The 114516-nt window shown below is 36.1% G+C and carries 129 protein-coding genes, 1 tRNA gene, 3 pseudogenes and 2 riboswitches (1 of these 135 cut by a window edge); of the genes and pseudogenes, 102 read left to right on the forward strand and 31 right to left on the reverse strand.

All coding sequences use genetic code 11. The annotated features are described in order from the left end of the window. Positions 1-1345, forward strand: the 3' portion of a protein-coding gene (locus tag COE49_RS11370) for a YcdB/YcdC domain-containing protein (protein WP_088230861.1). It extends 152 nt beyond the left edge of the window; the window shows 1345 of its 1497 coding nt (coding positions 153-1497); its start codon lies beyond the left edge, outside the window; it ends in the stop codon at positions 1343-1345. Positions 1346-1400: 55 nt separating this feature from the next. Here COE49_RS11370 and COE49_RS11375 read toward each other — a convergent pair whose 3' ends face one another. Continuing rightward, the gene (locus COE49_RS11375) at positions 1401-2105 is read right to left on the reverse strand and encodes a hypothetical protein (protein WP_088230862.1); all 705 of its coding nucleotides are present in this window, start codon (positions 2103-2105) and stop codon (positions 1401-1403) included. A 187-nt stretch (positions 2106-2292) separates the two neighbouring features. Between COE49_RS11375 and sigK the strand changes: the two genes are divergently transcribed. Both sigK and COE49_RS11385 read left to right on the forward strand, forming a co-directional pair. Then, positions 2293-3006 carry an RNA polymerase sporulation sigma factor SigK gene (gene sigK / locus COE49_RS11380; RefSeq protein ID WP_000051382.1) on the forward strand — a complete coding sequence of 238 codons (714 nt, stop codon included), beginning with the start codon at positions 2293-2295 and terminating at the stop codon, positions 3004-3006. 266 nt (positions 3007-3272) lie between these two features. Continuing rightward, positions 3273-4061 carry a phosphatidylserine decarboxylase gene (locus COE49_RS11385; RefSeq protein WP_088230863.1) on the forward strand — a complete coding sequence of 263 codons (789 nt, stop codon included), beginning with the start codon at positions 3273-3275 and terminating at the stop codon, positions 4059-4061. Between the two features lie 147 nt (positions 4062-4208). Here COE49_RS11385 and sda read toward each other — a convergent pair whose 3' ends face one another. After that, on the reverse strand, positions 4209-4364 hold the full coding sequence (gene sda, locus COE49_RS11390) for a sporulation histidine kinase inhibitor Sda (protein ID WP_140417369.1): 156 nt from the start codon (positions 4362-4364) through the stop codon (positions 4209-4211). A gap of 246 nt (positions 4365-4610) precedes the next feature. Here sda and COE49_RS11395 point away from each other — a divergent pair, with 246 nt between their 5' ends. The 8 genes from COE49_RS11395 (at position 4611) to COE49_RS11430 (ending at position 9747) form a co-directional block, all read left to right on the forward strand. Beyond that, positions 4611-5123 (forward strand): YqeG family HAD IIIA-type phosphatase, encoded by a 513-nt coding sequence (locus COE49_RS11395; protein ID WP_000765302.1) that lies wholly within the window; start codon positions 4611-4613, stop codon positions 5121-5123. 3 nt (positions 5124-5126) lie between these two features. Next, positions 5127-6233 carry a ribosome biogenesis GTPase YqeH gene (yqeH, locus tag COE49_RS11400; protein ID WP_000140807.1) on the forward strand — a complete coding sequence of 369 codons (1107 nt, stop codon included), beginning with the start codon at positions 5127-5129 and terminating at the stop codon, positions 6231-6233. Between the two features lie 15 nt (positions 6234-6248). Beyond that, complete coding sequence (gene aroE / locus COE49_RS11405) at positions 6249-7082, forward strand: shikimate dehydrogenase (RefSeq protein ID WP_088230864.1); 834 nt, start codon at positions 6249-6251, stop codon at positions 7080-7082. 5 nt (positions 7083-7087) lie between these two features. Next, on the forward strand, positions 7088-7381 hold the full coding sequence (gene yhbY / locus COE49_RS11410) for a ribosome assembly RNA-binding protein YhbY (RefSeq protein WP_088230865.1): 294 nt from the start codon (positions 7088-7090) through the stop codon (positions 7379-7381). Positions 7382-7519: 138 nt separating this feature from the next. Further along, a complete protein-coding gene (gene nadD, locus COE49_RS11415; protein WP_088230866.1) occupies positions 7520-8089 on the forward strand; it encodes a nicotinate-nucleotide adenylyltransferase in 570 nt (189 codons plus the stop codon). Continuing rightward, positions 8079-8648: a bis(5'-nucleosyl)-tetraphosphatase (symmetrical) YqeK gene (gene yqeK / locus COE49_RS11420; RefSeq protein ID WP_088230867.1), complete on the forward strand. Its 570-nt coding sequence runs from the start codon at positions 8079-8081 to the stop codon at positions 8646-8648. Before nadD ends, yqeK begins: the two co-directional genes overlap by 11 nt. After that, positions 8645-9001 (forward strand): ribosome silencing factor, encoded by a 357-nt coding sequence (gene rsfS, locus COE49_RS11425; protein ID WP_000653203.1) that lies wholly within the window; start codon positions 8645-8647, stop codon positions 8999-9001. Before yqeK ends, rsfS begins: the two co-directional genes overlap by 4 nt. Continuing rightward, entirely contained in the window at positions 8998-9747 is a 750-nt protein-coding gene (locus COE49_RS11430) for a class I SAM-dependent methyltransferase (protein WP_098252974.1), read from the forward strand. Before rsfS ends, COE49_RS11430 begins: the two co-directional genes overlap by 4 nt. Before the next feature lie 172 nt (positions 9748-9919). On the opposite strand, the gene comER is transcribed toward COE49_RS11430, so the two are convergent. Next, on the reverse strand, positions 9920-10747 hold the full coding sequence (gene comER / locus COE49_RS11435; protein ID WP_098252975.1) for a late competence protein ComER: 828 nt from the start codon (positions 10745-10747) through the stop codon (positions 9920-9922). Positions 10748-10824: 77 nt separating this feature from the next. On the opposite strand from comER, the gene COE49_RS11440 reads away from it, so the two are divergent. The 3 genes from COE49_RS11440 to COE49_RS11450 all read left to right on the forward strand — a co-directional run bounded on the left by COE49_RS11440 (position 10825) and on the right by COE49_RS11450 (position 14381). After that, positions 10825-11424, forward strand: coding sequence for a helix-hairpin-helix domain-containing protein (locus tag COE49_RS11440; RefSeq protein ID WP_098252976.1), 600 nt, complete (start codon positions 10825-10827; stop codon positions 11422-11424). Between the two features lie 63 nt (positions 11425-11487). Next, a complete protein-coding gene (locus tag COE49_RS11445; RefSeq protein ID WP_088230871.1) occupies positions 11488-12045 on the forward strand; it encodes a ComE operon protein 2 in 558 nt (185 codons plus the stop codon). Positions 12046-12059: 14 nt separating this feature from the next. Further along, on the forward strand, positions 12060-14381 hold the full coding sequence (locus COE49_RS11450; RefSeq protein ID WP_098252977.1) for a DNA internalization-related competence protein ComEC/Rec2: 2322 nt from the start codon (positions 12060-12062) through the stop codon (positions 14379-14381). Positions 14382-14412: 31 nt separating this feature from the next. Here the strand turns inward: COE49_RS11450 and COE49_RS11455 are convergent, their stop codons facing one another. Beyond that, positions 14413-14547 carry a YqzM family protein gene (locus COE49_RS11455; protein ID WP_001058627.1) on the reverse strand — a complete coding sequence of 45 codons (135 nt, stop codon included), beginning with the start codon at positions 14545-14547 and terminating at the stop codon, positions 14413-14415. Positions 14548-14893: 346 nt separating this feature from the next. Between COE49_RS11455 and holA the strand changes: the two genes are divergently transcribed. Further along, positions 14894-15904, forward strand: a complete 1011-nt coding sequence (holA, locus tag COE49_RS11460; protein WP_088230873.1) for a DNA polymerase III subunit delta — start codon at positions 14894-14896, stop codon at positions 15902-15904. Between the two features lie 83 nt (positions 15905-15987). On the opposite strand, the gene rpsT is transcribed toward holA, so the two are convergent. Next, the gene (gene rpsT / locus COE49_RS11465) at positions 15988-16245 is read right to left on the reverse strand and encodes a 30S ribosomal protein S20 (RefSeq protein ID WP_001274011.1); all 258 of its coding nucleotides are present in this window, start codon (positions 16243-16245) and stop codon (positions 15988-15990) included. A gap of 181 nt (positions 16246-16426) precedes the next feature. Here rpsT and gpr point away from each other — a divergent pair, with 181 nt between their 5' ends. From gpr to COE49_RS11630, 32 genes are all read left to right on the forward strand, one after another. Beyond that, positions 16427-17530 carry a GPR endopeptidase gene (gene gpr, locus COE49_RS11470; protein WP_088230874.1) on the forward strand — a complete coding sequence of 368 codons (1104 nt, stop codon included), beginning with the start codon at positions 16427-16429 and terminating at the stop codon, positions 17528-17530. Beyond that, on the forward strand, positions 17530-17886 hold the full coding sequence (locus COE49_RS11475) for a YqxA family protein (RefSeq protein ID WP_373605062.1): 357 nt from the start codon (positions 17530-17532) through the stop codon (positions 17884-17886). The genes gpr and COE49_RS11475 overlap by 1 nt, the downstream gene beginning before the upstream one ends. A 210-nt stretch (positions 17887-18096) precedes the next feature. Continuing rightward, on the forward strand, positions 18097-19920 hold the full coding sequence (gene lepA / locus COE49_RS11480; RefSeq protein WP_060632314.1) for an elongation factor 4: 1824 nt from the start codon (positions 18097-18099) through the stop codon (positions 19918-19920). 130 nt (positions 19921-20050) lie between these two features. Beyond that, complete coding sequence (locus tag COE49_RS11485; RefSeq protein WP_001293536.1) at positions 20051-20425, forward strand: winged helix-turn-helix transcriptional regulator; 375 nt, start codon at positions 20051-20053, stop codon at positions 20423-20425. Positions 20426-20476: 51 nt separating this feature from the next. Beyond that, complete coding sequence (gene hemW, locus COE49_RS11490; RefSeq protein ID WP_088230876.1) at positions 20477-21616, forward strand: radical SAM family heme chaperone HemW; 1140 nt, start codon at positions 20477-20479, stop codon at positions 21614-21616. Between the two features lie 133 nt (positions 21617-21749). Further along, entirely contained in the window at positions 21750-22766 is a 1017-nt protein-coding gene (hrcA, locus tag COE49_RS11495; RefSeq protein WP_088230877.1) for a heat-inducible transcriptional repressor HrcA, read from the forward strand. A 114-nt stretch (positions 22767-22880) separates the two neighbouring features. Further along, complete coding sequence (grpE, locus tag COE49_RS11500) at positions 22881-23447, forward strand: nucleotide exchange factor GrpE (RefSeq protein ID WP_088230878.1); 567 nt, start codon at positions 22881-22883, stop codon at positions 23445-23447. 26 nt (positions 23448-23473) lie between these two features. Further along, entirely contained in the window at positions 23474-25309 is a 1836-nt protein-coding gene (gene dnaK, locus COE49_RS11505) for a chaperone protein DnaK (RefSeq protein ID WP_088230879.1), read from the forward strand. 193 nt (positions 25310-25502) lie between these two features. Beyond that, entirely contained in the window at positions 25503-26618 is a 1116-nt protein-coding gene (gene dnaJ, locus COE49_RS11510; RefSeq protein WP_088230880.1) for a chaperone protein DnaJ, read from the forward strand. Positions 26619-26646: 28 nt separating this feature from the next. Continuing rightward, positions 26647-27585, forward strand: a complete 939-nt coding sequence (prmA, locus tag COE49_RS11515; protein WP_088230881.1) for a 50S ribosomal protein L11 methyltransferase — start codon at positions 26647-26649, stop codon at positions 27583-27585. Positions 27586-27729: 144 nt separating this feature from the next. After that, positions 27730-28479 (forward strand): 16S rRNA (uracil(1498)-N(3))-methyltransferase, encoded by a 750-nt coding sequence (locus tag COE49_RS11520; protein WP_001190159.1) that lies wholly within the window; start codon positions 27730-27732, stop codon positions 28477-28479. 6 nt (positions 28480-28485) lie between these two features. Further along, positions 28486-29838 (forward strand): tRNA (N(6)-L-threonylcarbamoyladenosine(37)-C(2))-methylthiotransferase MtaB, encoded by a 1353-nt coding sequence (mtaB, locus tag COE49_RS11525; RefSeq protein WP_098252978.1) that lies wholly within the window; start codon positions 28486-28488, stop codon positions 29836-29838. A gap of 399 nt (positions 29839-30237) precedes the next feature. Further along, the gene (gene rpsU / locus COE49_RS11530; protein WP_000048061.1) at positions 30238-30411 is read left to right on the forward strand and encodes a 30S ribosomal protein S21; all 174 of its coding nucleotides are present in this window, start codon (positions 30238-30240) and stop codon (positions 30409-30411) included. Between the two features lie 15 nt (positions 30412-30426). Further along, positions 30427-30870 (forward strand): GatB/YqeY domain-containing protein, encoded by a 444-nt coding sequence (locus COE49_RS11535; protein WP_000054584.1) that lies wholly within the window; start codon positions 30427-30429, stop codon positions 30868-30870. A gap of 108 nt (positions 30871-30978) precedes the next feature. Then, a complete protein-coding gene (gene yqfC, locus COE49_RS11540) occupies positions 30979-31272 on the forward strand; it encodes a sporulation protein YqfC (protein WP_000732263.1) in 294 nt (97 codons plus the stop codon). A gap of 174 nt (positions 31273-31446) precedes the next feature. Next, positions 31447-32646 carry a sporulation protein YqfD gene (gene yqfD / locus COE49_RS11545; protein WP_088230883.1) on the forward strand — a complete coding sequence of 400 codons (1200 nt, stop codon included), beginning with the start codon at positions 31447-31449 and terminating at the stop codon, positions 32644-32646. 3 nt (positions 32647-32649) lie between these two features. Then, entirely contained in the window at positions 32650-33609 is a 960-nt protein-coding gene (locus COE49_RS11550) for a PhoH family protein (RefSeq protein ID WP_071712976.1), read from the forward strand. Positions 33610-33794: 185 nt separating this feature from the next. Then, positions 33795-35939: an HD family phosphohydrolase gene (locus COE49_RS11555; RefSeq protein WP_088230884.1), complete on the forward strand. Its 2145-nt coding sequence runs from the start codon at positions 33795-33797 to the stop codon at positions 35937-35939. After that, positions 35936-36406, forward strand: coding sequence for an rRNA maturation RNase YbeY (gene ybeY / locus COE49_RS11560; protein WP_088230885.1), 471 nt, complete (start codon positions 35936-35938; stop codon positions 36404-36406). The genes COE49_RS11555 and ybeY overlap by 4 nt, the downstream gene beginning before the upstream one ends. Next, the gene (locus tag COE49_RS11565) at positions 36403-36756 is read left to right on the forward strand and encodes a diacylglycerol kinase family protein (RefSeq protein WP_088230886.1); all 354 of its coding nucleotides are present in this window, start codon (positions 36403-36405) and stop codon (positions 36754-36756) included. Before ybeY ends, COE49_RS11565 begins: the two co-directional genes overlap by 4 nt. A 99-nt stretch (positions 36757-36855) precedes the next feature. After that, positions 36856-37254, forward strand: a complete 399-nt coding sequence (locus tag COE49_RS11570) for a cytidine deaminase (protein ID WP_088230887.1) — start codon at positions 36856-36858, stop codon at positions 37252-37254. Then, entirely contained in the window at positions 37247-38152 is a 906-nt protein-coding gene (era, locus tag COE49_RS11575; RefSeq protein WP_088230888.1) for a GTPase Era, read from the forward strand. The genes COE49_RS11570 and era overlap by 8 nt, the downstream gene beginning before the upstream one ends. 176 nt (positions 38153-38328) lie before the next feature. Continuing rightward, positions 38329-38472 carry a YqzL family protein gene (locus tag COE49_RS11580; RefSeq protein WP_000883924.1) on the forward strand — a complete coding sequence of 48 codons (144 nt, stop codon included), beginning with the start codon at positions 38329-38331 and terminating at the stop codon, positions 38470-38472. A gap of 33 nt (positions 38473-38505) precedes the next feature. Then, the gene (recO, locus tag COE49_RS11585; protein WP_088230889.1) at positions 38506-39252 is read left to right on the forward strand and encodes a DNA repair protein RecO; all 747 of its coding nucleotides are present in this window, start codon (positions 38506-38508) and stop codon (positions 39250-39252) included. 107 nt (positions 39253-39359) lie between these two features. Continuing rightward, a complete protein-coding gene (gene ccpN / locus COE49_RS11590; protein WP_088231084.1) occupies positions 39360-39992 on the forward strand; it encodes a transcriptional regulator CcpN in 633 nt (210 codons plus the stop codon). Positions 39993-40021: 29 nt separating this feature from the next. Next, complete coding sequence (locus COE49_RS11595; protein ID WP_088230890.1) at positions 40022-40834, forward strand: pyruvate, water dikinase regulatory protein; 813 nt, start codon at positions 40022-40024, stop codon at positions 40832-40834. Between the two features lie 414 nt (positions 40835-41248). Then, complete coding sequence (locus COE49_RS28025) at positions 41249-41482, forward strand: DUF188 domain-containing protein (protein ID WP_240522860.1); 234 nt, start codon at positions 41249-41251, stop codon at positions 41480-41482. A 217-nt stretch (positions 41483-41699) separates the two neighbouring features. Continuing rightward, positions 41700-43496 (forward strand): DNA primase, encoded by a 1797-nt coding sequence (dnaG, locus tag COE49_RS11610; protein WP_098252979.1) that lies wholly within the window; start codon positions 41700-41702, stop codon positions 43494-43496. Between the two features lie 59 nt (positions 43497-43555). Next, positions 43556-44683 (forward strand): RNA polymerase sigma factor RpoD, encoded by a 1128-nt coding sequence (gene rpoD / locus COE49_RS11615; RefSeq protein ID WP_000764060.1) that lies wholly within the window; start codon positions 43556-43558, stop codon positions 44681-44683. A 385-nt stretch (positions 44684-45068) separates the two neighbouring features. After that, positions 45069-45425 (forward strand): cytochrome c550, encoded by a 357-nt coding sequence (gene cccA, locus COE49_RS11620; protein WP_000828141.1) that lies wholly within the window; start codon positions 45069-45071, stop codon positions 45423-45425. Between the two features lie 165 nt (positions 45426-45590). Next, positions 45591-46298: a tRNA (adenine(22)-N(1))-methyltransferase gene (locus tag COE49_RS11625; RefSeq protein WP_088230892.1), complete on the forward strand. Its 708-nt coding sequence runs from the start codon at positions 45591-45593 to the stop codon at positions 46296-46298. Further along, positions 46295-47416: a Nif3-like dinuclear metal center hexameric protein gene (locus COE49_RS11630; RefSeq protein ID WP_088230893.1), complete on the forward strand. Its 1122-nt coding sequence runs from the start codon at positions 46295-46297 to the stop codon at positions 47414-47416. The genes COE49_RS11625 and COE49_RS11630 overlap by 4 nt, the downstream gene beginning before the upstream one ends. A gap of 41 nt (positions 47417-47457) precedes the next feature. On the opposite strand, the gene COE49_RS11635 is transcribed toward COE49_RS11630, so the two are convergent. Together COE49_RS11635 and vrrA are read right to left on the reverse strand one after the other, a co-directional pair. Continuing rightward, complete coding sequence (locus COE49_RS11635) at positions 47458-48408, reverse strand: 4-hydroxy-3-methylbut-2-enyl diphosphate reductase (RefSeq protein WP_088230894.1); 951 nt, start codon at positions 48406-48408, stop codon at positions 47458-47460. Between the two features lie 89 nt (positions 48409-48497). After that, positions 48498-49241: a VrrA/YqfQ family protein gene (gene vrrA / locus COE49_RS11640; protein ID WP_088230895.1), complete on the reverse strand. Its 744-nt coding sequence runs from the start codon at positions 49239-49241 to the stop codon at positions 48498-48500. Positions 49242-49421: 180 nt separating this feature from the next. Here vrrA and COE49_RS11645 point away from each other — a divergent pair, with 180 nt between their 5' ends. Together COE49_RS11645 and COE49_RS11650 are read left to right on the forward strand one after the other, a co-directional pair. Then, a complete protein-coding gene (locus COE49_RS11645; protein ID WP_088230896.1) occupies positions 49422-50732 on the forward strand; it encodes a DEAD/DEAH box helicase in 1311 nt (436 codons plus the stop codon). A 134-nt stretch (positions 50733-50866) separates the two neighbouring features. Continuing rightward, on the forward strand, positions 50867-51763 hold the full coding sequence (locus COE49_RS11650) for a deoxyribonuclease IV (protein WP_000912452.1): 897 nt from the start codon (positions 50867-50869) through the stop codon (positions 51761-51763). A 28-nt stretch (positions 51764-51791) separates the two neighbouring features. Here the strand turns inward: COE49_RS11650 and COE49_RS11655 are convergent, their stop codons facing one another. Next, positions 51792-52046 carry a DUF2624 domain-containing protein gene (locus COE49_RS11655; RefSeq protein ID WP_088230897.1) on the reverse strand — a complete coding sequence of 85 codons (255 nt, stop codon included), beginning with the start codon at positions 52044-52046 and terminating at the stop codon, positions 51792-51794. A 149-nt stretch (positions 52047-52195) separates the two neighbouring features. On the opposite strand from COE49_RS11655, the gene COE49_RS11660 reads away from it, so the two are divergent. The 4 genes from COE49_RS11660 to COE49_RS11675 all read left to right on the forward strand — a co-directional run bounded on the left by COE49_RS11660 (position 52196) and on the right by COE49_RS11675 (position 55340). Next, a complete protein-coding gene (locus COE49_RS11660; protein WP_088230898.1) occupies positions 52196-53074 on the forward strand; it encodes a YitT family protein in 879 nt (292 codons plus the stop codon). A 235-nt stretch (positions 53075-53309) separates the two neighbouring features. Then, entirely contained in the window at positions 53310-54080 is a 771-nt protein-coding gene (locus tag COE49_RS11665) for a metal ABC transporter ATP-binding protein (RefSeq protein ID WP_088230899.1), read from the forward strand. Next, positions 54080-54913, forward strand: coding sequence for a metal ABC transporter permease (locus COE49_RS11670; RefSeq protein ID WP_088230900.1), 834 nt, complete (start codon positions 54080-54082; stop codon positions 54911-54913). Before COE49_RS11665 ends, COE49_RS11670 begins: the two co-directional genes overlap by 1 nt. A gap of 13 nt (positions 54914-54926) precedes the next feature. Beyond that, positions 54927-55340: a Fur family transcriptional regulator gene (locus COE49_RS11675; protein ID WP_088231085.1), complete on the forward strand. Its 414-nt coding sequence runs from the start codon at positions 54927-54929 to the stop codon at positions 55338-55340. Between the two features lie 79 nt (positions 55341-55419). On the opposite strand, the gene ispG is transcribed toward COE49_RS11675, so the two are convergent. The 3 genes from ispG to yqgB all read right to left on the reverse strand — a co-directional run bounded on the left by ispG (position 55420) and on the right by yqgB (position 57885). Then, positions 55420-56523 carry a flavodoxin-dependent (E)-4-hydroxy-3-methylbut-2-enyl-diphosphate synthase gene (gene ispG, locus COE49_RS11680; protein WP_170933766.1) on the reverse strand — a complete coding sequence of 368 codons (1104 nt, stop codon included), beginning with the start codon at positions 56521-56523 and terminating at the stop codon, positions 55420-55422. Between the two features lie 164 nt (positions 56524-56687). Continuing rightward, entirely contained in the window at positions 56688-57053 is a 366-nt protein-coding gene (locus tag COE49_RS11685) for a hypothetical protein (protein ID WP_088230902.1), read from the reverse strand. A 73-nt stretch (positions 57054-57126) separates the two neighbouring features. After that, positions 57127-57885: a protein YqgB gene (gene yqgB, locus COE49_RS11690; RefSeq protein ID WP_098252981.1), complete on the reverse strand. Its 759-nt coding sequence runs from the start codon at positions 57883-57885 to the stop codon at positions 57127-57129. Positions 57886-58122: 237 nt separating this feature from the next. On the opposite strand from yqgB, the gene COE49_RS11695 reads away from it, so the two are divergent. From COE49_RS11695 to glcK, 15 genes and pseudogenes are all read left to right on the forward strand, one after another. Next, a tRNA-Ile gene (locus COE49_RS11695) sits at positions 58123-58196 on the forward strand. Positions 58197-58420: 224 nt separating this feature from the next. After that, entirely contained in the window at positions 58421-59032 is a 612-nt protein-coding gene (gene sodA, locus COE49_RS11700) for a superoxide dismutase [Mn] (RefSeq protein ID WP_071712990.1), read from the forward strand. Positions 59033-59150: 118 nt separating this feature from the next. Beyond that, a pseudogene (locus tag COE49_RS11705) lies at positions 59151-60149 on the forward strand (MFS transporter); the annotation flags it as partial. A gap of 230 nt (positions 60150-60379) precedes the next feature. Next, positions 60380-60478: pseudogene (locus COE49_RS28480) on the forward strand (hypothetical protein); the annotation flags it as partial. A 59-nt stretch (positions 60479-60537) separates the two neighbouring features. Continuing rightward, positions 60538-62661, forward strand: coding sequence for a peptidoglycan D,D-transpeptidase FtsI family protein (locus COE49_RS11710; protein WP_088230905.1), 2124 nt, complete (start codon positions 60538-60540; stop codon positions 62659-62661). A gap of 336 nt (positions 62662-62997) precedes the next feature. Next, entirely contained in the window at positions 62998-63915 is a 918-nt protein-coding gene (locus tag COE49_RS11715) for a PstS family phosphate ABC transporter substrate-binding protein (RefSeq protein ID WP_088230906.1), read from the forward strand. Between the two features lie 27 nt (positions 63916-63942). Next, positions 63943-64893 carry a phosphate ABC transporter permease subunit PstC gene (pstC, locus tag COE49_RS11720; RefSeq protein ID WP_088230907.1) on the forward strand — a complete coding sequence of 317 codons (951 nt, stop codon included), beginning with the start codon at positions 63943-63945 and terminating at the stop codon, positions 64891-64893. 1 nt (position 64894) lies between these two features. Beyond that, on the forward strand, positions 64895-65761 hold the full coding sequence (gene pstA / locus COE49_RS11725) for a phosphate ABC transporter permease PstA (RefSeq protein ID WP_088230908.1): 867 nt from the start codon (positions 64895-64897) through the stop codon (positions 65759-65761). A gap of 28 nt (positions 65762-65789) precedes the next feature. Continuing rightward, complete coding sequence (pstB, locus tag COE49_RS11730) at positions 65790-66605, forward strand: phosphate ABC transporter ATP-binding protein (RefSeq protein WP_000226681.1); 816 nt, start codon at positions 65790-65792, stop codon at positions 66603-66605. 177 nt (positions 66606-66782) lie between these two features. Further along, positions 66783-67439: a phosphate signaling complex protein PhoU gene (gene phoU / locus COE49_RS11735; RefSeq protein ID WP_088231086.1), complete on the forward strand. Its 657-nt coding sequence runs from the start codon at positions 66783-66785 to the stop codon at positions 67437-67439. Between the two features lie 341 nt (positions 67440-67780). After that, on the forward strand, positions 67781-70135 hold the full coding sequence (locus COE49_RS11740) for a sugar phosphate nucleotidyltransferase (protein ID WP_098252982.1): 2355 nt from the start codon (positions 67781-67783) through the stop codon (positions 70133-70135). Between the two features lie 69 nt (positions 70136-70204). Further along, a complete protein-coding gene (gene rpmG, locus COE49_RS11745; RefSeq protein WP_001265616.1) occupies positions 70205-70354 on the forward strand; it encodes a 50S ribosomal protein L33 in 150 nt (49 codons plus the stop codon). Between the two features lie 104 nt (positions 70355-70458). Beyond that, positions 70459-71037, forward strand: coding sequence for a 5-formyltetrahydrofolate cyclo-ligase (locus COE49_RS11750; protein ID WP_088230910.1), 579 nt, complete (start codon positions 70459-70461; stop codon positions 71035-71037). A 102-nt stretch (positions 71038-71139) separates the two neighbouring features. Further along, positions 71140-71340 (forward strand): YqgQ family protein, encoded by a 201-nt coding sequence (locus COE49_RS11755; protein ID WP_000253699.1) that lies wholly within the window; start codon positions 71140-71142, stop codon positions 71338-71340. Positions 71341-71359: 19 nt separating this feature from the next. Further along, the gene (gene glcK, locus COE49_RS11760; RefSeq protein WP_088230911.1) at positions 71360-72343 is read left to right on the forward strand and encodes a glucokinase; all 984 of its coding nucleotides are present in this window, start codon (positions 71360-71362) and stop codon (positions 72341-72343) included. Positions 72344-72422: 79 nt separating this feature from the next. Here glcK and COE49_RS11765 read toward each other — a convergent pair whose 3' ends face one another. Further along, positions 72423-72596 (reverse strand): DUF2759 domain-containing protein, encoded by a 174-nt coding sequence (locus COE49_RS11765; protein WP_000524850.1) that lies wholly within the window; start codon positions 72594-72596, stop codon positions 72423-72425. A gap of 170 nt (positions 72597-72766) precedes the next feature. Here COE49_RS11765 and COE49_RS11770 point away from each other — a divergent pair, with 170 nt between their 5' ends. Together COE49_RS11770 and COE49_RS11775 are read left to right on the forward strand one after the other, a co-directional pair. Beyond that, complete coding sequence (locus COE49_RS11770; RefSeq protein ID WP_088230912.1) at positions 72767-73396, forward strand: MBL fold metallo-hydrolase; 630 nt, start codon at positions 72767-72769, stop codon at positions 73394-73396. A 9-nt stretch (positions 73397-73405) separates the two neighbouring features. After that, positions 73406-74518 (forward strand): class I SAM-dependent methyltransferase, encoded by a 1113-nt coding sequence (locus COE49_RS11775; protein WP_088230913.1) that lies wholly within the window; start codon positions 73406-73408, stop codon positions 74516-74518. A 150-nt stretch (positions 74519-74668) separates the two neighbouring features. On the opposite strand, the gene COE49_RS11780 is transcribed toward COE49_RS11775, so the two are convergent. The 4 genes from COE49_RS11780 to metI all read right to left on the reverse strand — a co-directional run bounded on the left by COE49_RS11780 (position 74669) and on the right by metI (position 78349). Beyond that, positions 74669-74959: an ArsR/SmtB family transcription factor gene (locus COE49_RS11780; protein WP_000894377.1), complete on the reverse strand. Its 291-nt coding sequence runs from the start codon at positions 74957-74959 to the stop codon at positions 74669-74671. A gap of 435 nt (positions 74960-75394) precedes the next feature. After that, a complete protein-coding gene (locus COE49_RS11785) occupies positions 75395-75907 on the reverse strand; it encodes a cysteine hydrolase family protein (protein ID WP_098945908.1) in 513 nt (170 codons plus the stop codon). A gap of 169 nt (positions 75908-76076) precedes the next feature. Beyond that, positions 76077-77240, reverse strand: coding sequence for a cystathionine beta-lyase (gene metC, locus COE49_RS11790; protein ID WP_088230915.1), 1164 nt, complete (start codon positions 77238-77240; stop codon positions 76077-76079). Next, positions 77237-78349, reverse strand: coding sequence for a cystathionine gamma-synthase/O-acetylhomoserine thiolyase (gene metI, locus COE49_RS11795; protein ID WP_088230916.1), 1113 nt, complete (start codon positions 78347-78349; stop codon positions 77237-77239). The genes metC and metI overlap by 4 nt, the downstream gene beginning before the upstream one ends. A gap of 92 nt (positions 78350-78441) precedes the next feature. Then, positions 78442-78551: riboswitch (SAM riboswitch) on the reverse strand. Positions 78552-78753: 202 nt separating this feature from the next. Next, positions 78754-78863: riboswitch (SAM riboswitch) on the forward strand. A gap of 70 nt (positions 78864-78933) precedes the next feature. Between metI and COE49_RS11800 the strand changes: the two genes are divergently transcribed. The 6 genes from COE49_RS11800 (at position 78934) to COE49_RS11825 (ending at position 86786) form a co-directional block, all read left to right on the forward strand. Next, entirely contained in the window at positions 78934-80766 is a 1833-nt protein-coding gene (locus COE49_RS11800; protein ID WP_088230917.1) for a bifunctional homocysteine S-methyltransferase/methylenetetrahydrofolate reductase, read from the forward strand. Next, positions 80766-84164 (forward strand): methionine synthase, encoded by a 3399-nt coding sequence (gene metH, locus COE49_RS11805; protein ID WP_088230918.1) that lies wholly within the window; start codon positions 80766-80768, stop codon positions 84162-84164. Before COE49_RS11800 ends, metH begins: the two co-directional genes overlap by 1 nt. A gap of 18 nt (positions 84165-84182) precedes the next feature. Further along, positions 84183-85241 (forward strand): undecaprenyldiphospho-muramoylpentapeptide beta-N-acetylglucosaminyltransferase, encoded by a 1059-nt coding sequence (murG, locus tag COE49_RS11810; protein WP_088230919.1) that lies wholly within the window; start codon positions 84183-84185, stop codon positions 85239-85241. A gap of 244 nt (positions 85242-85485) precedes the next feature. Beyond that, entirely contained in the window at positions 85486-85740 is a 255-nt protein-coding gene (locus COE49_RS11815; RefSeq protein ID WP_088230920.1) for a DUF3966 domain-containing protein, read from the forward strand. Between the two features lie 102 nt (positions 85741-85842). After that, positions 85843-86220: a nucleoside 2-deoxyribosyltransferase gene (locus tag COE49_RS11820; RefSeq protein ID WP_088230921.1), complete on the forward strand. Its 378-nt coding sequence runs from the start codon at positions 85843-85845 to the stop codon at positions 86218-86220. A 77-nt stretch (positions 86221-86297) separates the two neighbouring features. Then, complete coding sequence (locus COE49_RS11825) at positions 86298-86786, forward strand: hypothetical protein (RefSeq protein ID WP_088230922.1); 489 nt, start codon at positions 86298-86300, stop codon at positions 86784-86786. Between the two features lie 32 nt (positions 86787-86818). Here the strand turns inward: COE49_RS11825 and COE49_RS11830 are convergent, their stop codons facing one another. Further along, positions 86819-87130 carry a hypothetical protein gene (locus tag COE49_RS11830; protein WP_088230923.1) on the reverse strand — a complete coding sequence of 104 codons (312 nt, stop codon included), beginning with the start codon at positions 87128-87130 and terminating at the stop codon, positions 86819-86821. Between the two features lie 251 nt (positions 87131-87381). Between COE49_RS11830 and COE49_RS11835 the strand changes: the two genes are divergently transcribed. Continuing rightward, a complete protein-coding gene (locus COE49_RS11835) occupies positions 87382-87597 on the forward strand; it encodes a DUF3912 family protein (RefSeq protein WP_140417372.1) in 216 nt (71 codons plus the stop codon). Between the two features lie 69 nt (positions 87598-87666). Next, positions 87667-87846: pseudogene (locus COE49_RS11840) on the forward strand (hypothetical protein); the annotation flags it as partial. Positions 87847-87900: 54 nt separating this feature from the next. Here the strand turns inward: COE49_RS11840 and COE49_RS11845 are convergent. From COE49_RS11845 to COE49_RS11855, 3 genes are all read right to left on the reverse strand, one after another. Continuing rightward, entirely contained in the window at positions 87901-89295 is a 1395-nt protein-coding gene (locus COE49_RS11845) for an L-cystine transporter (protein ID WP_088230925.1), read from the reverse strand. Between the two features lie 106 nt (positions 89296-89401). Continuing rightward, positions 89402-89644, reverse strand: a complete 243-nt coding sequence (locus COE49_RS11850; protein ID WP_000440709.1) for a DUF2626 domain-containing protein — start codon at positions 89642-89644, stop codon at positions 89402-89404. Between the two features lie 126 nt (positions 89645-89770). Then, positions 89771-90466 (reverse strand): helix-turn-helix transcriptional regulator, encoded by a 696-nt coding sequence (locus tag COE49_RS11855; protein ID WP_071713010.1) that lies wholly within the window; start codon positions 90464-90466, stop codon positions 89771-89773. 205 nt (positions 90467-90671) lie between these two features. On the opposite strand from COE49_RS11855, the gene comGA reads away from it, so the two are divergent. The 10 genes from comGA to COE49_RS11905 all read left to right on the forward strand — a co-directional run bounded on the left by comGA (position 90672) and on the right by COE49_RS11905 (position 96286). Continuing rightward, the gene (gene comGA, locus COE49_RS11860) at positions 90672-91715 is read left to right on the forward strand and encodes a competence type IV pilus ATPase ComGA (protein ID WP_088230926.1); all 1044 of its coding nucleotides are present in this window, start codon (positions 90672-90674) and stop codon (positions 91713-91715) included. Further along, entirely contained in the window at positions 91708-92739 is a 1032-nt protein-coding gene (comGB, locus tag COE49_RS11865; RefSeq protein ID WP_088230927.1) for a competence type IV pilus assembly protein ComGB, read from the forward strand. Before comGA ends, comGB begins: the two co-directional genes overlap by 8 nt. Before the next feature lie 11 nt (positions 92740-92750). After that, positions 92751-93050: a competence type IV pilus major pilin ComGC gene (gene comGC / locus COE49_RS11870; RefSeq protein WP_088230928.1), complete on the forward strand. Its 300-nt coding sequence runs from the start codon at positions 92751-92753 to the stop codon at positions 93048-93050. Next, on the forward strand, positions 93047-93502 hold the full coding sequence (comGD, locus tag COE49_RS11875; RefSeq protein WP_088230929.1) for a competence type IV pilus minor pilin ComGD: 456 nt from the start codon (positions 93047-93049) through the stop codon (positions 93500-93502). Before comGC ends, comGD begins: the two co-directional genes overlap by 4 nt. Beyond that, on the forward strand, positions 93495-93797 hold the full coding sequence (gene comGE / locus COE49_RS11880) for a competence type IV pilus minor pilin ComGE (RefSeq protein WP_098252986.1): 303 nt from the start codon (positions 93495-93497) through the stop codon (positions 93795-93797). The genes comGD and comGE overlap by 8 nt, the downstream gene beginning before the upstream one ends. Next, positions 93767-94234 carry a competence type IV pilus minor pilin ComGF gene (gene comGF, locus COE49_RS11885; protein ID WP_088230930.1) on the forward strand — a complete coding sequence of 156 codons (468 nt, stop codon included), beginning with the start codon at positions 93767-93769 and terminating at the stop codon, positions 94232-94234. The genes comGE and comGF overlap by 31 nt, the downstream gene beginning before the upstream one ends. Further along, positions 94231-94602: a competence type IV pilus minor pilin ComGG gene (gene comGG, locus COE49_RS11890; protein ID WP_088230931.1), complete on the forward strand. Its 372-nt coding sequence runs from the start codon at positions 94231-94233 to the stop codon at positions 94600-94602. Before comGF ends, comGG begins: the two co-directional genes overlap by 4 nt. Positions 94603-94778: 176 nt before the next feature. Next, the gene (locus tag COE49_RS11895) at positions 94779-95429 is read left to right on the forward strand and encodes a 2OG-Fe(II) oxygenase (protein ID WP_088230932.1); all 651 of its coding nucleotides are present in this window, start codon (positions 94779-94781) and stop codon (positions 95427-95429) included. 120 nt (positions 95430-95549) lie between these two features. Further along, positions 95550-96047: a shikimate kinase gene (locus COE49_RS11900; RefSeq protein WP_098252987.1), complete on the forward strand. Its 498-nt coding sequence runs from the start codon at positions 95550-95552 to the stop codon at positions 96045-96047. A gap of 38 nt (positions 96048-96085) precedes the next feature. After that, positions 96086-96286, forward strand: coding sequence for a YqzE family protein (locus tag COE49_RS11905; RefSeq protein ID WP_000106081.1), 201 nt, complete (start codon positions 96086-96088; stop codon positions 96284-96286). Positions 96287-96340: 54 nt separating this feature from the next. On the opposite strand, the gene COE49_RS11910 is transcribed toward COE49_RS11905, so the two are convergent. Continuing rightward, complete coding sequence (locus tag COE49_RS11910) at positions 96341-96973, reverse strand: VC0807 family protein (protein ID WP_088230934.1); 633 nt, start codon at positions 96971-96973, stop codon at positions 96341-96343. Positions 96974-97114: 141 nt separating this feature from the next. Beyond that, positions 97115-97231 carry a GTP pyrophosphokinase gene (locus COE49_RS11915; RefSeq protein ID WP_098841318.1) on the reverse strand — a complete coding sequence of 39 codons (117 nt, stop codon included), beginning with the start codon at positions 97229-97231 and terminating at the stop codon, positions 97115-97117. A gap of 73 nt (positions 97232-97304) precedes the next feature. Between COE49_RS11915 and COE49_RS11920 the strand changes: the two genes are divergently transcribed. Both COE49_RS11920 and COE49_RS28030 read left to right on the forward strand, forming a co-directional pair. Further along, the gene (locus COE49_RS11920; protein WP_000032701.1) at positions 97305-97532 is read left to right on the forward strand and encodes a hypothetical protein; all 228 of its coding nucleotides are present in this window, start codon (positions 97305-97307) and stop codon (positions 97530-97532) included. 105 nt (positions 97533-97637) lie between these two features. Then, entirely contained in the window at positions 97638-97769 is a 132-nt protein-coding gene (locus COE49_RS28030; RefSeq protein ID WP_088230935.1) for a hypothetical protein, read from the forward strand. A gap of 37 nt (positions 97770-97806) precedes the next feature. Here the strand turns inward: COE49_RS28030 and COE49_RS11930 are convergent, their stop codons facing one another. Both COE49_RS11930 and COE49_RS11935 read right to left on the reverse strand, forming a co-directional pair. After that, a complete protein-coding gene (locus COE49_RS11930; protein WP_088230936.1) occupies positions 97807-98601 on the reverse strand; it encodes a YqhG family protein in 795 nt (264 codons plus the stop codon). After that, positions 98588-100270, reverse strand: a complete 1683-nt coding sequence (locus COE49_RS11935; RefSeq protein WP_088230937.1) for a DEAD/DEAH box helicase — start codon at positions 100268-100270, stop codon at positions 98588-98590. The genes COE49_RS11930 and COE49_RS11935 overlap by 14 nt, the downstream gene beginning before the upstream one ends. A 390-nt stretch (positions 100271-100660) precedes the next feature. Here COE49_RS11935 and gcvT point away from each other — a divergent pair, with 390 nt between their 5' ends. The 10 genes from gcvT to COE49_RS11995 all read left to right on the forward strand — a co-directional run bounded on the left by gcvT (position 100661) and on the right by COE49_RS11995 (position 108567). After that, positions 100661-101761 (forward strand): glycine cleavage system aminomethyltransferase GcvT, encoded by a 1101-nt coding sequence (gene gcvT, locus COE49_RS11940; protein ID WP_000631766.1) that lies wholly within the window; start codon positions 100661-100663, stop codon positions 101759-101761. A 20-nt stretch (positions 101762-101781) separates the two neighbouring features. Further along, on the forward strand, positions 101782-103125 hold the full coding sequence (gene gcvPA / locus COE49_RS11945) for an aminomethyl-transferring glycine dehydrogenase subunit 1 (RefSeq protein WP_088230938.1): 1344 nt from the start codon (positions 101782-101784) through the stop codon (positions 103123-103125). Next, entirely contained in the window at positions 103122-104597 is a 1476-nt protein-coding gene (gene gcvPB / locus COE49_RS11950; protein WP_088230939.1) for an aminomethyl-transferring glycine dehydrogenase subunit 2, read from the forward strand. Before gcvPA ends, gcvPB begins: the two co-directional genes overlap by 4 nt. A gap of 289 nt (positions 104598-104886) precedes the next feature. Continuing rightward, a complete protein-coding gene (locus COE49_RS11960; protein WP_000639159.1) occupies positions 104887-105090 on the forward strand; it encodes a DUF3929 family protein in 204 nt (67 codons plus the stop codon). 70 nt (positions 105091-105160) lie between these two features. Then, positions 105161-105352 (forward strand): hypothetical protein, encoded by a 192-nt coding sequence (locus COE49_RS11965; protein WP_000535933.1) that lies wholly within the window; start codon positions 105161-105163, stop codon positions 105350-105352. Between the two features lie 116 nt (positions 105353-105468). Continuing rightward, positions 105469-105843: a GntR family transcriptional regulator gene (locus tag COE49_RS11970; RefSeq protein WP_088230940.1), complete on the forward strand. Its 375-nt coding sequence runs from the start codon at positions 105469-105471 to the stop codon at positions 105841-105843. A 3-nt stretch (positions 105844-105846) separates the two neighbouring features. Next, positions 105847-106719 (forward strand): ABC transporter ATP-binding protein, encoded by an 873-nt coding sequence (locus tag COE49_RS11975; protein WP_088230941.1) that lies wholly within the window; start codon positions 105847-105849, stop codon positions 106717-106719. Next, a complete protein-coding gene (locus tag COE49_RS11980) occupies positions 106700-107368 on the forward strand; it encodes an ABC-2 transporter permease (RefSeq protein WP_088230942.1) in 669 nt (222 codons plus the stop codon). Before COE49_RS11975 ends, COE49_RS11980 begins: the two co-directional genes overlap by 20 nt. Before the next feature lie 14 nt (positions 107369-107382). Then, complete coding sequence (locus COE49_RS11985; protein WP_088230943.1) at positions 107383-108015, forward strand: ABC-2 transporter permease; 633 nt, start codon at positions 107383-107385, stop codon at positions 108013-108015. A gap of 366 nt (positions 108016-108381) precedes the next feature. Beyond that, the gene (locus COE49_RS11995) at positions 108382-108567 is read left to right on the forward strand and encodes a hypothetical protein (RefSeq protein ID WP_140417373.1); all 186 of its coding nucleotides are present in this window, start codon (positions 108382-108384) and stop codon (positions 108565-108567) included. 16 nt (positions 108568-108583) lie between these two features. Here the strand turns inward: COE49_RS11995 and COE49_RS12000 are convergent, their stop codons facing one another. The 5 genes from COE49_RS12000 to COE49_RS12020 all read right to left on the reverse strand — a co-directional run bounded on the left by COE49_RS12000 (position 108584) and on the right by COE49_RS12020 (position 111233). Then, positions 108584-108841 (reverse strand): DUF3975 family protein, encoded by a 258-nt coding sequence (locus COE49_RS12000; protein ID WP_098252990.1) that lies wholly within the window; start codon positions 108839-108841, stop codon positions 108584-108586. Between the two features lie 15 nt (positions 108842-108856). Beyond that, positions 108857-109171 (reverse strand): DMT family transporter, encoded by a 315-nt coding sequence (locus tag COE49_RS12005; protein WP_000312621.1) that lies wholly within the window; start codon positions 109169-109171, stop codon positions 108857-108859. 1 nt (position 109172) lies between these two features. Further along, entirely contained in the window at positions 109173-109505 is a 333-nt protein-coding gene (locus tag COE49_RS12010) for a DMT family transporter (RefSeq protein ID WP_088230946.1), read from the reverse strand. Between the two features lie 71 nt (positions 109506-109576). Continuing rightward, complete coding sequence (locus COE49_RS12015) at positions 109577-110158, reverse strand: TetR/AcrR family transcriptional regulator (RefSeq protein WP_170933767.1); 582 nt, start codon at positions 110156-110158, stop codon at positions 109577-109579. A gap of 97 nt (positions 110159-110255) precedes the next feature. Then, the gene (locus tag COE49_RS12020) at positions 110256-111233 is read right to left on the reverse strand and encodes a LacI family DNA-binding transcriptional regulator (protein WP_088230948.1); all 978 of its coding nucleotides are present in this window, start codon (positions 111231-111233) and stop codon (positions 110256-110258) included. 317 nt (positions 111234-111550) lie between these two features. Between COE49_RS12020 and COE49_RS12025 the strand changes: the two genes are divergently transcribed. After that, positions 111551-112087 (forward strand): DNA polymerase III subunit delta, encoded by a 537-nt coding sequence (locus COE49_RS12025; protein WP_140417384.1) that lies wholly within the window; start codon positions 111551-111553, stop codon positions 112085-112087. Between the two features lie 40 nt (positions 112088-112127). Here COE49_RS12025 and COE49_RS12030 read toward each other — a convergent pair whose 3' ends face one another. Beyond that, positions 112128-112511 (reverse strand): rhodanese-like domain-containing protein, encoded by a 384-nt coding sequence (locus tag COE49_RS12030; RefSeq protein WP_088230950.1) that lies wholly within the window; start codon positions 112509-112511, stop codon positions 112128-112130. Between the two features lie 170 nt (positions 112512-112681). Here COE49_RS12030 and COE49_RS12035 point away from each other — a divergent pair, with 170 nt between their 5' ends. After that, the gene (locus COE49_RS12035; RefSeq protein ID WP_088230951.1) at positions 112682-113518 is read left to right on the forward strand and encodes a lipoate--protein ligase family protein; all 837 of its coding nucleotides are present in this window, start codon (positions 112682-112684) and stop codon (positions 113516-113518) included. Positions 113519-113545: 27 nt separating this feature from the next. Here the strand turns inward: COE49_RS12035 and COE49_RS12040 are convergent, their stop codons facing one another. Further along, the gene (locus COE49_RS12040; RefSeq protein WP_088230952.1) at positions 113546-114397 is read right to left on the reverse strand and encodes a hypothetical protein; all 852 of its coding nucleotides are present in this window, start codon (positions 114395-114397) and stop codon (positions 113546-113548) included. Positions 114398-114516: the final 119 nt, after the last annotated feature.

Consider the following 114516-nt stretch of genomic DNA (forward strand, 5'->3'; position numbering starts at 1 on the left):
GGTACAGATTACGCTGAATAGACATACCGGTAATTTAATTGAATTTAGGATAGGTGATGAAAATTATTTTTCAAGTGGTAAGGCAGCGATAGAGGAGAATAAGGCAAGAGAAATTGCAAATGTATTTATAAAGAAATATGTGCAAGAAGGATTAGAATTTTATACATATGTGAAGGTTAAGGGCGACAGGCGTGGCTGGAAAGAAGTAAATTATATGCAAGAAGTGAATGGCTATCCATTGCCGAATACGGGATGTGTTGTACGAGTCCATCCTTCAGGGAATGTTGTGAATTTCCATTATAATGGACAAAAAGCGATAGAGAAAAAACCGTTATGGCCAAGTGAAATTGTTGAGGAGAACATCGTTTTAGAAAGTTTGAAAACTAGACAAGATATGAGACTTGTATTTGTAGATTTAACATACTCTTCATGTAAATATGAAAATGGTGAGGAAATAAAAGGGCATCATCTTGTATATGAACCAGCACCTAGTCATGCGTTTATTAATGCAAGTACAGGTAAAGATTTATATGGGCCAGAACATTATAAATTACCTTCTGCAGTACTTGTCGATAAACCGTTAAAGAGTAGTCCTAAAAAAGATGTGCTTGATTTATTTGATTGGGACAAGGAGAAATTTGTAAAATTAGATGAAAAAGTAGATGAGGATGAAGTCCGGATAAAATTTGTATTAAAAGAAGAATTACAAAAAGAAATAGAAGAGAAGGATTCATATTCAATGGATGAGTTCTATAAAAAACATTTTCCAATGCTGAAGCATGATGAATTTGTTGTAATTACTCTAGATAAAGAAACAAATCAATTGCTTTCTTTTTTTATGTGGAAGGATGAGAAAAAAAGAAGAACAATCTTATCAAGAGAGCAATGTTTAAGCAAAGCACTTCAATTTTTAGAGCATACTCTCCCAGATGCGACAAAGTATATTCAGCTTTGGGATGATTATGAAGAGGAAGAGGGGATAGAGAGGTTTTCCTTTTCAATGTATGTAAATGACATTCATGTAGAGAGGAAATATATTATGATCAACATCAATGCAGAAAATGGTGCAGTGATGCACTACTCTGGAGAGTCTAGCAAATTTATAAAAGAATTACTTACATATGAAACAACACCAAAAGTAACAAAAGAAGAAGCGTTAGAAATATATATAGAGGCCATGCGAGTTAATTTAGAATGGTTTTTAGAAAATGAGGTAGGGGAAACGAACTACGAACTACTGTATAAACAAACAACGGATGAAAATTATAAAGACCCCTTCGACTGTAGTCGAGAAATTCGTTATATTGATGCGCATACTGGGGAGAAAATTTGGAGTGAATATTAGTAAAAGCCAATCGATACGTATCGATTGGCTTTTACTATGTTCGTAGAATCATTTATTAATTGCTGTTAAGTGGTTGAAGAATACCATCTTGAGCTTTTGACCACTCATATAAATTCCCATCTGATCCTACTGCGAAATTTAGAGCACGTTGATGTTCACCGTCACCATTTGTGTATAAAACGTCATATAGCTTAATGCCATTTACTGTGCCGATTAGCTGGTCTTCCGCAGAGACGTAATGAATGTCAGCTGATCGAGCTCCCATTCTTTTTTCTAGAACTCTTACAGCGTCTTCACTTGTGAATTTAATAGTATCAGTTTGTTTATTTGGTTGTTTAGCTGGCTGTTGGTCTTTCTGAGTATTTTTAGATGCTGCTTCAGTTTCTCCATTATTTTTGGCTGTTGTATTGTTCTCAGTTTTTGTGTTGTTTTTAGTTGTTGTATTGTTCTCAGTTTTTATGTTGTTCTCGGTTTTTGTGTTGTTCTCAGTTTTTGGATTGTTCTCAGTTGTTGTGTTGTTCTCAGTTTTTGCGTTGTTCTCAGTTGTTGTGTTATTCTCGTTTTTTGCATTTCCCTCAGTTGTTACACTGTCTTCAGCTTTTTCGCTATCTTCTGTTTTTGTACTGTCTTTTGATGCGCTAGTATCCTGTTTAGTGGTCTCATTTTTTGTAGGAGACGTTTGTTGTCCACAAGCTGAAAGTAAGAAAAATGATAATGTGAGTACTATTAGGTTTCTGATTTGTGACGTAGCATATCGCATGAAAACACCTCTTTCAAAATTTTGGAACTTAACATATTGTAATACATTGGAAAAAATATGCAAAGTATGAAAGATTTATTTCGTTCGACAAAAAGCTAAGGGTTCCATATTTATATCGTACAGACACAAACAACCTCAAGCCCACATACACTTAGTAAAGACCACTATTTTGGCGGAGGTGAAAGGTTTGAGTCTATTCGCCGCAATTGGATATATGGTTCGAGAAGTTTTTGTCTTTGTGTCTTATGTGAAGAATAATGCGTTCCCGCAGCCACTATCGTCAGATGATGAGAGAAAGTACTTAGAGCTAATGGAGCAAGGTGATGCTCAAGCGAGAAATCTTTTAATTGAACATAATTTACGGCTTGTAGCTCATATCGTTAAAAAATTCGAGAATACCGGTGAAGATGCAGAAGATTTAATTTCAATTGGTACAATTGGGCTCATTAAAGCGATCGAGAGTTATTCAGCAGGAAAAGGAACAAAGCTCGCAACGTATGCAGCACGCTGTATTGAAAATGAAATTTTGATGCATTTACGTGTACTGAAGAAAACGAAAAAAGACGTTTCACTTCATGACCCGATTGGGCAAGATAAAGAGGGGAATGAAATATCGCTTATTGATATATTAAAATCAGAATCTGAAGATGTAATTGATATGATTCAGCTTAGTATGGAGTTAGAAAAGATTAAAGAGTATATAGATATTTTAGATGAACGAGAAAAGGAAGTTATCGTGAAGCGTTTTGGACTTGGGCTGGATAAAGAAAAAACGCAGCGGGAGATTGCTAAGGCACTTGGTATTTCCAGAAGTTACGTATCAAGAATTGAAAAGCGTGCCTTAATGAAAATGTTCCATGAATTTGTAAGGGCAGAGAAAGAGAAGAAAGCGAAAGAATAATGTACATTGCAAGCAGCCATATTTTAAAATGGGCTGCTTTTTTTTGTAAATAAGGAAAGAAAACGAGTTGTGATAAGAAGAAATGCATGTTCACTGTTGAAAATGAAGGATTCTATCTGTAATATTAGAAGGTGCTAAACAATTTAAGAATAATACCATACTTAGTTTTCTATATGATATATGGAAATAAGAACCAATTTTACATATGATATAGAAAGACAAGAAGGGGAAACTAAAGTTATAGACTGATTAGGAGGTTTCGCAATTTGCGACGTACATTATATCGACTTATGATCGAACTTACAAATGGTCGCTTTACTTCTTATATATTACGTAAATTTGCACAATCTCGTTTGAGTTCTATTATTATTCCATCATATGCGAAAGTTTTTCAACTTAATCAAGATGAGATGGAAAAGGGTTTGAAGGAATATAGAACATTGCATGAATTATTTACGCGTAGGCTAAAAGAAGGAAAGCGTAGTATTGATACAGATGCATCGAGTATCGTTAGCCCTGTTGATGGTGTTTTTGCTGATCACGGTCCGATTGAGGATACAAAAACATTTGATATTAAAGGTAAGCGTTATTCAATTGTGGATATGCTAGGTAATGAAGAACGTGCAAAGCGATATGCAGGCGGTACATATATGGTTATTTATTTGAGCCCAAGTCATTATCATCGTATTCATAGTCCGCTTTCTGGTTCTGTGACTGAAAGATTTGTACTCGGTAGGAAATCGTACCCGGTAAATGCTGCGGGTATGGAATATGGGAAAGAACCGCTGTCAAAAAACTATCGTTCTGTTACAGAAGTGAATAGTGATGGCGAGCATATGGCGCTTGTAAAAGTAGGTGCTATGTTTGTGAATAGTATTGAGCTTTTGCATGAAAGAAGTACTGTTCAAAAAGGTGAAGAAATGGCATACTTTACATTTGGTTCAACAGTTGTGTTATTGTTTGAAAAAGATATGATAGAAGTAGTGCAGGAATTGAAGAGTGGACAAGAACTTCGTCTTGGTGAAAAGATTGCTACTCGATTAGCTCATAAGTAAAGACGTTATAACCATAAGTGAGAGTTATGGACAAAGATGCTTAATGATGAAGGCCCCCTAGATGGGAGTACTTGTTTATTCGAGAGCCATCGCAGGATGGCTCTTTTTACAGGTGCGGATTGATTAAAGTTATCACTTTATATGTAATCAAGACGTTTTGACAAGCTTGTCCTCTAATGAGCGTCTAATAATTTCTTGTTTTATAAGTAAAATGAAGTCGGGATTTAATTTTAGTTCTTTTGCTTTATAATAAGACTCAGTGAGTAACTCAGTAGATAACTGTTCCATATGTTTTGTTTTCAAGGTGAGTCACCTCCTAATAATATAAGGATTGATTCGTTGTTGCATTTAATGTACCAAAAAAATATGACAGTCACAAACAAGGGGTTATCCACATAGCTAGGTGGATAAAGTGTGTATAGATTGTTAGTAAATTCCAAATTAACTGAAAAATTAACGTGGAAAATGTGTACAATTTTATCCACAGGTTATATATCGAAAAATGTTGTCGAAAAATTTTATGAAAACTCCTCAAAGAGGTGAAAGAAATTGAAGTTATTTTTACCAAATGAATATGTGAAAAATGTATATCATGTTCAACCAGAAGATTTGAAAAAGCGTGGAATTAAAGGCATTATTACAGATTTAGATAACACGTTAATTGAATGGGATCGTCCAAATGCGACGCCACAACTTGAAGAGTGGTTTTTGAAAATGAAAGAGCAAGGCATCCAAGTAACAGTCGTTTCAAATAATAATGAACAACGAGTGAAAGACTTTGCTGACCCATTAGGTATTCCATTTATTCATAGCGCTCGTAAACCATTTGTTCGCGCATTTAAGCGTGCGATACAAGAGATGAGTTTACAACCAGATGAAGTTGTAGTGATTGGGGATCAATTACTAACGGATGTGCTTGGTGGAAATCGAGTGGGACTTCATACAATTTTAGTTGTACCAGTAGCACAAACGGACGGGTTAGTGACGCGCTTTAATCGAAAAATCGAACGAAGAATTATGAGAAATATGAAGAAAAAAGGTTTAATTAACTGGGAGGAATAAAGTTTGACTGAAACAATTAAATGTATTGGTTGCGGTGTAGAAATTCAAACAGAAAATAAAAATGAAGTGGGATATGCTCCTACTTCATCTTTAGAGAAAGAACAAGTGATTTGTCAACGTTGTTTTCGCTTGAAGCATTACAATGAAATTCAAGATGTATCATTAACGGATGATGACTTCCTACGTATTTTAAATGGAATTGGAAAATCGGATGCACTAGTAGTTAAGATTGTAGACATTTTTGATTTTAATGGTAGCTGGTTACCTGGTTTACATCGTTTCGTAGGAAATAATAAAGTATTACTTGTTGGAAATAAAGCGGATTTAATTCCTAAGTCAGTAAAACATGATAAAGTAAAGCATTGGATGCGATATAGTGCAAAGCAGCTAGGATTAAAGCCAGAAGATGTCTTTTTAATTAGTGCAGCGAAGGGACAAGGGATTGCTGAGCTTGCGGATGCTATTGAGTATTATCGCGGTGGTAAAGATGTTTATGTTGTTGGATGTACAAATGTAGGAAAATCAACATTTATTAATCGTATGATTAAAGAATTTAGTGATGAGACTGAAAATGTAATTACAACATCTCATTTCCCAGGAACAACACTTGATTTAATTGATATTCCATTAGACGAAGAATCTTCTTTATATGATACGCCAGGTATTATTAATCACCATCAAATGGCTCATTATGTTGGAAAACAAAGCTTAAAGCTTATTACACCAACAAAAGAAATTAAACCAATGGTGTTCCAATTAAATGAAGAACAAACGTTATTCTTTAGCGGATTGGCACGTTTTGATTATGTAAGTGGTGGTCGTCGTGCGTTTACTTGTCACTTCTCAAATCGTTTAACAATCCATCGTACAAAGCTTGAGAAAGCAGACGAATTGTATAAAAATCATGCTGGAGATTTACTAAGCCCGCCAACACCAGAAGAATTAGCAAATATGCCTGAACTAGTGAAATACGAGTTTAATATTCGTGAACCAAAAACGGATGTTGTATTTTCTGGATTAGGATGGGTTACTGTGAACGAACCAGGAGCAAAAATTGTTGCACACGTACCAAAAGGAGTAAGTGTTTCATTGCGTAAATCTTTAATTTAATGTGGAGAGGGATTTATGAAACAATTATATGGTGTAATCGGAAATCCAATTGGACATTCATTATCACCCGTTATGCATAACGATGCATTTGAACACTTGAATATGGATGCCCATTATCATGCATTTCTTGTTGAAGAAGAAGTGCTAGGGGAAGCAGTAAAAGGTTTAAAAGCATTAGGTATTTCAGGATTTAATGTAACAACCCCGCACAAAGTTGCTATTATGGAGTATTTGGATGAGATTGATCCATTAGCAATGCAAATCGGTGCAGTAAATACAGTGGTTCATAAAGATGGGAAATTAATTGGCTACAATACAGATGGAATTGGTTTTGTTCGAGCCCTGCAGTCCATTAGTAGTGAACCACTTCAAGAGAAACGTATTTTATTACTTGGCGCAGGTGGTGCTAGTCGAGCTATTTATTTTTCTCTTGCTGATGTAGGCGTGAAAAAGATTGATGTAGCCAATCGTACAGTAGATAAGGCGAAAGAACTTATTGCTGCATGTGCGGCTCATGTTACTTCTGCTGCTTTATCGTTAGAAGAAGCAACAGAGGAACAAGGGAATTATGATATTATCATTCAGACAACAACAATAGGTATGCATCCGTACGTCGAACATACGCCATTACAAATTTGCTCGTTAAAAAAAGGAACGATTGTATCAGATATAATTTATAATCCATTTGAAACGAAAATTTTATGTGAGGCAAAAGAGCAAGGTGCGATTATTCAAAATGGTATTGATATGTTTGTTTATCAAGGGGCACTTGCATTTGAAATGTGGACAGGGCGTGTACCAAATATTGAGAGAATGAAACAATTAGTTATAAAAAAGCTTGGAGGCTAACATATATGTTAACAGGAAAACAAAAAAGATTTTTACGTGCACAAGCACATCATTTAACACCAATTTTTCAAGTAGGAAAAGGCGGAGTAAATGAAAATATGATTCAACAAATCGCAGATACTTTAGAAGCTCGTGAGTTATTTAAAGTAAGTGTGCTACAAAACTGTGAATTTGATCGCCGTGAAGTTGCAGAAGAACTTGCAAAAGGTGCACGTGCTGAAATCGTTCAAGTAATCGGAAGTACAATTGTGTTATATAAAGAATCAAGAGAAAATAAACAAATTAAGCTTCCTCGATAAAAAGGTTAGCATGCGCTACTTTTATCGCTGGTGCGTAATGATGTAGAGAGCGAAACCAATTGAACTTTTATTAACAGTGAACTCTCTTCGGATAGGAATGAAGAGAGTTACTGTATGTAAAAGGAAGGGGCGTTTCTTTTGAGAAAAATTGGCATTATTGGCGGTACATTTGACCCGCCTCATTATGGACATTTACTAATTGCGAATGAAGTGTATCACGCTTTGAATTTGGAAGAGGTATGGTTCTTGCCAAACCAAATTCCACCGCATAAACAAGGGCGGAATATTACAAGTGTAGAAAGTCGCTTACATATGTTAGAGCTTGCGACTGAGGTAGAAACACACTTTTCTATTTGTTTAGAAGAGCTGAATAGGAAGGGCCCATCTTATACATATGACACTATGTTACAATTGACGAAGAAGTATCCGGATGTGCAGTTTCACTTTATTATTGGTGGAGATATGGTTGAGTATTTACCGAAGTGGTATAACATTGAAGCGTTACTCGATCTTGTGACGTTTGTTGGGGTTGCAAGACCTGGTTATACATTGCATACGCCTTATAATATCACCACGGTGGAAATTCCGGAGTTTGCAGTTTCTTCATCTTTATTACGTGAGAGATATAAAGAGAAGAAAACATGTAAATATTTACTTCCTGAAAAAGTACAGGTATATATCGAGAGGAATGGGTTGTATGAATCGTGAGAATGCACTTCATATTGTCAAACAACAAATGCATGAAAAACGTTATATACACACAATTGGTGTAATGGAGACAGCGATTGAGCTCGCTAAGTTATACGGTGTGGATGAAAAAAAGGCAGAGATGGCAGCTATATTCCATGATTATGCGAAATGTAGAGCGATTTCAGAAATGGAAGAGATTATTAAACGTGAACATTTGCCGAAAGATCTACTTTGTTATAACAAAGAGTTATGGCATGCACCTGTTGGGGCATACTTAGTAGAAAAAGAAGTAGGCATTACGGATTCTGAAATTTTGCAAGCTATTACATATCATACAAGTGGTCATGAAAAAATGACGATGTTAGATAAAGTGATTTATGTAGCTGATTACATTGAGCCTGGGCGAAAGTTTCCTGGGGTGGAAGAAGCTCGTAAACTCGCATATACGGATATAAACCAAGCTTTATTATTTGCTTTAAAGCGAACAATTCAATTTTTAATGGAAAAAAATCAGACGATTTATCCATTAACATTCCAAACATATAATGCAGTTATCAAGGAGGAAATTACTAGATGAAAGATAAAGATTTATTAGTATTAGCAGCGAAAGCAGCTGATGATAAGAGAGCAGAAGATATGGTTGTCCTAAATATGCAAGGTATTTCACCAATTGCAGATTATTTCATTATTTGTCACGGTAACTCAGATAAACAAGTGCAAGCAATTGCACGTGAAATTAAATCAAAAGCACACGAGTTCCAAATCGACGTACAACGTATGGAAGGTTTTGACGAAGCTCGTTGGGTATTAGTTGATCTTGGAGATGTAGTTGCTCATGTATTCCATAAGGATGAACGTAACCACTATAATTTAGAGCGTCTATGGGGCGATGTGCCACGTGAAGATATTACAGACGAGCTAGACCAATGAAATACGAACAATTTGCACTGTTGTACGACGAACTAATGAATGATGTCCCTTATGAAAAATGGGTAGAATTCACAGAGGAAAGCCTGCAGCAAGCGGATATGAAAGAGGCAAAGATTCTTGACGTAGCATGCGGTACTGGTAATGTAACCCTTCCGCTTGTACAAAAGGGTTACGATTTAATAGGTGTCGATCTTTCAGAAGAAATGTTAACAGTTGCTCAGCAAAAGTTAGGAGGAGAGGGATACTTTATTCCTTTTTATCAACAAGACATGCGAGAGCTTGATGTTCCAGGTGAGTTTGACTGTGTAACTATCTTTTGCGATTCATTAAATTATGTATTGCAAGAAGATGGGGTAAAAGAAACGTTTCGAAGAGTGTTTCACCATTTACGTCAAGATGGTTTGTTTTTATTTGATGTACATTCTTTATATAAAATACATCATGTATTTCAAAATGAAACATACACAGTAAATGGAGAAGAAATATCTCTTATTTGGAATTGCTTCCCTGGTGAAGAATCAAATAGTGTAGAGCATGATTTAACATTCTTTGTTCAAGATCCAGAAGAAGATGTGTACCATCGTTTTGACGAATGTCACGTGCAACGTGCATATCAGGTTGAAGAGTTGACGGAATGGCTTGAAGAGGCTGGTTTCACAGTGCTTCGCGTGACGGGTGACTTTGAGCGACTTGAAGTCACAGAACAAACAGAGCGTATTTTCTTCATGGCGAAGAAAAACGGATAAAACAAAAGCAACCGAGAAGGTTGCTTTTGTTTTGTAAAGAAGATGTAATTTTTGATCTAGAATTATACGAAGATGATATGCATAAAGTGTGAAAATAATCGTGTGAGTAGGTGTGTAGTATAAAAAAAGTAATCATTTATAAAAAGGATTTGGAATAACGGTGACGTATTTATTATGTGTGCTTATTGAATTGCTGATCAACGCATTTTAAATCCTCATCAAATTTCTCGTGTGTCCGTTCGATCAATTTATGAAACATATCCCCAACATGTTCTTCTAAAACACGAATACCTTCTCCTGTAACACCGCCTTTCACACATACCTTTTCTTGTAAAGTAGGTAATGTAAAGATTTCCTTTTCAAGCAATTTCCCCATTCCAATGACCATTTCACTTACTAAAGTAGTGGCTTCCTCATGTGTAATATTTGTTTTATCTACAGCAGCGTTAATGAAACATTGTAATAAGTAACTAAAAAATGCAGGACCGCAGCTTGCTATATCAGATGAAACGCGAGTTATATCTTCTTCTATTACAAGGGGAGTAGAAATATTTTTGAATAGAAGCAGTAGTTTTTGTTGCCACTCTTTAGAGCATTTACTCCCGAATGTAAATAATGATGCGCCAGATAAGGCGCGGTTTGTAATGCTCGGAATAATACGTGCGACGTGGCATGGTACAAGTGTCTCTAATTGTGATGGAGATATTGGACTTGTGATAGAAACTAAGCACTTTTCATCAGAAAAATGTTCAGCATATTTTTGTAGGATAGGGTATATATCTATCGGTTTTACGCAAATAAAAATAAGATGAGATTGTTCGATTACCTGATCGATAGTTTTTGCTATATGAACAGAAGGGTATTTTTCCTTTATATGATATGCTTTGGCGGGCGTTCGGTTAATGATCGTAAGGCACGAAGGTTTGACAGCACGGGTTTCTAAAAATGCATCGATTAGTATATTCCCCATGTTTCCTGTCCCTATAATTCCTATGTTCAATGTTTCATCCCTCCTTCGTAACGGCTCTCTCCTAAACAATATGAATGATGTTATAAATTTATGATTAGAGGTGTAAAATGATGTGGGATTTTCCAAAAAAGTGGTTGGGATTAGTAGTTGTTATTGTAAGTGCACTTTTTCTTTTTTTCTGGAAAACGAACCAGCATACAGAAGGGCCAGTAATTGCAACGGATGTTCAAGCGAAAGAGATAGAGAAAAAAGGTAAACAGAAAATATCGGATACAAAAGAGCAGAAAAAAATAATTGTAATTGATATGAAAGGGGCTGTCGCTAAAGAGGGAGTGTATGAAATGAAAGTAGGGGACCGGGTCAAGGATGCTATTGAAAAGGCAGGCGGTTTTTTGCCAGAAGCAGATAGGAATAAGGTGAACTTAGCGCAAATGGTACAAGACCAAATGATCCTTTATGTACCGAATAAAAATGAACAAGTGCAAGAAATAGCTGCTGTCTCAAAGGGAGAGGGGAAAGTTCAAATAAATGCAGCTTCTAAAGAACAACTTGAAAAAATTACAGGCATCGGTTCCCGAAAAGCAGAAAGTATTTTGAAATATCGAGAGGAACATGGTCCGTTCCAGAAAATAGAAGATTTATTAGAGATTGATGGGATTGGGGCGAAGTCTCTGGAAAAAATAAAAGATCAAATTATTATTCCGTAAAAGATTGACGAAGTTTTTCTTCTTTCGCTACACTACAAGTAGACAAAAAAGAAGGTGAAAAATATGGAACGAATTTCATGGGATCAATATTTTATGACACAAAGCCATCTGCTATCTTTACGTAGTACATGTACAAGGCTGGCGGTAGGGGCGACAATCGTTCGTGATAAACGAATTATTGCTGGTGGATATAATGGTTCAATTAAAGGTGGCGTACATTGTATAGATGATGGGTGCTACGTGATTGATAATCATTGTGTTCGTACAATTCATGCCGAAATGAATGCTTTGTTACAATGTGCAAAGTTTGGTGTGAAAACGGAGGAAGCGGAAATTTACGTAACGCATTTCCCTTGTTTACAATGCTGTAAGGCAATTATTCAAAGCGGTATTACAGCAGTTTATTATGCACAGGATTATAAAAACCATCCGTATGCCGTAGAGTTATTTGAAAAAGCGAATGTAACAGTGAAGCACGTTCCGCTAGAATATGATATTGCAGCGCTAGAGGAACAAAAGCGTCATATGGAGTTAAAAGAACTATTTGCATCTTTAGAAAAAGAGAGCTTATCATTGGAAGAATTACAGCATGTATTCACGAAAGCAAAAATGATGCTATAAGGAGTGAGTATGAGTTGCATGGGCAATGGGGCTATGTTGCAATCTCTTTTGTGATGGGGATTGCAACTACCTTTTCCACATCGTCTTTGTTGATCAGTTGTTGTCTAGTTTTCTATGTTTTATTTTGTTTATATCGTACTTCGCGTAAAACCTTCTTTTTATGCGTGATAGCGTGTTTTAGTGGCGCTATGCACACTTCCTATATTCAAGGGGTAAACAAGCCTCTAGGAGAGTCCTACGAAGTTACAAGAGGAGTGATACAAAGCACACCTCTTATTAATGGCGATCGTCTATCATTTCAAGTTGAAGATCAGTATGAAAATATAGTGCAGTTAAGTTACAAAATTAAATCACCCTTAGAAAAGAAACAATTGCAACAATTATATGCAGGGGTGTCATGTGTATTCAAAGGTGAGAGGAAAGAACCACAAACAGCCAGGAATTTTCACGGTTTTAATTACCGTGATTATTTATATAAGCAAAATATTCATTTCATATTTGATGCTACAAATATTTCTGAATGTCATAAAACATCATTGTCACTCATGCAATGGATTCTTCTTTTGAGACAGCAAGCAATCTCGGGAGTTAATGAAATGTTCCCAGAGCAATCAGGTGCTTTTATGAATGCATTATTGTTTGGTGATAGACAACAAATGGCGTTTGAGGTTGAAGAGCAGTACCAACAATTTGGACTTGTGCATTTATTGGCGATTTCAGGTTCGCATATTGTATTGTTAATGGTAATTGTATACTTTGTTTTGCTGAGAAGTGGTGTGACGAGAGAGATAGCAACGGTATGTCTTATCGTATGTATTCCTTTGTATATGATTTTAGCAGGGGCGTCACCTTCTGTTATAAGAGCGTCTATAACCGGGGTTTTGTTGCTAATCGCTTCCATGTGTTCTATTCGCATATCTAGCTTAGATGCTTTAAGTGTAACGGCTATATGTATGCTTATATATGATCCGTATCTTGTTTTTAATATTGGATTTCAGTTTTCTTTTGTAGGTAGTTTTGCTTTACTTTTATCTGCTCCGTTATTATTAGGGAGTAGCAACGGAGTAATCCGAAACTCGATTTACATCTCTATCATCTCACAGCTCGTTAGTACTCCAATTTTGTTATATCACTTCGGTTATTTTTCTCCATATAGTATTTTACTCAACCTCCTATACGTTCCGTTTTTATCTATAATTGTATTGCCATGTAGCATTATTATTTTGATTTGTATGCCGATTATCCCATTTTTCGCAAAAGGACTTGCGAATGTACTATCAATAGGGCTGAATATTTCTAATGATTTTCTAAGTTACTGTGAAAGTCTACCGTTTACTCGACTTGTTTTTGGACAAACACCTATACTTCTTGTAGCTGTATATTGTGTAATTATTGTTAGTATATTGATAGTTTGGGAAAGGGGAATGTCGAAAAGGATTGTGTCCATAGTTGTGGGGGTATTTCTTTTCGTTTGTACGTGTCATTATGCCTATCCATATTTTCGTGAAAGTGGTAGCGTTACATTTATTGATGTTGGGCAAGGTGATGCAATCTTAATTCGCCTTCCGTATGATAAAGGCGTTTATCTTATTGATACAGGTGGAACACTTCAACTCAATAAAGAAGAATGGCAACGGAAAAAACATGAATATTCTATTGGGAAGGATGTTTTAATCCCTTTTTTACAAAAAGAGGGTATAAAAACAATCGATAAATTAATCGTAACGCATGGAGATGCGGATCATATCGGTGCTGCGCAAGATTTATTATCATATATAACTGTAAAAGAAGTTGTATTTGGCCGGAAAGAACAAGATGCAATATTAGAAAAAGTATTAAAGAAAAAGGCGTTAGAAAAGAAAGTGAAAATAAGTGAAGTGGTGGAAGGGGAGAGCTGGAGTGTAAATGGAGCGGAATTTTTTGTGCTAGCTCCAAACGGAAAGGAATCTAATGAAAATGATTCCTCAATTGTAATATGGGCGAAATTTGGAGGGGTAACGTGGTTGTTTACAGGAGATTTAGAAGAAGGTGGAGAGAATCGTTTAGTATCAAACTATCCTGCATTGCGGGCGGATGTATTAAAAGTCGCTCATCATGGGAGTAAGACGTCATCTATATCCTCCTTTTTAAGTCTTATACATCCTAGTGTAGCGATTATTTCTGTAGGAGAACGGAATAGATATGGGCACCCGCATAAGGAAGTTATAGAGCGTTTTGAGAAGATGGATATTGAAATATGGCGCACAGATCAGCAAGGTGCTATTTCCTATGTTTTTAAAGGAGGAAATGGAACCTTTACAAGTAAAATCACATATGATGAAACACATACTAGATGAAAAAGAGAAGACTGCCATGAAGTGGCAGTCTTTAGGAACCGATAAATTTAATAACAGTGGCAATAATGAAAAGTGTTGCGAAAAAACCAAATGAGACGATAAATCCTACCCCTGAATCAATAGCGTCATTGCGTTTACTTTGAACATTTTGTTCAAAATTATTCATTTAGAATCCCTCCCCAACATTCCACTTTAGTATAAAATATTGTCAGAAAAAAATCTACAATTTCCATATGAAGAGAAATCGAGTGTTTTTACTACGTGTAGTTCATTTAGCTACGTGAGTTTTTTATTTCCAAGCATGTTAACAGTTGGCACTTATACTCGGATTTTTATTGTGAACAATAAAGGGAAGGTGATTACCGCACACCAATAAGAAACCCGGGGCTTATTGCGTGGCGTTTAATATAAATAAAGGGACGGGTTATACAGCCTGTTCCTTTGTACTTGTAAAACAAAAGCTAGGGCATTAGTATAAATATATATTGCCAAGTTAGGGAGTAGGAAAAAGTATGAGTGATATACATAAAAAGATTAAAAAGAAGCAGTTTGCTCCGTTGTATTTACTGTATGGAACGGAAGCGTTTTTTATAAATGAAGCGATAAAGCTTATTACAACAGAAGCGCTTGAAGAGGAAGATCGCGAGTTTAATGTTGTGACATATGATTTAGAAGAAGCGTATTTAGAAGATGTGGTTGAGGATGCACGTACACTTCCTTTTTTTGGAGAACGTAAAGTGTTATTAATAAAATCACCATTATTTTTAACTTCACAAAAAGAAAAGTTAGAACAAAATATAAAAATTTTAGAAGAATATATTGGGGAGCCTTCTCCGTTTTCTATTCTTGTTTTTGTTGCGCCTTACGAAAAGCTGGATGAACGAAAAAAAATTACAAAACTACTAAAGAAAACAGCGGATGTAGTAGAAGCGAATGCGATGCAAGTGCAGGATGTTCAGAAATGGATTGTTGCCCGTGCGGATGAAGTGCATGTGCATATTGATAATGGGGCTGTGAGTTTGTTGCTAGAGCTTGTGGGAAGTAATGTAACGATGTTGGCGAAGGAAATGGACAAGTTAACGTTATACGTCGGTATGGGTGGAGAGATTACACCGAAACTTGTTGCAGAACTTGTGCCAAAATCGGTAGAACAAAATGTGTTTGCTTTAACAGAAAAAGTGGTGAAAAAGGATATCGCAGGTGCGATGCAAATATTGGATGGATTATTTACGCAACAGGAAGAACCGATTAAACTGCTTGCGTTATTAGTGAGTCAATTCCGCTTGCTACATCAAGTGAAAGAGTTACAACAGCGTGGTTATGGACAAAACCAAATTGCGTCTCATATAGGTGTACATCCGTATCGTGTAAAGTTGGCGATGAATCAAACGAAGTTTTTCTCTTTTGAAGAATTAAAAAAAGTTATTATAGAATTAGCGGAAGCTGATTATAGTATGAAAACGGGAAAGATGGATAAGAAACTTGTGCTTGAGTTTTTCTTAATGCGGCTAAATCATATGTAATGATACAAAAAAGTTCATGTACGTAGTACGTGGACTTTTTTGTATATAAAAAAACGATCCAAATGGATCGTTTTTTAAACGCCTTACGCGTTTACTTGTTTCGCTAAGCGAGATTTTTGACGAGCTGCAGCGTTTTGGTGGATAAGACCTTTACGAGCTGCTTTGTCAAGTTTTTTAGAAGCAGTTTTGAAAGCTTCTTTAGCATTTTCAAGATCGTTATTAGTAACTAAAGCTTCTACAGTTTTAACAGCAGAACGCATGTCAGACTTGATAGAAGCGTTATGTGCACGACGCTCTTCGCTAAGTTTAGCGCGTTTGATAGCAGATTTGATGTTTGCCATACTTTTCACCTCCCTGGTGCAATCGAATGACTCGATTCATAACATAGAACAAGTGATATTCTATCAAACGGTGAAGAGAATTGCAATAGTATATCAATGAAATTTCACGTAAAGGAAAGAATGACCTTATATAACTTTGGGAAATCTAACGATATTTACTATGAATTACGGAGGAGATACGATGACAGAACCATTAGATTTAAGTAAATATGGTGTTAGAACTGACCTAGCTGTAGAGGCGCACCAAATGCTGCAAGAGCGTCAAGAAGAACAAAATGGGATACAAGGAGTTATTGTAAAAGAGAGGGAAGAAGAAGGTATTACAATTACGAAAGTAACGATTGATGAAGTTGCATCTGAATCGATGGGTAAAAAACCTGGAAATTATTTAACGCTTGAGGTGCAAGGTATACGCCAACAAGATACTGAATTGCAACAAAAAGTAGAGCGTATTTTTGCAAAAGAATTTTCTTATTTTTTAGAAGAGGTTGGTGTTACGAAAGAAGCGAGCTGTTTAATCGTTGGTCTTGGGAATTGGAATGTAACGCCAGATGCACTTGGACCGATAGTTGTAGAGAATGTAATGGTAACGAGACATTTGTTTCAATTGCAGCCTGAAAGTGTGGAAGAAGGATTTAGGCCTGTTAGTGCAATTAGGCCGGGAGTAATGGGGATTACAGGGATTGAAACGAGCGATGTTATTTATGGAATCATTGAAAAAACAAAGCCGGACTTTGTCATTGCAATTGATGCACTAGCTGCCCGTTCGATTGAACGAGTAAATAGCACGATACAAATTTCTGATACAGGAATTCATCCCGGGTCTGGTGTTGGGAATAAACGTAAGGAGTTAAGTAAAGAAACGTTAGGTATTCCTGTTATCGCAATTGGTGTTCCAACTGTAGTTGATGCTGTTTCAATTACAAGTGATACGATTGATTTTATTTTGAAGCATTTTGGAAGAGAGATGAAAGAGGGACATAAGCCGTCAAGATCTTTATTACCTGCGGGATTTTCATTTGGAGAAAAGAAAAAACTAACAGAAGAAGATATGCCGGATGAAAAGAGCCGGAATATGTTTTTAGGAGCTGTTGGTACATTGGAAGATGAAGAGAAGAGGAAATTAATTTATGAAGTGCTATCTCCTCTCGGTCATAATTTAATGGTGACTCCAAAAGAGGTAGATGCCTTTATAGAAGATATGGCAAATGTAATAGCGAGTGGTTTAAATGCAGCGCTGCATCATCAAGTTGACCAAGATAATACAGGGGCATATACACATTGATGGAAAGAGATGATTTAAGTCGATTTGCGCTTTTATGTATATGTAGTGCATCCTTATGCTTGCTTATGGTAATAGCGGGAGTGGCGCTTGCTAATCATGGTTTAAAAAGTATGAAAGGTTACCAGCAGTTGTCGTACGAACAAATAGCTCATATGACAGGGACAGAAGGGGAGGCTGCTGAATCAGAAATTTCGGGAAGTTCGTTTTCAACTGTTGAAAAACAAAAACAATTAGAAAGTTTAAGAAGTTTTAATGTCGTAGAAGGAATTGGTATGGCAATAGCGAGTGTTGCTTATGAGATGACAAAGTTTGGGACAGATATAGTTGTTGGGAAGGTGAAAGAGATTTTTAGCTAAGAGTAGCAGAGAGAACGGTTGTCTTATCGTTTTGCACGACAGCCGTTTTTTTATTTGAAAAAGGTTTGTCTCTTATGGTTTGTTCGCATAAGATATAGATAGAATGATTTGTATTGTAAGCAGCACGAGTTTTCATTGAATCTTTGCTGCTCTATTGATATAATCAGTGCTAGTGTATATTGGCGAGACTATTAGGAGTTGAGAACATAGATGAACAAAGAAGAAAGAGCAAAAAGACAGTCCAAAATCCGTAATTTCTCTATCATTGCTCATATTGACCACGGAAAATCAACGTTAGCAGACCGTATTTTAGAGAAAACAAACGCGTTAACACAACGTGAAATGAAAGCTCAGTTGCTTGACTCTATGGATTTAGAGCGTGAGCGTGGTATTACAATTAAATTAAACGCAGTACAATTAAACTATACAGCAAAAGACGGTGAAGAATATATTCTTCACTTAATTGATACACCAGGACACGTCGACTTTACGTACGAAGTATCTCGTAGTTTAGCGGCTTGTGAAGGCGCGATTCTTGTAGTAGATGCAGCGCAAGGTATTGAAGCGCAAACATTAGCAAACGTATACTTAGCGCTTGATAATAATTTAGAAATTTTACCAGTTATTAATAAAATCGACTTACCAAGTGCAGACCCAGAACGTGTGCGCCAAGAAGTAGAAGATGTAATTGGTTTAGATGCATCAGAAGCAGTACTTGCTTCAGCAAAAGCTGGAATCGGTATTGAAGAAATTTTAGAACAAATCGTTGAAAAAGTACCAGCACCAACAGGTGATTCGGAAGATCCGTTACAATGTATGATTTTCGACTCTTTATATGACCCATACCGCGGTGTAATTGCTTACATCCGTGTTGTAAATGGAACGGTAAAAGTTGGCGATAAAGTACGTATGATGGCAACTGGAAAAGAGTTTGAAGTAACAGAAGTGGGTGTATTCACGCCGAAAACAACGCAGCGTGACGAACTGACAGTAGGTGATGTAGGTTTCTTAGCAGCATCTATTAAAAACGTAGGCGACACACGCGTTGGTGATACGATTACACATGCGAAACGTCCAGCTGCAGAGCCGTTAGCGGGATATCGTAAATTAAACCCAATGGTATTCTGTGGTTTATATCCGATTGATTCTGCACGTTATAACGACTTACGTGATGCGTTAGAAAAATTAGAGTTAAACGATTCTGCCCTTGAGTTTGAACCAGAAACATCTCAAGCGTTAGGATTTGGTTTCCGTTGTGGTTTCCTAGGACTTCTTCACATGGAAATCATTCAAGAACGTATTGAACGTGAATTTAAGATTGATTTAATTACAACAGCACCAAGTGTTATTTATAAAGTTTATTTAACAAACGGTGAAGATGTTATTGTTGATAACCCATCTAATATGCCAGATCCACAGTCTATCGATCGTGTAGAAGAGCCTTTTGTGAAGGCTTCAATTATGGTTCCGAATGACTATGTTGGAGCTGTAATGGAAATTTGCCAAGGTAAACGTGGAACGTTCATTGATATGCAATATTTAGATGAAACACGTGTTACGTTAACATATGAAATCCCATTATCAGAAATCGTATATGATTTCTTCGATCAGTTGAAATCAAATACGAAAGGGTATGCATCATTTGATTATGAGTTAATCGGTTATAAACCGTCTAAACTTGTGAAAATGGATATTCTTTTAAATAATGAACAAGTGGATGCATTATCATTTATCGTACACCGTGATTCAGCGTATGACCGTGGTAAAGTAATCGTAGAGAAATTAAAAGAATTAATTCCGAGACAACAGTTCGAAGTGCCAATTCAGGCGACTATCGGAAACAAAGTTGTAGCACGTTCTACAATTAAGGCGATGCGTAAAAACGTACTTGCGAAATGTTACGGCGGTGACATTTCTCGTAAGCGTAAACTTCTTGATAAGCAAAAAGAAGGTAAAAAACGTATGAAGTCTGTTGGTTCTGTAGAAGTACCGCAAGAGGCATTCATGGCTGTATTGAAAATGGATGACAACTAATATTTAAAATAAAAAAAGAAGTCGTTTATGCGGCTTCTTTTTTCTGTATAATTACTTTTTAGACATCTTAGCATCTCTCATTTACAATAGTGAGAGAGCTTTTTAGTTCAACAGAGTTAGGAGATTATTAATGTCCGAAAATATTCGAAAAGATATTCACGAGAAAATACAAAATGGTAATTTTAATTGTGAAAAGGAATTGACGCTTTCTATTATTAGTGGAAAGTGGAAAGTTGTGATACTGTGGCATCTTGGTGTAGAAGGGCCTCATCGTTTTAGTGAATTACAACGATTGTTCCCAAGCATTTCTCATAAAGTTTTGTCGAATCAATTAAAAGAGTTAATGGAGGATGGGATTGTTGATCGAACAGTGTATCCTGAAATTCCTCCTCGCGTTGAGTATTATATGACGGAACTAGGCATGTCACTGTTACCAATCGTTGAAATGATGTATGATTGGGGAAAAATGCGAATGGAACAAATTCGTAATACGTTAGAGAAGTAAAGAATCCTCCGGAGTGCGGAGGTTTTCTTTTTAGAAAGGTAGGAGTTATATTTGGTGCAAGCTGCATATATTCATATTCCGTTTTGTCAGCACATTTGTCACTATTGTGATTTTAATAAAGTGTTTATTGAACGCCAACCGGTTGATCAATATTTAGAGTATTTAGAGAAGGAAATAATAAACACGGTTCAAAAAGTGCCGTTTGATAGTATGAAAACGATTTTTGTTGGCGGAGGTACTCCGACAGCATTAAATATGGAACAGACAAAAAAACTACTCGATATTATTAACCGTCGTTTACGTCCGTTTGCTCCGAATTGTGAACTAACATTTGAAGCGAATCCAGGTGATTTACCGAAAGAGAAGTTAAACGTATTGTTAGAAGGTGGAGTGAACAGAATTAGTTTTGGTGTACAAACATTTCGTGATGAACTGCTTGAGAAAATTGGGCGCAAGCATACGAGGGAAGATGCGTTTGTAGCAATTCGAGAAGCGCAGGAAGTAGGCTTTAAAAATATTAATGTAGATATTATTTATGCGTTGCCAGGACAAACAATAGAAGATGTGAAGGAAACATTAGACATTGCGTTTACGCTTGGTGTACAACACTTCTCAGCATATTCGTTAATTGTGGAACCGAAAACAGTTTTTTATAATTTAATGAACAAAGGGAAATTGCGTCTTCCAGGTGAAGATCATGAAGCGAAAATGTACGAAATGGTAATGGATGAAATGGAGAAACACGGCTATACCCAGTATGAAATTAGTAATTTCTCAAAAGGTGATAATGAAAGTAGACATAATCTCACATACTGGAATAATGAAGAGTATTATGGATTTGGAGCTGGAGCGCATAGTTATGTGAATGGGGAACGTATTCAAAATGTAGGTCCGCTGAAGCAATATTTCAATAAAATTGATGAAACAGGATTTCCGTATTTAGATGTTCATGAAGTGACGGAGAAAGAAAGAATGGAAGAAGAGTTGTTCTTAGGGCTTCGAAAAACAAAAGGTGTTTCTAAAACGGCATTCCAAAATAAATTTAATGTGGAGATGGATCAAGTTTTCGCGAAGCAGTTACAAAGTAATCAAGAACAAGGCTTGCTTGAAGAGAGAGATGGATGTGTCCGTTTAACGCGAAAAGGAAAATTATTAGGGAATGAAGTGTTCCAGTCGTTTTTGATTGATTAAATAAATGTTTCGTAAACGTGAAAAAGTTTCATTATTTCGTGACGTTTCCGTTGACAATTGAATGTCAATTTTGGTAAGTTATTAATAGATTTAGCACTCGAAGACAAAGAGTGCTAACAGAGGTGATGATGAGATGCTTACGGAACGTCAGCTCTTAATTTTACAAACAATTATTGATGACTTTATTGGATCAGCGCAGCCTGTTGGGTCTAGAACGTTGGCTAAAAAAGAGGAAATTACATTCAGCTCAGCTACTATTCGAAATGAAATGGCTGATTTAGAAGAATTAGGTTTTATTGAAAAGACACATAGTTCTTCTGGGCGTGTTCCTTCTGAGAAGGGATACCGATTTTATGTAGATCACCTTTTAGCGCCGCAAAACTTACCGAACGCTGAAATTGTACAAATTAAAGATTTATTTGCTGAAAGAATTTTTGAAGCGGAAAAAATTGCACAGCAATCTGCTCAAATTTTATCAGAGCTTACGAACTATACGGCCATTGTTCTTGGACCGAAGTTAAGTACAAATAAACTTAAAAATGTACAAATTGTGCCGCTTGATCGTCAAACTGCAGTCGCTATTATTGTAACTGATACAGGGCATGTACAAAGCAAAACGATTACCGTTCCGGAATCTGTTGATTTATCAGATTTAGAAAAAATGGTTAATATTTTAAATGAAAAGCTATCGGGCGTACCAATGTCGGAACTCCATAATAAAATCTTTAAGGAGATTGTTACGGTATTGCGTGGGTATGTTCATAATTACGATAGTGCAGTAAAAATGTTAGATGGTACATTTCAAGTTCCTTTATCGGAAAAGATATACTTTGGAGGAAAAGCAAATATGCTTTCGCAGCCAGAGTTCCATGACATTCACAAAGTAAGATCCTTGTTGACGATGATTGATAATGAAGCCGAGTTTTATGACATTTTGCGTCATAAACAAGTCGGTATTCAAGTGAAAATCGGTAGGGAAAATTCTTCAACGGCTATGGAAGATTGTAGTTTAATTTCTGCAACATATTCAATCGGGGAAGAACAACTAGGAACAATTGCTATTTTAGGTCCGACAAGAATGCAATACTCTCGGGTAATTAGTTTGTTACAGTTATTTACGAGACAATTTACTGATGGACTTAAAAAGTAAATGAGAGTAATACATTCGCTCAAGTAATGAAACTTTCATTGCTGTGTGTAATATATAATACTTAGGTAATTGTGCTGAGCATGATACCTAATACCTTTTAAGGAGGTGAATATTGTGGAAGAGCGTAACGAACAAGTGGTAGAAGAAGTAAAAGAAGCGCAAGTTGAAGAAGCTGTCACGACAGAAAACAGTGAAGGAACTGTAGAAGAAAAAAGTGAGGCTGCTCTTTTACAAGAAAAAGTAGATGAGTTACAAGCGAAACTAACGGAAACGGAAGGTCGCACATTACGTCTACAAGCTGATTTTGAAAATTATAAGCGCCGTGTCCAAATGGATAAACAGGCTGCTGAAAAATATAGAGCACAAAGTCTAGTTTCAGATATTTTGCCAGCTCTTGATAATTTTGAAAGAGCGATGCAAGTGGAAGCAGCTGATGAGCAAACGAAATCCTTGTTACAAGGTATGGAAATGGTACATCGTCAATTGCTAGAAGCGCTGACTAAAGAAGGCGTTGAAGTGATTGAAGCTGTTGGTAAACAGTTTGATCCTAATGAACACCAAGCTATTATGCAAGTGGAAGATAGTGAATTTGAATCAAATGCGGTAGTTGAAGAATTCCAAAAAGGTTATAAACTAAAAGACCGTGTGATTCGCCCATCAATGGTAAAAGTAAATCAATAATTTACATAAAAGTAGGAGGATTCGCCATGAGTAAAATTATCGGTATTGACTTAGGTACAACAAACTCTTGTGTAGCTGTTATGGAAGGTGGAGAACCAAAGGTTATCCCAAATCCAGAAGGAAACCGTACAACACCTTCTGTTGTAGCTTTCAAAAATGAAGAGCGTCAAGTTGGGGAAGTTGCAAAGCGTCAAGCAATTACAAACCCAAATACAATCATGTCTGTTAAACGTCATATGGGTACAGACTACAAAGTAGAAGTTGAAGGTAAAGATTATACACCTCAAGAAATTTCTGCAATCATTTTACAAAACCTAAAAGCTTCTGCTGAAGCATACTTAGGTGAAACAGTAACGAAAGCTGTTATTACAGTACCTGCATACTTCAACGATGCAGAACGTCAAGCAACAAAAGATGCTGGTCGTATCGCTGGTTTAGAAGTTGAGCGTATTATTAACGAGCCAACAGCAGCAGCGCTTGCTTACGGTTTAGAAAAACAAGATGAAGAACAAAAAATCTTAGTATATGACTTAGGTGGCGGTACATTTGACGTATCTATCCTTGAGTTAGCAGACGGAACATTCGAAGTTATTTCAACTGCTGGTGACAACCGTCTTGGTGGAGATGACTTTGACCAAGTTATCATCGATCACTTAGTAGCTGAGTTCAAAAAAGAAAATAACATTGATTTAAGCCAAGATAAAATGGCACTTCAACGTTTGAAAGATGCAGCTGAAAAAGCGAAAAAAGATCTTTCAGGTGTAACACAAACACAAATTTCATTACCATTCATTAGTGCTGGAGCTGCTGGTCCATTACACTTAGAATTAACGTTAACAAGAGCGAAATTCGAAGAGCTTTCAGCAGGTCTTGTTGAAAGAACGTTAGAGCCAACTCGTCGTGCATTAAAAGACGCTGGTTTTGCTCCAAGCGAATTAGATAAAGTTATCCTTGTTGGTGGATCTACTCGTATCCCAGCTGTACAAGAAGCTATTAAACGTGAAACTGGTAAAGAACCATATAAAGGTGTAAACCCTGATGAAGTTGTAGCATTAGGTGCTGCAGTTCAAGGTGGCGTACTTACTGGTGATGTAGAAGGCGTACTATTATTAGACGTAACTCCACTTTCTTTAGGTATTGAAACTATGGGTGGTGTGTTCACGAAATTAATCGAGCGTAACACTACAATTCCAACAAGTAAGTCACAAGTATTCTCAACAGCTGCTGATAACCAACCAGCTGTAGATATTCACGTATTACAAGGTGAGCGTCCAATGTCAGCTGACAACAAAACGCTAGGTCGTTTCCAATTAACAGACCTTCCACCAGCACCACGTGGTATCCCGCAAATCGAAGTAACATTCGATATTGATGCGAACGGTATCGTTAACGTACGTGCAAAAGACTTAGGAACAAGCAAAGAGCAAGCTATTACAATCCAATCTTCTTCAGGTCTTTCTGATGAAGAAGTAGATCGTATGGTACAAGAAGCAGAAGCAAATGCTGACGCTGACCAAAAACGTAAGGAAGAAGTTGAACTTCGTAACGAAGCTGACCAACTTGTATTCCAAACTGACAAAGTTGTAAAAGATTTAGAAGGTAAAGTAGATGCAGCTGAAGTAGCGAAAGCAACAGAAGCGAAAGAAGCATTACAAGCGGCAATCGAGAAGAACGAGCTTGATGAAATCCGTGCGAAAAAAGACGCTTTACAAGAAATCGTACAACAACTAAGCGTTAAATTATACGAGCAAGCTCAAGCAGCTGCAGGGCAAGCAGAAGGTGCACAAGGAGCACAAGATGCTGGCGCTAAGAAAGACAATGTAGTAGACGCTGAGTTTGAAGAAGTAAAAGAAGATAAGTAATATAAATAAGTAAGATGACAAAAAGTCAAAGTCAAGCGTGCCTTGGCTTTGGCTTTTTTCATGAATGAGGAGAAATGTGTGAGGATCTTAAGTTTTTTACTTTGCATACTGTAAGTGAGGAAACTTTGTTGCAAAGCACTTTCTTTCGGTGTTAAAATTACGTTTATGTGAAAGATTCGGGGGTTGCAAATTTATGAGTAAACGAGACTATTATGAGGTCCTTGGACTTAGCAAGGGCGCTTCAAAAGATGAAATTAAAAAAGCGTATCGTCGTTTGGCTAAAAAATACCATCCAGACGTAAGTAAAGAAGAAAATGCAATCGAAAAATTTAAAGAAGTACAAGAAGCATACGAAGTATTAAGCGATGATCAAAAGCGTGCACAGTACGATCAATTTGGTCATGCCGGTGCGAATCAAGGTTTCGGTGGCTTTGGCGGCGGAGGAGACTTCGGTGGTGGCTTCGGTTTTGAAGATATCTTTAGTTCATTCTTTGGTGGTGGCGGCGGTAGACGTCGTGATCCAAATGCTCCGCGCCAAGGTAATGACTTACAATACCAAGTTACTTTAGAGTTTGAAGAAGCTATTTTTGGTAAAGAGCTAAATGTCGAAATTCCAGTAGAAGATCCATGTGATACTTGTAAAGGTAGTGGAGCAAAACCAGGAACTTCAAAAGAAACATGTAAACATTGTTCAGGATCAGGGCAAGTAAGTGTAGAACAAAATACACCGTTTGGTCGTATTGTGAACCGTCAAGCTTGTGGTCATTGTTCAGGAACTGGTCAAATGATTAAAGAAAAATGTACGACATGTCACGGTTCTGGTAAAGTGCGTAAACGTAAAAAAATTAACGTTAAAATTCCAGCGGGTATCGATAACGGTCAACAAATACGTGTATCTGGAAAAGGTGAAGCGGGCGTAAATGGCGGACCAGCAGGAGATTTATATGTTGTCGTTCATGTAAAAAATCATGAATTCTTCGAGCGTGAAGGAGATCACATTATTTGCGAAATGCCATTAACATTTGCACAAATGGCACTTGGTGCGGAAGTGGAAGTTCCTACTGTTCATGGTAAAGTGAAGCTGAAAATCCCAGCAGGAACACAAACAGGAACAGAATTCCGCCTGAAAGGAAAAGGAGCTCCGAACGTACGTGGTTATGGTCAAGGAGATCAATATGTAGTTGTTCGTGTTGTTGTACCGACGAAATTAACTTCACATCAAAAAGATTTATTACGTGAATTCGCAGGACAAGAAGAGCAGGATGATAGTTTATTCGGAAAGCTTAAACGTGCTTTCAAAGGGGAATAATGGAAATAAAAAATGGAGTTGGTAAATTGTGAAATGGTCAGAAATTAGTATTCATACAACAGAAGAAGCAGTAGAAGCTGTCTCTCATATTTTACATGAAGCTGGTGCTAGTGGAGTTGCGATTGAGGACCCAGCGGAATTGACGAAAGAGCGCGAGCAACAATATGGTGAAATTTATGCATTGAACCCAGATGAATACCCGGCGGAGGGTGTATTAATAAAAGCATACTTCCCGCAAACGGATTCTTTACATGAAACGATTGCAGGTGTAAAATCATCTATTGATGTGCTTCCATCTTACGACATCGAAATTGGTACTGGAAATATTACCGTTAACGAAGTCAATGAAGAAGATTGGGCTACTGCTTGGAAAAAATATTACCATCCAGTACAAATTTCTGATACATTCACAATTGTGCCAACGTGGGAAGAGTATACACCGTCTTCTCCGGATGAAAAAATCATTGAATTAGATCCTGGTATGGCGTTTGGAACAGGAACGCATCCAACAACAACAATGTGTATTCGTGCTTTAGAAAAAACAGTTCAGCCAGGTGACACTATCATTGATGTAGGGACAGGTTCTGGTGTACTTAGTATTGCAGCGGCAAAACTAGGTGCGTCTGCTGTTCAAGCATATGATTTAGATCCAGTTGCAGTGGAAAGTGCAGAAATGAATGTGCGTTTAAATAAAACAGATGACATTGTGTCTGTTGGACAAAATAGTCTTTTAGAAGGTATTGAAGGTCCTGTTGATTTAATCGTAGCAAATTTACTAGCAGAAATTATTCTTTTATTCCCTGAAGATGCAGCGCGAGTTGTGAAGTCAGGCGGATTATTTATTACATCGGGCATTATTGCTGCGAAAGAAAAAGTGATTTCTGAAGCGTTAGAAAAAGCTGGATTTACAATTGAAGAAGTGTTACGAATGGAAGATTGGGTAGCAATTATTGCACGAAATGCGTAATATAGATTTTAGTCTATAATGAAAAGGGGAGTCTCTCACTATAAGGTGAGGGACTTGCCGTTTGTTATATGAAAAATGATAACGTTTCGTTCTTTTCGTAAGTGTTGACTTACGAAAGGAACGAAACTCTACTAAGGTGATTATATGCAACGTTATTTTGTAGAAGAGAAATATGTAAATGAGACAAGTATTCGCATTGTAGGTGATGACGTACATCATATTGCAAGAGTGATGCGTATGTCAGCTGGTGATCACATTTATTGCTGTGTAAACGGAAAAACGGCCGTATGTTCAATTGATGAAATTACCAGTGAATTTATTAATACGGCTATTGTAGAATGGGTAGAGGCGTCAAGCGAACTTCCTGTGTTCGTCACGATTGCAAGTGGACTGCCGAAAGGAGACAAGCTAGAGTTAATTTTCCAAAAAGGAACTGAGCTTGGGGCGGCTGCATTCTTACCATTTCAAGCATCTCGCTCTATCGTAAAATGGGATGCGAAAAAAGCTGATAAAAAAGTTGAGCGTTTAAGAAAAATTGTGAAAGAAGCTGCGGAACAATCACATAGAAGTGAGATTCCAGAAGTACATGCTCCGGCATCATTTAAGCAATTGCTTTCAATGAGTGGTGAGTATGATGTTTGTCTTGTTGCTTACGAAGAGGAAGCAAAACAAGGAGAGAAATCTAATTTTGCGAAAGCTTTAACGACGATGAAACCAGGCCAAAAACTATTAATTGTATTTGGCCCAGAAGGCGGTTTAGCTGAGGAAGAGATTACAGCGCTTCGTGAACATAAATTTGTACCATGTAGTTTAGGACCGAGAATTTTAAGAACAGAGACAGCGCCGCTATATGCGCTAAGTGCTGCTTCGTATCATTTTGAATTGATGGGGTGATGATCAATGTCAACTGTTGCGTTCCATACGTTAGGTTGTAAAGTAAACCACTATGAAACAGAAGCCATTTGGCAATTGTTTAAACAAGGTGGATATGAAAGAACTGAATATGAAAAGAAAGCTGATGTATATGTTATTAATACATGTACAGTAACGAATACGGGAGATAAGAAAAGCCGTCAAGTTATTAGACGTGCTGTTCGTCAAAACCCAGATGCGGTTATTTGTGTAACGGGATGTTATGCACAAACATCTCCAGCGGAAATTATGGCGATTCCAGGTGTAGATATTGTAGTTGGTACACAGGATCGTGAAAAGATGTTAGGTTACATCGAAGAATTCCGCAAAGAGCGTCAACCAATTAATGCTGTCCGCAACATTATGAAAACACGTGTATACGAAGAACTTGATGTACCTTATTTCACGGATCGTACACGTGCGTCTTTAAAAATACAAGAGGGTTGCAATAACTTCTGTACATTCTGTATCATTCCTTGGGCGCGTGGTTTAATGCGTTCTCGTGATGGAAAAGAAGTTATTAAACAAGCGCAGCAATTAGTAGATGCAGGCTATAAAGAAATCGTATTAACAGGTATTCATACAGGTGGATACGGTGAAGACATTAAAGATTATAACTTAGCTGGATTGCTTCGTGATATGGAAGCGGAAGTAGACGGATTAAAACGTCTTCGTATTTCTTCTATTGAGGCGAGTCAAATTTCAGATGAAGTAATTGAAGTGTTAGATAAATCTGAAGTAGTTGTACGCCATTTGCACATTCCGTTGCAATCAGGATCTAATACTGTGCTAAAACGTATGCGTCGTAAATATACGATGGAATTTTTCCAAGAGCGTTTAGATCGTTTGAAAGAAGCGTTACCAGGCCTTGCGATTACATCAGACGTAATCGTTGGTTTCCCAGGTGAAACAGAAGAAGAATTCATGGAAACATACAATTTTATTAAAGAGAATCGCTTCTCTGAATTACACGTGTTCCCTTATTCAAAACGTACAGGAACACCTGCAGCACGTATGGAAGATCAAGTTCCTGAAGATGTGAAGAACGATCGTGTTCATCGTTTAATTGAATTATCTAATCAGTTAGCGAAAGAGTATGCGTCACAGTTCGAAGGCGAAGTACTTGAAATCATCCCAGAAGAGCAATTTAAAGATGGCGACCGTGAAGGGTTATATGTAGGTTATACAGATAACTACTTGAAAATTGTATTTGAAGGATCCGAAGACTTAATTGGTAAACTAGTGAAAGTGAAAATTACGAAAGCTGGTTACCCATATAACGAAGCGCAATTTGTTCGTATTCTTGAAGATGATGTGAAAAAAGAATCAGCAAGCGCATAAAGTGAAACTTTAATCAGTGGGGCCCCCGCTGATTATTAGCCTTCACCAATCGGGCTGCCCGTTAATGTGGGATAAGAAAGCATGCAAATGGAGACAGTTTGCATGCTTTCTTTTTTGTTGGGAAGTTAAATTTTTACAAAAATAATGTGTTAAGTGAGTAGTTTTTTAGTGCAGCTCTGTATTAAAAACGATGTAATGATAAAAATATGGTTGTATTCAGGGGAAAAGGATAACGGCTATTTTAAAAAGGAAGAGCATCTATTCTTCTTTTATTCTGTCAAATAGTTGACCTGAAGTGATAAAATGTATTATAATCGTAAAAGACATGCTGAAGAAGTGTTTCTTTTTGCATGCTGAAGTTAGTATGTAAGTGTGATGTTTCGGAGGGAGGGAAAGAGAATGTCAAAAACAGTCGTTCGTAAAAACGAGTCTTTGGAGGATGCACTTCGCCGTTTTAAAAGATCGGTTTCTAAAACTGGTACACTTGCTGAAGCAAGAAAGCGCGAGTTTTATGAAAAACCAAGTGTAAAACGTAAGAAGAAATCTGAAGCGGCAAGAAAGCGTAAATTCTAAGAGAGGGTGTAAGTTATGAGTCTTCTCGGTCGTTTAAACGATGATATGAAACAAGCGATGAAGAATAAACAAAAAGAAAAATTAACCGTTATTCGTATGGTTAAGGCTGCTTTACAAAATGAAAGCATTAAACTGCAACATACTCTTACTGATGAAGAGGAATTAACAGTTTTAGCTCGTGAAGTAAAACAGTATAAGGACTCCCTCCTTGAATTTAAAAAAGCTGGTCGTGAAGACCTTGTTGATAAACTGCAAAGTGAAATTCAGATTTTAAGCGCATATTTGCCGGAGCAATTAACGGAAGAAGAATTAGCGAATGTAATTAAGCAAGTTATTTCTGAAGTTGGTGCTACATCTAAAGCAGATATGGGTAAAGTGATGACTGCTGTTATGCCGAAAGTAAAAGGTAAAACAGACGGATCGCTAGTGAATAAGCTGGTTATACAGCTATTAGCATAAAAAAACGTCTCATTTCGTATGAGACGTTTTTTTATGCTTTTTTTCAGTTTGGACGTGATATTGCAAGCTCTTTTTTCATACATATGGGATGAGAGGAGGTCTTTTGAAATGAAAAAATTAGAACAAATGAAGAATTGGTTAACGAAGCAAATAGACCTGCCAGTGGATGTGCTAATGGATCTACCTCGGATTACGCTTGTTGGGCAAGTGCATATCTATATAGAAAATCATCGAGGTTTATTAGTATTTTCAGATAAAGAAGTGAGGTTGTTGTTAAAGCATGGTCAGCTATTAATTAAGGGAAAATCCTTTGTTATTAAAACCATCCTTCCGGAAGAACTTTTGCTTGAAGGGATAATTGAACAAGTGACGTTTTTAGAAAACGAAAAGAAAGAAGAGTGAGGGAAACTTCCGTATGTGAAGTTTTTCTTCTTTATTCTTGTGAGTCGACTTTACTATTCGGTTTATCGCTTTATTTAGGGGTGGTAAAACTCTGTATTTCATTTTCGTACGAGCTATTTTTAATTAACGTGAAAAGTAGTGTGTCTACTTTTAGAAAGGTAGTGAAGGTAGTAGATGAAAAACAAATGGTTTATAAAGTGGCTTGGGTATGTAAAAGTACGAATTGAAGGTAGAGGAGCGGAACGGTTCGTTAACGAATGTGTACGTAGAAAATTATTAGTTTGGGACGTTAAGAAAATTGCTGATGAAACGTTAGTTTTTTGTATGTTGTTACGAGATGTGAAAAAAATAAAACCAATTTATCGAAAAAATGAATGCAAATTATATTTTATTGGGCGTTACGGTTTTCCTTTTTTGAATAAGCGTTTAATTAAAAATAGTGGATTCTTAATTGGGTTTTTAATTTTCTTCTTTGGTATGATTGCATTATCAAATATGGTTTGGAAAATTGAAATTACAGGAGCAAAACCTGAAACGGAATATATATTGATGAAAGAATTGGACAAAATGGGTATTAAAAAAGGGAAATTACAGTTTCAAATGCCTAGTGTAGAAGATGTACAGCGTCATTTGACAGATAATATTAATGCAATTACTTGGGCGGGGTTAGAAATAAGAGGAACGACATACCATTTTAAAATTGTTGAAAAAAATGAGCCGAAAAAAGAAAAAGAACAACAAGCACAAAATTTAGTGGCAAAAAAAGAAGCGATTGTTACAAAAACGTTTGTTGAAGTTGGAAAACCAGTCGTCCTGAAAAATGATCATGTAGAAAAGGGGCAGCTTCTCGTATCAGGAATATATGGTAATGAGGAGAGTCCGACGATTGTTTCAGCGAAAGGTATTGTATATGGAGAAACGTGGTACACATCGCATGTGAATGTCCCGCTGAAGACACAATTTCAAGTATATACTGGTAATGCGTATAATGAATATTTTCTTAAATTTGGAAGTGCGAAAATAAAAATATGGGGATTTCAACATGATAAGTATAAACGTTCTCGTATGGAAAGTGTAAAACACGATGTGAAATTATTTGGTTTTACATTACCGATTGCATACGAAAAAGATATAGTGAGAGAAGAGGAAGAAGCGAATCGAGAATATACCGAAAAACAAGCAATGAAAGTAGCAAAAGAGATGGCGGAAAAAGAACTAAAGAAAAAATTGGATGAACATGCTATGATTGTAAGTGATAAGATTTTGAGTAAAGAGGTTGAGGCGGATCAACTAAAAGTTACATTGCATTATACGGTAATCGAAAATATTGCTGAGCCACAACCAATATCTGAATCCGATATTCAAGGAGACTGAGTAATGGCAGAACAATTAGTAGAAATGAACCAACAACTGGAAAATCCTAACGAAGCAATCGCTCTTTTTGGAGTAAATGATGCTCATTTAAAAGTAATTGAAAGAGAACTGAATGTATCGATTGTAACTAGAGGAGAAACTGTTCATGTATCTGGAGCAGATGAAACTGTGACACTCGTAGAAAAAATCTTACAGCAATTACTTGTTGTGATTCGTAAAGGTGTATCAATTACAGAAAGAGATGTCGCGTATGCGATCCAGCTCGCGCAACAAGGGAAAATTGCTCAATTTGAAGAGTTATATGAAGAAGAAATTTTTAAAACTGCAAAAGGTAAATCGATTCGTGTAAAAACGATGGGGCAAAGAAGATATATTCATGCAATGAAGAAGAATGATATTGTATTTGGGATAGGACCTGCTGGGACTGGTAAAACATACTTAGCTGTAGTAATGGCTGTCAGAGCTTTAAAGCAAGGGTATGTAAAGAAAATTATTTTAACGAGACCTGCTGTAGAAGCTGGAGAGAGCTTAGGTTTTTTACCAGGGGATTTAAAAGAGAAGGTAGATCCGTATTTACGTCCATTGTATGATGCACTGCACGATATTCTTGGACAAGAATATACGCAACGTATGATGGAGCGTGGAGTGATTGAAATCGCACCTCTTGCTTATATGAGAGGGCGTACGCTCGATGATTCATTTGTTATTTTAGATGAAGCGCAAAATACAACGGGTGCCCAAATAAAAATGTTTTTAACAAGATTAGGTTTTAGTTCTAAAATGGTTATTACAGGAGACCCTTCGCAAGTAGATTTGCCAAAAGGGGTAAAATCAGGACTTTCTCTTGCTTCTAACATTTTATCTGGTGTATCGGGTCTTTCATTCATTACATTAGAACAAACGGACGTTGTAAGGCATCCACTGGTGCAACGTATTATTGAGGCATATGATAAAATGGAATGATCCTATTTGTCAGGATCATTTCTTTTTGTATGATAAGGTTGGCGAATGGTAAATTTTTTACTATCATGAAAGAAGAAGGAAATAAGCGATAGATGACGTGTTATTTCGAAAGCGTCGCTGACTACAAGAAATGAAAGCTATAAATAGTTTCACTTTATTTCTGGAGAGGAGAAGGTATTGAAATCATGTCAAGATCTCAAGAAATTTCTAAGTGGTTTCGTAATTTTCAACATTCGAAAAAACTAAGTTGGATTTCTTACGTTGTATTAGGAGCGGTACTGTTTTTTGCACTGATGAATAATGTAAAACCGGAGCAGTTAGATGTTGAAATATATTCTATTGCGAAAAAGACAATCCATTCTCCTGTAAAAATTGAAGACAAAGTTACAACGGAAAAAAAGAAAAAAGAAGCTGCTACAAAAGTTGAAGATCAATATACATATAAAAGTGAGTATAAACAAAATAAAGTAGATATTGTGAATGATGTCTTTGCAAAAGTAGATGAAGTGGTGCAAGAGATAAAAGCTATTGGACCAGATGAACAAAAAAAAATAACTGATGCTGAGAAAGTGGACAAGTTGAAAAAGAAATTACCTGTCGAATTAACGAAAGAATTATCTGATTCGAATTTACTGAACTTGATTAATGCGGATCCGAGCCAGTTAGTATTAGCGAAAGATGCAGCGGTTACAGCTATTAATAGTATCATGAGCGGGCATATTAAAATGGACGAATTGAAGGATGCAAAAGATCGATATGTAAGTGAGATGAATAGTGTTAATGTCGATAACGGTTTAAAGGACTCTATTAAGGCGTTAGGGAAATATGCGATTTCAGCGAACTACTTTTATGATCCGACTTTAACAAAAGAGAAGAGAAAAGCGGAGGAAGACTTAGTTCCGCCCGTCTATATTCTGCAAGGACAAGTTCTTGTTAGAGAAGGTGAAACGATTTCAAGTGATATGTATAATCAGTTGAAATTAGTCGGCTTGTTAGAGAAAGGTAATAGCTTCCAACCATATGTTGGTTTAGTGGTACTCATCGGTGTGTTACTATACTTTATGCATAAACAGTTTGAAGTATTTTTACAGCGAAAAAGAGAAGATAGGCCGTATATTTTAGCGTATGTTACGATTTTGTCTATCACGATTGTTTTAATGAAGATCATTAGTTTATTTCAAAAGCTTGAATATGCAGGGATTGCATATGTTGTCCCAGTTGCGATGGGGACAATACTTGTAAAATTAATGATTGGTGATCGGTTTGTATTTTTAACAAGTATGATTTTTTCTGTGTGCGGAAGTATTATGTTTAATGAAGGTGTAACAAGTACACTGAACTATAGTGTAGGTATTTATGTGTTATTAAGTTCATTATCAGTGAGCATTTTCTTGAGAGAGGAAAATCGTCGTACGATGATTTTACAGGCTGGTATACTCGTGTCTGTATTAAATGTGGTCGTATTGGCGGCGTTGTTATTATTACGTAATGGGAATTTTTCACCTCTTGAAATTGGTACGCAACTATTAATGGCTTCCCTTTCAGGGATTATTTCTTCGGTTCTTGCTATGGGGATTTTACCGTATTTAGAGGGTGGGCTTGGAATTGTATCCAGTATGAAACTGATGGAACTATCAAGTCCGAATCATCCGCTTTTGCGTAAAATTTTGTTAGAAGCGCCAGGGACATATCACCATAGTGTAATGGTAGCGAATTTGTCTGAATCAGCTTGTGAAGCGGTTGGAGCAAATGGTGTATTAGCTCGTGTAGGGGCATATTATCATGATGTAGGAAAAACAGTGCAACCACAATTCTTTATTGAAAATCAGATGGGAATTGAAAATCCGCATGATAAATTAGACCCTGTAACGAGTAAAGATATTATCATTGCTCATGTAACGGACGGGGTAAAGATGCTCGAAGAATACCATATTCCGCAAGAAATTATTGATATTGCGGGACAACATCATGGTACAACGTTACTTAAATATTTTTATTATAAAGCGATGAAAGAAGATAAAGAAAAATATACAGAAGAGATGTTCCGTTATCCAGGGTCAAAAGCAACTTCTAAAGAGTCGGCAATTGTTGGTATAGCTGATAGCGTAGAGGCTGCGGTCCGTTCTATGAATCACCCTACGCCAGATCAAATTAATAATTTAGTGCAAAGTATTATTAAAGATCGCCTGCAAGATGGACAATTTAGTGAATGTGATTTGACATTTAAGGAACTACAAATCGTTGGAAAAACGTTATGTGAAACGTTAAATGGTATTTTCCATTCGCGTATTACATATCCGGAACCACCGGAAGAGAAGGAGAAAGAATGAGTTTATTAATCGATTTCATTGATGAAACAGAAGAAGTGCAAGAGGAATATGTGGGTTTAATTCGTGAGATATTAGAAAAAGCAGCTCAAATGGAAGAAATAGAGGATGGTGCGGAGTTATCAGTGACATTTGTAGATAACGAGCGCATTCGTGAGATTAATCGTGATTACCGAGATAAGGATCAGCCTACTGATGTAATTTCCTTTGCTATGGAAGAAATGGGCGAAGGGGAAATGGAAATTGTAGGTGCAGAAATGCCGCGCATGTTAGGAGATCTTATTATTTCTATTCCGAGAGCGAAAGAACAAGCTGAAGAGTATGGACATTCTTTCGATCGTGAACTTGGCTTTTTAGCGTTACATGGCTTTTTACATTTGCTTGGTTATGACCACATGACAGAAGAGGATGAAAAAGAAATGTTTGGAAGACAAAAAGAAATTTTAGAAGCATTTGGATTAGGACGATGAAAAAAGGAAAACTTATAGATAGTTTTGGATATGCTATAGCTGGTATATTCTTTTGTCTTCGTCAGGAACGAAATATGAAAATTCATTATTTAGCCGCAGTCATTGTTATATGCTGCGGCTTTTATTTCCATATTACGAAAATAGAGTGGATAGTATTACTTATTGTAATAGGAAGTGTAATGAGTCTAGAAATGGTAAATACAGCTGTGGAAAAAACAGTGGATTTAGCGACTGCCGATATTCATCCGTTTGCAAAAATTGCCAAGGATGTTGCAGCTGGAGCGGTTTTATTATTTGCAATAATAGCCGTTGTAATTGGTGCTATTATCTTTTTACCGTATATGGTATAGTTGCATTCCAAAGCTTTTCTTAAGTCTTGGAAGAGCCGTAAAGGCCTTTAATGAAAGAATGTATCTATTCACAGCTGTGAACAGGAAGGATGCGGGAATATGAATAGTAAACAATTAATTCAAGAAGCAATCGAAGCGCGTAAACAAGCGTACGTACCATATTCAAAATTTCAAGTAGGTGCAGCATTATTAACACGAGATGGAAAAGTATATCGAGGATGTAATGTTGAGAATGCGTCATATGGCTTATGTAACTGTGCAGAAAGAACAGCTTTATTTAAGGCGGTTTCTGAAGGAGATAAAGAGTTTGTAGCTATTGCAATTGTAGCAGATACAAAGCGTCCAGTACCTCCTTGTGGAGCATGTCGACAAGTTATGATAGAATTATGTAAACAGGATACGAAAGTATACCTATCAAATTTACATGGTGACGTTCAAGAGACGACAGTTGGAGAATTGTTACCAGGAGCATTTTTAGCGGAGGATTTACATGAATAGAAAAGGTTATAAATCAGGTTTTGTCTCTATTATTGGCAGACCGAATGTTGGGAAATCTACATTTTTAAACCGTATTATCGGCCAGAAAATTGCTATTATGAGTGACAAGCCACAAACGACTCGTAATAAAATTCAAGGTGTATATACAGAAAATGATTCACAAGTAATTTTCATTGATACACCAGGAATACATAAACCTAAACATAAACTAGGCGACTTCATGGTGAAGATGGCTCAAACGACATTGAAAGAAGTTGATATTGTCCTGTTTATGGTCAATGCAGCTGAAGGATTTGGGCGTGGTGAGGAATTTATTATTGAGAAATTACAAGAAACGAAGCAACCGGTATTTTTAGTAATTAATAAAATTGACCAAGTTCATCCGGAGCAATTACTAGAGTTAATTGATCAATACCGTAAACTACATGAATTTGCAGAGATTGTACCAATTTCGGCATTAGACGGTAATAATGTGGAATCGTTAATTGGAGCAATTAAAAAGTATTTACCAGAAGGACCACAATACTATCCAGATAATCAAGTGACAGATCATCCAGAGAGATTTATCATTGCGGAGCTGATTCGTGAAAAAGTACTTCATTTAACACGTGAAGAAGTGCCGCATTCTGTAGCTGTTGTTATTGATGCGATTCAAAAGCGTGAGGGCGGGGCAGTCTATGTAAATGCAACAATCATTGTTGAACGTCCATCACAAAAAGGGATTATTATTGGAAAACAAGGTAAGATGTTAAAAGAAGTCGGGAAACGAGCTCGTTTTGATATTGAAGCACTACTTGGTTCTAAAGTATTTTTAGAAGTATGGGTAAAAGTGCAAAAAGATTGGCGTAATAAGATGTCTCATCTTCGTGACCTTGGTTTCCGTGAAGACGAGTATTAAAATAGAGTAAAGCTGTAATCAGTGGATGGGTTGTTCATCCGCTGATTATTGGTTTTTATGAACTTTGATAAATTAGGAAAAATTTTTCTCACATGAAAATGGACAAAATGGGTCAATTTAATAACAACAAAGGAAATTGGTTTATAGGCTACGCTTATTGAGAAAGGTGGATTCTTATGCTAGATTTTACCTGGAAGTTTTTCTCCAAAACAGGAAGCATTGAAACGTACTTGCTTTTGAAAGAGATGGAAAAAGACGTAAACGATGAGATGGATCAACATGAAGAGGAACTAGCGCATCTAGACTCTCCAATTTCTTGACCCGTTTTGTTCAAACCTTGGATGGTGACGAACATGTTTCAAAAAGTTGAGGGCATCGTTATCCGTACGACAGATTACGGAGAAACGAACAAGATTGTTACAATATTCTCAAGAGAATTTGGTAAGGTAAGTGCAATGGCAAGAGGAGCAAAAAAACCGAAAAGCCGGTTAGCATCTGTTTCGCAACTTATGACGCATGGGCATTTTCTTATTCAAATGGGATCTGGACTTGGAACTTTACAACAAGGCGAGATTATTTCAACTATGAAAGAAATTCGCGAGGATATATTTTTAACTGCTTATGCATCATTTATTGTTGAGTTAACTGATAAAGCAACAGAAGATAGAAAACATAATCCATATTTATTTGAAATGTTATATCAAACGTTGCATTATATGTGTGAGGGTGTTGACCCAGAAGTATTATCATTAATTTATCAAACGAAAATGCTTCCGGTATTAGGGATGCGCCCGTACTTTGATACATGTGCAATTTGTCATCAAGAAACAGATTTTGTCGCCTTCTCTGTCAGGGAAGGCGGTTTTCTGTGCTCGCGTCATGCGGAGCAAGATCCGTATCGTATACCGGTAGGAGAAGCCGTTCATAAATTATTACGTCTTTTCTTCCACTTCGATTTACATCGACTTGGCAATGTATCAGTGAAGGATAGCACAAAAAAACAAATGCGTTTAGTATTGAATACATATTATGATGAATATTGCGGGATTTATTTGAAATCAAGACGTTTTTTAGAACAACTTGATAAGTTTCAAATATAATTTTGGGCCTTATACGGTCTTTTTTACATACTTTCTTTTTCGAATAGTGTATTTAGTATATAATATTTAAGAGATAGTATAACTTTTTTCGTTGTGCATTAAAGGTGGTGATTATCATAGAGCTGAATAAACGGCAAGAACATATCATTCAGATTGTAAAAGATCACGGCCCTATTACAGGGGAATCAATTGCAGCGCAATTGGGTTTAACACGTGCAACGCTAAGACCAGACTTAGCAATTTTAACGATGGCTGGTTATCTAGAAGCGCGTCCACGCGTAGGTTATTTTTATACGGGGAAAACAGGGGGGCAGCTATTATCTGAAGCTGTTAAGAAAATTAAAGTACAAGATTACCAATCTAGACCGGTTGTAATTGATAAAAATGTTTCTGTATACGATGCAATTTGTACAATGTTTTTAGAGGACGTGGGTACATTATTCGTTGTAGATCAATCGACTCTATTAGTTGGTGTTGTATCTCGTAAAGATTTATTAAGAGCTAGCTTAGGAAAGCAGGATTTAACCTCTCTTCCGGTTAATATTATCATGACAAGGATGCCAAACATTGCGATGTGTCATAGGGAGGATTCTTTATATGATATTGCGATGGAATTAATAGAAAGACAGATTGATGCGATGCCAGTTGTAAAAGATACGAAGCAAGGACTAGAAGTAATTGGACGAATTACAAAAACAAATATTACACGTGCGTTTGTAAACTTAGTAAATAACGAATAAGTGTAATTTGTTTAAAGTGAGGTAATGTAATGGATAATAAAATCGTATATGTCGTATCTGACTCTGTGGGAGAAACGGCGGATTTAGTTGTTCGAGCAGCAATGGGGCAATTCCCATTTGCTCCTGATATTAGACGTGTACCGTATGTAGAAGATACAGGGACATTAAAAGAAGTGATTTCAATTGCCAAGAGCAATCAAGCACTTATTTGTTTTACGCTAGTGAAGCCTGAAATGCGTCAGTATTTAGTAAAAGAGGCTGCAAAAGAAGGTGTAGAGGCGTACGATATTATCGGACCTCTAATCGATCAAATTGAAAACATTACAGGGCAAGTACCAAGATATGAGCCAGGTGTTGTTCGTAGATTAGATGAAGAATACTTTAAAAAGATTGAAGCGATTGAATTTGCTGTGAAGTACGATGATGGTAGAGATGCGCGTGGTATTTTAAAAGCTGATATCGTATTGATTGGAATTTCGCGTACTTCGAAAACACCACTTTCACAATATTTAGCGCATAACAAGCGTTTGAAAGTTGCCAATGTACCACTTGTGCCGGAAGTGGATCCACCTGAGGAATTATATCAAGTGGCAAAAGAAAAATGTTTCGGTTTAAAAATTACGCCTGATAAGTTGAATCATATTCGAAAAGAGCGATTAAAGTCACTTGGATTAAGTGATGGGGCAACATATGCAAATATTAATCGTATTAAAGAAGAAATTGATCACTTTGAAAATGTAGTTAGCAAAATAAATTGTCAAGTAATTGATGTATCGAATAAAGCAATTGAAGAAACAGCAAATATTATTGTGAATGCAGTGCAGAACCAAAAAATGTTTTAGCACATTTACCAAAGGTGAATGTGCTTTTTTCGCTCGTGAGAAATGTGATACTTGTTATCTTCGTAATAGATTATGACAGAGTGGTTATACTTATATTCTTCTGCTTTTTTTATTATGTTAAAAGTAGGGTTTCGTTATCCTGAAATGTAAGATGAAAAAATAAAGGGATATGTAGCGTAGTTGAAGAAAATATATTATAATAAAAAATTGTGATAAAAACCTATATTTTACGTTTAGACTTTAATTTTTCAGAATAAACTAGGGATAGGATTTACAAAAAAACATGTAATTACGTTAAATCGACAAAATCTATACAAGAAAACGCACATTATGGAAGGATTCACAGAAGGGATGTAGAATACAGAAATATGCAAAACATCAATTAAGATAGTAGTTGGTGCAGATGCATGTCCCGTGAAGGCTGAAATTGTGCGAGTTGGAACGAAATTTTATGTCGAGATTTTGTTTGTCACATCGTATGCTCATCACTCAGGAAAACAGCAAGGTGATTGGATCTATGTGGATTCTGAACAAGATAAAGTTGATTTTTATATCGATCAACATGTAAAAGCAACAGATCTCGTGATCACACAGGATATGTGGCTTGCTTGTCTTCTTGTAAAAAAGGTGTATATGTATTGTCTCTAAGAGACACATTTGTAACAGATGAGCAAATGAATACAATTTTATATAGTAAGTATGTATCTGCGCGGTTACGCAGATAAGGGACTGATGTGAAAGGTCCAAAATCGTTTGCGAAACATAATCGACAACACTTTCTAACAAAATTAGAAAAAATATTGTCGAATTATAAAGGAATTTTTTAATTTATATCGAATACAAAATACGACACGGAGATGGAGTTATGGGGAACAGAATTCCCGAAGAAGTTGTTGAACAGATTCGGACATCATCCGATATTGTTGAAGTGATTGGTGAATACGTTCAACTTAGAAAGCAGGGGCGTAACTATTTCGGCCTTTGTCCATTTCATGGTGAGAATTCTCCTTCATTCTCTGTTTCATCCGATAAACAAATCTTTCATTGCTTCGGATGTGGAGAAGGTGGAAATGTATTTTCCTTTCTAATGAAAATGGAAGGACTGGCTTTTACTGAAGCTGTTCAAAAGCTTGGTGAAAGAAATGGAATTGCGGTTGCAGAATATACATCAGGGCAAGGACAACAAGAAGACATATCTGATGACACTGTCATCATGCAACAGGCTCATGAACTTTTGAAAAAGTATTATCATCATTTATTAGTAAATACAGAAGAAGGAAATGAAGCACTTTCGTATTTGTTAAAACGTGGTATTACGAAAGAGATGATTGAGAAGTTTGAAATTGGTTATGCGTCACCTGCTTGGGATGCAGCAACGAAAATTTTACAAAAAAGAGGTTTATCGCTATCTAGTATGGAACAAGCGGGTCTTCTCATAAGAAGTGAGAAGGATGGGAGTCATTACGATCGCTTCCGTGGAAGAGTTATGTTCCCGATCTATACGTTACAAGGAAAAGTGATAGCGTTTAGTGGAAGGGCGTTAGGAGATGATACTCCGAAATATTTAAATAGCCCTGAAACACCGATTTTTCACAAAAGTAAATTGTTGTATAACTTCCACCAAGCAAGGCCGTTTATTAGAAAACGTGGGCAAGTAGTTCTTTTTGAAGGGTATGCTGACGTACTAGCTGCGGTAAAAAGTGGTGTGGAAGAAGCTGTTGCGACAATGGGAACAGCTTTAACTGAAGAACAAGCAAAACTTCTGCGACGTAACGTTGAAACTGTTGTTCTTTGCTATGATGGTGATAAAGCAGGACGAGAAGCAACGATGAAAGCAGGGCAATTATTATTGCAAGTTGGTTGCCAAGTGAAAGTTACATCTTTGCCAGATAAGCTTGATCCTGATGAATATGTGCAACAATATGGGACTACTGCTTTTGAAAATCTTGTGAAATCAAGTATAAGTTTTGTTGGTTTTAAAATAAATTATTTGCGTTTAGGGAAAAATTTGCAAGATGAGTCTGGCAAAGAAGAATATGTGAAAAGTGTTTTAAAAGAATTATCGTTGTTACAGGATGCGATGCAGGCGGAATCCTATTTGAAGTCATTATCGCAAGAATTTTCGTATTCAATGGAAACGCTTTTGAATCAATTGCACCAATATCGCAAAGAACAAAAGGTACAGCAAAAACAAGTAAAGCAGGTTTCTAAGCCGTCTCAAATTGTTCAAACAAAACCGAAGTTAACAGGTTTTGAAAGGGCAGAAAGAGAAATTATTTATCATATGTTGCAAAGTGCAGAAGTAGCCGTTCGTATGGAACCTCATATAGAAGATTTTCATACAGAAGAACATAAAGGGATTTTATATGAACTATACGCATATTATGAAAAGGGAAATGAACCTTCAGTCGGAACATTTTTAAGTTGGCTCTCTGATGAAAAGTTGAAAAATATTATTACTGATATTTCGACGGATGAATTTATTAATCCAGAATACACAGAAGAAGTGTTACAAGGCCATTTGGAGACGCTCAGCCGTCATCGGGAAAAACTTGAAAAGATGGAAATCATCTTTAAAGTAAAACAAATGGAAAAAACAGATCCTGTAGAGGCTGCTAAATACTATGTGGCATATTTACAAAATCAAAAAGCGAGAAAATAGCTTTTTTGATAAAGTTTTAGTATAATGAATGTTTGTATCTCGCGTAAGGAGGGGAACAGATGGCTGACAAACCAGCTCGTTCTAAACAAATTGAAACTGAAATGACCCTTGAGCAAGTGAAAGAACAACTCACTGAGCTCGGAAAAAAACGTGGCGTTCTTACATATGAAGAGATTGCAGAACGCATGAATGGATTTGAAATTGAATCCGATCAAATGGATGAATACTATGAATATTTAGGTGAACAAGGGATTGACTTAGTTGGCGACAATGACAACGACGAAGGCCCTAATAATCGCCAAATAGCAAAATCGGAAGAAGAATTCGACCTAAATGATTTAAGTGTACCACCTGGGGTTAAAATCAACGATCCTGTTCGTATGTACTTAAAAGAAATTGGTCGCGTAGACTTACTATCTGCAGAAGAAGAAATTCGACTTGCAACGCGTATTGAAGAAGGCGATGAAGAAGCGAAACGTCGTCTTGCAGAAGCAAACTTACGTCTTGTAGTAAGTATTGCAAAGCGCTACGTGGGCCGTGGTATGCTTTTCTTAGACTTAATTCAAGAAGGGAACATGGGTCTAATTAAAGCAGTTGAAAAGTTCGATTATCGTAAAGGTTTCAAATTTAGTACGTATGCAACTTGGTGGATTCGCCAAGCGATTACACGTGCCATTGCAGACCAAGCGCGAACAATTCGTATTCCAGTTCACATGGTTGAAACGATTAATAAGTTAATTCGTGTACAACGTCAATTATTACAAGATTTAGGACGCGAACCATCTCCAGAAGAGATTGGTGAAGAAATGGATCTTGCACCAGAAAAAGTACGTGAAATCTTAAAAATTGCACAGGAGCCAGTTTCTCTTGAAACACCAATTGGTGAAGAAGACGACTCCCATTTAGGTGACTTTATTGAAGACCAAGAAGCAACATCGCCTGCGGACCATGCAGCGTATGAATTGCTAAAAGAACAATTAGAAGATGTGTTAGATACACTAACAGATCGTGAAGAAAATGTTCTACGTCTTCGCTTTGGTTTAGATGATGGACGAACTCGTACGCTTGAAGAAGTTGGGAAAGTATTCGGCGTAACGAGAGAACGTATCCGTCAAATCGAAGCAAAAGCACTTCGTAAATTAAGACATCCAAGCCGTAGTAAACGTCTTAAAGATTTCTTAGAATAGGTTCTTTTTAAGTTTACTTCACTTTTGTGAAGTAAACTTTTTTATTTTGTTAATTTTTGATAAAGTCTAGCTATCGGCAACGATTACAATTTCTTGTAATTTATTTTACAGAATTGTCTTTTGATTTGCAAATGCTCATTTTTCGATTTTTCGATTAATTTTGTTTATTCTATACAAAAATATATGTAGAAAAGTGAAAAAAATGATGAGAAACGTTAATAATTATCGAAATAATAAGCGATATGACAATAAAAAACAATAAACTGAATTTATGGAATATTTTTAACAAGTGGTAGTTTGCTCTTTTCTGATAGAGCGTTTTCAAGTACAATGGAAATGACTGAATCATCTAACTATTTAGGGATATAGAGGGGGGAGAAGAGATATGAAACGTAATCCGCTGATTCCGTTCGCTCTTATTGCAGCATTGGGTATTATCGTTATGTTTGTATTTTCATTTCAGGGGCTAAATAAATCTAAAGAGTTAGCTGATGCAAAAAATGGCGGGAAGCCAGCACAAACAGCATCAAAACCAGAGGATATTGTGAAGCAAAGCTGTACGAGCTGTCATGGTGATCAGTTACAAGGGGCAGTAGGACCTAATTTACAAAAAATTGGTGGGAAACTTTCAAAAGATGAAATTAAAGAAATTCTTTCGAAAGGAAAAGGAAATATGCCTGCTAATATAGTTCCAGCTGATCAAGCTGCTAAAGTAGCTGATTGGTTATCGAAGAAAAAATAAAGTTCCGTATGACAAGCCTTTTGCTTACGCAAAGGGCTTGTTTTTCTATATTTTCTAAAATACGATAAATGATAGAGAAGTGAATTGTTGTTATAGGCTTGCAACAACTACTATAAATTCATTATCATGGAGACAGACTGACAAGAGAAGGAGTAATGGAAATACATGAATGAAGTAAAGCTTTCAAAACGATTAGAAGAAGTTGTACGTGAAATACCAGTAGGATCTACAGTTGCTGATATTGGATCGGATCATGCGTATTTACCGTGTTATACAATTATAAATAATATTGCTACAAAAGCAGTTGCTGGAGAGGTTGTAGATGGACCATTTCGCTCCGCACAAGCAACTGTAGCTGAAAGTGGCTTACAAGATAAAGTAGATGTGCGTAAAGGGAATGGATTAGCAGTAATCACGCCAGGAGAAGTAGATGTAATTACGGTTGCCGGAATGGGCGGAGCGTTAATTCGTGACATTTTAGAAAGTGGTAAAGAAAAATTAGAAGGTGTAACGCGTTTAATTTTACAGCCGAATATTGCAGCACATCACATTCGTGAATGGTTTATTGAGAATGGTTGGGAGCTTATCCATGAAAAAATCGTAAAAGAAGATGGGAAAATTTACGAGATTTTAGTAGGTGAGCGAGGAAATGTTGTAGTGCCTTACTCTGAAAATAAACAAGCTGAATTGTTTATGGGACCATTTTTAATAAAAGAAAAAAGTGAAGCTTTCGTTGAAAAATGGGAAGGAGAATTAAAAAACTTCCAAAATATTTTAAAACAGTTAGAACGTGCGGCTGATTCTGAAGAAACAAAAGTAAAGCGTGCGGAAGTAGAAGCGAAAATGAAAATGATAGGGGAGATTTTATCATGAGTAAAATTCCAAATGGCCATGAAATTATTTCTTTATTTGAAAGTATGTATCCGAAGCATCTGGCAATGGAAGGAGATAAGATTGGCTTGCAGATTGGAGCGCTTAATAAACCCGTGCAGCACGTATTAATTGCGTTAGATGTAACGGAAGAAGTTGTGGATGAAGCGATTCAATTAGGAGCGAATGTCATTATTGCTCATCACCCTTTAATTTTTAACCCGTTAAAAGCGATTCATACAGATAAGGCGTATGGGAAAATTATTGAAAAGTGTATTAAAAATGATATTGCAATCTATGCAGCACACACAAATGTGGATGTTGCTAAGGGCGGAGTAAATGATTTACTCGCTGATGCGTTAGGATTGCAAAATACAGAAGTTTTGGCACCGACATACGCAGAAGAAATGAAAAAAATTGTAGTGTTTGTACCTGAAACTCATGCAGAAGAAGTACGAAAAGCATTAGGAGACGCAGGTGCTGGTCATATCGGCAATTACAGCCACTGTACGTTTAGCGGTGAGGGGACAGGCACGTTTGTACCTCAAGAGGGGACAAATCCTTATATCGGGGAAACTGGGCGGTTAGAACGTGTGGAAGAGGTGCGTATCGAAACGATTATTCCAGCTTCACTACAGCGAAATGTGATTAAAGCAATATTAACGGCACATCCATATGAAGAAGTAGCATATGATGTGTATCCACTTGATAACAAAGGTGAAACATTAGGGCTTGGAAAAATAGGATATTTACAAGAAGAAATGACACTTGGACAGTTTGCAGAACATGTAAAGCAATCATTAGATGTAAAGGGTGCGCGCGTTGTTGGGAAATTAGATGATAAAGTGCGCAAAGTAGCTGTACTTGGTGGAGACGGCAATAAATATATAAACCAAGCGAAATTTAAAGGAGCAGATGTATATGTAACAGGTGACATGTATTACCATGTTGCTCATGATGCGATGATGCTCGGTTTAAATATAGTTGACCCAGGACATAACGTTGAAAAAGTAATGAAGCAAGGTGTGCAAAAGCAATTGCAAGAAAAAGTAGATGCAAAGAAATTCAATGTACAAATTCATGCTTCACAGTTACATACAGATCCGTTTACATTTGTATAAGAAATAATAAAAACCGTTGCTCATGTCAGCAACGGTTTTTATTATTGTTCTTTTTTCACTTTCACGCGAGGTAATATTTTTTGTAACGGTACTTTTCGAATTCTCTCCCATGTAGCTGGGTTCATTGGATCGTATTGCTCTAAGAAAGCGATAACTTCTTTTGTAATTGGTGTTGGAGTAGAAGCGCCTGCTGTAACAGCTACGTTTTCTACACCTTGTAGCCACTCTAATTGAATCTCACTTACATCTGCCACACGATAAGCCTTCGTACCAGCGATTTCTTGTGATACTTGTGCTAAGCGATTTGAATTGTTACTTTTTGGATCACCAACAACAATTGTTAAGTCTGCAACATCTGCTTGTTTAGCGACAGCTTCTTGGCGAACTTGAGTTGCTAAGCAAATTTCTTTATGGAATTCTGCTGTTGGGAATTTTTTCTGAATGTCCTCCATTAAATGTTGAACATCCCATTGGCTCATTGTTGTTTGATTCGTAACTAAAATTTTATCAGTTGGAATTTCTAACGTTTTTAAATCATCAGCTCTTTCGATAAGATGAACGATATCAGGTGCAATACCAACCGCGCCTTCTGGTTCTGGATGGTTTTTTTTGCCGATATAAATGACATGGTATCCTTCAGCTTTCTTTGCTTCAATAAGATCATGTGTTTTTGTAACGTCTGGACAAGTGGCATCGATTGTTGTTAAACCTTTTTCTTTCGCACGTTGCTTCACTTCTGGAGAAACACCATGTGCAGTGAAAATAACAGTACCAGAATCAATTTTATCTAAAATTTCTAATCGACTTGGACCATCTAATGTAATAATGCCATCTTCTTCGAACGCATCTGTTACATGTTTGTTGTGAACAATCATACCTAAAATATAAATAGGTCTCGGTAATGATGTATCTAATGCGGCGTTACGTGCAATAACCATCGCATCAACAACACCGTAGCAATAACCACGAGGGGAAATTTTAACAATTTTCATGTGAGTAATCCTCTCCTTCTAAACAAGGGATACTTTTGTGCATATTCTTTTACATTATAAAGGAGGAGTGGATAGAAAACAAAGGATTGTTACACATATAGTTTTGGTTTTGTTGCTATTTTTTGAACAGGCTCCTCTCGTACTTCTTTTTCTATGACTGGCTCAATCACTATTTTTTTTCGTTTTCGTTTTCTTTTTGGCGGAGGAGGTGGAGTTGCTACCTCAATCTTTTCTGCTAGGTCTTCAGTTTGATCTTCTTCCGTACTTTTTCCAGAGGTGAGGATTTTAACAATGCTTGGTAGGTTACGCATAATGGGACCGTACTGTTCGACGACAGGGCTTACAGATTGAACGACTTGGGATACTTTTTCGATATTGTTTATCATATTAGTTGGATTCGAGATTAAATTCGAAAAAAAACTACCGATGCCGCTACTTGATGCCGCTGTAGTTGTTGCACTGCCGCGCGTGTCGTTTGATTCATACATTTGAGGGGGAATCATTTGCTCAGGATGCTGCTGCATGTATGGTTGATATTGCTGTGAGTATTGCTGTGGATATTGTTGTTGGTATTGCTGCTGGTATTGTTGTTGATATTGCTGTCGATATTGGGGCGGGGGTTGCTGCTGATGCATCATCGGTGGCCCTTCCATTTGTCGATAAGGCGGGACCATTTGCATGAAAGGTTCGGTGGGATCGTGCTTTTTAAAGAGTTTAGCAAGGAAACCTTTCTTTTTTTGTGCCATCGGCGGTAGTTGTGGAATTGGATATGGTGTGTAAGGTTGTTGTCCTTGAGTCGGATACATTTGCCTTATAGGGGATTTCGGAAACATGTGAGAAATCCTCCTTTCTTCAGTTAGGTATATACACATACAATATGCAATGAAAGGGAAGAAGGTTAGTTTTTGAAGGAAAAACCTAAACTAAAGATGGATTTTACTTGTAGATTTCGATATAATGTAGACTTGACTGATTTGTGCGCGCAGTAGAAATTTAGAAAGAAGGTGTAACTTATGACACAACAAACTTTTACACAGTATGATTTTAAACCATTTTTAATAGATGCAGTTCGTGAACTACGCTTTACAGAGCCGACAGGAATTCAACAGAAAATTTTCCCGGTCGTGAAAAAAGGTGTAAGTGTAATTGGACAATCCCAAACAGGTTCTGGGAAAACACACGCATATTTACTTCCTACACTGAACAGAATTAATCCAAGTCGTGAAGAAGTACAACTTGTTATTACAGCGCCTACTCGTGAGTTGGCACAACAAATTTACGAGGAAATCGTGAAATTAACAAAGTTCTGTGCGGAAGATCAAATGATTACAGCGCGTTGTTTAATTGGTGGAACTGATAAACAACGATCAATTGAAAAGTTGAAAAAACAACCTCATATTGTAGTTGGAACACCAGGACGTATTAAAGACTTAGTAGAAGAACAAGCGTTATTTGTTCATAAAGCAAATACGATTATTGTCGATGAAGCAGACTTAATGCTTGATATGGGATTCATTCACGATGTAGACAAAATTGCAGCACGCATGCCTAAAAACTTGCAAATGCTAGTTTTCTCTGCAACAATTCCTCAAAAACTAAAACCGTTTCTGAAGAAATATATGGAAAATCCAGAGCATATTCATATCAACCCAAAACAAGTTGCGGCTGGAAATATTGAACATTATTTAGTACCTTCTAAACATCGTAACAAAATCGATTTAGTGAACAAAATGTTGCTGCAATTTAAACCGTATTTAGCAGTTGTTTTCACGAATACAAAGAAGATGGCAGATCAGGTTGCTGACGGATTAATGGAACGTGGCTTAAAAGTTGGACGAATTCACGGAGATTTATCACCGCGTGATCGTAAAAAAATGATGAAACAAATTCGTGACCTTGAATTCCAATATATTGTTGCAACTGATTTAGCAGCACGTGGTATTGATATTGAAGGAATTAGCCATGTTATTAACTATGAGCTTCCATCAGATTTAGATTTCTTCGTTCACCGCGTTGGAAGAACTGCACGTGCAGGTCATTCAGGTATTGCAGTGACGATCTATGATCCAGCAAACGAAGAAGCGTTAGATAGCTTAGAAAAACAACGTCATATCGAGTTCAAACATGTAGATTTACGCGGAGATGAGTGGGCAGATTTAGGTGAACGTCGTCGTCGTAAGAGTCGTAAAAAACCAAATGATGAAATGGACGTTATGGCAACAAAAGTTGTTAAAAAGCCGAAAAAAGTAAAACCGAACTATAAACGTAAACTTGCAACAGAACGTGACAAAGTGAAGAGAAAATATAGCCATAAAAAAAGATAAGGGACTTCCCTTATCTTTTTTTATCCCGCTATTTGCGGGGGTAATAATCAGTGGAGAATGGAAAAAACAATTCACTACATATTTCTACAAATTATGCTATCATTATATCTATTGTATAATGAAGAGGTGATTGTATGTTAAAGATTGGATCTCATGTTTCAATGAGTGGTAAGAAGATGTTATTAGCAGCAAGTGAAGAGGCTGTTTCATACGGTGCAACAACGTTTATGATTTATACAGGCGCACCGCAAAATACACGAAGAAAACCAATTGAGGAATTGAACATAGAAGCAGGAAGAAAACATATGGAACTGAATGGTATTGAGGAAATTATCGTCCATGCACCATATATTATTAATGTTGGGAATACGACGAAGCCAGAAACATTCCAATTAGGTGTAGACTTCCTTCGCATGGAAATTGAAAGAACATCGGCATTAGGTGTAGCGAAACAAATTGTTCTTCATCCGGGAGCTCACGTTGGTGCAGGAGCAGATGCTGGTATTCAACAAATTATTAAAGGGCTTAATGAAGTATTAACGCCAGACCAGACGGTTAACATTGCGTTAGAAACGATGGCAGGAAAAGGAACGGAATGCGGCCGTAGTTTTGAAGAAATTGCAAAAATCATTGATGGTGTAAAATATAATGAAAAACTATCAGTATGTTTTGATACGTGTCATACGCACGATGCAGGATATGACATTGTAAATGACTTTGACGGTGTATTAAACGAATTTGATAAGATTGTTGGTATCGATCGTTTACAAGTACTTCATATTAATGATAGTAAAAATGTACGCGGCGCAGGAAAAGACCGTCATGAAAATATCGGTTTCGGTCATATCGGTTATAAAGCGTTGCATCATATTGTACATCATCCGCAGTTAATGAACGTGCCGAAAATTCTTGAAACACCGTATGTAGGTGAAGATAAAAAAGATAAGAAGCCACCATATAAATTTGAAATCGAAATGCTGAAAAATGGTACGTTTGATGAGGGGATTCTTGAGAAAATTAAAGCACAATAAATAATAAGGAGGGGGACTTTCCCCCTCCTTATTTTAGTAGTTGTTGAAATAAAGTATTTACTTGCTGAGCGGTAGTAGGAGAGGTTACTTTTGCGATTTGTTTTAAGAGCTCTAGTCGCTCGTTGTTATCATAAATGTTAATATTCTTTCCTTTTATAAGTACAACAATTTGATCAGCTTGTGCAGCTGTAATTGGAACTTCATATTCTTTACTATATTTCAATAACTCTTTTGTAGAAATATGATTTAATTTTTTATTAACAATTTGTTTAATGAGGTTCATCGTGTTATCCTCCTTCACACGTTCTTCTATCGAAATATATGAGCACATGGCTTGTACATATTCTTATAGGGTTTCTTTTTTTATGAGGAAAAGAAGCGTATGTTATAATAAAGGGACAAAATTACAGAGAAAGAGTATAAGGAGGACTTATGGAGCAAAAGCAACATCGAAAAGAAAGTGTTATTCATCTTATTTATCGTTTAGTTATGATTGTTTTTGGGGCAGCATGTGCGGCGGTAGCAATTGAACTATTTTTGATGCCAAATAAAATTATTGACGGTGGAATTATTGGTATTTCTCTTATTTTAGATTATCTTACTCCGAATATTTGGTGGTTAAGCTTCTCTACTTTGGTTGTTGTTCTCAATATTCCGTTTATGTATTCAGGTTATAAGCAAATCGGAAAAACCTTCATGTTATCTTCGGCCTTTGGTATTGTAGCTTTAGCATTTATTGAATCAACGTTACACGCTGTTCCGCCGTTTACAACAGAACCCATTTTAGCGACAGTGTTTGGTGGTCTTATTTTAGGTATTGGTGTAGGGCTTGTTATTCGTCATGGTGGATCAATGGACGGAACGGAGATTATGGGGATTTTATTAACGAAGAAATTACCGTTTTCTGTTGGTGAATTCGTAATGTTTGTGAACTTATTCATTTTTGCATGGGCAGCATTTGTATTTGGTGTTGAACAAGCTATGTATTCTGTTATGACGTACTATATTGCATTCAAAACAATTGATACAGTAATTCAAGGATTAGATGAAACGAAGGCAGTTTTAATTGTATCAGATCAATATGAGGAAGTATCAAATGCAATTTTACATCGTCTCGGCCGTGGGACTACAAAGCTCGTGGCAAAAGGTGGTTACACAGATAAAGAAAAAGAAGTTATTTATGCAGTTGTAACCCGCCTAGAAGTGACGAAGTTAAAATCAATTGTGTATGAAATTGATGAAAATGCGTTTGTTACGATTATGAGTACGCAAGAGACGAACGGTGGTAAGTTTAAATCAGCTATTCATTAAAAAGGTAACCCGCAAAAGCTCGATCGGTGTGGATGGGAAAACAATGATTAAAGTTTCATTTTATAGAAATATTTTTTGAAAGCAGAGAATTTTTCTCTGCTTTTTGTTATAATAGTAAGGTTTCTTGAAAAAAAAGATATATTTTAGGCAGATTGGTTTACAACTATAATAAGCTGTACTATAATTCAAATAGATATAAATCGGAATGATTCTGAATTAAAATAGGTGAGATGCTATGAATAATATATTGGAAATAGAAGGATTAACGTTTCGATACGAAGATCGCAACGTGTTAGAAGATATTAATTTGCAAGTTCCGAAGGGAGCTTTTTTAGGTTTAGTTGGGCCGAATGGTTCAGGGAAATCGACGTTACTTAAATGTTTATTGGGTGTCTTAAAGCCAAAGCAAGGAAGCATTCGATTATTTGGTATTGATAGTAAGAAGTTTAAAGAATGGAATAAAGTTGGTTATGTATCCCAAAAGGCAAGTAGTTTTAATTCAGGTTTCCCGGCAACAGTTTTTGAGGTCGTGTCAATGGGACTTGTTTCGAAAAAAGGTCTTTTTCGCTTTTTTACGAAAGATGATAAGGAAAAAGTAGAAAAAGCAATTGCTGATGTAGGTATGAGTGAGTTTAAAGGACGGAATATTGGAGAACTTTCTGGTGGGCAACAACAACGTGTATTTATTGCTCGCGCACTTGTAAGTAATCCACAATTGCTTATTTTGGACGAGCCTACTGTTGGGATCGATGTGAAAAATGTAGAAAGCTTTTACGAGATATTAGAGGATTTAAATAAAAGGTTGGGCATCACGTTAATTCTTGTTACACACGATATGGGAGCAGTTACCGAGAAGGTAACACATGTTGCATGCTTAAACCAACATCTACATTTCCATGGTAATGTAGAGAAATTCCGAGAGTTAGAAGATGCGGAAATGTCCGTCTTATATGGGCATCATGTTCACCGTTTAGAACACGAACATGAGCATCACGGGAGGATATGATGATACAAGATTTTTTACAATATGACTTTTTACGTAACTCTTTATATGCGGGGATTTTAATAGGACTTGTTGCGCCGCTTATCGGTGTATTTGTTGTGATTCGCCGCATGTCGCTTATTGCAGATGCATTGAGTCATGTGACGTTATCAGGTATTGCTGCAAGTTTATTACTTGAAAAAACAATTTTCACAGGTGGATTTTTAAATCCTCTATATATGGGAATGATTTTCTCGATAGGTGGAGCGTTACTAATTGAAAAATTACGAACTGTATATAAGCATTATCAAGAATTAGCGATTCCAATTATTCTTTCAGCGGGAATGGGAATCGGTGTTATTTTCATTTCACTTGCAAATGGATTTAACACAGATTTATTTAGTTATTTATTTGGTAGTGTAAGTGCTGTTACAAGTGGAGATTTAATTATTATTGGTATTGTAGCAATTGTTGTACTTGCAACGATTAGTTTATTATACAAAGAGTTGTTTTTACTATCATTTGATGAGGAATATGCTGTATCAACCGGTTTGAGTGCAAAGTGGATTCACTTTATTTTTATTATTTTAGTTGCGCTTGTTATTGCAGTATCCATGCGTGTTGTAGGTGTTCTTCTCGTATCATCTTTAATGACGTTACCAGTTGCAGCAAGTATTCGTATTGCTAAAGGATTTAAACAAACAATTTTCTTTTCCATTATATTTGGTGAAATTGCAGTAATTGGTGGAATGTTTGCTTCGTATCAACTTGATCTAGCACCAGGTGGTACAATTGTTGTGATAGCAGTTCTTATTTTGATTGGTGCAATTTTATGGAAGAAGAAAAAAACTGCATAAAGTAGGGATAGGTATGAATCTAGCAGAAGCTTTACGCCTAATGAAGGAAAAAGGATACAAACATACGGGGAAAAGGGAAGAGATGCTCAGATTATTCGCAGCTCATAATCGTTATTTAACTGCGAAAGATGTTTTAGAACATATGAAAGATGATTACCCAGGACTCAGCTTTGATACGATTTATCGTAACTTAACGGTTTTTGCTGAAATTGGTGTTTTAGAACAAACGGAATTAAATGGTGAAAAACATTTTCGTTTTACATGTTCTATTATGGAACATCATCACCATTTTATTTGCTTGGATTGTGGTGGTACGAAAGAAATTACTTCCTGTCCAATGGATTTTATGAATAAAGATTTTAACGGTTATGAAGTAACCGGTCATAAATTTGAAATATACGGTCGTTGTCCCAAATGTGCAAAATAAAAGCTCGTCGGTTATATAACTGACGAGCTTTTTGCATAGAAAAGAAGGTTGCTCACAAATATTGTGGGCAACCTTCTTTTTATTGTTCTTGTGTTTCTTTTTCTTTTTCTCGTTCAGCAGCCATTTCAGCAGCAATTACATCGATTTCTTTTTTCAGTTCTTCTACCATTGTTTCTTCTGGTACTTTACGAACGACTTTCCCTTTACGGAATAATAATCCTTCTCCACGTGCGCCAGCAATACCGATATCAGCTTCACGAGCTTCACCAGGACCGTTTACAGCGCAACCGAGTACTGCAACTTTAATAGGTACTTGAAGTGTAGAAATATATTCTTCTACTTCATTAGCGATGCTAATTAAATCAATTTCAATACGGCCACAAGTTGGACAAGAGATAAGTGTTGCTGCATTAGATGCAAGACCGAATGACTTTAATAGTTCACGCGCAACTTTTACTTCTTCAACTGGATCAGCACTTAATGAAATACGTAGTGTATTTCCGATACCCTTGCTTAAGATTGCTCCAAGACCAGCGGCACTTTTTACAGTTCCGGCAAATAATGTTCCAGATTCTGTAATACCTAAATGTAATGGGTAATCAAAAGCGCGAGATGCTTTCTCGTATGCTTCGATTGCTAAGTTAACATCAGAGGCTTTCATAGATACGATAATATCGTGGAAATCTAAGTCCTCTAAAATTTTAATATGGTGTAGTGCACTCTCAACCATACCATCAGCAGTTGGATATCCATATTTTTCTAAAATATGGCGTTCTAATGAACCAGCGTTTACACCGATACGAATTGGAATACCGCGCTCTTTTGCCGCATTTACAACGGCTTCTACTTTATGGCGGCGGCCAATGTTACCTGGATTGATACGTACTTTATCAATGCCACCTTCAATTGCTTTTAAAGCAAGACGATAATCAAAATGAATATCAGCAACAAGTGGAATGTTGATTTGTTTTTTAATATCAGCAATAGCATCTGCTGCGCGTTCATCTGGAACGGCAACACGAACAACTTGACAGCCAGCTTCTTCTAAACGTTTAATTTCAGCAACTGTTGCTTCAACATCATGTGTTTTTGTTGTTGTCATACTTTGTATAATTAATTCATTATTACCGCCAATTGTTAAATTACCGACTTTAACTGGACGTGTTTTTGTACGATGAGTCATTTCATTCACGAATAGATCGCTCTCCTTATAAAAGAAGTTTCTTATTTAGTCCCGTATATCAATGATAGTATACGTGATACAGGGCTATAGAAACCGAAGTGCTCGGTTTCACTTTTACTATTGTATCAGCGCTTTTATGTAATTGACAAGGATTAAGTGATCGCTTATTGATATAACGGGAATTTATAAGACTTTCCAATTTGTATTTTTGTAGCAGATGTACTTTTATTTAATTGTTTAAAGTCATCAATTACTTTTTCAATAGAAGGGATTTTTTTCTTATTAATTTGTTCTGTAATCGAGAGGACTGTTTCACCAGTTTTTACTTCGATTGTTTTATAAGTTACATCAGTTTCTTTTTCTGCTTTATTCTCTTTATCCTGTTTTGTATCTGTGTCTTCTTTTTTTATAGTTTGAGCAGAGGTTGTTTTTTTATATGAACTTAACATCGGTAAAGTGCCGATTTTTATGTCGTAATAAAATATATAGCCGAGAACAAGCACGAATAAGAATATACCTAATCTTTTCATATTCTTCACTCCTTTGCTAGGAATATATGCTTGTCCAAAAAAAAAATGCCTATTTAGGCATTTTTTAACGCTTTTATTTTTCTTTCGGTTTTGGAACTTCTTTAATCGTTAAGTATAGAACGATTAAAACAACTGCGATATAAATGAACGTTGCCCCAGGTACGACGATCTTGAATAAATCCATAATCATGAAGAAAATGGTTGGGATTGTGTAGCTGTATGCGGTTAGCGTCCAAACTTGTTTATAGGATAGTTTACGTTGACCGCTCATGGCAGAACCGATGAACGCAAGTAAAGTCACGCCTACAAAAGTGATGAATAATTGGAATAGGTACACTAAGAATCCGATAACAAATAATAAAATTGGGTAAATATTATCGAATAAAGAAATAAATTCTTGTAGATCTTTTTTCTCAAGCGATGCACCTAACAAATCGTTATAAGAATACGTTTGTGTTTGACCATTTCCCATAGAGACTACTTTATCTTTTAAAACAAATAAACCTGTTTTATTTTGGTATTTTTCTAAGTCTGTTGAATTCGGATCAAATACGAAAAGTGCATTTCCCTCTTCTTTTTCAATAGGTTGATCAATATCGGCTTTTAGTTCGCCATTTTCAATTTTAAAATCAGGTAAATCTTTATCGATGACTTGATTTACCATGCTCACACCATCCTGGATAAGACTACCGTATAAGAAAGTTCTTGGAATAGTAGTAATTAAGCAAAGTAGCATAATATACAAAATGGTTTTACCGATTTTTTGAAAACGGAATAGCGCCATATCTTTAGGTGAGTATACACTTTTTGCGAATTGGGTAAATATGGACATAGATTCACTTCCTTTATGTATGTATAAAATCATTGTAACGTACGAATCTAGGGAATCTCAAGTTATATTACATATAGTAGAGAGAACTGAATTTCTCTTTTATTAATTTTCTACTTTTAAAAGAGAAAAATACAATTGACACTTTTCTTTTGCATATGGTAAATTTATCTTACATTTCTTAAAGGATATATCCGATAGGAATTCAGTTATTTTATATATGATTACATACATAATTGTGGACCCTTAGCTCAGCTGGTTAGAGCAGACGGCTCATAACCGTCCGGTCGTAGGTTCGAGTCCTACAGGGTCCATATCCATTTCATAAGTTTATTACGTTAGCAGGAAGCTTCCTTGTAGAAGGGAGCTTTTTTTTACGGAATATATGAGCATTTTAATTGAAAAGAAGTGGGAATTTTGCTACTTTAATGGTAGCAAGACAATGTGATTTATTTGTTTGCACCCTATGGCAATTAGGGTAGAATGAAGTTGTATGTCGCATATTAGTGGCAATACATAAACTGGGAGGAATATAACAATGGCAAAACACGAATTACCAAATTTACCTTATGCGTATGATGCATTAGAACCTCACTTTGACAAAGAAACAATGAACATCCATCATACAAAACATCACAACACGTATATTACAAACTTAAACGCTGCTTTAGAAGGTCATGCAGAATTAGCTGACAAAAGCGTTGAAGAATTAGTTGCAAACTTAAATGAAGTGCCAGAAGCAATCCGTACAGCAGTACGTAACAATGGTGGCGGACATGCGAACCATACATTCTTCTGGACAATCCTATCTCCAAACGGTGGTGGACAACCAGTAGGCGAACTTGCAACTGCAATTGAAGCGAAATTTGGTAGCTTCGATGCATTCAAAGAAGAATTCGCAAAAGCTGGCGCAACTCGCTTCGGTTCTGGTTGGGCTTGGTTAGTAGTAAATAACGGTGAGATCGAAGTAACAAGCACTCCAAACCAAGATTCTCCTCTAACTGAAGGTAAGACTCCAGTTATCGGTTTAGATGTTTGGGAGCATGCTTACTACTTACATTACCAAAACCGTCGTCCAGACTACATCGGTGCATTCTGGAACGTTGTAGATTGGAACGCTGCTGAAAAACGTTACCAAGAAGCAAAATAATTGTAACAATTATAGAAAAAAGCTAGGAGAATGCTCCTAGCTTTTTTTCTATGCTTTCCTTTTACATAATTGGGCTTGTCTTTGGAAGACTAGAACATGAAGTAAAGGAGAGTTGTGTATGAAGTGGAAACATATAATTGGTGACGTTGAAGTGAATCGGGATTTAGTGTTATTGCTCCTTATTGGAGGCTTATACACGCTCGCAATTTCTTTATCGAATACATTTGTGAACATTTATTTATGGAAACAAACACAAAATTATGTGAATCTTGGCTTGTATAATTTGGCCAGCGTTGTATTACAGCCTCTCACATTTCTTGTAGGTGGGAAATTTGCGAAACGTATTGATCGCTCGATCTTGTTAAGAATAGGTGTGGGAACGTTAGCTGTGTTTTTTATCGTTGTTTTAGTAGCGGGAAAAAGCGCTTCTCACTATATTTTATTAATGGGAGCCCTCTTAGGAATCGGATATGGTTTTTACTGGTTAGCGTTTAACTTATTGACATTTGAAATTACAGAACCAGAAACAAGAGATTTCTTTAACGGTTTTCTCGGGCTCCTTACATCCTTCTCTGGAATGATTGGACCAATAGCAGCAGGATATACAATTTCACGTATGGAAAAATGGAGTGGTTATACTGTCATATTCTTTCTTTCATTAGTGCTATTTGCTATTGCGGTCGTTTTAAGCTTTTTTTTATCTAAGAGAGAATGTGAAGGACGTTATGAAGTGATGCAAGTATTGAAAGAGCGACGGATTGATAAAAATTGGGGGAGAATTACACGGGCTCATTTTTTTCAGGGGTTGAGAGAAGGGACATTTATTTTTGTCATTTCCGTATATGTTTATTTAGCAACTGATAGTGAGCTCGCGCTAGGGAAATATAGCTTAGTAAATTCTACTGTATCATTTATATGTTACTACTTAGTCGCTCGTATGTTAAAGAAAGAGTGGAGAAAAAAAGCAATTTTACTTGGAGGCATTATTTTATATGCGGTCGTATTTTTAGTTATATTCAATGTTACATATACAAAGTTACTTATTTATGCGGCATGTATCGCGATTGCATACCCTATTTTACTCGTTCCGTACGGATCAATGACATATGACGTAATTGGTAGAGCGAAAAATGCGAGAGAGTGGCGTGTAGAGTATGTAGTTGTCCGAGAATTATGGTTAAATGCCGGTAGAATTTGTTCCATTTTAAGCTTTTTGTGTGCGGTTCTATTTTTTCCACCTGAAAAAAGCTTACCTTTCTTATTATGCATTTTAGGTGCTGGACATTTTCTTATATATTTTGCAGTTAAAAATGTCAAATATGAAGAGGGAAATGCGGGGAAAACAAGTGTGGTAGCGCAAGGAAACACGCAAAATCAAACAGAACCAGAAGGTTAACTTCTCGTTTATTTTATGCTAGAATAGAAAAAGATGTAAGACAGCAGTGAGGACACCTGTATAAAGGTGTCCCTTTCACATTACATAGCTGTTGGTAGAGGGGGTTTGTATGAGTAAGAAGCAGAAGCAACAAAAGAAAAAGACCCACGTTCCATTTCGGTTAAACGTGCTGTTTTTTTGCGTGTTTTTAATGTTTTCCGCGGTTATTGTAAGGCTCGGATATGTACAAATTGTTCGCGGTGAGGAATATAAGAATGAAGTGGAGAAGAAAGAGAACTCCACGATAAGTAATCCAGTCCCGCGTGGGAAAATATTTGACCGTTATGGGCGACCTGTAGTAGATAATACAGCTGTTCGTACAATTACATTTACAAAAATGAAAGGATCAACTGCGGAAGATCGCCAAAAAACAGCGGAAAAATTAGCTGGTTTGATTGAGGTACCGATAGATAAATTAACAGATCGTGATAAAAAAGACTATTGGCTTGCTCTGCATAAAGAGGAAGCGAAAGAAAAGATTACGAATAAAGATCGTCAAGAATTGAAAAATAACAAAATTGACGAAAAAGAATTAGACGAACGTCAACGAAGTCGTGTGACGGAAGAAGAGATTAATCAATTATCCGCAAAAGATTTAGAAATACTAGCGATTAGAAGTAAGATGGACGGCGGATATGCAATGACACCTCAAGTTATTAAAAAAGATGCTACACCAGAAGAATATGCGATTATTAGTGAAAATCTAGCAACATTACCAGGTATAGATACGAATGTTGATTGGGAACGAAAATATACGTATGATGATTTATTCCGAAGTGTTCTTGGCGGCGTGTCGACATCTGATGAAGGTTTACCGAGAGAAAAACTAGATTACTATCTTGTTCGTGATTATAATCGAAATGACCGAGTAGGAAAAAGTTATCTTGAACAGCAATATGAAGATAGCTTGCACGGTACGAAATCAGAAGTGAAAAATATTACAGATAAAAATGGTAATATTTTAGAAACGATTAATGTATCACAAGGACAACGAGGCAATGACCTGAATTTAACAATCGACATGGAATTACAAAAGCGTGTGGAAGAAATTATCACTAAAAATTTATTGAAATATAAAGGGGGACAACCTCTTTTAGATCGTGCATTCGTTGTAATGATGAATCCGAAAAATGGTGAAGTTTTATCTATGGCTGGGAAACAATTAGTGGAAGAAAATGGAGAAACGAAAGTACAAGATTTCGCGTTAGGAACGATGACGAGTTCTTATCCGATGGGATCGACTGTAAAAGGTGCGACAGTGCTTACAGGGTATCAAACAGGTGCGATTCAACCGGGTTCAGTTCAACTTGATGAACCGATTGTATTAAAAGGAACGCCAAAAAAATCTTCTTGGAAGACGATGGGATATATTAATGATCTGACAGCATTAAAAATGTCTTCTAACGTATATATGTTTAAAACAGCGATGAATATCGCAGGTGTTCCATATGTGAGAGGTGGTACGTTAGATATACCACAAAAAGCATATGATACGATGCGTTATTATTTTGGACAGTTTGGACTTGGCGTGAAAACAGGTATTGATTTACCGAATGAATCTGCTGGACAAAAAGGTAAAACAGATAATATTCCAGGTTTCTTATTAGATTTATCAATTGGACAGTATGATACGTATACACCGCTTCAATTAGCACAGTACGTGTCAACAATTGCAAATGGTGGTTACCGTATGCAGCCGCAAGTTGTGAAAGAAATTCGTGAACCGGAAGCAAAACCAGACGAAGTTGGAAAAGTTGTTCATTCTATGGAACCGAAAGTGCTAAATCGTATTGATATGCCTGAATCACAAATTAAACGTGTTCAAGAAGGATTTAGACAAGTATTTAATGATGCCGGTGGTACAGCTACGAAATACTTTACAGGTGCACCATATAAAGCTGCTGGTAAAACAGGTACAGCTGAAACCGTGTATGGCGGTGATAAAGAGATTGGTAGAAATGCAAAAGGTGAGCGCAAAGAGACATATAACTTAACAATGGTAGGTTATGCGCCACTTGAAGACCCTGAAGTAGCCTTTTCTGTTGTTGTACCTTGGGTTGATGATAAATCAGGTATTAACGGTTATATTAGTCGTGACATTATGGACGCTTACTTTGATTTGAAAAAGCAAGAAAATGGTGAAGCTCCAAAAGATGCAAAAGATAATAAAAATAAAAATCAAGATGATGAATAAAAAAGTCGTAAAAAAAGCACACTATCTGAAAAGATAGTGTGCTTTTTTTTATAGTTTATGCATATCGTGTAATAAATGTGGACAAGTATAAACGATTGAAAAAAGTACGCAACCCCACAAATGATACTTGTATATTGTGTGCTGGGAGGATAACGATTTTATGGATTAATAACCAGTGTGGATGAACAGCCCGCTATTGATTAAAATTTCACCTTATGTGGATTCTTGTGGAACTTTACAAAACTTTTACAAACAATTAAAACCGAATTAATAGTTTAGCAGTATTCTTATATCTGTAATCCTGTTATTTCCGGTTACTTCTAGGAGGAAGAACACGTGAAATGGATGAGTACGTCGATTAAAGTTTTCATATTATCGCTATGTTTCCTTTGTTTTGGCATGACTACTGCATTTGCTGTGAGTGATATGGGAGAAGTGAGAGTTGATGGATCCTCAACAGTTTTTCCTATTATAGAAGCAGTAGCGGAGGAATACACAAAGGCGCATCCAAACGTGAAAATTTCGATCAGTGTATCTGGAACAGGAGGAGGGTTTAATCGTTTCAGTAAAGGAGAAGTAGATATAAATAATGCTTCAAGAGTAATGAAACAAGTGGAAGAAAATGAAATGAAGAAAAACTCCATTCAGTTTACACCGTTTGAAGTCGCTTACGATGGTCTTACGATCGTTGTAAATCGTCAAAATCATTGGGTAGACGATATGTCAATAGACGAGTTACGTCTATTGTGGAGTGAAGATGGAAGAGAGAAGCGATGGTCACAAATTCATTCATCATGGCCACGTGAACAGGTGAAATTTTATGCGCCAGGTGTAGATTCTGGTACGTATGATTATTTTCAAAATGTCATCTTACAAAAAAGTCGCATTGTAAAAAAAGTCTCTTTGTCTGAAGATGATCAAGTTATTATGCAAGGAGTAATGAATGATAAAAATGCCATTGCTTTTGTAGGATATGCTTATTATATGGCCAATCGAGATAAGGTGAAAGCGATAAAAGTAAATGGTGTATTTCCGACGAAAGAGACCATTCAATCAGGTAAGTATAAGCCTTTATCTAGACCGCTATTTACTTATGTGAATAATGCATCGATCCGAAATAAAATGAATGTAGCAAATTATGTGGAGTTTATGATTCGGCATGTTGGTAACCTTGCTGAAGAAGTAGGGTATGTAAAATTACCAAAAGAAAAATATAATGAACAGCTGCGAATGTTAACAGAAATAAAAAGGTAATGTCAGGGTGGAAAGGGGTTTTCATCTTTGGCTCATAATGACAAAAGTCAAATTACATTTTCTGTACAACATTTGATTGAAAGAAATATAAAACAAAGAAAAAAAACGCAGCGAATCAATCGAATGGTTCCGTTATTACTAAAAATAATTGCTAGCGTGTCGATTGTGACGACACTTGGAATTGTTTTTACGTTAGCAAATGAAACAATGATGTTTTTTCAAAACATACCATTACACTTCTTTTTGACGGAGAAAGAATGGTTACCTTTTTTTGAAGATCCTAAATTCGGTATATTACCACTTATATGTGGAACAGTCCTTGTAACGGCGATTGCTATGTGCGTAGCAATTCCTATCGGTTTAGCTTGTGCCGTATTTTTAAGCGAATATGCTTCAAATGGTGCACGGAAAATATTAAAGCCGATGTTAGAACTATTAGCAGGCATTCCGACAATTGTATATGGCTTTTTTGCACTAACAATTGTCACACCGCTTTTACAACGGGTTATACCAGATTTACAATTTTTTAATGCGATAAGTCCAGGGATTGTTATTGGATTTATGCTGATACCTACAATTGCATCTCTGTCTGAAGACGCGATGAGAGCTGTAGCGAAAGGAACGAAAGAAGCTTCGTTAGCACTCGGAGCAACTCGCCTTGAGATGGTAAAACAAGTAGTGTTTCCTTCGGCTTTTACAGGGATTATAGCGGCGATTATATTAGCAGCTTCCAGAGCGATTGGTGAAACGATGATCGTTGTAATTGCAGCGGGATCCACACCGAATGTATCACTCAATCCGACACACTCGATTCAAACGTTAACAGCTTATATTGTGCAAGTGAGTTTAGGTGATGCTCCGCATGGAACGATTACTTATTACAGCATGTATGCTGTGGGTGCAACATTATTCTTGTTTACATTTATAATGAACATCATTTCGCAGTCTATTATGCGCCGTTTTGGGAGGGTGACATAATATGCGAATGTTGAATCAAAAAAAAATACAAGAAAATATGGCATCTCGTTTTTTAAAAGACCGAATTTACAAATTGTCATTTTATATTGCAATTTTGTTTTCGATAGTAATACTGTTTATTTTGCTTTTTCAAATCTTTGAAAAAGGTATAAGTTATCTTTCCATAGATTTTTTTACAAACTTCGCTTCGCGTAATCCGAGAGAAGCTGGTATTGCTGCAGCTTTGTCAGGAACAATATTATTTATGAGCATTGTTATACCCGTCTCGTTTCTATTGGGAGTCGGAACTGCCCTTTATTTAGAGCGATATGCGAAGGAATCCATATTTAAAAAGATAATAGAAATTAATAATCAAACGTTAGCAGGAGTACCTTCCGTTGTATATGGATTACTCGGCTTAACCATTTTTGTATATGCTCTTCATTTAGGAGAGAGTATCGTCGCAGCGGCACTGACGATGAGCTTGCTCGTGTTACCAACAGTTGTTGTGGCTAGTCAAGAAGCAATTAGGTCTGTACCAAGTTCATTATTAGAGGCTTCTTATGGATTAGGTGCTACGAAGTGGCAAACGATGTATCAAGTTGTATTGCCGTATGCTTTTCCAGGCATTATAACAGGGTGTACGTTAGCCCTATCAAGAGCAATTGGAGAAGCGGCACCGCTGTTAGTTATCGGAGCGCTTGCATTTGCAAACTATGTTCCATTTAGTATGTTTGATCGGTTTACAGTTTTACCAATTCAAATTTTTAATTGGATGAGTAGACCACAAGAAGAATTTCAGTACGTAGCAGCAGCTGGGATGATTGTTTTGTTAGGTTTGTTGCTCTTTATCAATATATTTGTCTTATGGTTACGAAATCGAAAATAAGTTGGAAGTGGATGAAAGGGGAATTCAAATGGTAGCAACGGTAGTAAATGTACAGGTGAAAAACGAAGAGAAAATCGAGACTGCACCAAAGAAAGTAGTATTTGATACGAAAAACTTAAATTTATGGTACGGAGAAGACCATGCTTTAAAGGATATTAACTTAAGTATTCATGAGAATGAAGTTACAGCAATTATCGGCCCAAGTGGTTGTGGTAAATCAACGTACTTAAAAACATTAAATCGTATGGTAGAGTTAGTACCTATCGTTCGAACTACAGGTGTAATTGAATATAGAGAACGCAACATATTTGATAAATCATATCCAGTTGAAGAATTACGAACGCATGTAGGAATGGTATTCCAAAAGCCAAATCCATTTCCAAAATCTATTTATGAAAATGTAGCATACGGCCCGAAAATTCATGGTATTCGTGACAAAAAAACATTGGATGAAATTGTTGAAAAAAGTTTACGTGGAGCAGCGATTTGGGATGAGTTGAAAGATCGCTTGCACGATAATGCATATGGTTTATCTGGTGGACAGCAACAACGTTTATGTATTGCACGTTGTTTAGCGATTGAGCCGGACGTTATTTTAATGGATGAGCCAACATCGGCGTTAGATCCAATCTCAACATTAAAAGTAGAAGAACTTATTCAAGAGTTAAAGAAAGACTTTAGCATCGTTATTGTGACGCATAACATGCAACAAGCAGCACGTATTTCAGACAAAACTGCTTTCTTCTTAAGTGGAGAAGTTGTGGAATATACAGATACAAACAAATTATTTACGACACCTTCAGATAAACGAACAGAAGATTATATTACAGGCCGATTTGGTTGATTGCGCTAGCAAGGATAAGAGTAAATACCCTCTTAACAGAGGGTATTTCTTATTTTTACCTCATTTTAATAGAGAATGAATACTTCTCCTATCTTAAAGCTTATTACAGGTGTAAGTAAGGGCTACGTAGGGGATTTATATATAATGGCACATAATAATATTGAGGGGGAAGAAACAATGGTAAGAGAACAGTTTCAATGGGATTTAAAAACGTTACAGCAAAAGGTAATTGAGCTAGGTGAACTAGCGAGAGAAGCTTTATTACTTGCGATGGAAGGTTTGCATACAAGAGATGTAGAGAAAGCGTTAGAGGTTATAGATGGTGATTATCGTATGGATAATTTAGAAGAGGAAATAAATGATCTTGCACTTATGCTTATTACGAAGCAGCAGCCTGTAGCAAGTGATTTACGAAGAATTTTTATTTCAATTAAAACAGCAACAGATTTAGAGCGTATTGCAGATCATGCTGTAAATATTGCGAAATCTACAATTCGTCTTGGAGAAAAAGAAGTGACAGTTAGTTTGCAAAATCTTGACGAAATGTTTGAAATTGCTCATAAGATGTTAACTTTAGCATTGGAAGCATATGAGCAAGAAAATTTAACTATTGCAAAACAAATTGCTGAAATGGATGATTCCGTTGATGAAATATATGGAAAGGCAATTCGTGAATTTATCTCTTCCATTCCGGAACAACCAGAAACAATTACGCAAATTACACAATTGTCCTTTGTGGCGAGATATATTGAGCGTGTAGCAGATCATATTACAAATATTGCCGAAAATGTATTTTATTTAGTGAAAGGAAAGCATTATTTATTAAATGAATAAATAAAAAGCAGGTGAACATCACCTGCTTTTTTTAGTCAAAACACGACAAAAAAAGCTCATTGTTTCCTTTAGTTTATGATGATAAGATGTATCATAATGTAATCGAAAAATTAGTACGTATATGTTGGTTACATAGTAAACATTATTTTACTAAGTTAATAGTAAGCGCTTTCTTTTTTGGTGAAGTGCGAAAGATATATTTATATAAGAAATTTTAATCAGCGTGTTCCCTCAGTGATGATTCATTGAAACAATCAAACTTAAGCTAGTTAATGCGGGGTAGAAAATATACATAACGTATATGGAGTTACTGAACATTATATAAGTGGAGGCTGAAGTATATGAAGGGGGTTATTTTAGCTGGAGGAAAAGGAAGACGCCTTAGACCATTAACATGTAATACTCCAAAACCGATGTTACCATTATTAGAAAAGCCAGTATTGGAATACAATATTGAATTATTACGTCAGCATGGTATTCGTGAAATCGCAATTACAGTGCAATATATGAGTACAGCCATTAAGCAATATTTTGGTGATGGTAGTAAATGGGGAGTAAACTTGTACTATTTTGAAGACTCTCCTCCGCTTGGAACTGCAGGAAGTATCAAACAGGCGGAAAAATTTTTAGATGAAACATTTGTTGTGATAAGCGGGGATGCATTAACTGATTTTCAATTATCAGAAGGAATTGCATTTCATGAACAAAAGAAAAGAATGGTAACCATGTTTGTGAAGGAAGTAGAAAACCCACTCTCCTTCGGTTTGGTTGTAATGAACAAAGAACAAGAGGTGACACGATATATAGAAAAACCGAGCTGGAATGAGGTAGTCTCTAATATTGTGAATACAGGGATTTATATTATGGAGCCAGATATCTTCTCTTACATACCGCAGAGGCAATTTTTTGATTTCAGTCAAGATGTGTTTCCGCTATTGGCAAATAAGAACGCGTTATTTGCATATTTATCAGAAGGTTATTGGTTAGATATCGGTACATTTGATCAATATCGACAAGCACAATTTGACTTGTTAACGAAAAAATTGCAAGTACCTATTCCGTATACGGAAGTATTACCGATGGTATGGATGGGAGAAGGTGTGACGATTGGGAAGGGAACGAAAATTCATGGACCTTCTTTTATTGGAGAAGGAGCAACGATTGGCGCAGGAGCTGTAATTGAGCCATACTCTATTATTGGGAAAAATAGTGTCATTTCAAGTTATTCTCATCTTCAAAAAAGCATTGTTTTTGCAAATACGCACATTGGAAAGTATTGTGAACTTTTAGAAACGACAATAGGAGAGCACACAATGGTTGAAGATGATGTCACACTGTTTCAAAGAAGCATTGTGGCGGATCGTTGTCATATAGGGAAAAGTGCGGTAATTAAGCAAAAAGGAAAACTATGGCCCTATAAGGCGATTGATAGTCATTCGATCGTAGCATCGGCTGGTGTGCAAGAAAGTGAAAAAGGTGCAGGGTGGTTACAAAAAAGTCGCGTTGTAGGAAGAGGTAATGTTGAGATTACTCCTCAATTCATTGTGAAAGTTGCGATGGCGTATGGATCTCTTTTTGCAAAAGGGGAAAGCATATTAATTGGAAGTCAAGAAAATATAGAGACAACTTCTTATAAAAATTTATTCCTTCATGCTATTCATGGTATCGGGATTCATACGATGGAATGCAAAGAAATGAACGAGTCACTTTTTCAATATAGTATTCAGAATTTGCAATGCGCAGGTGGGGTTTTCGTTCAAGTGGAAAATGAAAAAGAGGTTGTTATAAAGTTGTATGGTAAGGATGGGGCGCTATTAACGTATAAGCAGCAAAAAGCGATAGAACAAGTATATATGTCTGAGTCGTTTTATTACGTATGTGAGAAAGAAATGGGACGAAATAATTTGGTCCACGTTTCGTTACAGGAGTATATAGAAGCAGTATTAGAGCACATTGATATTGAGAAAATACAAACACAAAAGTTTCATCTTTTAATTAATAAGAGAAATGATATGTTACAACAGTTACTTATGCTTTTTCTGCAAAGGCTTGGATGCACAGTTACATGGATTTATGCGGGGGAACAAAAAGATCATGTGAAAGCTTTGATGAAATCAAGTAAAGCAAATATGGCACTTATGTTTTCAGAGCAAGGGAATTATTTTGAGTTATATGATCATCATAGTAACATTTACCAAGGGACAGATTTTGAAGAAGTAGATATTCCAGATTTATTACTTGAATCAGCTGGAAACATTTACCCTATGTCTTTGAAATTAGGAGAGTGTTACCTACTATTTTATACGCATGATGAAAAAAAATCTTTTCAGGTAAGATGGAAGCGAGATATTTTATATCGAATTGGAAAATTATTCGAGTTAATAGCACTGCAGGGAAAAACGTTTCGCAGCATAGTAGAGCAATCCCCTCCGCTCTATTTACTTTATGATGAAGTTGTATGTTCATGGAGTGAGAAAGGGAAAGTGATGAGGAAATTATTGGCTGATATGGAAAGAAAGGAAGAGGGGATATTTGAAGGAGTACAATTTAAATATGCAGAAAAAGAGTGGTCGTATATCGTTTCTGACATAAAACAGCCAAAATTTTTAGTGTATTCACATGCTAAAAACCCAGTGATAGCAAGGGAAAATATGAAAAATCTTATAGAAAAAATTAGACAATATCAAAAGGTGTAGAATTTTTATTTTAAAAGTGGTATTATGGTATAGTCTGATTTAAGTTATTAGTACTGGAGGGAAATAAGAATGCGTGTGAATATTACTCTAGCATGTACAGAATGCGGAGATCGTAACTATATCTCAAAGAAAAATAAACGTAACAACGCTGAGCGTATCGAGCTTAAAAAGTATTGCAAGCGTGACAAGAAGTCTACGTTACACCGTGAAACAAAGTAAGCAGTAGGAATATTTTCCTACTGTTTCTTTTTTTATTCGATTCCTCTGTTAAAAGTGATACACTATCATCGTAGAGAAAAGTATCACTGTAAGGGGGAAAATGTGTGAAAGAAGAGAAAGTACGTTTACGTAAACAAATAATAAAGCACATGAATTCTTTATCAGAAGAACAGTATGCAACTTTATCAGAGCGAATTGCAGTTTCGTTGTATGCGCAAAAAGAGTGGGTTGAAGCTAAAACAATTGGCATCACGCTCTCAATGGAAAATGAAGTGAATACATATCCTATTATCGAAAAAGCTTGGGAAGAAGGGAAGAAAGTTGTCGTTCCGAAGTGTAATAGAGGGACAAGGACAATGACTTTCCGTCAAATTCATAATTTTGATCAATTAGAAACCGTGTATATGAATTTACGTGAACCGATTCCGGTACTTACGGAAGAAGTGGATGCGGATGAAATCGACCTTCAAATCGTGCCAGGCGTAGCTTATACAGAGCGTGGAGAACGGATTGGATATGGCGGTGGCTATTATGATCGTTATCTCTTGCATTATAAAGGGAAAACGTTATCATTAGCCTATAATTTTCAAATGGTACAACACATTCCAGTAGAGCCATTTGATAAGAATGTAGAAAAAATTATTACAGAAAAAGGAACAATGGTTATAAATGGGCTTGTATAGACAAATAAAAATTGACGAGACTTTTTCTTCTTGATTATAATAAAATATGTGAACGTTTTCTTATTATAATTTTTATAGTAAGTGAGCATAGAGGGTGATGAAATGGTATCTATTTATGATATTCAGCAATTGCTAAAGAAATTTGGTACGATTATTTATACAGGTGATCGAATTGCAGATTTACAATTAATGCAAGATGAATTGCGTGAGCTAAATCAATCACAGCTAATCGACCCACAAGACTATCAAACAGCTTTATTTTTATTGAAGCAAGAAATTCAAAAAGAGCTAAATAAGAATTAGATAAAGGTAGGTAAGCAACATGGAAGAGAAATGGTTAGTTGGTGTTGACCTTGGTGGTACAACGATTAAATTAGCATTTATTAATGTGTACGGCGAAATTTTACATAAGTGGGAAATCCCTACGAATACAAATGAGCAAGGAAAACATATTACGCTTGATGTAGCAAAAGCAATTGATAAAAAGTTAGAAGAGTTAGGTGAATTAAAAAGTAAGTTAATTGGTATTGGTATGGGAGCTCCTGGCCCTGTACATGTGGCATCTGGAATGATTTATGAAGCGGTTAATTTAGGATGGAAAAACTATCCGTTAAAAGATTTGTTAGAAGTCGAGACAGGATTACCTGTTGTGATTGATAATGATGCAAACTTAGCAGCGCTTGGTGAAATGTGGAAAGGTGCTGGTGAAGGAGCAAAAGATTTAATTTGTATGACACTTGGCACAGGTGTTGGTGGCGGTGTAATCACTAATGGTGAGATTGTACACGGCATAAGTGGTGCTGCTGGTGAGATTGGACATATTACAGTCGTTACAGAGAATGCTTTCCCATGTAATTGCGGAAAGTCTGGTTGCTTAGAAACAGTAACATCTGCAACGGGTATTGTACGTGTTGCTATGCAAAAAATACAAGAGACTGATAAAGAGAGCATGTTACGTTCTATGTTAGCAGAAGAAGGGCGTATTACCTCAAAAGATGTGTTTGAAGCGCATGGCCAAGGTGATGAACTAGCAGGCGAAGTAGTAGAGAAAGTAGCTTCTTATTTAGGATTAGCTGTAGCGAACCTTTCTAGTACGTTGAACCCAGAGAAAATTGTTATTGGTGGAGGCGTATCTAAAGCTGGAGATGCACTATTAGAGCCAATTCAACGTTATTTCGAGCAATATGCTTTCTCACGCGCTGTAAAGAGCACGAAGTTAGCCATTGCGACACTTGGTAATGATGCAGGTGTTATCGGAGGAGCTTGGCTTGTAAAAAAGCACAAATACGAAGCGAAGATGGTATAAGCTTTGAAATATGAAAAAAGGAAGGGGAAGCCCTTCCTTTTTTGTGCAAAATCTTGATGAAGAATAACATGTAAATGAATTAAGCTGCTGGAGGGTACCCGTTATATAGAACGGTCATAATCGTAAACCATCCGAAAACGAGTACAGTTGCAATTGCAAAGCCGCCCGCGAAGAAGTTCTTCTCGCGAAGTGTTCTAAGCGTAGCAAATACAGCTAACAGAGTGACAAGCGTAAAAATAATAACAAGGCCCATACAATATCCTCCTCTGTCTACTCATTCCTTAATATGAGTTTTTAGAATATTTACTCTTTTATATTGTACATGTTTTAAAAATGATTGTCGAGATAACATCCTTTCTTTTCCTCAGAGAAAGAAATGTTGTATCATTAAAAGTAAGTTTAATAACTGGAGGAGATTTTCATATGAAATGGATACAAATGCCGTTAGGCCCATTACAAACAAATGCTTATATTTTAACGAACGATCAAAATGAGTGCATTATCTTTGACCCTGGTCACGAAGGAGAAAAGCTCGTGACATATTTGCAAGAAGAACAAATAAAACCTCTTGCGGTTTTATTAACACATGCTCACTTTGATCATATTGGTGCTGTCGATGCGGTAAGAGACGCTTTCCATATTCCTGTATACGTACATAAAGAAGAAGCAGATTGGCTAGGAGATGCAACTGTAAATGGCTCTCAAATTTTTATGATGAACCGCAGTATTACAGCAAAACCAGCCGATCATATTATTGATGCAGAAGGTGCGTTAACAATTGGTTCATTTAGCTTTGAAATTTTTGAGACGCCAGGACATTCTCCAGGAAGTATTTCTTATTATTGTAAAGAGGCGAATGCGGTGTTCTCTGGAGATGTATTATTCCAAATGAGTATTGGAAGAACAGATTTACCTGGTGGAAGTTTTGCTGAATTGATTGGAAGTATTGAAGAGAAATTATTTGTATTACCAGATGAAACAGCGGTGCTATGTGGACACGGTCCTGAGACAAGTATCGGTTTTGAAAAAGAAAATAATCCATTTTTACAATAAGGAGTCATGATGGGGATGGAGCTCATTTTAAGAGAATGGATGGGGAAAGAGAAAGATTATTCCATTTCATATAGTACGTATATGAACCTTGTATTATATACAGAAGGACATGGCTATTATATGAAAGAACGTGAAAAGATTGGAAGACAAGGGGATTTTTTTACAAGTAGCAACGTATCAGCTGTTTTTGCGAAAACCTTTGCTAAGTTTTTTATTCGTCTTGTGGAAAACGGTGAAGTTGCTCCAAATATTTGTGAGATTGGTGGGGGAACAGGGAAGTTTGCCTATGATGTTTTACAAGAATGGAAGCAACTATCTCCAGAAACCTTTATGGATGTAAGCTATTCAATAATCGAAGTGAGCCCTTTTCATAGAAAATTACAGCAGGAGAATCTTCTCTCATTTGATAATGTGTCGTATTATACCTCCTATAATGAAATGGGAGAATCATTTGAAGGGATCCTTTTTTCTAATGAGTTATTTGATGCATTTCCTGTGGAAGTAATTGAGAAGAGAAATGGAATGTTGTATGAAGTACGTATTACATACAATGAAGAAGGGAATCTTGCGGAAGTATGTAGACCTTTAGAGAAAAGAATCGGCCGATATTTACTGAAATATAACATTCATATTGCTGAAGGGCAGCGTTTTGAAGTGCCGATCGCGATGGAAGGGTATATAAAAGAAATTGCGAAATGGTTTCGAAAGGGAATATGTATTACAGTTGATTATGGCTACACAAAAGAAGAATGGATGCACCCTGCACATCGCGAAGGAAGTTTACGAGGGTATTACGAGCATAAGCTAATACGTAATCCTTTAGCATACCCAGGTGAAATGGATCTGACTACTCATATTCATTGGGATGAGCTGAAGGAGATTTTTAGCCTGCAAGGAATGAATGTGGTATGGCATAAGAAGCAATCTGAATTTTTGCTAGCGGCAGGAATATTAGAACAGCTTACGAGTCATCAAGATCGGGATCCTTTTTCAGAAGCTCAAAAACAAAATCGAGCAGTTCGTTCTATGATTTTGAACGGAGGATTAGGGAGTGCCTTTGATGTTGTGATACATACGAAAGATATGCAACATTTACAGTTAAATCGATATGTGACCATATAAAAAAACAAGACACAGTATATAGTTCTGTGTCTTGTTTTTTTATACGACTATTAATTATGTAGCATCATATATTTTCTCTCATGATATATATATATTAAAGATATGAGATGAAAAATATAGAATACGTCCTTTTTCTCTGTTTATTAGTCCCTAACCTAATAATACGCGAACGAGTTGAATAATTGTTTCGTTTTCTACTTTGTAGTAAATTTCTAATCCTTTTCTTTCGCTAGAAACGATTTTAGCGCTTTTTAACTTTGCTAAATGCTGTGAAATTGTAGATTGTGGCATGTTTAAGCCAGTGTACATTGTAGAAACGTTGCTTGGACCACGCTCGATTAATCCTTTTACGATACATAAACGAACAGGATGAGCAAGTACTTTCAATAATTCTGCATTGCTTTCATATAGTTCTAATTCTTTTTGAAAGGTTTCTAACATGTTCTTTTCCACCTCCGTGTGAGCTGTTATACCATACTATACATACCAAAAAATTAACGAAAAGAAAACAGTTGTTGCAGAAAAAAAGTCCTAAAGTAAAGAAATTGTAAGAAAAGAGACCCGGATGTAAATAAAGTAGATAAAATTGCATGGTTTTGTAAAATGACATTTTTGGGTGAAAATTTCGATGCGTTTTAAAAATTGAAAGATATAGATATATTTGTAACACAATCTTATCATGATTTTCTTATTCTTTCAAATGAATATACTAAATTTTTAAAATAATATGACAAAGGAATTATAATGATATATATAGAATATAAAACAGGTTAAAAGCAAAGAAGCTGAATGTAGTTAGCTTCTTCATAGTGATAATGAAATGTTTGAATGTAGCTGATAAATCTTAAACGTATTAAGACATTGGGATTATGTATTTTAGTGTTCATCTTTCATTAATTTTAGAAATCTGTGATTCCATATATTCTCATAAAATTCAATTGTTTCTTTTGCGGACATGAATGGGTTATTTAACGTTGAGGTTGTTTTCTGTACCATGAAGTTTTCATATCCCAGTCCGTGAGCAAATTTAATTGTAGCATCCATACAGTATTCTGTTTGGGCACCACAAAACTCAATACGATGTACAGATAATTGATCTAAAATCTCTTTTAAGTTTGTTTTATAAAATGAATTTGCATGTGTTTTTCTTACAAAAAAATCTTGTTCTTGAACATCTAGATCGGCATGTATAGCCCAAATCTCTTTTTCAGGTACTAAATCATCATCACAATGTTGAACGAAAAGAATTGGTTTATTTGAGTTTCTGTATGAAGAAATTCTGCTACTTACTTTTGTAAGTAAGTTTTGTAAGTCAAATAAATGCTCTTCGTTATAACATACCCCATTTTGTAAATCGATAACGATTAAAATATCTGCACAAGAATTCATTATTTTCACTCCTTTTTTAATTCTTAATATATCAATTAATACATTACTTGGAAATAGATAATGAACTTTTATTTTTTATGAACTATACAGACAGAACAGCATTAAAATGAATATGGTAGACAGCATAAATAGAAGATATGAAAACTTAATTTCATATCTTCTATTCGTCCTATGCATTTACAGGTTCTTCTACATAAGAAAGGGCATTTTCAAAATCGGATATTAAATCGTCAACATTTTCAAGACCGACGGATAACCGAAGTAATGAATTCGAAATACCTCTTTCATCACGAGCTTCTTGCGACAGTGCCGCATGTGACATTTTAGCTGGGTAGGAAAGAATCGATTCGACAGCTCCTAAACTAACTGCAAAGACAGGTAATTTTACTTTTGATAAAAATTGGCGGAGTGCATCTTCTGATTGTAAAGTGAAAGATAGGACAGCTCCGGCTGATGTAGCTTGAGATTGTTGAATATCAAATCCAGGATGTGATTGTAATCCAGGATAATAGACATTTTGCACTTTAGCGTGCTTTTGTAAATAGTGTGCAATTTTATTGGCGTTTGCAGCTGAATACTCAAGACGTACATGCAATGTTTTTAGACCGCGAAGCACGAGAGAGCAATCTTGTGGTCCTAAAATAGCACCAAAAGCATTTTGTAAAAATCCAAGTTTTTGAGCGAGTTCGGCATCTTTTACGACCGCTAATCCGGCAGTAACATCACTATGACCGGCAATGAATTTTGTGGCGCTATGCAGAACGATATCGGCGCCAAGGTCAAGTGGCTTCTGGAATAGTGGTGTCAAAAATGTATTATCAACAAAAGTAAGAGCACCAATAGATTTCGCGACTTTAGAAACCTCACGAATATTTGTCACTTTTAGAAGTGGATTAGAGGGTGTTTCTACATAAAAGAGTTTTGTATTGGATTTAATATTTTTCTTTATTTCCTCTACATTGGTCATATCAACAAATGTATGTGAAACACCGTAACGAGAGAGCACTTCAGTTATAATTCGGTAAGTGCCTCCATACACGTCTTCTGAAATGAGTACGTGATCGCCTTGCGAAAGAAGGAGAAATGCAGTAGAAATTGCTGCAATGCCGGATGCAAAAGCGAATCCCTTTGTTCCCCCCTCTAATAAAGCAATAATATCTTCAAGGGCTTCACGAGTTGGATTTCCAGACCGGCTATAGTCATATTTGCCGAATGTATCTACATCAAATTGGTGAAAAGTTGATGTATTATAGATGGGAACGTTAACAGCTCCTGTTTGCGAGTCATGTTTATATTGGTTGTGCAGTAAGAGTGTATCTATGGAATAACTCATATTCTTACACCTTCTTTTACAAGTTTAATGGCTTGCTGTAAGTCTTGAATTAAATCGTTACTATTTTCAATGCCAACGGAAAATCGCAGAAGACGATTACATACACCGTTTGCTGTTCTGATTTCTTCAGGAATATCAGCGTGTGTTTGTGTTGCTGGATACGTCATTAAACTTTCAACACCACCAAGACTTTCAGCAAACGTAATTAAGGATAAAGATTGTAAGAAGGGATTAATCCATGTTTCATCTTTAAGACGAAATGAGATCATGCCGCCTCTTCCAGGATAAAATACATCTGTCACCCCGTCTTCATCATTTAAATAAGCGACAACTGCTTTTGCATTTTCTTCATGTTGTCTCATGCGAAGCGCTAACGTTTTCATACCACGAATTAATAACCATGAGTCAAATGGGCTTAAGACCGCACCTGATGCATTGTGATAATGAGCGAGTTCCTCACAAAGTTTCTTTCCTTTTGCAACGACAAGGCCACTTAGTACATCGTTATGCCCACCTAAATATTTCGTTGCACTATGAAGTACGATGTCAGCGCCTTCTGTTAATGGTTGTTGTATATAAGGAGTATAGAATGTGTTGTCTACAATAAGAAGTAGACCGTGTCTTTTCGCTACAGTTGCGACAGCAGCGATATCGGTAACTTGCATTAATGGATTAGTCGGAGTTTCTATGAAAATAGCCTTCGTTTTAGGTGTGAGTGCTTGCTCGATTTGTTTAATAGATTGTGTATTTACGTATCTACATCGAACATTCCATTTTTTTTCATGTTCAGAAAATAATCGATATGTTCCACCGTATAAATCTTCAGAGACAATAAGTTCGTCTCCAGAGCGGAATAAAGAAAGAACGAGGAGAACAGCGGCCATCCCTGAACTACAGGCATAACCTTGTTCGCCATATTCTAAGTCTGCGATTGCCTGTTCTAAAAGACCACGAGTTGGGTTACCAGTTCGTGAATAGTCAAAACCAGTAGATTTACCAATCCCTTCGTGACGGTAAGCAGTTGAGAAATAAACGGGTGGATTAACAGTTCCTGTTGTAGTTTCGCTACGATTTCCGATTTGTGCTAGTTTTGTTTCAATAGTTGACATGTGAAAATTCCTCCTTTTTAAATTAACAATTAAGTGAATATAAATAAAAAAAGCCTTCTAAGAAGAAGGCTTTCGGTTTGAATAGAGTCTTCTTCTCATCTGTCAAATCTTTCACAATTTGCTGGAATTAGCACCTTATTAACAAGTGTTAATGGTTGCTGAGGCGTCATAGGGCCAGTCCCTCTACCTCTCTAGATAAGAATGTTTGTATGAAATTTTATTATGGATTTAACTTTACAACAAAAGATAATTGAATTGCAACTTTATTTTAAATAATTTTTATTTTTACGCAAGTATCATTGACTTTTGTATTTGTGCATGCTAAATTTATTAAAAAATTAACAAACATTGTTAAAAGGGGAACGTATTTCCTTTTAGCTACATAAATAAAATATATAGACAAACTCTTATTGAGAGCGGTGGAGGGAAAGGCCCTGTGAAACCCGGCAACCTTCAAACGAAATGTTTGAAACGGTGCTAATACCTGCAAAACGAATGTTTTGCATAATAAGAGGCGGAACAATTATGTCCCCCTCTTCACGGTGAAGAGGGGGTTTTTATATTGATAGAAATGAGGGAGATTCGTGAAATTACTAGATTTATTATCAAAAGGAATTGTAATAGGTGATGGTGCGGTTGGAACGTTATTGCATTCGCACGGTTTGCAAAGTAGTTTTGAAGAATTAAATGTATCTGATCCAGATTTAATTATATCGATTCATAAACAATATGTAGCTGCTGGAGCTGATGTAATTCAAACAAATACGTACGGAGCAAATGAAGCGAAATTACGTATGTATGGTTTAGAAAATCAAGTTACTGAAATTAATAGAGCGGCAGTAAAACTGGCGAAAGCATCTGTAACAGAAAGAAATGCAATTTTAGGAACAATTGGTGGTATGAAACATATCGGAGCTGTTACGACAACTGATATGGAGCGAGAATTTATGTTACTGGAACAGGCAAGTGCATTACTAGAAGAACAGGTTGATGGATTACTATTAGAGACTTTCTATGATGAGTTTGAATTACTTCATGCTGTTCAGGTGTTACGAAAACAAACGAATATTCCCATTGTAGCTCAATTAGCGTTACATGAGGCGGGTACGACTCAAAATGGAAATGATGTAAATGAAATATTAAAACAGCTTTTAGATTATGGGGCAAATGTCGTTGGATTGAATTGCCAACTAGGACCACTACATATGACAGAAGCCATGAAAATGATATCGATCCCTCAAAATGGCTACTTGTCAGCGTATCCGAATGCAGGACTCCCGAATTATGTGGAGGGGCGTTACGTATATGAGGGAAGCCCAGCTTATTTTGAAGCAATGGCACCGAAATTTATTGAGCAAGGTGTTCGGTTATTAGGTGGTTGTTGTGGTACGACTCCAGAACATATTGAATGTATGAAGCGTGCAACTCTAAATGTTACACCTGTAATAGAAAAGGACACGATTCAAAGACCAAAAGTAGTTCATACACACGAGAAGCGTTCGAAAGCCCACGTTACTTTAGCCGAGAAGGCAAAGAAACAAACGACAGTTGTAGTGGAATTAGATCCACCGAAAACGCTAGACACACAGCGATTTTTTGAAGGGGCAAGAGCACTGAAAAGAGCTGGAGCGGACGCTATTACTCTAGCAGATAATTCATTAGCATCACCTCGCGTTTCGAATATGGCGATGGGGGCATTATTAACGAAGCATGATATTCCAGTATTGACGCATTTAACGTGTAGAGACCATAACGTCATTGGACTACAATCTCACTTACTAGGTTTATCGGCGTTAGGTATGGAAGAAGTGTTAGCTTTAACTGGTGATCCAGCACGCGTTGGTGATTTTCCAGGTGCCACTTCTGTATATGATTTGTCCTCTATTGAGCTCATTAAAATGATTAAAGAAATGAACGATGGACGTTCTATTTTAGGGAAATCAATTGGTCCAGCAACAAGGTTCTCGGTCGGAGGAGCGTTTAATCCGCATGTTCGGCATTTAAAAGCGGCAGTAAAACGAATGGAACGAAAAATAGATGCTGGAGCAGAATACTTTTTAACGCAGCCGATTTATGATGTTGCTTTAATTAAAGAAGTATATGAAGCGACAAAGCATTTGGAACAACCTATTTTTATTGGGATTATGCCGTTAATAAGTAAACGGAATGCAGACTTTCTTCATTTTGAGGTGCCAGGTATTAATCTACCTGAAGCAATAAGGGAGAGAATGGATGGACATGAAACGAAAGAGGCAGCAATTGAGGAAGGGATTCACATTTCGCAAGAATTGATCGATGCGGCGATGAAATATTTTAATGGTATTTATCTTATTACACCATTTCTAAAATATGAAATTACAGAACATCTCGTTAAATATGTGAGAGAAAAGCAAGAAGTGAAAGAAGGTATTAATTGATGAAGTGTATAGAAGAAAAATTAAAAAATAACATCTTAATATTAGATGGTGCAATGGGGACAATGATCCAACAAGAGGACTTAACTGCGGAAGATTTCGGGGGAGAAGAGTACGAGGGTTGTAATGAATATTTAGTAGAAACAAGACCAGATGTCATTTTAAAAATTCATAAAGCTTATATTGAAGCTGGAGCAGATATTATTGAAACAAATACATTTGGTGCTACGAATATTGTATTGAGTGATTATGATTTGTCTCATTTAGATGAAAAACTAAATGAAAAAGCGACACTCTTGGCGAAGCAAGCTGTTACAGAAAGCGGAAAGGAAGTATATGTTGCAGGTGCGATGGGACCGACAACAAAAGCAATTAGTGTTACAGGAGGAGTTACGTTTGAAGAACTAACTGAAGCTTATACAAGGCAGGCGAGAGGATTATTAAGAGGCGGAGTTGATGTGTTACTCGTTGAGACAAGTCAAGATATGCGTAACGTGAAGGCAGCTTATATTGGAATTCAAGCCGCTTTTGAAGAACTGAAAAAAACAGTTCCTATTATGATTTCAGGAACGATTGAGCCGATGGGAACGACTTTGGCAGGGCAAACAATCGAAGCTTTTTATTTATCGGTAGAGCATATGAAGCCGTTATCGGTTGGGTTAAACTGTGCGACTGGTCCGGAGTTTATGAGGGAACATATTCGTTCACTATCTGATTTATCGGAGTGTTACATTTCTTGTTATCCAAATGCAGGTCTTCCTGATGAAGATGGGCATTATCATGAATCTCCTTCTTCTCTCGCTGAAAAAGTGAAGCGCTTTGCTGAAGAAGGATGGGTGAATATTATCGGTGGTTGTTGTGGTACAACGCCAGAACATATAAAAGTAATGAAATCCGCGCTAGCATCTCTTAAGCCACGTGAGCACCACGAACGAGAAGGACATGGGATTAGTGGGTTAGAGGCATTGCAATATGATGATTCAATGAGACCGTTATTTGTTGGTGAAAGAACAAACGTTATTGGATCACGTAAATTTAAACGATTAGTAGCAGAAGGGAAATTTGAAGAGGCTGCTGAAGTGGCAAGAGCGCAAGTGAAGAAAAATGCTCATATTATTGATATTTGTATGGCTGACCCGGACCGCGATGAAATAGAAGATATGGAAAACTTCTTGGCAGAAGTTACGAAAGTGTTAAAAGTACCGATTATGATTGACTCAACAGATGAAAATGTGATGGAGCGAGCTCTTACGTATATTCAAGGAAAAGCGGTTATTAATTCCATTAATTTAGAAGATGGTGAAGAACGATTTAAAAAAGTGACACCTCTTCTTCAAAAATACGGTGCCGCTATCGTTGTAGGAACAATTGATGAAGATGGTATGGCTGTAAGTGCAGAAAGAAAGATAGAAATTGCGAAAAGAAGCTATGAATTACTTACGAAGAAGTATGGTATACGTCCGTCTGATATTATTTTTGATGCGCTCGTGTTTCCTGTAGGGACAGGTGATGAGGAATATATCGGTTCAGCGGCAGCGACGATAGAAGGAATTCGCCTTATTAAAGAAGCGTTACCAGAATGTTTAACAATTTTAGGTGTGAGTAACATATCGTTTGGTCTACCACCAGCTGGACGTGAAGTTTTAAATTCTGTCTTTTTATATCATGCAACGAAAGCAGGATTAGATTACGCGATTGTGAATACGGAAAAATTGGAACGATATGCGTCAATTCCAGAGGAAGAAAAACGTCTTGCAGATGCATTACTTTTTGAAACGACGCAAGAGACATTAGAAGAATTTACAAATTTCTATCGCGCGGCAAAAAAGAAAGATGTCGTTGTGCAAGAAACGTTAACTCTCGATGAGCGACTAGCAAATTATATTGTAGAAGGTACGAAACAAGGGTTACACGAGGATTTAAGTCTTGCTCTTGAAGAAGGCAGGAAACCTCTTGATATTATTAATGGTCCGCTTATGACAGGAATGGATGAGGTGGGACGATTATTTAATAATAATGAGCTTATCGTTGCTGAAGTATTGCAAAGTGCTGAAAGTATGAAAGCTGCCGTAAGTTATTTAGAGCCACATATGGAATCTAGCGATAGTGCGAAAAAAGGGAAAGTATTATTAGCAACTGTAAAAGGTGATGTGCATGATATTGGGAAAAATCTTGTTGAAATTATTTTAGCGAATAACGGATATGAGATTATTAATTTAGGAATCAATGTTCGTTCGGATCGAATTGTTCAAGAAGTACAAGAAAAGAAGCCTGATATTATTGGTCTTTCTGGGTTATTAGTAAAATCAGCGCAACAAATGGTAACGACGGCTGAAGATTTAAAAGCGGCAAATATTGATATTCCAATCGTTGTAGGCGGGGCAGCGTTAACGAGAAAATTTACAGATAATCGCATTTCGCCATCCTATAAAGGACTCGTATGTTATGCGAGTGATGCGATGACCGGGCTTGATATTATTAATAGGCTTCAAAAAGAAGAAGAGCGTGAGAAGATGAAGCAGGATAAAAAAGAACGTCATCTTCATATCGTAACAAAAGAAGAGAAGAAAGTAGAAATTCCAGTAGTAATTGAGCCGTTACCAAAATCAGAGGTTATCGTGCCGGATTCAACAAAACGAATTGTATTACGAGATGTTCCTGCCCTCCATCTCGCACCGTTTTTAAATAGACAAATGCTACTTGGACATCATCTTGGATTAAAAGGAAATGTGAAGAAGCTTTTGAAAGAAGGGGATAAAAGAGCGCATGAATTAAATGATTTAATAGACGAGTTATTAGTAGAAGGACAATCTTGGTTAAAACCGAAAGCGGTGTATCAATTTTTCCCAGCGCAAAGCGACGGACAAAACATTGTAATATATGATCCGGAAGATCATACGCGTGTTATCGAGCGTTTTACATTCCCAAGGCAAGGAAAAGCACCATACCGTACTTTAGGTGATTATTTACGCCCAGTTGGAGATGAGATGGACTATGTTGCTTTCTTATCTGTTACTGTTGGGGAAGGCGTTCGGGACATTGCTGAAGAGTGGAAAGCGAAAGGTGATTATTTACGTAGTCATGCTATTCAATCGTTGGCGCTTGAATTAGCAGAAGGGCTCGCGGAAAAAACACATATGCTCATCCGTGACCGCTGGGGAATTCCGGACTCACCTGAACTGACGATGGAAGAACGTTTCCGCACGAAGTATAGAGGAATACGCGTTTCATTTGGTTATCCAGCATGTCCAGAACTTGCGGATCAAGAAAAGTTATTTCGTCTCATTCATCCAGAAGAAATAGGTATTTCATTAACGGAAGGATTTATGATGGAGCCAGAAGCGTCTGTAACGGCTATGGTATTTTCTCACCCTGAGGCAAGATATTTTAGTGTATTATAGTGTAGAAGGGGGAGACGTATGAAGAAAATAGTCTTTACAGGTGGCGGTTCAGCCGGGCATGTAACACCTAATTTAGCCATTATCCCGCACTTACAAGAACAGAATTGGGATATCTCTTATATCGGTTCTCATCAAGGGATTGAGAAAACGATTATAGAAAAGGAAGGCATTCCGTACTATAGTATTGCAAGCGGAAAGCTACGCCGTTATTTTGATTTGAAAAATATAAAAGATCCTTTTCTTGTAATGAAGGGTGTTATGGATGCGTATGTAAGGATTCGAAAACTAAAACCGGATGTGATTTTTTCAAAAGGTGGTTTCGTATCTGTACCAGTCGTAATTGGAGGATGGTTAAATAAAGTTCCTGTTTTATTACATGAATCTGATATGACGCCAGGACTAGCAAACAAAATTGCGCTCCGTTTTGCTTCGAAAATATTTGTTACATTTGAAGAAGCTGCGAAACATTTACCGAAAGAAAAAGTAATTTATACAGGGTCTCCTGTACGTGAAGAAGTGCTAAAGGGAAATCGTGAAAAAGGTTTAGCATTTTTAGGTTTTTCACGTAAAAAGCCAGTTATTACAATCATGGGAGGAAGTTTGGGCGCGAAGAAAATTAATGAAACGGTTCGAGAAGCGTTACCAGAACTTCTGAAAAAGTATCAAATTGTTCATCTTTGTGGAAAAGGTAATCTTGATGAAAGTTTACAAAATAAAGAAGGATATAAACAATTTGAATATGTACATGGGGAGTTACCCGATGTATTAGCGACAACAGATTTTGTTATTTCACGTGCGGGGTCCAATGCCATTTTTGAGTTTTTAACATTACAAAAGCCTATGGTTTTAATTCCATTATCGAAATTTGCAAGCCGCGGAGATCAAATACTAAATGCAGAGTCTTTTGAAAGACAAGGATATGCTTCAGTATTGTATGAAGAAGATGTGACTGTGAAATCTCTTATAAAGCATGTCGAAGAATTAAATCAAAATAATGAGAAGTATAAAACAGCACTAAAAAAATATAATGGAAAAGAAGCAATTAAAACAATCATTCAACATATTTCAGAGGCATGATGAAACAATCATGTCTTTTTTTATAGGATGAAAGATTCCAAGAATTGATATTTTTATGTTACAATAAAGTGAAACTTTAATCAGTGGGGGGGGCATCCCTCCACTGATTATGAGCCCTCACCAATCGGGCTTTTACGGGCGCCCGCTCCCCTACTAACCTCTTTGATTTCGCTGAATGTTGAGGGGGATCTTACTGCCCGGCAAATAGCGGGATAACAAATGGTTAATAGGGAAATTCCAATTAATGAAGCGGGAAAATACGAATGGATTAGGAGTGACTGTGTTGGAGCTAAGTCTCTATGAAAATACTGCACTTATTATATGCTTTGCGTTGTACGTTGGTAGTGTTATTGTATATATTTCAAGGAAATTTTCGCAAGAGCGAGAACTTGAAAAATCAGAAATAACGGCTGAACTAGAAATGTTAGCTGATGAAAGTTATAAAAAGAAAAAAATAAAAGAAGACCATGAAGCATCCCATCATTTAAACGCAAAATAAGTTTTAAAGATGGGGATTTTTTTTGAAGTCGTTCTTTATTGTGTCTATAACAAATAACGCTAAAACGGAGTTTCCCCATACATAATTAAGGAGTTTATATAAATGGATTTTTATATCGCCTCAGGATTCCAAAATAAACATCTTGTACGTTCTATAGCAAATGAACTGAAAAATACAGGATGGCATCATACATATGATTGGACAAAAAATGAAAGAGCAGTGAATCCAGACCAATTAAGAGAAATTGGTCTGGCAGAAAAGAATGCTATTAAAGAAGCAGATGTATTTTTACTTATATTAGATGGTGGAAATGGGAGCCATACAGAGTTTGGAATGGCGATTGCGTTAGAGAAAAAGATATACCTTTATCATGAAGGGAACTCGCTTCAAACAACGTTTTATCATTTGCCCGAAGTAAATGTTTTTGAAGGAGATGTAGCGGAGTTTGCATCTTATGTTATAAATCATATGGAACAATAGTAATTACCTACAAGGTTATAAAAGTAATCTTTTGGGTACAGTGATGATAAGAAACGTATATAAAGGAGTTACATAATATGAAATTAGAAAATGGATGGGAAACGAGTTTTTTAGAAGTTGTACAGAAGAGTGAATTTAAGAAAGATGCGCTTCTTAGCCAATTGCTTTTTGCAGATAGTGAAGAAGTAGAAGAGCTTGTTGATGATTACGGATATGAAGAGATTATTGAACGCGAGCATGATGATGAATTAGCAGAAGTTTTAGGTGAAGAACTGTTTAGTGAGATGGAGCGATACGTATTCTTATCTTCACAACAAGAAGAGAAACTCATTTCATTCGTAAATGGGTTAGGTTTTCATGTACTAGATTGGATTGTACTTCTTGAAACCGAATTTGGTATTGATAGTGCAAACTTTACATCGGATGCAGTGAAAATGTTAGAAAAACGTTTTAGACAATTTCCATATATAGAAGAGAAGACAATTTTTGATATGACGTTTGGAGAAGCAATGGATGTATTAGAATCTATTACAGGATTACAACTGAAGGAAAAGATGAACGGATAATGAAAAAGAACGTGAGATATCACGTTCTTTTTTTACATTATAATAATTTTGTCATCTAATTTTGTTTGCCCGCTAAGAAGTGCGTTTAAATATTCCACTTTTCTTATACAAGCCTGTATATGTCTTTCAACCTCTTGTAACTCTGCTTGGTGATGTGTTTCAATTGGATGAATTTGTACGTTGAATTTTTCAAATTGACTACTATATGTTATTTCAGCATAGCCGCTCATAATATCAGTTTCGTTGTGAAATAAAAATCGTTTCGTTTCTTCACAGAATGATACACTTTGAAAGCCATATACTTTTAATGCTTCAATTACTTTTTTTATAATTTTTGTATTCATTTTTATCCCTCTTTACGAAGTTCTACTTTTATATTATAACATAAAAAATTACACAGAAAGCGCTTCCAAGTGTATTTTATTATAATTTTTACGTATTAATCATAATAATGAAACAAAGAAAAAATAATTGTAATGAAGAGAGGATTCTTTTATTGTTCTGTCATATATATAGAGAAATAGTGCAATGAAAGGAAATTTTCCGAAGGTGATTTCGTATTTCCAATTTGAGCGCAATAAAAGAGGTGAGAATCTTGAACTTTGATATTGTAGGACAAAAAGCATATATAAAAGATGGGCCGCATCGGAACCGAATTGGAATTGTAAGGAAAAACGAAGAGCAATTAAAATCACACTTTGTTATTGTAATTGGAGAACAAAGTATTGACGTGGAGCTAAAGGATATCGTGTTAGTTGGAGTAGACGTAGGACAATTTCATAAATGGTGCGAACAAAATGGTTATTTGTGAAAAGGACGGGCTGTGAGGTAATGAAATATATTTGAGAAAAGAGAATATGTTATTGTATTCTCTTTTTCTATGTGTAAGGAGATGGAAATGAAGTATAAAGAACGAGAGTTTACATTGGAATTGAAAGAGAAAATTCAATGTATGGAAAAGGAAATAGCGCGAATATCATTTAAACTTTTTGGAGAGTATTCATATTTGTATATAGAGAAAAATACAGAATTAGATATGGGACTTGTTAAAGATCAAGAGGAAGATGGAAAGAAATAAAAAGGACGCTAACATTTTTTGTTAGCGTCCTTTTTATTATGAAGCAATTTCACCAGTTTTTGTATCATCTTGATTGTACGTATCTTGATCTAATTCACCAAGCCATTTACTAGAAATAAGACCTGCTGTCATAGAACCACTTACGTTAAGAGCTGTACGCCCCATATCGATTAATGGCTCAACTGAGATAACAAGAGCGACAATACCGATTGGTAAGTTCATTGTAGATAGTACGATTAACGCTGCGAAAGTTGCGCCGCCACCAACGCCGGCAACACCGAATGAGCTAATCGCAACGACAGCGATTAAAGTTAAAATAAATTGTGGTTGTAACGGATCAATTCCTACAGTTGGAGCAACCATCATTGCAAGCATTGCTGGGTAAATACCTGCGCAACCATTTTGACCGATAGATACTCCGAATGAAGCTGCGAAGTTAGCGATTCCTTCAGAAATACCAAGTTTTTCTTTTTGAGCTTCAATATTTAATGGCATTGTACCAGCGCTAGAGCGCGATGTGAATGCAAATGTTAATACAGGGAACACCTTTTTCAAATATTGAATTGGATTTAAACCAGATAGAGTGATTAATAATAAGTGAATAACGAACATTACGATAAGTGCTACATAAGACGCTAATACGAAGTTACCAAGTTTTAAAATAGCATTTATATCACTACCGGCAACTGTTTTTGCCATAAGAGCTAATACGCCGTATGGAGTAAGGCGTAAAATTAATGTTACCATACGCATTACGATTGCATATACAGCATCAAGCATCTTCTTAAATAGCTCTGCTTGTTCTGGATATTTCCGTTTTACACCTATAAAGGCGATACCGATAAAGGCCGCAAATATTACAACTGAAATTGTTGATGTAGGACGAGCACCTGTTAAATCAAGAAATGGATTTGTAGGTAACAGTTCTAATAATTTATCTGGAATTGTTGTCTTTTCAATTGAAGTAAATCTTTCTTCAACTAATTTCAGACGAGCAGATTCTGCATCACCTTGTTGTAATCCTGTTGCTGATACATCAAATCCTGCACTTGCAGCGATGCCGACAGCTGCGGCAATTCCTGTAGTAAGAATTAAAATTCCGATAATAAGACCACTGATTTTCCCAAGATTTTTCGTTAACTGTAATTTTGTAAAAGCTGAAATAATTGATACTAAAATAAGTGGCATAACAATCATTTGAAGTAATTTCACATAACCGTTACCGATTAAGCCAAACCACGTATTTGATTCAATAATTACTTTAGAAGTAGGCTCATAAATAAATTGTAATATAAGACCGAATATAATTCCGACTCCTAAAGCGGTAAATACGCGTTTATTAAAAGATACATGCTTACGTTGCATATAATACAATACGCCGACTAAAATGAGCATGACTGCAACGTTAATTCCAACAAGCAGTGTATTCATGTTAATTCCCCCTAATTCCAATCTGTTATATAGAATATAAGGTAATAAAACCTATAAGTCAACTAGGAAATTGCGGAATTAAAAAAAGATGGCAAAATGCCATCTTTTAATGTCCAGCTCCAGGGACGAGTAAAAACGTCGTGTAGTATGTAAATCCAATGAAGAAAACGGTTAAATATGCCCCGAATACGTATATATACATACGCTCTGTTAATTTTAAATAACTTAAAAGTACGAAGAAACCTGTTTGTCCTAAAAATAGTAGTGCGGTCGGGTGCATATCCCCTACGTAAAACATAACCGAGAAAATTCCAGTCCAAAAGCCGAGAACGCGAAACATGCGCTCCATGCAATCTCCCTCCTTTTCTAGAAAAAGTAAAACCTCTCTTCATTATAGTTTATTTTTCTTACTATTGTAAATATTCGTTCATATAAAAAAAAAGCCAATTTCACTGGCTTCTTTTTTATATGAGATTTAAATAGACATTTTATAATTACAAGATTTACATCCATCTAGTAAACTATCGTGCCGAGTTAATTCCATGTTAGGGAATAGGATTTCAAAAATCCCTTTCATCATATCTCCATGCATATTACAAATTTCAGTTGGGTGATGAACGGCAACTTCTTTAAATGGACAATTGTGTACATCATAGAAAATTGTTGTTCCATCTGGACTTAATTCAAATGCAGGGGATAAGCCAGCTGTTGAGAATGCTTCTTTTGCGATTTGAACTTTGTGTTCTACAGTTAAAGCATCTTCACTCACATTTAAACGCTGCATATGTTGTTGCATTAATTCCATTCCGAATTGTTTGCCTGTTTCGTATAGCGCTTTTTCACCAGCAGCTCCAAGGCTAAGTAGCGAATTGAAAGCTATTTTTGCTAATAATTGATAATCACGGAATGGAAATTGTAACTGGATAACATCTTCAGACAATACATATAATCTGCTTGGTCTTCCGCCTTTACCAGTTTTTTTTGTTTCTGATTTTAGCATATGAACATCTTCTAATTTAGATAAATGTAAACGTGCTACGTTCGGATGAATTTCAAACTCATCTGCAATTTCTTGTACTGTTACGTAACTATGTTTTTGAGAAATATATTTATAAATATAATAACGAGTTGGGTCAGATAATACGCCTGTAATTTTTAAAGCTTGTTCCATGAGGATCTCCACCTTTATCACTTTATCCAAGATAATAACATTATAATACAGATAAACATGCGTATAGGTAATTTCAGACAATAATTCAGAAATTGTTCATAATTTCACAAACATATTTTTCCTTTTTGCTCTATTGAAAATACAAAAGTACCAATTTTTCTTGCGTGATGTTTCATGCTATATACATAGTGAGGAGGGAAAAGTGATGAATGGGATTGAAAATTTTGCGAATGTGATTTTGAAGGAAGCATGTAGGGTACAAGCATCGGATTTACATATTGTGCCCCGACAGAAGGATGTAGTGATTCAACTGCGCATAGGAAAAGATTTAATGACGAGACAGTGTATCGAAAAGGAATTTGGAGAAAAACTTGTTTCGCACTTTAAGTTTTTAGCATCTATGGATATAGGGGAGAGGCGGAAGCCACAAAATGGTTCATTGTATTTACAAATTGATGGCCAAGAAGCATATTTACGCCTTTCTACACTCCCAACAGTATATCAAGAAAGTCTCGTTATTCGTCTTCATTTACAAGCATCTGTTCAGCCATTATCTCATCTTTCGTTATTTCCAAGTACAGTTAAAAAACTACTCTCTTTCTTACATTATTCTCACGGATTACTCGTATTTACTGGGCCAACAGGTTCTGGGAAAACAACAACAATGTATGCATTATTAGAGGTAATTCGAAAAAAGAAAACACGTCGCATTGTTACACTAGAAGATCCAGTTGAAAAGAGAAATGACGATTTATTACAAATTCAAATTAATGAAAAAGCAGGTATCACATATGAGGCTGGGCTAAAGGCAATCTTACGCCATGATCCAGATGTTATTTTAGTGGGGGAAATCCGTGATGAAGAAACAGCAAAAATAGCTATAAGAGCAAGTCTGACTGGGCATTTAGTAATGACGACATTGCATACTAATGATACGAAAGGAGCGATACTGAGGTTTATGGATTATGGCATCACAAGGCAAGAGATTGAACAATCTTTATTGGCTGTAGCTGCACAACGACTTGTTGAATTGAAATGTCCATTTTGCAAAGGGAAGTGCTCAACTGTATGTAAATCAATGAGGAAAGTCAGACAAGCGAGCATTTATGAGTTGTTATATGGACATGAGTTACAACAAGCGATTAAAGGAGCGAGCGGAGAAAGTGTTATGTATAAGCATGAAACAATAGAATCTTCAATACGAAAAGGGTACGCTTTAGGGTTTTTAGAAGAAGATGTTTATGTTTAAGAAAACGTGGCGTTTAAGTGATCAAGTAGTATTGTTGAAAAGGTTAGGCGAATTATTAGAAAAAGGATATTCTCTTTTACAGGCATTAGAATTTTTGCGATTTCAATTCCCTTTAGAAAAGAAAGTGCAATTGCAGCATATGATTGAGGGATTAAAAGGTGGAAAAAGTCTGCATGATTCTTTTCATCAATTAATGTTTCATCAGGAGATGTTAAGCTATTTATTTTATGCCGAGCAACATGGTGATATTTCTTTTGCGTTGCAACAAGGGAGTGCACTGCTTTATAAGAAGGATAAGTATAGGAAAGATATGATGAAAATAATGCAGTATCCAATGTTTTTAGCATTTTTTTTAATAATCATGCTTATTGTGTTTAATCGCATCTTATTACCACAAGTTGAAATGGTTTATAGTGCGTTTAGTTCTACAGTTCCGCTACTTACAGAACAAATTTTAAGTGCGATTAAACTACTACCTTACATGATTATTAGCATCATTTTTATTGTTATTATCGGATGTAGTTTATATGTGTTTTATTTTCGGAAACTACCACATATGAAGCAGGTAAAAATCATGCTTCGTATACCCCTCATAAAAACATTTCTTATTTTAAAGCATTCGCATTATTTCTCCACCCAATTGAGTGGATTATTGCATGGTGGGCTATCCGTACTAGAAGCTTTAACGATAATGATGGAACAAAAGTATAATCCGTTCTTTCAGTATGAAGCGAGCCGAATTGAAAGGCAATTAATTGCAGGAGAACCGTTACAATCTATTATTGCTAAAAGTGGGCATTATGAGAAAGAACTTTCGTATATTATTACGCATGGACAAGCAAACGGCAATTTAGCAATTGAATTAGGTGACTATAGCGACCTTATTATAGAAAAGGTCGAACAAAAAATTAAACGTATATTAGTTATCGTTCAACCAATTTTGTTTACATGTATTGGTGGAATAGTTGTTCTTATGTATTTAGCAATGATGATGCCGATGTTTCAAATGATGAGTTCTATTTAGGAGGCATTTATATGCAGAATGAAGAAGGATTTACTCTCTTAGAAATGCTATTAGTTATGGTTGTTATCACTGTATTATTACTATTAATTATTCCGAATGTAGTTACACAGCGTGAATCGGTCCAAGAAAAAGGGTGTACGGCCTACGTGAAATCGATAGAAGCACAAATACAAGTATATCAATTGCAACATAATAAAATTCCGTCGTTAAAAGAATTAACAGATGGAAAATATATTACAGATGATAAGTGTACAAATGGTAAATCCATTCGTATTTTAGAAAATGGCACAGTATCAATTGGGACATCGTGAAACAAAAAGGATTTACTCTCTTAGAAATGCTGCTCGTACTATTTTCAATCTCTGTACTAAGTATGATTACGTATTTAAATGTTCATTCATTATATGAAAGACAAAAAATTGAACAATTTTTGAGACAGTTTTCGAATGACATATTATACATGCAGCAATTAGCGATAAACCGTCAAAAACACTATACATTACGATGGCATAAAGAGAGAAATATGTATTATATAGGGGAATCAGGCTCGACTCAATTTATTATCAAGAGAGAATATGACAATGATATACAAATGGATTTGCATACGTTTCCAAATCCAATGACATATAATCCGAGTGGGAATATTAATAGAGGTGGTACGATTTTGCTTTCGTATCGAAATTATAAATATGAAATTGTATTTCAGCTTGGAAGAGGGAGATTTACGTATCGTGAAATGTCAAAAAGGGTCAGTAATGGCTGAAATGCTCGTGGCGTTAAGTTTATTAATGATGGCGGTATCGTTACTACTACCGCAAACAGTATTGGTTATGCAAGAAAGAAAAAATATACAAATTCGCTATAAGGCATTTGTATTATTAAAAAATGAAGCGGCTTTATATATGTACGAGAACGAAGAAAAGCGAATGAAGGAAAAGGTCATAAACGGAATTGTATATTACACATATTGGGGAGGAAAGGAAGTTTGTGTTATGTGGAAAGATGTGAAAAAAAGAACGATGGAACAATGCTTTTATGTAGGCGAAAAAACAAATTAGAGGCAGGCTTTACATTATTAGAAATGATCGTATGTTTGTTTCTTGTATCGATGTTCTTTTTGCTTTTGCCACGCCTTCACTTTATAGGGCTGGAAAATTCACAAAAAGGATTAAGTGATTGGGAGTGGGATGTGTTTATAGGTCAAGTACAATTGGAGTTTCGTGGAGTATCATTTGGAGAACATATGGTTTTTGATAATAGAGATAGTATTTTACGCTTCCGGTTGCGTGATGGGGAGGAAGTGACGTATGAAAAAATAAATAGTCAGCTTATAAGGAAAGTAAATATGCGTGGAAGGGAAGTTGTATTGCAAAAGGTTGGAATGATTTCGTACAAATTAACCCCTCACTTGTTATTCATATATATGGAAGATGTTAGCGGAAAAATACATGAAGGTGTGGCTGTAAGATATAGTGTAATGAGAATGGAAACATGAGAAACCAAGAGGGATTTACAATGCCAGGAACAATTATTTTTCTTGTTTTCTTAACTTCTTTTTTTGTGTACGAAACGAATATGTTACTTACAGATAAAAATTTTTATATCGAAATAGAGCAAAAGTTTTTGGTGGAGGAACTAATGAATCGAGCCATTGCAGATATAAAAGTCGACTTACAGGAAACAGAACGAGATGGTACATTTTTATTTCAATATGAAAAGGGAGAAGCGAGTGGGAAATACCGCTTTGAAAGTGATACGGTTCTCATTTCTTTACAGTGCGAAACAAAACAAAAAACTTTCTATATGGTAAGCTTTTTGTATAGAAAAAAAGATGAGAAAATATTTGATTGGATAGAAGGATGATAGGTGAAATGTGTTAATTAAAACCAATGATTCCTATTGTGAAAGGCGTCAACTTCTTTGTATAAATGGGTAAATATAACGATTGAAAGTTTAAATTTTCTCAAAAAAGAGAAAGGTAGAAAGAATATGATATATTCATGCTATCCAATCATTATTTTTTTAGGGAGAATCGGGAAATGACAAACAATAATCAACTAGGTGAAAATAAGGAACAAACTATTTTTGATCATACAGGAAATGCAATTATGACGGAAGATAGGGAAATACACATTATTTCAAAATTCGAAGAGCCTCTTATTGTCGTGTTAGGAAATGTATTAAGTGATGAAGAGTGTGACGAATTAATCGAATTGTCTAAAAGTAAGTTAGCGCGTTCTAAAGTTGGTTCATCACGTGATGTAAATGATATTCGAACGAGTAAAGGTGCATTTTTGGACGATAATGAACTTACTGTGAAGATTGAAAAACGAATTTCATCTATCATGAATGTTCCTGCGTCGCATGGAGAAGGATTGCACATTTTAAATTATGAAGTGGATCAACAATATAAAGCACATTATGATTATTTTGCAGAACATAGTAGATCAGCTGCTAATAATCGTATTAGTACGCTTGTAATGTACTTAAATGATGTAGAAGAGGGCGGAGAAACATTCTTTCCGAAATTAAATCTTTCTGTGAACCCTAGAAAGGGAATGGCTGTATATTTTGAGTATTTTTATCAAGACCAATCACTAAATGAGCTTACGTTACATGGGGGAGCACCTGTAACGAAAGGTGAGAAATGGATTGCAACGCAGTGGGTGAGAAGAGGTACTTATAAGTAAAATTGTATATGTGACGTTTTGTTCTTCGTTGTATAAGGAGAACAAAACGTTTTTTTGTTAAATAAAATAACATCTTTCGTTATAATAACAAATAACACAGGATGATTGAGAGGAACGAAAATGAAATCTATATACATAACCGGTTATATGGGAGCTGGAAAAACAACAATTGGAAAAGCGTTAAGTAAAGAACTTCATATGGATGTTGTAGATACAGATCAAAAAATCGAAGAGAAGCAGGAGAAGGAAATTCGACATATTTTTGCCGAAGAAGGAGAAATCGCCTTCCGGGAATATGAAAGTGAAATGCTACGTTCACTACCGATTCATAATGTAATTATTACAACTGGTGGAGGAATTATTGAACGGGCGGAAAATCGAAAGTGGATGAAGGAAAATGGAACTGTCGTGTATTTATATTGTGATCCGTATGTAATTGCAGAAAGACTTCGTGAAGATACGACACGTCCACTATTTCAAAAGAAAGACATAGATGCATTTGTAGCTAAATTTGAATCGCGCCGAGCTTATTATGAAGAGGCTCATATTCATATTGATACGACGAATAAGTCTGTAAAGCAAATTATGAATGAATTAAAAGAAAAGATTAATGAATAAAAAAGTGGACATACTAATCAAGTAGAGGTGATGATAATATGTCTACTAATGATTATGTTCGCTTTGTGACACAGCAGTTTGTGTCGTATATGGATGCTCCAAAAGAAGATCGTAAACAAAAGAAAGAACAACGCCGTGCTGAAAAAGAGCCATTTATGAATAAGTGGTTTGGTGTTATGCCGCTTAGTGCTGCTTTGTTTTATCGTAACGTAAAAAATAAAAGAAAAAAATCAAGTTAACGAGTTCGTAATATGTGTAGCAATAAATAAAAATCCCCTNNAGGGGATTTTTATTTATTGCACAGATTCTTGTTCTTCAGTAACCGCATGTATTTTATTGTTCACCCATACGAACCCTATTCCAATACAAATAGAAATACCCCAGCCGACAGCAGTCATAATCGCTCTCATTTCACCATAGCCATCTACACCGAAAACAGAGATGAAATAAATTTTTAAGAAGCTTTTTAATATAAATTGCAGGCCGAAAAATAGTGTTAAATATTGCAGCGCTGGATATATACGGCTATCACGATAAAGCTCACGACTTTTATCACGGTCATGGCCTTGTAATGCTGCAATATCTGCAGCAAAATATAACATGAGTGGTTTTTTTACAAAGATGGTACAAATAACGATAATACCGAGTACGATATGATAATACGCATCATTCCATAACATTCGTTCAGCTGATCCGGATAATAAATCTACTGTCGTATTAGCAATGAGTGTAATTAAAATAAAGAACCCTGTTACGTTAAACTGTTTTTCTTTTTTAAAGGTATACAGTGTATAAATAATCCCCGGAACAGAGGAAATTAACATCGCGTAATAAGGATCGATATAAGGTTTTGCGAATTTCCAAATGAGGAATGGAAATACGAGATAAAAGACGAGATCTAATATAGCTTTTTTATTTTGATTCATACAAATCCTCCTTAAGTCATACATATATTTTATAATATAATTTCTGAAAATTATATAAGGTTTACTGCGAAAAGCAAAAAGTATATTAATCTTTTGGGAATTAGTAGATTTGAAAAATTGCCCCTAGCGTAGTAAGTTTTTTTAGTATATAATAAAGGAAACGCTTTCATTTTTGGTTTGTTCACAAAATGGACGGAAAATCACATGTTTACTATCGATATGTTGCTTTATAATGAAACTAATTAAATATACATGCATACAATATTGTGAAATAAATAACATAAATAATCTATATAAATGTAAACGTTATCAAAAGAGAGAGGTGGAGACAATGAGTAAATTTTTCTTCAATCATAATCCAGCAACAGTAGAGGATGGAAGGCTTGTTAAGTATGCTGAAATTATTTATGGAGAAGGTGGCCGTTCTGTACTAGAAAATTTAATGGTGAAGGCATCTATCAGATTACGTGATCGTTATCCGAATAAATCTGACGAGCAGATCTCGAACCTTGTAAATAAAGGCATCCATGATATGTTTCAAAAATACGTGAATGAGTAAGAAGTAAGAGTAGCTAATGGCTGCTCTTATTTTTTTTGTATAAGGATTGTATCTCTAGTTGAAAATAAACATGTATTTTGAAAGACATAAAAAGGAGTGGAAAAGATGAGCAATGGAATTGGCCGTTCAAAAGAGAATCTTCCAACTGATGCAAATCATGTGAGTGCAAAGGATCGTGCATATCAGAAACGTACGGCAGAGAAAAAACAGCAAGAGCGTAATGGTGATAGAGGATAAATCAAAAGAAAGCTCCTTCTAAAGCAGAAGGAGCTTTTTAAGAGAGAAAATGATTAGCGGTAATATAAAAAAGGCCGCCGTTAATAATTTGTATTGTAATGCGTGGTTCATATTGTTCTTGCAGGGCTTGTTTTTCAATTTCATAGCTTTCGGGAAGTTCATCACTATCTTCGTAAAAACGGTTTAAAAGATCTAAATCGTGATTCCAGCGTACTCTCGCTTCTTTCGCCCACGTATGGTCATCTTCTGCAATAATATTTTTTAAAGCGTCCTCTATACGTTGTAACCCGCTTTGCGGTTTAATGATAGGCGAGAGAGTAAAACAAAAGTCAGGTATTTTTGGTGTAAGTTTAATAGTCGTTAATGTGTCATGAAAGTTTGCCATCATTGCTCCAGAAATGAGATGAATACCAATGGAGTGAAGGATGTCTTTTTTTCGATCACATTGGTAAGAAACTTTTATATTTATACCGAGCCACGGGTGGAGTGGGGTATGCGTTGTACCGTTATGCCTTACTTCTTCGTATAAGCGTATGTAAGATCCGAGTTCTTTTGTCGTCTGGAAAATTTGATGTAGACGTGGTGAACCGTAGTGAATAAGCTCTCCATCCTTTTCTTCATTTTCTGGATTGGTAATAAGAGTAAGGCGCATCGGATTCGGTACGCCTCCTGTTTTCTCAAGGTAGTGCCAATAAAAAGGGCGATTCATTAATAATTTATCCATTTCAATTGTTAATTGCACGTCCAGTAGATGAGGAGAACGCCCTAAAATTTCGCAGTTATTCGCCTCAAAGAAATTGTATAAGTAATTATGAATTTCATGTTGCTGCATAGCCTTGCACCTCAGCTTCATTTCGTTTCGCAAAGTCGATAATAGATGTTAAGTTTTCCATCTTAATTCGAATTTCACCTTCGCTTTTTGATTGCGCGAAAATTTCTTGAATATGTGCGTCGATGTTTTTCATATTAATTCTTGTTAAAATTTCATCGAGTTCACCAATAACACGCTCAAATAAGTTGATTTTTTCATATAACAGTTTCAAAATATGTTCTTCAACAGTATGCTTTGTAGCTAAGTTATAAATGTGAACATCATTTTTTTGACCAAGGCGGTGAATACGTCCAATTCTTTGTTCAAGGCGCATTGGATTCCATGGTAAATCGTAATTAATCATATGGCTACAAAACTGTAAATTAATACCTTCTCCACCAGCTTCCGTTGCAATTAACACTTGAGCACGATTTTGGAAAAGTTCCTTCATCCAATCTTTCTTCCCGCGTTTAAATCCGCCTCGGAATGGTACGGAAGAAATGCCGTGTTGTTGTAAGAACCATTGTAAATACATTTGTGATGCTCGGTATTCCGTGAAGATGACGACTTTATCATTGATTTCTTGTATAAGCTCTAGAGCTTTATTTGCTTTTGAGTTAAAAGGAATATGATTAATTTTATCCATTAGCACATCAATATGCGGGTCCTTTATGTAATGCTCATTTTCCTTTTGTCGTTTTTCTACATGTTTTTTTAATGAATAGTAAACAGCCTCGCGACTACTACACGCTTCCCGTTTTAAAGTTAATGATGAGAAAGCAGATGTGAAGGCATCTTGTCCTCGCCAATTTTCAATATCGTTATATAAAGCTTGTTCTTCTTCGTTAAACTCAACAAAAATTGTACGTACATGCCTCTTTGGCCAATCAATTCCAGTATTATGGCGTCTATTTCGGACCATTACTTTGTTAATGAGAGCTTTTAAGTCCTCATCTGATTCGGCCGAACGATTTTTTGAAGCGTAATATTCTTCGAAGTTTGATTGATTTCCTAAATGTCCTGGCTTTAATAAAGAAACAAGATTGAAAATTTCATCAATTTTATTTTGAACAGGAGTTGCGGTTAGTAATAAACAAAACTTCTTTTTTAATCGCTGTGCAAATTCATAGTTTTTTGTTTTATTATTTTTCAGTTTATGTGCTTCATCGATAATAATAAGGTCATATTCTAAATTTAAAACGATATCGCGATGTGGTGAACGCTTTGCAGTATCGATGGATGAGACGATCACATCAGCTTGCTCCCATGAATAGCTTTTCTTTTGCGCTACCGCTGGAATGAAAAATTTTGTGTTGAGTTCGTATGCCCATTGTGACACGAGAGAAGCTGGCACGAGTATGAGTACTTTTTTTACAAGCCCACGCACCATATATTCTTTTAAAATAAGTCCAGCTTCAATCGTTTTTCCAAGTCCGACTTCGTCGGCTAGTATCGCTTTACCGTTCATTTGTTCAATCACATTTTGAGCAACTTCTAATTGATGAGGAAGCGGTGTGAAATGGGATAAATGTTTCGGTGCTTGTAGTCCATCGAAAGTAGGAACAAGTAATGATTTTTCTGTTTCATAAGCTAAATGGTATAAATCCCAGTTTGTCCAAGGGCCATCTTCGTCAATTCTATTTAAAAAATTGTTTTGCCACGTCCGATCTACGGAAATATCAACATTCATTACGGCTCTCCCACCTTTTATAAACTAAAGAAATTATTTTTAAGTGTGTAATGATTCGCCTTGAAAGAAGGCGTTATTATCGTTATTAAAGGCTATATGATAGACAATAATAACGTATTAAATCTCAAAAGCTGTATTTAATAAGTTTAAGCATAAAAAATTCTAAATTATTTTTTATGCTAGAATATTGATGAAATATAGCGAATAATGTTAGGATAATGGTGTGAAATGTATGGAATCTTTCGTATTTTATCCAAGAAAGCGATTTTTTATTTACGCTTTCATAAAAAAATATAATGAGATTCCGTATATCCTATCTTTTCAGAATGAAAATGTTTAGATAAGGGAAACAACTTTTATTGATTTGTCAGAGCATAAGGGGGAGAGAGCATGATTACATTACAACGTACACCGTTATTTGATGTATACGCGAAGTATGGTGGGAAAACAATCGACTTCGGTGGTTGGGAATTACCAGTTCAATTTTCAAGCATTAAAGAAGAGCATGAAGCTGTACGTACAGCGGCAGGTTTGTTCGATGTATCTCATATGGGAGAAGTTGAGGTAAAGGGTGTAGATAGTTTAGCATTTTTACAACGTGTTGTTACAAATGACGTATCTACCTTAAAGGTAGGGGGCGCACAATATACAGCTATGTGCTACGAAAATGGTGGTACAGTAGATGATTTATTAATCTACAAACGTGGTGAAGAAGACTATTTATTAGTAATCAATGCATCAAATATCGAGAAAGATTACGAATGGTTAGCAAGTCATGTAATTGGCGATGCGACAGTAGTCAATGTTTCTAGTGAAGTTGCACAGCTTGCAATTCAAGGACCAAAAGCAGAAGGCATTTTACAAAAAGTTGTGTCAGAAGATTTGAAAGAAATTAAGTTCTTTAAATTTAAAAACGATATTCTTGTAGATGGAATTCCAGCACTTGTATCTCGTACAGGTTACACAGGTGAAGATGGATTTGAAATTTACTGTAAGAGTGAAGATGCTGCAAAACTTTGGGAGAAACTTCTTGAAGTGGGAGCAGAAGAAGGCTTAAAAGCATGTGGTTTAGGTGCTCGTGATACACTGCGCTTCGAAGCAACATTACCACTTTATGGTCAAGAATTATCGAAAGATATTACACCGATTGAAGCTGGAATTGGCTTTGCGGTAAAACCAAATAAAGAAGCAGACTTCTTTGGAAAAGAAACGTTAAAAGAGCAAAAAGAAAACGGTGCGCCTCGTAAATTAGTCGGCATCGAAGTAATCGAACGCGGTATTCCTCGTACGCATTACCCTGTATTTATTGGAGAAGAAAAAATCGGGGAAGTAACGAGTGGTACACAATCTCCAACGTTAAAGAAAAGCATTGGTTTAGCACTAATTGATGTAAAATACGCAGCAGTTGATACAGAAGTAGAAATTGAAATTCGTAATAAACGCGTCAAAGCAGTAGTTGTTCCAACACCATTTTATAAACGTTCAAAGTAACGGGGAGAGGGGTAGATTTCATGTTGCATCGTTATCTTCCAATGACAGAAGAAGACAAAAAAGAAATGTTACAAACGATCGGCGTTCAAACGATCGATGATTTATTCTCTGATATTCCAGAGAGTGTTCGTTTTAAAGGGGATTTAAAAATTAAAGAAGCAAAATCAGAGCCAGAGCTTTTAAAAGAGTTATCTCAAATGGCTAGCAAAAATGCGAACTTAAAAGAATACGCTTCTTTCTTAGGAGCAGGTGTATACGATCATTACGCTCCAGTAATTGTTGATCATGTGATTTCTCGTTCAGAATTTTATACAGCTTACACGCCATACCAACCAGAAATTTCACAAGGGGAATTACAAGCAATTTTTGAATTCCAAACGATGATTTGTGAATTAACAGGAATGGACGTAGCGAATTCTTCTATGTATGACGGAGGTACAGCTTTAGCTGAAGCAGCAATGCTGGCAGCTGGCCATACTCGTAAAAAGAAAATTCTTGTATCTAGTGCAGTTCATCCGGAATCAAGAGCAGTACTTGAAACATACGCAAAAGGTCAAAATTTAGAAGTTGTTGAAATTAATCATAAAGATGGTGTAACAGATTTAGACGTATTACAAAGTGAAGTAGACGATACAGTTGCGTGTGTAATTGTTCAATATCCAAACTTCTTCGGACAAGTTGAAAAGTTAGCGGATATTGAAAAAATCGTTCACCAACAAAAATCATTATTTATCGTTTCTTCAAATCCATTATCATTAGGCGCATTAACACCACCAGGAAAATTTGGTGCTGATATTGTAATCGGTGATGCACAACCATTTGGTATCCCAACTCAGTTTGGTGGACCGCACTGTGGTTACTTTGCAACAACGAAAGCATTTATGCGTAAAATTCCAGGACGTCTTGTTGGACAAACTGTAGATTCAGATGGTAAACGTGGGTTTGTATTAACGTTACAAGCGCGTGAACAGCATATTCGCCGTGACAAAGCGACGTCTAACATTTGTTCAAACCAAGCGTTAAATGCATTAGCAGCATCAGTTGCAATGACGGCACTTGGAAAACAAGGTGTGAAAGAAATGGCACGTCAAAACATTTCTAAAGCACAATATGCAAAACGTCAATTTGAGGCGAAAGGCTTCACAGTTACATTTGCTGGACCATTCTTCAATGAGTTTGTTGTAGATTGCAAACGCCCAGTAAAAGAAGTAAACGACGCATTAATCCAAAAGAATATTATCGGTGGTTACGACCTAGGCCGTGATTATAAAGAGCATGAAAACCATATGCTTGTAGCAGTAACAGAGCTTCGTACAAAAGAGGAAATTGACACACTTGTAAACGAAATGGGGGCTATCCAATGAAGAACCAAGACCAAGCACTTATCTTTGAAGTGAGTAAAGAAGGACGCGTAGGATATAGCTTACCCAAATTAGATGTAGAAGAAGTGAAACTAGAAGATGTGTTTGAGAGCGATTATATTCGAGTAGAAGATGCAGAGCTACCAGAAGTATCTGAACTTGACATTATGCGCCATTATACAGCACTTTCAAACCGTAACCACGGCGTTGATTCTGGCTTCTATCCACTTGGATCTTGTACGATGAAATATAATCCGAAAATTAACGAAAACGTAGCTCGTTTTGCAGGATTTGCAAATATTCATCCACTTCAAGACGAAAAAACAGTGCAAGGTGCAATGGAATTAATGTATGACTTGCAAGAGCATTTAATTGAAATTACAGGTATGGATACTGTTACATTACAACCAGCAGCTGGTGCACACGGAGAATGGACAGGTTTAATGTTAATTCGTGCATACCACGAAGCAAATGGTGACTTTAACCGTACGAAAGTAATTGTTCCTGACTCTGCTCACGGAACGAATCCAGCATCTGCAACTGTAGCTGGTTTTGAAACAATTACAGTAAAATCAAATGAAAATGGACTTGTTGATTTAGAAGACTTAAAACGTGTTGTAAATGAAGAAACAGCAGCACTTATGTTAACAAATCCGAACACGTTAGGCTTATTCGAAGAAAACATTTTAGAAATGGCAGAAATCGTCCATAATGCAGGCGGTAAACTATACTATGATGGTGCAAACTTAAATGCGGTATTAAGCCAAGCGCGCCCAGGAGATATGGGATTTGACGTTGTGCATTTAAACCTTCATAAAACATTTACAGGTCCTCACGGCGGCGGTGGCCCAGGTTCTGGTCCAGTAGGTGTGAAAGCTGATTTAATTCCGTACTTACCAAAGCCAATTTTAGAGAAGACGGAAAATGGTTATCACTTCAACTATGATCGTCCAGAAGCAATTGGGCGTGTAAAACCATTCTATGGTAACTTCGGAATTAACGTTCGTGCGTACACATATATTCGTTCTATGGGTCCAGATGGACTACGTGCAGTAACGGAGTATGCGGTATTAAATGCGAACTATATGATGAGAAGATTAGCTCCATTCTATGATCTTCCGTTCGATAGACATTGTAAGCATGAATTTGTATTATCAGGTCGTCGTCAAAAGAAACTTGGTGTACGTACATTAGATATCGCAAAACGTCTGCTTGATTTCGGTTACCATCCACCAACAATTTACTTCCCATTAAATGTGGAAGAATGTATTATGATTGAGCCAACAGAAACAGAATCAAAAGAAACATTAGATGGTTTCATCGATAAGATGATTCAAATCGCTAAAGAAGTAGAAGAAAATCCAGAAGTTGTACAAGAAGCGCCGCATACTACAGTCATTAAACGTTTAGACGAAACGATGGCTGCACGTAAACCTGTTTTACGTTATGAAAAGCTAGCTCCTGTACAAGTTTGATGAGAATGAAAAAGAACTCGCTACATGCGGGTTCTTTTTTTGTTTGGAGAATTTGTGCAGAAATAGTGAAGAAAATGTTAAAAATTAAATTTTTTTGTTTCATATTGCTGTCAAGATGTAGTTTTATAGGTGGTTTTGTTGAAAAAGTCGGTTTGATAAAAGTATTTATTTTTGTTAGAATTTTATTGAAATTAAGAAGATGTGATGAGACGAAATTTACTCATTTTTATGTATATGTGAAAAAACGAGCAAGTTTGGGGGTGAAATTGTGGGATATCGGTGTTATAGAATGATATACCATTTAGAAAACGGAAAAACGATTAAAGATGTAAAAGAATTTTGTTATCGAGACCAAGGAAAAGTGCTAGAAAGAGTAGCGCATCGTGTAATGGATAATAGAGAAGTGACGGCGATTGATAAACAAGGAACAATCATTTCAATAGCGTGTGAGGACATCATAAAGGTGGAACTTGATTACATAACAGAAAGTTAACCTTGAGTCATATCGAATTATTCGATAAAATATACTGTTGAATGGTGAAGTGAGAAGAGAGGAGTTTATCATGGGTAGTACAAGACACTTTTATATGTTTATCTTAGCGTTTGTTCTTGTTGTGGCATTAACGATTTATTTAATTGTTGATAGCAGCTGGTACAACACAGTTCATCCGGCATTCCTTCTGTTTATGTATATAGGAATTGCGGTAGTGAGTTTCGGAATGAGAGACGAGATGTTAGATCGCTTTGAAAAGTGATACATATACGAAAGACCAACAGGAAAATGTTGGTCTTTTTTTCTTGCCAAAAATAGGATGTTGTGTATATACTGTGTATATAAGATATATACAGTATATACACACTGGAGGAAAACATGAATATTATTATTTCGAATTCTTCCCAAGACCCTATTTATGTGCAAATAAGAAAACAATTAAGCCAGCTTATTTTAAATGGTGGTTTAAAGGGTGGAGATCAATTACCGTCTATTCGTAGCTTAGCGAAGGAATTACAAATTAGTGTAATTACAACGAAGCGTGCGTACGAAGAGCTTGAAAAAGAAGGATACATAGAAACGGTGGCTGGGAAGGGGACTTATGTTTCACGTAAAAATAATGAACTACTAAAAGAACAGCGGCTACGTTTATTGGAAAATAAAGCTGAAGAAATTGTGAAAGAAAGTAAAGTGTTGCAGCTGTCGCTTGAAGAATTACAGCAGATGATTGCGTGTTTATACGAGGGGGAATAAGGGATGTTAGAGCTAAAAAACGTTTGTAAAAGTTATGAAGATTTTGCAGTGAAAAATATAAGTTTTGCATTACCACGTGGATATATTATGGGATTTGTCGGACCGAACGGGGCCGGGAAAAGCACGACAATCAAAATGATTATGAATTTAATTAGAAAAGATAGTGGTGATATAAAAATTTTTGGCAAAGACAATAAGAAAGCCGAAAAGGAAATAAAACAAAATATCGGTTTTGTATATGATGAAAATCATTACTACGAAGATTTAACGTGTGAACAAATGAAACGTATTATTGCACCGTTATATAAAAAATGGGACGAAAAGCAGTATCAATCGTATATGCAGAGATTGCAAGTCCCAAAGTATAAAAAGATTAAAGAACTATCTAAAGGGATGAAAATGAAGTTTGCGATTGCTATCGCACTTTCGCATCATGCAGAGTTTATTATTATGGATGAACCGACAGCAGGATTAGATCCAGTTGTTCGAAGTGAATTACTTGATATGTTGCAAGAGATTGTAATGGAAGATGAAGTATCGGTATTATTCTCAACGCACATTACAACAGATTTAGAGCGCATCGCAGATTATATTACGTTCATCAACGATGGAGAAATTATATTTACTGGTGAAAAAGACGACTTAATGGAGAACTACGTAATCGTAAAAGGAAGTAATGATTTATTAGACCGAGAAGGAAAAGAACTATTTGTTGGATTACGAAAAAATAAGTTTGGTTTCGAAGGTTTAGCGAAGGATAAACAAGCAATTATAGATTGGTTTGGAAATGAGGTTGTAATAGAAAAGCCTACATTAGATGATATTATCGTTTATACCGCGAAAGGGAGAGGTGCTTATGCGTCAGCTCGTATATAAAGATTTGTTCTTTTTTCGGGGTATATGGTTAGTGTATCTTATTATACCCTGTATATTCTTTTTATTTGAACCTAGTGGTGAAGTGCTATTTCCTATGAGTTGTGTATTTATAACTCTTTCCTCAGTTACGATATTAATCGTAGTAGATGAACGGAATACAAGTGACATTATGATTAATAGTTTACCGTTAAGCAGAAAGGATATCATTATCGCTAGATATATTTTGAGTGCAATATTCATTGTAGGTGGCATGCTTTCTACGATGTTAGTCGTTTTTCTTATAAGAGGCATTATGGTCATTGGTGATATCGTTGCATATCATCCTAATCTATACATTGAAATTTCATGGTATGAAGTAGTAAATGGAGCTGTTTACGCCTTATTTTTTGTTGCAATGTTTTTCCCTAGTTATTATGGTACAAAATCAAAGGTAGTGAGAAGTATAGTATCAGCAGCATCAATGGGAGTGAGTGTAATTCTTTGGATGTTTATTAGTGATAAGCTGAATGAAACAACACTTTCATTTATTGAATGGATTATGAATCCAATGCATATTGGTGTATTTATAGTTGGAGGAATTATATTAGCTAGTGTCTATATCGTTTCTATGTTTCTTACAATTAAAATTTATGAAACGCGTGATTTATAGAGAGGGGAATTCATATGCAACAGTTGATTTTGAAGGAGTTTTTCTTACAAAGAAAAATGTTCCTTATCTATTTGATCTTACCAATATACGGAGCATTCCAAAACTCTATAGAACCATTTCAAATGGCGTATGTTTGTTTTGCTATATGTCTTTTGATGATTTCAATCTCTTTATCAAATGAAGAGAAAAATAGTACGGAAAAAATATTAGTAAGTCTACCTTTTACTAGAAAAGATATTGTCATTGCGAAATACATATCGATACTATTTTTTATGGCATTCAGCTTAATCATTACATTCGTTTTCTTTGTACTACCTGTATTTGTATTAAAAGAAAATATAAATATTCCTTGGTATGCAGCATTTATAGCTATTTTCTTTTCTGTTCTGTATGCTGTTATGATCCTTCCAATAAAATATAGTGAGGATAAGCGAACGGTTACTATGCTGGGATTAGTTATGATTTTTCCTATAATAGGTTTACTAGGATTTATGTGCAATATATTTACGGATGAAAGGCTTATGTTAATGATTTTTCGAACTTCGGATGTGCTATTAGTTATAAGTATTTTAGGTATAGGCGCGTGTGTAAGTTATTTAGCTTCAATGTTTTTGGCGATTGTAAGTTTTAAAAAGAAAGAGCTTTAATGCTTGTGGTTTGTCTTATATAAAAACTAATAAGTGATGTTAAGGAATGAGTTTAATATGCATGTTCATAGTATCCGTCTTCGTTTCAGTGAAATTGTATGAGAAGAGAGGATTTTAAAAGGTGCCCTATAAAAGGCACCTTTTTCAATAACGACAATATGAAAGTAAGAGTTTATAAACAGAGAGGCTATTCGGCACATCTTTCGGAGTATGTAATATAAAGCTGAAAACGATAACGAGAATAAGAAAGAGGAAAAATAAAAATAGGATTTGCTTATGTATAGAATTTTGCATATTATCCACTCCTTTTTTAGGTAGTATGTCCAAAAGAAAGGAGTGTATGAAAAATTTCAGGAGGGGAGAATGATGAACAAAAGAAAATGGTTATATAGAATAGGGGTACTTTTATTTTCAATCGGTCTCATATTAGCAAATTTTTACTCAGACATACCATCACCAATTCCTAATTTACATAAAGGAATTGGTATCAGTATTGTCATAGTTGGTCTTATTTGTCTTATCACATCAAACTTCTACAGAAAGTCTGAATGAATATAAAAAAGGACAGTTACTCTTTTTCAGAAGTGCTGTCCTTTTTAAATACTTTATTCAATAGTTTGGCGATGCTCCATATAATGACGATTGCAATGGAGGCGATAATGGACCAAACAATTGATATAATTTCAAGTGTCATGTTAGGAAGGAATGTGAAAATGGATAATACTCTATGAAACAACCATTCTATTATATGAAAACTTATTTGTAATAGAATGACGATACCAAGTGTGATCCATGCTAACATTTGCCTTCCTTTTTCTTTCCACATGGCGTTCACCGCACGTTAGCTTAATAGTTTTAAGCCAACAGCGCCGCATAGAATGCAGCTTAAGAAGGCAAGACGACGCCAATCTGCTGATTCGCGGAAAATAAGAATACCTAGAAGTGCACTACCAGCAGTTCCGATTCCAGTCCAAATTGCGTAAGCAGTTCCCATCGGTAATGTGTCCATCGCAAGAGATAAGAAGAAGAAGCTTACGCCGAAGTTAGCGATTAAAATAACTTTTGGTGCCCAGCCCTTCTTTTCAGTGGCTACTTTCATAAAGAGTACACCAATAATTTCACAAATACCAGCTAGAATTAAAAATACCCAAGCCATTTTATGCGGCCTCCTTCGCTTCTTTTTCTTCTGTTACTCGTTTTAGACCAATTACGCCGAAGAAGATTAAGCCGATTAATAAAACTTTTACGATAGAGAAAGGTTCTCCAAAGATGAGAATTTCTGTAAGAACGATTCCGCCAGCTCCAATTCCTGTAAAGACGGCGTATACAGTGCCGACAGGTAAATCTTTATAAGCTCTAAATAATAAGACGAAACTAATTGTAATTAATAATGCAACGCCAGCCCATTCAAGTGGTGCCTCCGCGTGTTTTAGTCCAATAACCCAAAAGATTTCAATAATACCAGCTAAGATTACATAAATCCATGCCATATGTTATTTCTCCTTCCTACCAGTCGTTAGGTAAAGGGCTTAAAAACGACGCATTGCAAAGGAGCAATCCGTCAGTTTGAAAGGCCTCGCCAAAATACTTGCCAAGAGGCGTTTAAACGAGTCTCAAAGCGATTTAAACCTGCGAATAGTAGTTCAACCATAAGTCCGTCTAGTAAGCATAGAAAAGCTTCTAGAGCGTCTTTCACTTCAATGTTATGCAGTTCACTTTGCTCGTTTGCCTGTTTAAATATAGGGAATAAAAGTTTTCCGACGTTTTCGATGTGTGCATTCGCTTTATCGATAATTTGTTCGCGAAATGCATCAGGCGGAAAATAGGAAGTTCGTAACCAAAACATTGATTCTTCACTCTCACCAAATCGTTTTGCGTAGCCCTTTAGTAACTGTAAGAGCAATTCTTCAGTGGATGAATTGGAAAAGCTTTCGATATCGCCTGTGAAGCTCTGCAAATCTTTTTGAAGAGCAGATTCTAAGCATATAAAATATAGCTCTTCTTTTCCTTTAAAGTGTGCGTAAATCGATGGTTTTTTAATCCCGACTTCTTGAGCAATATTTGCTAATGAAGTTCCTTCATAGCCGTAGCGTGCGAAATGAGAAAGTGCTACAGCTTTAATGCGGTTTGCTGTCATTTCTATCCCCTACCTACCGTTCGTTAGTTTTTATTATATGCGAGTAAAAATACAAAGTCAATAGGTGACGAGCTGAAAAAGAACGCTATAGGTAACGCTCTTTTTAAATTGTTTTTCGCTCAATTAAATGGAAGGACAGTTCTTCAGCGCTCCCAATAATTTTCTCGCTTTGTATTTGATTATGGAATAAAGAAAAAGCACGAGATCCCATCGTGAGACCGGGATGTTCAATAGTAGTAATTTCTAGTGCTTTTGAAATTTCATGGTTATCGAATCCTAAAATAGCAAGATCTTCAGGGACGCGAATGCCGTGTTTTCTTGCTTCAGTTAATAAACCAGCTGCAACTTGATCATTCGCCGTGAAAATAGCGGTTGGACGATTTTTCATCTTTAAAATGCGATGGAGTATTTGTGCTCCGTCTTGCATCGTGTAGCATTGATGAAAAATCCAATCAGATTGCACTGCTTTGCCATCATGACGAAGGGTATCAGCGAACGCTTTTTCACGCTCTATAGAATTTGCACTTGTTTTTCTTGCTAAACAAATCCCGATTTTTTCATGACCTTTACTTAGTAAATATGCAGTACCGAGACGGAAGCCTTCATAATGATCTACATAGACAGATGAAATGAGGGGGTGGTTCATTTTTTCGCATGAAATAATAGGGGCGAATTTTGAGAAAGGTTCAATTTGTTCCCATGAACTCGTTCGGGAGCAAATAATCATCCCGTCGAATTGCTTCATTTTCATCATTTCAAGAACACGAATTTCTTCGAGGCTATCATAATTTGTTTGGCATAAATTAATATGATATCCAGCTAATAATGCTTCGTTTCCGATTCCTTCAATAATCGTACTAAAATACGGAAGGTTAATAAAAGGTAGCATAACGCCAATTGTATATGTTTTTCCTCTTATTAAATGGACAGCATTTATATTTTTTGCATAGTTTAATTCTTCGACAGCATCTAGAACCCGCTTACGCTTTTCTTCTTTTACGTAAGGGTGATTATTCAGGACACGCGAAACAGTTGATATAGATACACCAGCAGTTTTTGCAATTTGTTTTATATTGGCCATATGTATCACCTCTTTCCCTTATTATAAAGGGAAGATGATAAGAAGGAAAAAATCTTGACCTGAAAAGCTTTTCACAAACTATGTTATTAATGAGGCTTCCTTTTCTTCGCGTAACCTTTTCACTTGGGCGTAAGAATGATAAGGGGCTTTTTTTGCGTCTATAAAAAGTTTTGTCAAAATGTGTGAGAATAACGTGGAAAGTTTTCAAAGGTGGAGTTTGATAACGGAGCGAATATGAAGAGCATATAAACGCTTTATTCGTTAAGGGAGCGGTAGGAAAGGGCGGAAACAAATTGAAAAAAAGAATCATTTGTTTCGTGTTTTCTAGTTTCGTGCTTAGTTCATGTTCGTTTCAGCAAACGATGCAAGAAGAAAAAAACTTTGTGGGAACAACAGGCGGGGCTATGGATCGCGTTACGGATCCTATTCCGCTGAAGGAAATTCCGAAATATTTTCCAGTGAAGTTTAAAGTTCCGACGTTTTTGCCGTACGACATCATGAGTGATGTGAAGGGGGAAGTAAGAACCATTGGAAAAAAGAACGCTGTCTTAACGATTAAATATAAGCAGCAGGAACAAGGGAGACATGAATATATTGAGCTAAATGTTGCGAATTTTTCTTATAGTTTTCCGGAATTCGTGGAAGAGAAACGATTTCAAGAACAAATAAGATTGAATAATGGAGCCGCCGCTTATTTTAAAAATAAGGATGACTTCGAACGAGGGGACGAGTTTGCTACGCTTATTTGGAAAGAGAAGGGGATTGAGTATCAACTATTGCATCGTAATGTAGAAGAGAATGATGTAGATGTGATTAAGCAAAATTTATTATACATTGCGAACAATATGAAATGAAAAAACTAGCTGAATCATTCAGCTAGTTTTTTGTATGTTATTATTTCTTTTTAACTTTTCCAGTCCACGTTTTGAATCCACCTTGTAATTGGTAGAAATCTTTGTAACCTTGTTTTTTTAAGTATTGAGCCGCACGACCAGTACGGAATCCGCTTTGGCAGTATAAGTAAACTGGTTGATCTTTACGAAGTTCTTTATGACGAAGGCGAATTTGTGATAACGGAATGTTACGTGCGCCTAAAATATGCCCTGCAGTATATTCGTCTGCTTCGCGGATATCGATAAGCTGTGCTTTACGGTAACCAGCGCGAAACTCTTCTTCTGAAAGTGTTGTAATTAATTTTTTCTGATAGAAATACATCCATACAGTGTAGCCGATGAACGCTACGATTACGGCTAATAAAATAATCCAAGTTGTTGACACGATTCTATCGCTCCCTTTTTTCTTATCCTACTTTCAATATTATAATGCCCGTATGTATTTATGCAACAGATTCATTTGTATATACGAAGAAATTTCGTATTCTTTCACAAATTTTGTCGAATTTGGTAGACTAGAGAATGTGAAAAATAATTGGTTATATGAGGTGCAGGATGGGAAAAGAAAAATGGTGTTATATTAACTCTGGTCAATGTTCACCGGCATTTAATATGGCGTTAGATGAATGCTTATTAAATTGGCAAAGTGAAAAGAAAATGCAACCAACAATTCGTTTTTATGAATGGGAAGTACCAACATTAACAGTCGGGTATTTCCAGCGTGTTGAAAAAGATATTAATATGGATATAGTGAATGAAAAGAAATATGGATTCGTTCGTCGTCAAACAGGCGGTAGGGGTGTACTACATGATAAAGAATTAACGTACAGTGTTATTGTGTCTGAAGATCATCCGAATATGCCTAAAACAGTTACAGAAGCGTATCGTGTTATTTCGCAAGGTTTATTAGATGGTTTTAAAGCGCTAGGATTAGAAGCGTATTACGCAGTTCCGAAAACAGAAGAAGATCGTGAAAATTTAAAAAATCCACGTTCAGGCGTATGCTTTGATGCGCCATCTTGGTATGAAATTGTAGTAGAAGGAAGAAAAATCGCAGGTAGTGCGCAAACACGTCAAAAAGGTGTTATTTTACAACACGGATCAATTCCGTTAGAAATAGACTTAGACGAATTATACGATCTATTTTTATTCCCGAACGAACGTGTGAAAGAACGTATGAAGAGTATGTTCTCTTCAAAGGCGGTAGCAATTAATGAATTGACAGACCGTACATTTACGATCGAACAATTAATTAAAGCGTTTGAGGTTGGATTTGAAAAAGGATTAGATATAGAGCTTGTTCCGTATGAATTAACAGAAGAACAGTTACATGAAGTTCAAACGTTAGCGAAAGAAAAGTATGAAAGTGATGAATGGAATTATAAAAAATAAGAGGTGGCGATTGCCACCTCTTATTTTTTATAGTAAATTAAGTACTTTTTCTACTTTGATTCCTTTATCTTGTAAAGAACGAAGGCGATTTACAACGTCCATAATTTCTTTGTCGAATGTAACGCTAATACCTTGGCTTTGTAGTTCTTCTTTTAAGCTTTCAATAGAATCATCTATGTCGATGCCAAGCTCGTAATCTTGACAAACTTCAATTGTCTTTTTCACGAGTTTTACATAATTTTCTTGTAGTTTTGAATTTGTTTCAGTTAAAGCAGGTTGCTTCGGTTTTGCAGGAGCGACCGGTGCTGTTTCTTGCTTTGTAACTGAAGTTGGTACTGCTTTTTTCACAGGTGCTGGAGTAGATAGTTCTACAGCCGCTTCTACACTTACTGGCTTCGGTGTAGCTACTGGAGTAGGCTTAGGTGTAGGTGCTGTAGCAGCAGGTGTTTCCACACGCGTAACAGGCTTTGGAGCAGGTGTAACTGCTTTTGGAGCTTCTACAACTACTTCTTTTTTCGGAGTAGCTTCTACAACTGTTTCTTCTTGCTCAGCAGCCTCTTTATTTTCTTTACTCCACATAACACGTTCTATTTCTAGAGAAACATTATTTTTGTTCATCGCTGTTAATGTAACTTTACCAACTTCAGCGTTTCCAGTGAAATCAACAATTTTATAAATAACACTCTTGTTCCAATCCACGTTTCCGCTCAAAAATAATTCTTCGTTACATTTCGGCGTTAAGCCCTCGATTTTAATTTCTGCGTTTACACCGTTTTCACTATATACCATAATTAGCGAAGCATTTACATCTTCGTCTGCTAACATTAGTTCACGTACCATTTTGCCGGTGCGTACTTGCGTTTTCTTCTTAACTGACATCTAATTTCTCCTCTCAAAAACTCAGTAATAATAAAAAAATCGTATAACGAAAAATAATTGCTCACGAAGATTTATGATACCGATAATAAAAGCATCACGTCAACAATTAACTTTAATTA

Origin of the sequence: Bacillus sp. AFS029637 (assembly GCF_002584985.1) — a bacterium.
GTDB lineage: Bacteria > Bacillota > Bacilli > Bacillales > Bacillaceae_G > Bacillus_A.

What these genes read in the sequence shown, in the direction of transcription:
- COE49_RS11375 (WP_088230862.1), bottom strand. Translation starts at nt 2,105, where the DNA reads ATGCGATATGCTACGTCACAAATCAGAAACCTAATAGTACTCACATTA.
- aroE (WP_088230864.1), top strand. Translation starts at nt 6,249, where the DNA reads ATGAAACAATTATATGGTGTAATCGGAAATCCAATTGGACATTCATTA.
- yhbY (WP_088230865.1), top strand. Translation starts at nt 7,088, where the DNA reads ATGTTAACAGGAAAACAAAAAAGATTTTTACGTGCACAAGCACATCAT.
- yqeK (WP_088230867.1), top strand. Translation starts at nt 8,079, where the DNA reads ATGAATCGTGAGAATGCACTTCATATTGTCAAACAACAAATGCATGAA.
- rsfS (WP_000653203.1), top strand. Translation starts at nt 8,645, where the DNA reads ATGAAAGATAAAGATTTATTAGTATTAGCAGCGAAAGCAGCTGATGAT.
- COE49_RS11430 (WP_098252974.1), top strand. Translation starts at nt 8,998, where the DNA reads ATGAAATACGAACAATTTGCACTGTTGTACGACGAACTAATGAATGAT.
- COE49_RS11440 (WP_098252976.1), top strand. Translation starts at nt 10,825, where the DNA reads ATGATGTGGGATTTTCCAAAAAAGTGGTTGGGATTAGTAGTTGTTATT.
- COE49_RS11445 (WP_088230871.1), top strand. Translation starts at nt 11,488, where the DNA reads ATGGAACGAATTTCATGGGATCAATATTTTATGACACAAAGCCATCTG.
- COE49_RS11455 (WP_001058627.1), bottom strand. Translation starts at nt 14,547, where the DNA reads ATGAATAATTTTGAACAAAATGTTCAAAGTAAACGCAATGACGCTATT.
- holA (WP_088230873.1), top strand. Translation starts at nt 14,894, where the DNA reads ATGAGTGATATACATAAAAAGATTAAAAAGAAGCAGTTTGCTCCGTTG.
- rpsT (WP_001274011.1), bottom strand. Translation starts at nt 16,245, where the DNA reads ATGGCAAACATCAAATCTGCTATCAAACGCGCTAAACTTAGCGAAGAG.
- gpr (WP_088230874.1), top strand. Translation starts at nt 16,427, where the DNA reads ATGACAGAACCATTAGATTTAAGTAAATATGGTGTTAGAACTGACCTA.
- COE49_RS11475 (WP_373605062.1), top strand. Translation starts at nt 17,530, where the DNA reads ATGGAAAGAGATGATTTAAGTCGATTTGCGCTTTTATGTATATGTAGT.
- lepA (WP_060632314.1), top strand. Translation starts at nt 18,097, where the DNA reads ATGAACAAAGAAGAAAGAGCAAAAAGACAGTCCAAAATCCGTAATTTC.
- COE49_RS11485 (WP_001293536.1), top strand. Translation starts at nt 20,051, where the DNA reads ATGTCCGAAAATATTCGAAAAGATATTCACGAGAAAATACAAAATGGT.
- hrcA (WP_088230877.1), top strand. Translation starts at nt 21,750, where the DNA reads ATGCTTACGGAACGTCAGCTCTTAATTTTACAAACAATTATTGATGAC.
- dnaK (WP_088230879.1), top strand. Translation starts at nt 23,474, where the DNA reads ATGAGTAAAATTATCGGTATTGACTTAGGTACAACAAACTCTTGTGTA.
- dnaJ (WP_088230880.1), top strand. Translation starts at nt 25,503, where the DNA reads ATGAGTAAACGAGACTATTATGAGGTCCTTGGACTTAGCAAGGGCGCT.
- COE49_RS11520 (WP_001190159.1), top strand. Translation starts at nt 27,730, where the DNA reads ATGCAACGTTATTTTGTAGAAGAGAAATATGTAAATGAGACAAGTATT.
- mtaB (WP_098252978.1), top strand. Translation starts at nt 28,486, where the DNA reads ATGTCAACTGTTGCGTTCCATACGTTAGGTTGTAAAGTAAACCACTAT.
- rpsU (WP_000048061.1), top strand. Translation starts at nt 30,238, where the DNA reads ATGTCAAAAACAGTCGTTCGTAAAAACGAGTCTTTGGAGGATGCACTT.
- COE49_RS11535 (WP_000054584.1), top strand. Translation starts at nt 30,427, where the DNA reads ATGAGTCTTCTCGGTCGTTTAAACGATGATATGAAACAAGCGATGAAG.
- yqfC (WP_000732263.1), top strand. Translation starts at nt 30,979, where the DNA reads ATGAAAAAATTAGAACAAATGAAGAATTGGTTAACGAAGCAAATAGAC.
- yqfD (WP_088230883.1), top strand. Translation starts at nt 31,447, where the DNA reads ATGAAAAACAAATGGTTTATAAAGTGGCTTGGGTATGTAAAAGTACGA.
- COE49_RS11550 (WP_071712976.1), top strand. Translation starts at nt 32,650, where the DNA reads ATGGCAGAACAATTAGTAGAAATGAACCAACAACTGGAAAATCCTAAC.
- COE49_RS11555 (WP_088230884.1), top strand. Translation starts at nt 33,795, where the DNA reads ATGTCAAGATCTCAAGAAATTTCTAAGTGGTTTCGTAATTTTCAACAT.
- ybeY (WP_088230885.1), top strand. Translation starts at nt 35,936, where the DNA reads ATGAGTTTATTAATCGATTTCATTGATGAAACAGAAGAAGTGCAAGAG.
- COE49_RS11565 (WP_088230886.1), top strand. Translation starts at nt 36,403, where the DNA reads ATGAAAAAAGGAAAACTTATAGATAGTTTTGGATATGCTATAGCTGGT.
- COE49_RS11570 (WP_088230887.1), top strand. Translation starts at nt 36,856, where the DNA reads ATGAATAGTAAACAATTAATTCAAGAAGCAATCGAAGCGCGTAAACAA.
- era (WP_088230888.1), top strand. Translation starts at nt 37,247, where the DNA reads ATGAATAGAAAAGGTTATAAATCAGGTTTTGTCTCTATTATTGGCAGA.
- COE49_RS11580 (WP_000883924.1), top strand. Translation starts at nt 38,329, where the DNA reads ATGCTAGATTTTACCTGGAAGTTTTTCTCCAAAACAGGAAGCATTGAA.
- recO (WP_088230889.1), top strand. Translation starts at nt 38,506, where the DNA reads ATGTTTCAAAAAGTTGAGGGCATCGTTATCCGTACGACAGATTACGGA.
- COE49_RS11595 (WP_088230890.1), top strand. Translation starts at nt 40,022, where the DNA reads ATGGATAATAAAATCGTATATGTCGTATCTGACTCTGTGGGAGAAACG.
- dnaG (WP_098252979.1), top strand. Translation starts at nt 41,700, where the DNA reads ATGGGGAACAGAATTCCCGAAGAAGTTGTTGAACAGATTCGGACATCA.
- rpoD (WP_000764060.1), top strand. Translation starts at nt 43,556, where the DNA reads ATGGCTGACAAACCAGCTCGTTCTAAACAAATTGAAACTGAAATGACC.
- cccA (WP_000828141.1), top strand. Translation starts at nt 45,069, where the DNA reads ATGAAACGTAATCCGCTGATTCCGTTCGCTCTTATTGCAGCATTGGGT.
- COE49_RS11625 (WP_088230892.1), top strand. Translation starts at nt 45,591, where the DNA reads ATGAATGAAGTAAAGCTTTCAAAACGATTAGAAGAAGTTGTACGTGAA.
- COE49_RS11630 (WP_088230893.1), top strand. Translation starts at nt 46,295, where the DNA reads ATGAGTAAAATTCCAAATGGCCATGAAATTATTTCTTTATTTGAAAGT.
- COE49_RS11635 (WP_088230894.1), bottom strand. Translation starts at nt 48,408, where the DNA reads ATGAAAATTGTTAAAATTTCCCCTCGTGGTTATTGCTACGGTGTTGTT.
- vrrA (WP_088230895.1), bottom strand. Translation starts at nt 49,241, where the DNA reads ATGTTTCCGAAATCCCCTATAAGGCAAATGTATCCGACTCAAGGACAA.
- COE49_RS11645 (WP_088230896.1), top strand. Translation starts at nt 49,422, where the DNA reads ATGACACAACAAACTTTTACACAGTATGATTTTAAACCATTTTTAATA.
- COE49_RS11650 (WP_000912452.1), top strand. Translation starts at nt 50,867, where the DNA reads ATGTTAAAGATTGGATCTCATGTTTCAATGAGTGGTAAGAAGATGTTA.
- COE49_RS11655 (WP_088230897.1), bottom strand. Translation starts at nt 52,046, where the DNA reads ATGAACCTCATTAAACAAATTGTTAATAAAAAATTAAATCATATTTCT.
- COE49_RS11660 (WP_088230898.1), top strand. Translation starts at nt 52,196, where the DNA reads ATGGAGCAAAAGCAACATCGAAAAGAAAGTGTTATTCATCTTATTTAT.
- COE49_RS11665 (WP_088230899.1), top strand. Translation starts at nt 53,310, where the DNA reads ATGAATAATATATTGGAAATAGAAGGATTAACGTTTCGATACGAAGAT.
- COE49_RS11670 (WP_088230900.1), top strand. Translation starts at nt 54,080, where the DNA reads ATGATACAAGATTTTTTACAATATGACTTTTTACGTAACTCTTTATAT.
- COE49_RS11675 (WP_088231085.1), top strand. Translation starts at nt 54,927, where the DNA reads ATGAATCTAGCAGAAGCTTTACGCCTAATGAAGGAAAAAGGATACAAA.
- ispG (WP_170933766.1), bottom strand. Translation starts at nt 56,523, where the DNA reads ATGACTCATCGTACAAAAACACGTCCAGTTAAAGTCGGTAATTTAACA.
- COE49_RS11685 (WP_088230902.1), bottom strand. Translation starts at nt 57,053, where the DNA reads ATGAAAAGATTAGGTATATTCTTATTCGTGCTTGTTCTCGGCTATATA.
- yqgB (WP_098252981.1), bottom strand. Translation starts at nt 57,885, where the DNA reads ATGTCCATATTTACCCAATTCGCAAAAAGTGTATACTCACCTAAAGAT.
- sodA (WP_071712990.1), top strand. Translation starts at nt 58,421, where the DNA reads ATGGCAAAACACGAATTACCAAATTTACCTTATGCGTATGATGCATTA.
- COE49_RS11710 (WP_088230905.1), top strand. Translation starts at nt 60,538, where the DNA reads ATGAGTAAGAAGCAGAAGCAACAAAAGAAAAAGACCCACGTTCCATTT.
- pstA (WP_088230908.1), top strand. Translation starts at nt 64,895, where the DNA reads ATGCGAATGTTGAATCAAAAAAAAATACAAGAAAATATGGCATCTCGT.
- pstB (WP_000226681.1), top strand. Translation starts at nt 65,790, where the DNA reads ATGGTAGCAACGGTAGTAAATGTACAGGTGAAAAACGAAGAGAAAATC.
- phoU (WP_088231086.1), top strand. Translation starts at nt 66,783, where the DNA reads ATGGTAAGAGAACAGTTTCAATGGGATTTAAAAACGTTACAGCAAAAG.
- COE49_RS11740 (WP_098252982.1), top strand. Translation starts at nt 67,781, where the DNA reads ATGAAGGGGGTTATTTTAGCTGGAGGAAAAGGAAGACGCCTTAGACCA.
- rpmG (WP_001265616.1), top strand. Translation starts at nt 70,205, where the DNA reads ATGCGTGTGAATATTACTCTAGCATGTACAGAATGCGGAGATCGTAAC.
- COE49_RS11755 (WP_000253699.1), top strand. Translation starts at nt 71,140, where the DNA reads ATGGTATCTATTTATGATATTCAGCAATTGCTAAAGAAATTTGGTACG.
- glcK (WP_088230911.1), top strand. Translation starts at nt 71,360, where the DNA reads ATGGAAGAGAAATGGTTAGTTGGTGTTGACCTTGGTGGTACAACGATT.
- COE49_RS11765 (WP_000524850.1), bottom strand. Translation starts at nt 72,596, where the DNA reads ATGGGCCTTGTTATTATTTTTACGCTTGTCACTCTGTTAGCTGTATTT.
- COE49_RS11770 (WP_088230912.1), top strand. Translation starts at nt 72,767, where the DNA reads ATGAAATGGATACAAATGCCGTTAGGCCCATTACAAACAAATGCTTAT.
- COE49_RS11775 (WP_088230913.1), top strand. Translation starts at nt 73,406, where the DNA reads ATGGGGATGGAGCTCATTTTAAGAGAATGGATGGGGAAAGAGAAAGAT.
- COE49_RS11780 (WP_000894377.1), bottom strand. Translation starts at nt 74,959, where the DNA reads ATGTTAGAAACCTTTCAAAAAGAATTAGAACTATATGAAAGCAATGCA.
- COE49_RS11785 (WP_098945908.1), bottom strand. Translation starts at nt 75,907, where the DNA reads ATGAATTCTTGTGCAGATATTTTAATCGTTATCGATTTACAAAATGGG.
- metC (WP_088230915.1), bottom strand. Translation starts at nt 77,240, where the DNA reads ATGAGTTATTCCATAGATACACTCTTACTGCACAACCAATATAAACAT.
- metI (WP_088230916.1), bottom strand. Translation starts at nt 78,349, where the DNA reads ATGTCAACTATTGAAACAAAACTAGCACAAATCGGAAATCGTAGCGAA.
- metH (WP_088230918.1), top strand. Translation starts at nt 80,766, where the DNA reads ATGAAGTGTATAGAAGAAAAATTAAAAAATAACATCTTAATATTAGAT.
- murG (WP_088230919.1), top strand. Translation starts at nt 84,183, where the DNA reads ATGAAGAAAATAGTCTTTACAGGTGGCGGTTCAGCCGGGCATGTAACA.
- COE49_RS11815 (WP_088230920.1), top strand. Translation starts at nt 85,486, where the DNA reads ATGAAGCGGGAAAATACGAATGGATTAGGAGTGACTGTGTTGGAGCTA.
- COE49_RS11820 (WP_088230921.1), top strand. Translation starts at nt 85,843, where the DNA reads ATGGATTTTTATATCGCCTCAGGATTCCAAAATAAACATCTTGTACGT.
- COE49_RS11825 (WP_088230922.1), top strand. Translation starts at nt 86,298, where the DNA reads ATGAAATTAGAAAATGGATGGGAAACGAGTTTTTTAGAAGTTGTACAG.
- COE49_RS11830 (WP_088230923.1), bottom strand. Translation starts at nt 87,130, where the DNA reads ATGAATACAAAAATTATAAAAAAAGTAATTGAAGCATTAAAAGTATAT.
- COE49_RS11845 (WP_088230925.1), bottom strand. Translation starts at nt 89,295, where the DNA reads ATGAATACACTGCTTGTTGGAATTAACGTTGCAGTCATGCTCATTTTA.
- COE49_RS11850 (WP_000440709.1), bottom strand. Translation starts at nt 89,644, where the DNA reads ATGGAGCGCATGTTTCGCGTTCTCGGCTTTTGGACTGGAATTTTCTCG.
- COE49_RS11855 (WP_071713010.1), bottom strand. Translation starts at nt 90,466, where the DNA reads ATGGAACAAGCTTTAAAAATTACAGGCGTATTATCTGACCCAACTCGT.
- comGA (WP_088230926.1), top strand. Translation starts at nt 90,672, where the DNA reads ATGAATGGGATTGAAAATTTTGCGAATGTGATTTTGAAGGAAGCATGT.
- comGB (WP_088230927.1), top strand. Translation starts at nt 91,708, where the DNA reads ATGTTTAAGAAAACGTGGCGTTTAAGTGATCAAGTAGTATTGTTGAAA.
- comGC (WP_088230928.1), top strand. Translation starts at nt 92,751, where the DNA reads ATGCAGAATGAAGAAGGATTTACTCTCTTAGAAATGCTATTAGTTATG.
- comGE (WP_098252986.1), top strand. Translation starts at nt 93,495, where the DNA reads ATGGCTGAAATGCTCGTGGCGTTAAGTTTATTAATGATGGCGGTATCG.
- comGF (WP_088230930.1), top strand. Translation starts at nt 93,767, where the DNA reads ATGCTTTTATGTAGGCGAAAAAACAAATTAGAGGCAGGCTTTACATTA.
- comGG (WP_088230931.1), top strand. Translation starts at nt 94,231, where the DNA reads ATGAGAAACCAAGAGGGATTTACAATGCCAGGAACAATTATTTTTCTT.
- COE49_RS11895 (WP_088230932.1), top strand. Translation starts at nt 94,779, where the DNA reads ATGACAAACAATAATCAACTAGGTGAAAATAAGGAACAAACTATTTTT.
- COE49_RS11900 (WP_098252987.1), top strand. Translation starts at nt 95,550, where the DNA reads ATGAAATCTATATACATAACCGGTTATATGGGAGCTGGAAAAACAACA.
- COE49_RS11905 (WP_000106081.1), top strand. Translation starts at nt 96,086, where the DNA reads ATGTCTACTAATGATTATGTTCGCTTTGTGACACAGCAGTTTGTGTCG.
- COE49_RS11910 (WP_088230934.1), bottom strand. Translation starts at nt 96,973, where the DNA reads ATGAATCAAAATAAAAAAGCTATATTAGATCTCGTCTTTTATCTCGTA.
- COE49_RS11915 (WP_098841318.1), bottom strand. Translation starts at nt 97,231, where the DNA reads ATGCATGTATATTTAATTAGTTTCATTATAAAGCAACATATCGATAGT.
- COE49_RS11920 (WP_000032701.1), top strand. Translation starts at nt 97,305, where the DNA reads ATGAGTAAATTTTTCTTCAATCATAATCCAGCAACAGTAGAGGATGGA.
- COE49_RS28030 (WP_088230935.1), top strand. Translation starts at nt 97,638, where the DNA reads ATGAGCAATGGAATTGGCCGTTCAAAAGAGAATCTTCCAACTGATGCA.
- COE49_RS11930 (WP_088230936.1), bottom strand. Translation starts at nt 98,601, where the DNA reads ATGCAGCAACATGAAATTCATAATTACTTATACAATTTCTTTGAGGCG.
- COE49_RS11935 (WP_088230937.1), bottom strand. Translation starts at nt 100,270, where the DNA reads ATGAATGTTGATATTTCCGTAGATCGGACGTGGCAAAACAATTTTTTA.
- gcvT (WP_000631766.1), top strand. Translation starts at nt 100,661, where the DNA reads ATGATTACATTACAACGTACACCGTTATTTGATGTATACGCGAAGTAT.
- gcvPA (WP_088230938.1), top strand. Translation starts at nt 101,782, where the DNA reads ATGTTGCATCGTTATCTTCCAATGACAGAAGAAGACAAAAAAGAAATG.
- gcvPB (WP_088230939.1), top strand. Translation starts at nt 103,122, where the DNA reads ATGAAGAACCAAGACCAAGCACTTATCTTTGAAGTGAGTAAAGAAGGA.
- COE49_RS11960 (WP_000639159.1), top strand. Translation starts at nt 104,887, where the DNA reads ATGATATACCATTTAGAAAACGGAAAAACGATTAAAGATGTAAAAGAA.
- COE49_RS11965 (WP_000535933.1), top strand. Translation starts at nt 105,161, where the DNA reads ATGGGTAGTACAAGACACTTTTATATGTTTATCTTAGCGTTTGTTCTT.
- COE49_RS11970 (WP_088230940.1), top strand. Translation starts at nt 105,469, where the DNA reads ATGAATATTATTATTTCGAATTCTTCCCAAGACCCTATTTATGTGCAA.
- COE49_RS11975 (WP_088230941.1), top strand. Translation starts at nt 105,847, where the DNA reads ATGTTAGAGCTAAAAAACGTTTGTAAAAGTTATGAAGATTTTGCAGTG.
- COE49_RS11980 (WP_088230942.1), top strand. Translation starts at nt 106,700, where the DNA reads ATGCGTCAGCTCGTATATAAAGATTTGTTCTTTTTTCGGGGTATATGG.
- COE49_RS11985 (WP_088230943.1), top strand. Translation starts at nt 107,383, where the DNA reads ATGCAACAGTTGATTTTGAAGGAGTTTTTCTTACAAAGAAAAATGTTC.
- COE49_RS11995 (WP_140417373.1), top strand. Translation starts at nt 108,382, where the DNA reads ATGAACAAAAGAAAATGGTTATATAGAATAGGGGTACTTTTATTTTCA.
- COE49_RS12000 (WP_098252990.1), bottom strand. Translation starts at nt 108,841, where the DNA reads ATGTGGAAAGAAAAAGGAAGGCAAATGTTAGCATGGATCACACTTGGT.
- COE49_RS12005 (WP_000312621.1), bottom strand. Translation starts at nt 109,171, where the DNA reads ATGGCTTGGGTATTTTTAATTCTAGCTGGTATTTGTGAAATTATTGGT.
- COE49_RS12010 (WP_088230946.1), bottom strand. Translation starts at nt 109,505, where the DNA reads ATGGCATGGATTTATGTAATCTTAGCTGGTATTATTGAAATCTTTTGG.
- COE49_RS12020 (WP_088230948.1), bottom strand. Translation starts at nt 111,233, where the DNA reads ATGGCCAATATAAAACAAATTGCAAAAACTGCTGGTGTATCTATATCA.
- COE49_RS12035 (WP_088230951.1), top strand. Translation starts at nt 112,682, where the DNA reads ATGGGAAAAGAAAAATGGTGTTATATTAACTCTGGTCAATGTTCACCG.
- COE49_RS12040 (WP_088230952.1), bottom strand. Translation starts at nt 114,397, where the DNA reads ATGTCAGTTAAGAAGAAAACGCAAGTACGCACCGGCAAAATGGTACGT.